Source organism: Paeniglutamicibacter psychrophenolicus (genome assembly GCF_030812255.1).
Lineage (GTDB): Bacteria > Actinomycetota > Actinomycetes > Actinomycetales > Micrococcaceae > Paeniglutamicibacter > Paeniglutamicibacter psychrophenolicus_A.
Genome location: NZ_JAUSSH010000011.1, coordinates 55,708 through 140,544, shown reverse-complemented (window position 1 = coordinate 140,544; position 84,837 = coordinate 55,708). Strand labels below are relative to the sequence as shown.

Annotated in this window: 74 protein-coding genes, 2 tRNA genes and 1 riboswitch (1 of these 77 only partly in view); of the genes, 43 read left to right on the top strand and 33 right to left on the bottom strand. The window is 63.9% G+C overall.

Translation table 11 applies throughout. The annotated features are described in order from the left end of the window. Positions 1–433: 433 nt before the first annotated feature. The 10 genes from J2T21_RS15015 (at position 434) to J2T21_RS14970 (ending at position 15,252) form a co-directional block, all read left to right on the top strand. Complete coding sequence (locus J2T21_RS15015; protein WP_444939671.1) at positions 434–1,900, top strand: Mu transposase C-terminal domain-containing protein; 1,467 nt, start codon at positions 434–436, stop codon at positions 1,898–1,900. Between the two features lie 2 nt (positions 1,901–1,902). Beyond that, complete coding sequence (locus J2T21_RS15010; protein WP_373457983.1) at positions 1,903–2,799, top strand: TniB family NTP-binding protein; 897 nt, start codon at positions 1,903–1,905, stop codon at positions 2,797–2,799. Then, a complete protein-coding gene (locus J2T21_RS15005; RefSeq protein ID WP_307582321.1) occupies positions 2,796–4,034 on the top strand; it encodes a TniQ family protein in 1,239 nt (412 codons plus the stop codon). Before J2T21_RS15010 ends, J2T21_RS15005 begins: the two co-directional genes overlap by 4 nt. A 288-nt stretch (positions 4,035–4,322) precedes the next feature. Next, positions 4,323–4,937, top strand: coding sequence for a recombinase family protein (locus tag J2T21_RS15000; protein ID WP_307582319.1), 615 nt, complete (start codon positions 4,323–4,325; stop codon positions 4,935–4,937). Between the two features lie 223 nt (positions 4,938–5,160). Beyond that, on the top strand, positions 5,161–6,345 hold the full coding sequence (locus J2T21_RS14995) for an FAD-binding domain (RefSeq protein ID WP_307582318.1): 1,185 nt from the start codon (positions 5,161–5,163) through the stop codon (positions 6,343–6,345). A gap of 55 nt (positions 6,346–6,400) precedes the next feature. Then, positions 6,401–6,985: a TetR/AcrR family transcriptional regulator gene (locus J2T21_RS14990; RefSeq protein WP_307582317.1), complete on the top strand. Its 585-nt coding sequence runs from the start codon at positions 6,401–6,403 to the stop codon at positions 6,983–6,985. A 361-nt stretch (positions 6,986–7,346) separates the two neighbouring features. Beyond that, on the top strand, positions 7,347–7,919 hold the full coding sequence (locus J2T21_RS14985; protein ID WP_307582316.1) for a recombinase family protein: 573 nt from the start codon (positions 7,347–7,349) through the stop codon (positions 7,917–7,919). A 197-nt stretch (positions 7,920–8,116) separates the two neighbouring features. Continuing rightward, entirely contained in the window at positions 8,117–9,892 is a 1,776-nt protein-coding gene (locus tag J2T21_RS14980; protein WP_307582315.1) for a hypothetical protein, read from the top strand. A gap of 1,715 nt (positions 9,893–11,607) precedes the next feature. Further along, positions 11,608–14,163 carry an ATP-dependent Clp protease ATP-binding subunit gene (locus tag J2T21_RS14975; protein WP_307582313.1) on the top strand — a complete coding sequence of 852 codons (2,556 nt, stop codon included), beginning with the start codon at positions 11,608–11,610 and terminating at the stop codon, positions 14,161–14,163. Between the two features lie 114 nt (positions 14,164–14,277). After that, entirely contained in the window at positions 14,278–15,252 is a 975-nt protein-coding gene (locus J2T21_RS14970; RefSeq protein ID WP_307582311.1) for a matrixin family metalloprotease, read from the top strand. A gap of 16 nt (positions 15,253–15,268) precedes the next feature. On the opposite strand, the gene J2T21_RS14965 is transcribed toward J2T21_RS14970, so the two are convergent. From J2T21_RS14965 to J2T21_RS20885, 3 genes are all read right to left on the bottom strand, one after another. Then, entirely contained in the window at positions 15,269–15,931 is a 663-nt protein-coding gene (locus J2T21_RS14965; RefSeq protein ID WP_307582307.1) for a hypothetical protein, read from the bottom strand. A 96-nt stretch (positions 15,932–16,027) separates the two neighbouring features. After that, positions 16,028–16,438 (bottom strand): DUF302 domain-containing protein, encoded by a 411-nt coding sequence (locus J2T21_RS14960; protein ID WP_307582306.1) that lies wholly within the window; start codon positions 16,436–16,438, stop codon positions 16,028–16,030. 444 nt (positions 16,439–16,882) lie between these two features. Further along, complete coding sequence (locus J2T21_RS20885; protein ID WP_373457987.1) at positions 16,883–17,716, bottom strand: nuclease-related domain-containing protein; 834 nt, start codon at positions 17,714–17,716, stop codon at positions 16,883–16,885. On the opposite strand from J2T21_RS20885, the gene J2T21_RS14950 reads away from it, so the two are divergent. Beyond that, complete coding sequence (locus J2T21_RS14950; RefSeq protein ID WP_307582304.1) at positions 17,613–18,035, top strand: hypothetical protein; 423 nt, start codon at positions 17,613–17,615, stop codon at positions 18,033–18,035. The genes J2T21_RS20885 and J2T21_RS14950 overlap by 104 nt on opposite strands. Here J2T21_RS14950 and J2T21_RS14945 read toward each other — a convergent pair. From J2T21_RS14945 to panD, 4 genes are all read right to left on the bottom strand, one after another. After that, positions 18,032–18,505, bottom strand: a complete 474-nt coding sequence (locus J2T21_RS14945) for a hypothetical protein (protein ID WP_307582303.1) — start codon at positions 18,503–18,505, stop codon at positions 18,032–18,034. The two genes, J2T21_RS14950 and J2T21_RS14945, sit on opposite strands and share 4 nt — an antisense overlap. Before the next feature lie 175 nt (positions 18,506–18,680). Beyond that, entirely contained in the window at positions 18,681–18,998 is a 318-nt protein-coding gene (locus tag J2T21_RS14940; protein WP_307582302.1) for a DMT family transporter, read from the bottom strand. An 11-nt stretch (positions 18,999–19,009) separates the two neighbouring features. Continuing rightward, positions 19,010–19,079: riboswitch (guanidine-III (ykkC-III) riboswitch) on the bottom strand. Between the two features lie 90 nt (positions 19,080–19,169). After that, complete coding sequence (locus J2T21_RS14935; protein WP_307582301.1) at positions 19,170–20,858, bottom strand: long-chain-fatty-acid--CoA ligase; 1,689 nt, start codon at positions 20,856–20,858, stop codon at positions 19,170–19,172. Positions 20,859–20,906: 48 nt separating this feature from the next. Beyond that, positions 20,907–21,329, bottom strand: coding sequence for an aspartate 1-decarboxylase (gene panD, locus J2T21_RS14930; RefSeq protein ID WP_307582300.1), 423 nt, complete (start codon positions 21,327–21,329; stop codon positions 20,907–20,909). Positions 21,330–21,808: 479 nt separating this feature from the next. On the opposite strand from panD, the gene J2T21_RS14925 reads away from it, so the two are divergent. Both J2T21_RS14925 and J2T21_RS14920 read left to right on the top strand, forming a co-directional pair. Further along, positions 21,809–22,852, top strand: coding sequence for an NAD(P)-dependent alcohol dehydrogenase (locus tag J2T21_RS14925; protein WP_307582299.1), 1,044 nt, complete (start codon positions 21,809–21,811; stop codon positions 22,850–22,852). Positions 22,853–22,956: 104 nt separating this feature from the next. Continuing rightward, on the top strand, positions 22,957–23,229 hold the full coding sequence (locus tag J2T21_RS14920) for a DNA gyrase subunit A (protein ID WP_307582298.1): 273 nt from the start codon (positions 22,957–22,959) through the stop codon (positions 23,227–23,229). On the opposite strand, the gene moeB is transcribed toward J2T21_RS14920, so the two are convergent. The 5 genes from moeB to thiO all read right to left on the bottom strand — a co-directional run bounded on the left by moeB (position 23,226) and on the right by thiO (position 27,580). After that, on the bottom strand, positions 23,226–24,422 hold the full coding sequence (moeB, locus tag J2T21_RS14915) for a molybdopterin-synthase adenylyltransferase MoeB (RefSeq protein ID WP_307582296.1): 1,197 nt from the start codon (positions 24,420–24,422) through the stop codon (positions 23,226–23,228). The genes J2T21_RS14920 and moeB overlap by 4 nt on opposite strands. A gap of 141 nt (positions 24,423–24,563) precedes the next feature. Further along, positions 24,564–25,223, bottom strand: coding sequence for a 4a-hydroxytetrahydrobiopterin dehydratase (locus tag J2T21_RS14910; protein ID WP_307582295.1), 660 nt, complete (start codon positions 25,221–25,223; stop codon positions 24,564–24,566). A 25-nt stretch (positions 25,224–25,248) separates the two neighbouring features. Continuing rightward, a complete protein-coding gene (locus J2T21_RS14905) occupies positions 25,249–26,052 on the bottom strand; it encodes a thiazole synthase (protein WP_071213638.1) in 804 nt (267 codons plus the stop codon). A 47-nt stretch (positions 26,053–26,099) separates the two neighbouring features. After that, positions 26,100–26,339: a sulfur carrier protein ThiS gene (thiS, locus tag J2T21_RS14900; protein WP_307582293.1), complete on the bottom strand. Its 240-nt coding sequence runs from the start codon at positions 26,337–26,339 to the stop codon at positions 26,100–26,102. Then, positions 26,336–27,580, bottom strand: a complete 1,245-nt coding sequence (gene thiO / locus J2T21_RS14895; protein ID WP_307582292.1) for a glycine oxidase ThiO — start codon at positions 27,578–27,580, stop codon at positions 26,336–26,338. Before thiO ends, thiS begins: the two co-directional genes overlap by 4 nt. Before the next feature lie 142 nt (positions 27,581–27,722). Here thiO and thiE point away from each other — a divergent pair, with 142 nt between their 5' ends. Then, positions 27,723–28,403: a thiamine phosphate synthase gene (gene thiE, locus J2T21_RS14890; RefSeq protein WP_307582291.1), complete on the top strand. Its 681-nt coding sequence runs from the start codon at positions 27,723–27,725 to the stop codon at positions 28,401–28,403. A 120-nt stretch (positions 28,404–28,523) separates the two neighbouring features. Further along, positions 28,524–30,911, top strand: a complete 2,388-nt coding sequence (locus J2T21_RS14885; RefSeq protein ID WP_307582290.1) for an excinuclease ABC subunit UvrA — start codon at positions 28,524–28,526, stop codon at positions 30,909–30,911. 18 nt (positions 30,912–30,929) lie between these two features. Here the strand turns inward: J2T21_RS14885 and J2T21_RS14880 are convergent, their stop codons facing one another. From J2T21_RS14880 to J2T21_RS14850, 7 genes are all read right to left on the bottom strand, one after another. Then, positions 30,930–31,397: a hypothetical protein gene (locus tag J2T21_RS14880; RefSeq protein ID WP_307582289.1), complete on the bottom strand. Its 468-nt coding sequence runs from the start codon at positions 31,395–31,397 to the stop codon at positions 30,930–30,932. Then, positions 31,394–31,996 (bottom strand): signal peptidase I, encoded by a 603-nt coding sequence (locus J2T21_RS14875; RefSeq protein WP_307582287.1) that lies wholly within the window; start codon positions 31,994–31,996, stop codon positions 31,394–31,396. Before J2T21_RS14875 ends, J2T21_RS14880 begins: the two co-directional genes overlap by 4 nt. A 35-nt stretch (positions 31,997–32,031) precedes the next feature. Further along, positions 32,032–32,574 (bottom strand): hypothetical protein, encoded by a 543-nt coding sequence (locus J2T21_RS14870; protein ID WP_307582284.1) that lies wholly within the window; start codon positions 32,572–32,574, stop codon positions 32,032–32,034. A gap of 35 nt (positions 32,575–32,609) precedes the next feature. Then, a complete protein-coding gene (locus tag J2T21_RS14865) occupies positions 32,610–33,134 on the bottom strand; it encodes an alternate-type signal peptide domain-containing protein (protein WP_307582282.1) in 525 nt (174 codons plus the stop codon). A gap of 240 nt (positions 33,135–33,374) precedes the next feature. Next, the gene (locus J2T21_RS14860) at positions 33,375–33,608 is read right to left on the bottom strand and encodes a hypothetical protein (protein WP_071213631.1); all 234 of its coding nucleotides are present in this window, start codon (positions 33,606–33,608) and stop codon (positions 33,375–33,377) included. A 145-nt stretch (positions 33,609–33,753) separates the two neighbouring features. Further along, entirely contained in the window at positions 33,754–34,206 is a 453-nt protein-coding gene (locus J2T21_RS14855) for a MarR family winged helix-turn-helix transcriptional regulator (protein ID WP_307582281.1), read from the bottom strand. Between the two features lie 38 nt (positions 34,207–34,244). Then, complete coding sequence (locus J2T21_RS14850; RefSeq protein ID WP_307582280.1) at positions 34,245–34,790, bottom strand: GNAT family N-acetyltransferase; 546 nt, start codon at positions 34,788–34,790, stop codon at positions 34,245–34,247. A 116-nt stretch (positions 34,791–34,906) separates the two neighbouring features. On the opposite strand from J2T21_RS14850, the gene J2T21_RS14845 reads away from it, so the two are divergent. The 7 genes from J2T21_RS14845 to J2T21_RS14815 all read left to right on the top strand — a co-directional run bounded on the left by J2T21_RS14845 (position 34,907) and on the right by J2T21_RS14815 (position 43,075). Further along, positions 34,907–36,130, top strand: coding sequence for an acylneuraminate cytidylyltransferase (locus J2T21_RS14845; RefSeq protein ID WP_307582279.1), 1,224 nt, complete (start codon positions 34,907–34,909; stop codon positions 36,128–36,130). A gap of 86 nt (positions 36,131–36,216) precedes the next feature. Next, a complete protein-coding gene (locus J2T21_RS14840) occupies positions 36,217–37,110 on the top strand; it encodes an N-acetylneuraminate synthase family protein (protein WP_307582277.1) in 894 nt (297 codons plus the stop codon). 128 nt (positions 37,111–37,238) lie between these two features. After that, entirely contained in the window at positions 37,239–38,264 is a 1,026-nt protein-coding gene (locus tag J2T21_RS14835; protein ID WP_307582275.1) for a glycosyltransferase family 2 protein, read from the top strand. After that, entirely contained in the window at positions 38,261–39,616 is a 1,356-nt protein-coding gene (locus tag J2T21_RS14830) for a polysialyltransferase family glycosyltransferase (protein WP_307582273.1), read from the top strand. Before J2T21_RS14835 ends, J2T21_RS14830 begins: the two co-directional genes overlap by 4 nt. Next, positions 39,603–40,631: a hypothetical protein gene (locus tag J2T21_RS14825; protein ID WP_307582271.1), complete on the top strand. Its 1,029-nt coding sequence runs from the start codon at positions 39,603–39,605 to the stop codon at positions 40,629–40,631. Before J2T21_RS14830 ends, J2T21_RS14825 begins: the two co-directional genes overlap by 14 nt. Beyond that, entirely contained in the window at positions 40,628–41,860 is a 1,233-nt protein-coding gene (locus J2T21_RS14820; RefSeq protein ID WP_307582269.1) for a DUF6716 putative glycosyltransferase, read from the top strand. Before J2T21_RS14825 ends, J2T21_RS14820 begins: the two co-directional genes overlap by 4 nt. Positions 41,861–41,989: 129 nt before the next feature. Continuing rightward, on the top strand, positions 41,990–43,075 hold the full coding sequence (locus J2T21_RS14815) for an inositol-3-phosphate synthase (protein WP_307582267.1): 1,086 nt from the start codon (positions 41,990–41,992) through the stop codon (positions 43,073–43,075). A 122-nt stretch (positions 43,076–43,197) separates the two neighbouring features. Here J2T21_RS14815 and J2T21_RS14810 read toward each other — a convergent pair whose 3' ends face one another. Further along, complete coding sequence (locus J2T21_RS14810) at positions 43,198–44,883, bottom strand: formate--tetrahydrofolate ligase (protein ID WP_307582265.1); 1,686 nt, start codon at positions 44,881–44,883, stop codon at positions 43,198–43,200. A 151-nt stretch (positions 44,884–45,034) separates the two neighbouring features. Then, a complete protein-coding gene (locus J2T21_RS14805) occupies positions 45,035–45,376 on the bottom strand; it encodes a hypothetical protein (RefSeq protein WP_307582263.1) in 342 nt (113 codons plus the stop codon). A 243-nt stretch (positions 45,377–45,619) separates the two neighbouring features. On the opposite strand from J2T21_RS14805, the gene J2T21_RS14800 reads away from it, so the two are divergent. Beyond that, positions 45,620–46,549, top strand: a complete 930-nt coding sequence (locus J2T21_RS14800; protein WP_307582261.1) for a hypothetical protein — start codon at positions 45,620–45,622, stop codon at positions 46,547–46,549. Between the two features lie 257 nt (positions 46,550–46,806). Here the strand turns inward: J2T21_RS14800 and J2T21_RS14795 are convergent, their stop codons facing one another. Both J2T21_RS14795 and J2T21_RS14790 read right to left on the bottom strand, forming a co-directional pair. Further along, positions 46,807–46,953, bottom strand: a complete 147-nt coding sequence (locus tag J2T21_RS14795) for a hypothetical protein (protein WP_175475394.1) — start codon at positions 46,951–46,953, stop codon at positions 46,807–46,809. 397 nt (positions 46,954–47,350) lie between these two features. Beyond that, positions 47,351–48,790: a CCA tRNA nucleotidyltransferase gene (locus J2T21_RS14790; protein ID WP_307582259.1), complete on the bottom strand. Its 1,440-nt coding sequence runs from the start codon at positions 48,788–48,790 to the stop codon at positions 47,351–47,353. A gap of 173 nt (positions 48,791–48,963) precedes the next feature. Between J2T21_RS14790 and J2T21_RS14785 the strand changes: the two genes are divergently transcribed. The 7 genes from J2T21_RS14785 (at position 48,964) to J2T21_RS14755 (ending at position 61,323) form a co-directional block, all read left to right on the top strand. Further along, a complete protein-coding gene (locus J2T21_RS14785) occupies positions 48,964–49,509 on the top strand; it encodes an NUDIX hydrolase (protein ID WP_175475393.1) in 546 nt (181 codons plus the stop codon). Further along, positions 49,493–51,226, top strand: coding sequence for a murein biosynthesis integral membrane protein MurJ (gene murJ / locus J2T21_RS14780; protein WP_307582258.1), 1,734 nt, complete (start codon positions 49,493–49,495; stop codon positions 51,224–51,226). The genes J2T21_RS14785 and murJ overlap by 17 nt, the downstream gene beginning before the upstream one ends. Positions 51,227–51,369: 143 nt before the next feature. After that, positions 51,370–52,944, top strand: coding sequence for a hypothetical protein (locus J2T21_RS14775; RefSeq protein WP_307582257.1), 1,575 nt, complete (start codon positions 51,370–51,372; stop codon positions 52,942–52,944). Positions 52,945–53,053: 109 nt separating this feature from the next. Further along, on the top strand, positions 53,054–54,037 hold the full coding sequence (gene trxB, locus J2T21_RS14770) for a thioredoxin-disulfide reductase (protein ID WP_307582255.1): 984 nt from the start codon (positions 53,054–53,056) through the stop codon (positions 54,035–54,037). A 46-nt stretch (positions 54,038–54,083) separates the two neighbouring features. Beyond that, positions 54,084–54,407, top strand: a complete 324-nt coding sequence (gene trxA / locus J2T21_RS14765; RefSeq protein WP_307582254.1) for a thioredoxin — start codon at positions 54,084–54,086, stop codon at positions 54,405–54,407. Positions 54,408–56,919: 2,512 nt separating this feature from the next. Then, positions 56,920–58,062 carry an ISAs1 family transposase gene (locus J2T21_RS14760; RefSeq protein WP_307582252.1) on the top strand — a complete coding sequence of 381 codons (1,143 nt, stop codon included), beginning with the start codon at positions 56,920–56,922 and terminating at the stop codon, positions 58,060–58,062. Between the two features lie 2,931 nt (positions 58,063–60,993). Next, entirely contained in the window at positions 60,994–61,323 is a 330-nt protein-coding gene (locus J2T21_RS14755) for a dihydrofolate reductase family protein (protein WP_307582250.1), read from the top strand. Between the two features lie 992 nt (positions 61,324–62,315). Here the strand turns inward: J2T21_RS14755 and J2T21_RS14750 are convergent. From J2T21_RS14750 to rpmH, 9 genes are all read right to left on the bottom strand, one after another. Next, on the bottom strand, positions 62,316–62,543 hold the full coding sequence (locus J2T21_RS14750; RefSeq protein WP_307582249.1) for a hypothetical protein: 228 nt from the start codon (positions 62,541–62,543) through the stop codon (positions 62,316–62,318). Between the two features lie 1,585 nt (positions 62,544–64,128). After that, on the bottom strand, positions 64,129–65,340 hold the full coding sequence (locus J2T21_RS14745; protein ID WP_307582247.1) for a ParB/RepB/Spo0J family partition protein: 1,212 nt from the start codon (positions 65,338–65,340) through the stop codon (positions 64,129–64,131). Between the two features lie 289 nt (positions 65,341–65,629). After that, positions 65,630–66,562, bottom strand: a complete 933-nt coding sequence (locus J2T21_RS14740) for a ParA family protein (RefSeq protein WP_373457985.1) — start codon at positions 66,560–66,562, stop codon at positions 65,630–65,632. A 260-nt stretch (positions 66,563–66,822) separates the two neighbouring features. Next, complete coding sequence (rsmG, locus tag J2T21_RS14735; RefSeq protein WP_307582244.1) at positions 66,823–67,464, bottom strand: 16S rRNA (guanine(527)-N(7))-methyltransferase RsmG; 642 nt, start codon at positions 67,462–67,464, stop codon at positions 66,823–66,825. Positions 67,465–67,489: 25 nt separating this feature from the next. Further along, positions 67,490–68,038, bottom strand: coding sequence for a Jag family protein (locus J2T21_RS14730; RefSeq protein WP_307582243.1), 549 nt, complete (start codon positions 68,036–68,038; stop codon positions 67,490–67,492). Between the two features lie 2 nt (positions 68,039–68,040). Then, positions 68,041–69,006 carry a membrane protein insertase YidC gene (yidC, locus tag J2T21_RS14725; protein WP_307582241.1) on the bottom strand — a complete coding sequence of 322 codons (966 nt, stop codon included), beginning with the start codon at positions 69,004–69,006 and terminating at the stop codon, positions 68,041–68,043. A gap of 15 nt (positions 69,007–69,021) precedes the next feature. Further along, complete coding sequence (gene yidD / locus J2T21_RS14720; RefSeq protein WP_307582238.1) at positions 69,022–69,381, bottom strand: membrane protein insertion efficiency factor YidD; 360 nt, start codon at positions 69,379–69,381, stop codon at positions 69,022–69,024. Further along, a complete protein-coding gene (rnpA, locus tag J2T21_RS14715; RefSeq protein ID WP_307582236.1) occupies positions 69,365–69,733 on the bottom strand; it encodes a ribonuclease P protein component in 369 nt (122 codons plus the stop codon). The genes yidD and rnpA overlap by 17 nt, the downstream gene beginning before the upstream one ends. A gap of 75 nt (positions 69,734–69,808) precedes the next feature. Beyond that, the gene (gene rpmH / locus J2T21_RS14710) at positions 69,809–69,946 is read right to left on the bottom strand and encodes a 50S ribosomal protein L34 (RefSeq protein ID WP_083411456.1); all 138 of its coding nucleotides are present in this window, start codon (positions 69,944–69,946) and stop codon (positions 69,809–69,811) included. Between the two features lie 502 nt (positions 69,947–70,448). On the opposite strand from rpmH, the gene dnaA reads away from it, so the two are divergent. From dnaA to J2T21_RS14650, 12 genes are all read left to right on the top strand, one after another. Continuing rightward, on the top strand, positions 70,449–71,861 hold the full coding sequence (gene dnaA, locus J2T21_RS14705; protein ID WP_071216208.1) for a chromosomal replication initiator protein DnaA: 1,413 nt from the start codon (positions 70,449–70,451) through the stop codon (positions 71,859–71,861). A gap of 310 nt (positions 71,862–72,171) precedes the next feature. Then, the gene (locus J2T21_RS14700; protein WP_307582234.1) at positions 72,172–72,369 is read left to right on the top strand and encodes a hypothetical protein; all 198 of its coding nucleotides are present in this window, start codon (positions 72,172–72,174) and stop codon (positions 72,367–72,369) included. 481 nt (positions 72,370–72,850) lie between these two features. Then, a complete protein-coding gene (dnaN, locus tag J2T21_RS14695) occupies positions 72,851–73,981 on the top strand; it encodes a DNA polymerase III subunit beta (RefSeq protein WP_071216209.1) in 1,131 nt (376 codons plus the stop codon). 169 nt (positions 73,982–74,150) lie between these two features. After that, positions 74,151–75,353, top strand: coding sequence for a DNA replication/repair protein RecF (gene recF / locus J2T21_RS14690; protein ID WP_307582233.1), 1,203 nt, complete (start codon positions 74,151–74,153; stop codon positions 75,351–75,353). Then, positions 75,350–75,901 (top strand): DUF721 domain-containing protein, encoded by a 552-nt coding sequence (locus J2T21_RS14685; protein ID WP_307582231.1) that lies wholly within the window; start codon positions 75,350–75,352, stop codon positions 75,899–75,901. The genes recF and J2T21_RS14685 overlap by 4 nt, the downstream gene beginning before the upstream one ends. Before the next feature lie 258 nt (positions 75,902–76,159). Beyond that, on the top strand, positions 76,160–78,253 hold the full coding sequence (gene gyrB / locus J2T21_RS14680) for a DNA topoisomerase (ATP-hydrolyzing) subunit B (RefSeq protein WP_373457962.1): 2,094 nt from the start codon (positions 76,160–76,162) through the stop codon (positions 78,251–78,253). 60 nt (positions 78,254–78,313) lie between these two features. Further along, complete coding sequence (gene gyrA / locus J2T21_RS14675; RefSeq protein ID WP_307582230.1) at positions 78,314–81,004, top strand: DNA gyrase subunit A; 2,691 nt, start codon at positions 78,314–78,316, stop codon at positions 81,002–81,004. Continuing rightward, complete coding sequence (locus J2T21_RS14670) at positions 81,001–81,576, top strand: DUF3566 domain-containing protein (RefSeq protein WP_307582228.1); 576 nt, start codon at positions 81,001–81,003, stop codon at positions 81,574–81,576. Before gyrA ends, J2T21_RS14670 begins: the two co-directional genes overlap by 4 nt. Before the next feature lie 122 nt (positions 81,577–81,698). Then, positions 81,699–81,772: transfer RNA gene (locus tag J2T21_RS14665), tRNA-Ile, on the top strand. A gap of 41 nt (positions 81,773–81,813) precedes the next feature. Beyond that, positions 81,814–81,930, top strand: coding sequence for a DLW-39 family protein (locus J2T21_RS14660; RefSeq protein WP_307582226.1), 117 nt, complete (start codon positions 81,814–81,816; stop codon positions 81,928–81,930). Between the two features lie 8 nt (positions 81,931–81,938). Further along, positions 81,939–82,011, top strand: a tRNA-Ala gene (locus J2T21_RS14655). A 127-nt stretch (positions 82,012–82,138) separates the two neighbouring features. Then, entirely contained in the window at positions 82,139–83,050 is a 912-nt protein-coding gene (locus tag J2T21_RS14650; RefSeq protein WP_307582224.1) for a DMT family transporter, read from the top strand. 103 nt (positions 83,051–83,153) lie between these two features. Here J2T21_RS14650 and J2T21_RS14645 read toward each other — a convergent pair whose 3' ends face one another. Further along, positions 83,154–84,155: a hypothetical protein gene (locus tag J2T21_RS14645; protein ID WP_307582222.1), complete on the bottom strand. Its 1,002-nt coding sequence runs from the start codon at positions 84,153–84,155 to the stop codon at positions 83,154–83,156. Positions 84,156–84,316: 161 nt separating this feature from the next. Between J2T21_RS14645 and J2T21_RS14640 the strand changes: the two genes are divergently transcribed. Beyond that, on the top strand, positions 84,317–84,837 hold the 5' portion of the coding sequence (locus tag J2T21_RS14640) for a peptidylprolyl isomerase (protein WP_307582221.1). It continues 25 nt past the right edge of the window; the window shows 521 of its 546 coding nt (coding positions 1–521); its start codon is at positions 84,317–84,319; its stop codon lies off the right edge, out of view.

Below are 84,837 nucleotides of genomic sequence, written 5' to 3'. Positions count from 1 at the left end.
AAACAAAAACCCCCTTTTAAAAAACACCCCTTTTTTTTTTTCTTTTTATTTTTTTTTTTTTTTTTTTTTTTTGGGGGGGGGGGGGGGGGGGGGCCCCCCCCCCCCCGACACCCGAGACCCAAAAATCCGATATTAGAAAATGTCATTTTCCGAAGTCGTCTTCATTGGGTTTCCCGGATTCACGGGCGAGTGCAGCCGGCTTCTGACACCTAGTTTGTCGGGAGTCATCTGCATTACCATGCACTATGGTCCATAGTCCTATGCACTGCCGGTGCTTTTCGTGAGCGCGGACGACTCCCGCCTAGCCGAGCGCGGGGTTTTCTCCATGCCGGACGAAGACTGGAACCGGGCCCGGCAGCGGGCCGAGGTGATCTTCTCCCTCGCGGCGGCGGGCCCGGTTTCGGCCCAGGCTGCGGATGCCGCCGGAACAACGTTGGGCATCTCGCGCCGTCAAGTGTATGAACTGCTCCGGCGACACCGGCAGGGCACGGGGTTGGTGACGGATTTGGCCCCGGGCCACTCGGATGGAGGCCGGGGCAGCGGGCGCCTGCCCGAAGCCGTTGAATCCATCATCCGGGAAACGATCCGATCGGAGTACCTGGACCTGCAGCGCCTCAGCCTCGCGGTGGTGCACCGGGACATCGCACAGATCTGCCGATCGCGGGACCTGCCGGCCCCGTCACGCAACAGCGTGGCACGGCGGATCATGTTGCTGCACCAGGCGCAGGTCAAGCAGAGCAGGGAAGGCGTCGACGGTGCCCGCAGCCTGAGGGCCGCCGGTGACACGCCTCCCGCGGTGGAGGCCCCGCTGGCGGTGGTCCAGATCGATCACACGGTCATTGATCTCATGGTGGTCGATGAACGTGATCGCCAAGTCATCGGGCGTCCCTACCTGACGGCAGCGATCGATGTGTACAGCCGCTGTCTTGTCGGAATGGTCATCACCCTGGAGGCCCCTTCGGCGGTATCGGTGGGGCTGTGCCTGGCCCAGGTGTGCTGTGACAAAAGGCCATGGATCGAGGGCCTCGACGTCGCGGTGGACTGGCCGATGAGCGGGAAGCCGCAACGCTTGTACATGGACAATGCCGCGGAGTTCAAGAGCGAAGCCTTGCGCCGGGGCTGTGAACAACATTCCATCGAGCTGAGCTACCGGCCGCCCGGGCGGCCACACTACGGCGGTATCGTCGAGCGGGTCATTGGCACGGCGATGGCCAAGGTGCACGAATTGCCCGGCACGACTTTCTCCAACCCGGCGCAGCGCGGCAGCTATCCCTCGGAAAAGAGGGCGGCCTTGACGCTGCGCGAGCTGGAACGCTGGATGGTTCTTGCCGTGGCCGCCTATCACGGAAGCGTTCACTCCGGGTTGGCGCAGACCCCGGCCGGCCGGTGGGACCAAGGAGTCGCCGCCGCCGGGACACCAGCGGTGGTGGGCAACCCGAACGCATTCCTGATCGACTTCCTGCCGGTACTCCGGCGCACCCTGACCCGCACCGGTTTCGTGATCGATCACGTGCATTACTTCGCCAACGCACTGCGCCCGTGGGTGGCCCAACGGGGCCATCTGGGCAAGTTCGTGATTCGCCGGGACCCCCGCGACATCAGCCGGATTTGGGTTCTCGACCCGGAGGGCAAGTACTACGTGGAGGTCCCGTACCGCACGCTGTCGCACCCGGCCGTCACCCTGTGGGAGCATCGCCACGCACTGTCCCGGTTGCGCGAACAAGGCCGCACCGCACAAAAAGAGACCCGCAAGAGCAGACGCGATCGAGAACGCAGGGTGCACCTCCCGGCCGACACGGACACCCCGCCGACCCTGAAACCGCCGAGCGCCGACGAGGAAGGAAGCGACAACGACGCAGTGCACGCGGCGGTACCGTTCGACGACATCGAGGAATGGTGAGAATGCGCGAAGACCTTGCCCACCTGCAGCCCAGCGCCCAGGTCCTGAGCCGGTTGCCCGATGCTGAGCGCGTGCAACACATCCGGTCCGATCGCTGGATCGGCTATGAGCGTGCCGTTGAGGCACTCGACCGGTTGCACTCGATGTTCGCATGGCCGAGCAAGCAGCGGATGCCCAACCTGCTGCTCATCGGGCCAACCAACAACGGCAAGTCCATGATCATCGAGAAATTCGCCCGTCGACACCGTCCGGTTTCCAGCGCCGACGCCGAGCACATCCCGTTGCTGATTGTGCAGATGCCCTCGGACCCCTCCGTCCCCAGGTTCTATGCGGCACTGCTCGCGGCCATGGGTGCCCCGCTGCAACCCCGGCAACGAATCGGCGACCTGGAACGCCTGGCGATCGAGCTCCTGCGCCGGACCGGTGTGCGGATGCTGGTGATCGACGAGCTGCACAACGTGCTGGCCGGACGCGACGCCAGCCGCCGCGAGTTCTTGAACCTGCTGCGGTATCTCGGCAACGAATTGCGCATCCCCTTGGTGGGAGTCGGGACCCGCGAGGCATACCTTGCCATTCGCTCCGATGACCAGCTCGAAAACCGGTTTGAGCCGTTCAGCCTGCCACGGTGGGTCGAAGGAGGCCAGACGGCATCGCTGCTGGCAAGCTTCGCCTCGTCCTTTCCGCTGCGCAGCCCCTCATCGATCGCCACCGAGGACATGGCCCGCTACCTGCTGGCCCGCAGCGAAGGGACCATCGGCGAGCTCACCCGGCTGCTCACCGAGGCGGCGGTTGCCGCCGTGGAATGTGGCGAGGAATCCATCAACCACACCAGCCTGTCCCTGGCCGAATACACCGGGCCCACCGAACGCCGGCGGCAATTCGAACGAGAACTGGGGTGAAACCGGCGCGTAAGTGGCCAGTGCACCCGGCGCCGATCGAGGGCGAGGCCCTTTCCTCGTGGCTGCACCGGCTTGCCGCCGGCTTTCACATGGACACCTTTGAGCTGCTCCAACACGGGCTCGGCCTGCACTACGGTCTCGCGGACGTCCTGCACAACAAGGCGCTCCCGAGCGTGGATATCGAGGCACCAAGCGGACTCATTGCGGGGCTTGCCGAACGTACGGGAGTCAGCGCCGATCGCATCCACGCCATGACGCTGGCCGGATGGACACCCTGGCTGCTCGACAGTGTGCAGCCCATGGCGGGCGCCTTCCACAACTACGTGCACCGGTCCTCCGTCATGCATGGCCCCCGAAGCAGAGCCAAGACCATGGAGGAAGAATGGCGAGCGTGGGTACCCGACCACCCCATAAAACGCGCCTGTCCGGACTGCCTTGCCGACCCCGAACGCCAGGGACTGCTGCTGATGTGGCATCTGCCGATCATGCTGAGCTGCCCGATCCACCACCGTCTGCTGGAACCCCTCGTCGCCTTCGTTGGTGGCCCGATTTGGTCAAAAGACAGCACAGATCTGGAACAGCGGCCATCCCCGGCCGTTTTGGAAATGGACCGCCGAACGCATCAAGCATTGACAACAGGCAAGGTGGATCTGCCGCGCCGCAGCGTCCACGCCGCCATCTGGTTCCGGCTGCTCAGAACCCTGCTCAACGAAGTAAGCACCCCTGCAAAATACTGGGGTCCGGGCACCCGCGGCCTCCGAGCCGCATGGGCAGCCAGCGGCCACCGAGTCCGAGCGGGGCAAGGGGTCTGGAAACCTTTCGAGGCACTCCGTTGGCCCATCCAATCCCAGCTGCTTGAGGCTGCCGCCGCCGCCATGGACCTGCTGGGACGTGGGGCCGCCCTGGGCAAAGGTGAAGAAGCCGCCCTTTTCAGTCCCGAGCCGGAACGTGCGGTCTATGCGGGATCCCCACCGTGCAAGCCCAACCCGCCGCCCAAGCCTGTCTCCGTGCAGGTTTCCACCTACGAGGATCATTGGGCCAAAATACGGGAGTCGATGGAAGAGATCATGGAAATCGCCAGAGGCGACCCGAGCGAAGCCCAGGTCCTGTACAACTTCATGCTCTACGGGTGCCGCACCCCGGAGGCAGCCGAACGGGTATTGGCCGACTTCGAGGAGCTTGGCATTGCCATCGACCAAATGGAGCATAAGCCGCCCATCGGACCGTACGCCTGAGCCCTTCCGCAACCGCGGAACGTGCTTCGGTTCCATTGCCCGGTGGTTCCCCGGGCGGCCTTCGGATGTGTGATCGCTCCGGCAGGTTCCGGACCCTGGCCGCGGCCTCGAATCGATCAACGAGTGGGAGCCCCGAATCTCACGGCATCGCTTGTCATATATTCAAGAAAACTCACCCTTTGCATCACTTAGAATAAGTAACGGGTAAAGTGACAATTTTCAGATATGCATGTTTTCCGATGCAAGCTGTCACGTAAACGAACGTATAAATGACAAGGAGGTCCGGCCATGCTGATCGGATACATGCGGGTCTCGAAAACGGACGGGTCGCAAAGCACCGACCTGCAACGCGACGCGCTCCTGGCCGCAGGAGTCGATCCGTCGAAGCTCTACGAGGACCACGCCTCCGGGAAGAAGGACGACCGTCCCCAGCTCGCCGCCTGCCTGAAAGGCATGAACGCCGGGGACACCCTGCTGGTGTGGAAACTGGACCGGCTGGGCCGGGATTTGCGGCACCTGGTGAACACCGTCCACGACCTCACCGAATGCGGCATCGGACTCAAGGTCCTCACCGGCGAGGGTGCCGCCATCGACACCACCACCGCCTCGGGCAAGCTCGTCTTCGGGATCTTCGCGGCCCTGGCCGAATTCGAGCGCGCGCTGATCTCCGAGCGCACCGTCGCCGGCCTGGCCTCGGCCCGCGCCCGCGGACGCACCGGCGGCCGGCCCTACAAGATGACACCGGCCAAGGTCCGCCTGGCCATGGCCGCCATGGGGCAACCCGAAACCAAGGTCGGCGCCCTCTGTAAGGAACTCGGCGTCACCCGGCAAACCCTCTACCGCCACGTCTCCCCGACCGGGGAGCTGCGACCCGACGGGAAGAAACTCCTGAAATCGAAATAGTGCCAACGCGAGTGACCGCTGAGACTTGTGCAATCGTCTTTGGAAAACGACAGTTTCGAAAATTTCCGAAGTCCTCTGCACGCGCTCCGGTGAACGACCGGCTTGCGGGACACGACTTACGACTCACTTCGTCGGAGGCTTCGTCCTCCATTTGCCACCAGTGACTTTCATAGACCACAGGTTTAGACTGGTGGTCTAAGTGCGGTTGAATCGAGGTTTCATCATGAAGGTGTTGATCGTGGGAGCCGGGATCGCCGGCCCCACGCTGGCATTCTGGCTCAACAAGTCGGGCCACGAGGTCACCATCGTGGAACACGCCCCCCAGTTGCGCACCGGCGGTTACCTGATCGATTTCTGGGGCGCCGGCTTCGATGTGGCGCAGCGGATGGGCATCGTGCCCGAGCTGCGCAGGCGGGGCTACGTGTTCACCGAGGCGAGGGCGATCGATCGGAACGGCCGCAAGATCGCGTCGTTCAACCCCGAGGCCGTGATCGAGTCGAACAAACGATATCTGAGCATTCCGCGAACTGACCTTGCCGCGGTCATCTACGACTCCCTCGACGGCGCGGTGGAGCTGATGCTCAGCGACACCGTGCGAGACCTCGCCGACGACGGTGAGCGCGTTCGGGTCACCTTTGAGGGCGGGAGCACCCGCGATTTCAATCTCGCCATCGGCGCGGATGGCCTGCACTCGCGGGTGCGCAAGCTCGCATTCGGTCCGGATGGGCAATTCGAGAAGTATCTGGGCATGGTGGTGGCCGCATTCGATGCGGAGCGGTATCCGGAACGTGACGAGCTCGTCGCGATGATGTACGCCGAGGTCGGGTTTCAGGCGATCCGACTCTCTTTTCGCGACGACGCCACGCTGCTCCTGTTCAGCCTGCGGCACGACGGCGACGTGCCGGTCGGCCGCGCGGCACAGGAGAACTTGCTACGGGAGAAGCTGGGCAACAAAGGGTGGGAGGTTCCCGAGATGCTGGCCGCCATGCCCCACGCGAAGAACTTCTACTTCGACTCGGCGAGCCAGATCCAGATGACGTCGTGGTCGACCGGCCGCATCGCCTTGGTGGGCGATGCCGGCGCGTGCCCGTCATTCCTGGCCGGACAGGGCTCGGCGCTGGCCATGGTGGAGGCGTACACGCTGGCGGCGGAACTGGCACGAACCAGCGACCACCGCGAGGCATTTGCCCGCTACGAGGAGCGGCTGGCCCCGCTGATACGCTCCAAGCAGGATGCCGCCCGGGGCTTGGGCCTGGCCTTCGCCCCGAAGAACAAGTTCCAGCTTTTGGTCAGGAATACGGTGTTGAAGATGATGGGGTTTCCCAAGGTTGCCGATATCGCGATGGGCAGGAGCTTCCACGACCGCGTCGAACTCCCGTCCTTCCCGGAACAGAACTCGGGGCGCTGACCGAATGGTTCGACCCCGATTCGCGAAATTGCCTGCGCAACAGCAACAGGCGATCGTGCAAGTGGCCCTCGACGAGTTCGCGGCGCACGGATTTCACGACGCCTCGCTCAACCGGGTCATCGATGCCGCCGGAATCTCCAAGGGGTCGATGTACTACTACTTCGACGGCAAGGAGGATCTCTACGCCTACGTCGCGCACCTCGGCCTGGCCGGGCTGTTCGAGCAGGTCGGCCCGCTGCCCGACCTGGGCGTGGGGGACGCCGACACCTTCTGGTCGGATCTGGGCGACTACTACCTCCGGCTGATGCGAGCACTCGTCGCGTCACCGCAGTTGGCCGCCATGCTGCGCGGCTGGGCCGCCGCGGCGAAGAGCCCCGCCTCACAGAAGGCGCAGGAGGAACTGGAGCAGTCATCCCTCCCATGGATCGCGCAGGTGCTCGCCACCGGGCAACGGGTGGGAGCGGTGCGAGACGACGTCCCACCCACCCTGCTGATCGCGGTCGCGATGGGCATGGGCGAAGCGATGGATGTCTGGCTCATGTCCCAGCAGGCCGACGATGACGCGCTTCCCGGCCTGATCGCGTCGCTGATGAGCATGATCAGGGGAGCAATCGGTCCACGACTGGATAGCCATCCATGACTACACCGCGACGAGCCCGGAGTCGCTCTCGCGGTCCGGCTCGACAGGTCGTAGAGGGACCCGCCCAGCATCTCGACCAACGCCACGATCACAGCCCTGGACGATGGCGAAGAAACGGATAGCGCTCTTCACCATCAAGGTTCAACGAACTGCCCGCGTGCGGGTCCCGTACTGAAAGCCGACCTTGTCGCGCTCAGCGTTCCGCTTACGGACGTCAGCTCAGTGCAGAGGACTTTGGACACTCAGTGCAGTCGCCTTCGGAAAATGACAGAAAACCTTGAAAATTCAAGGAACTAGGATTCGCGCATGACCCGCCCGCAATAATGCCCGGTGAAGGTGGCACAAACGCTACACTTAGGGCATGTCACCGCACCTGGTCGGGTACGCCCGCGTCTCCACCAACCAACAAGACCTCGCCTCCCAGCAAGCGGGCCTCACGGCACTCGGCGTTCCGGACGAATTGGTCTATGTCGACCATGGGCTCACCGGCCGGAACCGCGAACGCCCCGGACTGAAACAGGCCCTGGCCGCCTGCCGGGCCGGGGACACCCTGGTGGTCACCAAGCTCGACCGTCTCGCCCGTTCCCTGCCCGACGCTCGCGATATCGTCGAAGACCTCACCAAGCGCAACATCAAGCTCAGCCTCGGCGGGAACGTCCACGACCCGACCGACCCGGTCGGCCGGCTGCTGTTCAACGTCCTGGCGATGGTGGCGGAGTTCGAATCCGATCTCATCCGCGCCCGCACCCGCGAGGGCATGCAGATTGCCAAGGCCAAAGGCAGGCTCCGCGGCAAGCAACCCAAGCTCTCCCCCGCCCAGGAAAAGCACCTCGTGGCTCTGCACCACGGCGGCAAACACACCAGCGCCGAAATTGCCGAACTCTTCGGAGTGGCTCGGAGCACCGTCTACCGTGTGGTGCAACGAACTCTATGAGCCGCAGCCAGAAAATGAGTTTTCGGATCCTTCCCTGTCAGCGGTGTGGGGCATCACGCGTTTTGGGCGATGTCTGCAATGAGTGTGGCAAAAGCGGACCAGCCGGCGAGGTGAACTCCGTCGTCGTAGACAGACGGACGGCGGTTGCAAGGATTAACGCTGCTCTAACTCCTCAGGTTTCACCCGCCAAACCGACCGTGGATACCACGAACCTCCCGACAAAGGAGGAGCTTAGAGAATTTGTGGAAGGGTTCGTCGAAGCTCTCAGAGCCATCCTTAAAAGACCCAAATCGTCTGCTGCAGTATTGGGCATGGTCGAGCGACTGGAATCATTCGAAGCCCTTCGTCTCCGCTGTCAATCATTTCCCAAGCTCCGGCCCAGGGTTGCGCTTCATCGCTCGGTTTCAGTCACGCTCGACACCCTTTCCGGGCTTTGGCCAACGTACGCGCAAGTCCTTAGCGCCCCCACTATCCATGATGCAATAATTCTCGGACAGCGTGGACAAGAGCTACTCGATTCGGCGTCTGAAACTTTGACAACGCATGAGGAGCTCGTTAATTCGGCCCTTGCCTACGAGGATCTATCTATTCAGGACCTTTCCGAACGCATCCTGACAGCCCTCTCGATATCTCATCCCGATTTTTCCGTTCTTGAAATGGGCCAGTACGGTAAACGCCTCGCCGAGGAGAAGACCGGCGTTCCCACTGACGAGGCCCACGGCATTCAATATCTGACGCTGCATACCGTCGCATCGGTCCACATGGATCCAAACCGTTTCAACGACGTAATGGCAGAGACTGCTCGTTTCTGCTTTGCCAACCATCGCCTACAGGAAATTGCGATTGAAGATGGGGCACTGGAAAGCCTCGCCAGAAGCCAGCGCATACTCTACGAATCCTTGACGTCCTTTGAGGCTGTAGTTTCGAGAGAGAACGACGAAAAGGCCCTCCTAAGACGAATTATCAAGTTCTACGGAGAAGTTTATGAAGACGTAGTCAGTCCTCTTTTGGCCTGGTACAGCCTCATGGCCGGGATCAAGCAACAGCCCTACCCCAAATTACTCAAAGATGACGCAACCAACCTCGCCAAAGGGCTTCTCAAACATCCGGCGACGACAACGTTCTTAGAAGACTCCGGAGCACACCTGCGGAATGCTGCCCAACACGGAAACAGCTATTCGGTAGATGGCCACCTCGTACGATTCAATTTACGTTCCTACGAGGAAACCCTCTCTATCTCGAGCGTCATTGATCAAGTTTTTTCCCTCTTTGAATCCATTTCAGCCATGAGCTGGTCTCTCTCCAACGCCTTGTCCAATGCTGGCCACGCAATCCCACTCCGGGAAGAGGATGCGGCCTATATGAAACTGTCGGCTTTTTACATGGCTAAGTTCTATCTCAAGCACAAGGGGACACCTGTACTCTCATCAGAAGAATCGGGTTCAACGTGGACCTTCCTCCTTAGCCCAGGTCAGGATCGAGTCTTTGAAATTGCGCTGGCGGTGTCTCTGGGTTCACCTGCCCAGATCCGGAAAGTAGTGCTGCATACAAATGCAGGCGAGACCCCATTGATCATCCCGCAGAGCGCTTACAATCGGGTCGCATTGTTGAGCGAGACCGACTCTCAACCTTTGGACCATGTGATGGCAGTCTTGGAACTTCGAAATGACAGCACCATTGGCGGTCGCAGTCTACTTCGGACCTCCGACCTCAAGTTCGCAGCCGCCAGCCTCGGGATCCTACTGACGACCAAGAAAGACCCCACACTCATTCCCCACCTACGACGCGTTAAAACACTTGCCGAGGCTCATGGCAATCAACGTATCGCAGACCGGATCACGGAAGCTCTGCGGCTAAACCGGATTCCTAACTACTTGGCATCGGCCCGCCTCAGCGCAAAGTTCAAGACCTGGGTTGAAGACAATGACGCACCGTCCATGCCAGCGTCCTACGCCGTGACCGTCACCAAATGAACAACATGCACAGCCAACGCGATGTCCAGAAGGGCGATAAGAAGCGAGATCTTTTTGGGGCAAGGTGTCGGACACAGCCCACAGCTGCGCACGAGGCATGTTCGTTCATTCTGGGCAGTCAGCGGCAAGAGCATGAGGCAGAACTCTCAGCAAACCCTCGTTGGGAGCTCCAGAGAAAGTTTTTCGCTGATTTCCGAACGTCAGGTTGGGGTATACCCCAACTAGGCACGTGTGGGCTGGCGCGTCATGACGCCATCGCTACCGAAACTCCAACCCCAGGGGGAAGCACTACCGGGCGCGCGGGGGACACCCGAGGACGCAAGGGCGCGTTCTTGGATAGTGCCAGCTCCGTTTCCTGCCATGGTGGCGCTCAACGGGTGAGCGACGCACCCTTTGGCAAGAACGGAAAGGGGCGGGCCGGTGATGAATCCATATTCATCACCAGTCCGCCCATAGGGGGTTATCTTACTATTGTGGCCGTCTCAAGCTGTCCTACGGCCCGGTACTGCAGGTACTACCGGTGTTGCTGGTACTGCTGTGGTTGTCTCAAGCTGTCTGACGACCACGCCCTCCGGGTACTGCTTTACTGATTTACTGCTGGCACTGCCGGTTTTGCTGCGACCGTCTCAAGCTGTCCGACGGCCGGGTACTGCTGTACTGCTGCTACTGACGGGGTTGCTGGTCCTGCTGAACTGCTGCGGTCGTCTCAAGCTATCCGACAACCACGCCCTCCGGCTACTGCTGTACTGCTTTACTGCTGGCACTGCTTGCTGCCGGGGTTGCTGGTCCTGCTGTACTGCTGCGGTCGTCTCAAGCTGTCCGACGACCACGCCCTCCGGCTACTGCTGTACTGCTGTGGTCGTCTCAAGCTGTCGAGGACCACGCCCTTTGGTTACTGCTGCTACTGCTGGTACTTCTCTACTGCGGTGGCCGTCTCAAGCTGTCCGACGGCCGGGTACTGCTGTGCGGGTTTCCCCCAAAAAGGAAGCGACTGCACCTTCCTCAATCCGGGGGTAATTCGTTCTTCTCACCCGCATGCCAAGAAATATAGTAGTGCTTCAAGGGAAAATCAAATCCCCAGGTTTCCGGGGATTTTGGAGGGGTTGGGCACCCGGCCAAGCAAGGTCACTGGCTTGCGGCATGGTCCACTCGGGATGCCCGGGGGTGGACTGGCTGTAGCGGCCTCACCGGGCAGATCCTGTTGGCCGGCCGGTGGTAGACCCGCCGGGACGAAGAGCTGTCGATCGCGATCGTCGGATTGCAACAAGCGAACATCCGCAACAAGGCATTCTGATCCACGGTACTGGCCTGCGCACAACCAATACTGGCTAAACCCACTCCCCTGGGTCTCATCAAAGGTTAGATTTCGTCTACTTTGAGAAATAGGACACGAGACACAATGGTGAGAATTTTGGTTTCCCCGAAATTCGGCGGTTCACAGCACTTCGATTTCAGCGTGGAGACAAGCGGGCCAGCATCCCATCATAGGATCCTTTGATGCGACGCTTGTCGGGGATAGCTTGAACCTGCCCACTGGAGTGGACCGAAATCGCCCAGACGCACCGAAAAGACTGAAGGAGTTTCAGGACAGTTGCTTGCCTTCCTGACATCTCGCCGTCGGCGAACACGGGCCGATCCGGAAGCGTCCCGGGAATATCCTGTTGGCATCCGCGTTAACTTGAGTCAATGGCACTCAAGTATCCATAGGAGGAAACATGCCAGCATTCTTTGGCCCGTCCGACGCCGGCAACGGCTCTTTCGAGGACTTCCTGGCGCGCTACCTGCAAGGCCAGCGCACCAGCCGCTTCGGGCGCCCCGTCGACATCACCCGGCTGCTCAGCCGCCACACGCACGAGGTACTGACCCGTGCCGCGCAATTCGCCGTCGAACACGGCCACAGCGACATCGACGCGCTGCACCTGCTACGCGTGATGCTCGAGACCGAGCCCGTTGGCGAGGCACTGCGCCGCTCGGGCGCGGACGCCACGGCGATTGCCCGCGATGCCGAACAGCGCCTGCCCGAATCCGGGCCGCAACGCGCCGACTCCAATCCCGCGCTGACCCCATCGGCCCAGCGTGCGCTGCTGGATGCCTACCAGGTGGCCCGCGCCTTCGGCTCCACCTACATCGATCCCGAACACCTCTTCCTGGCCTTCGTGCTGAACACCGAGTCCCCCGCCGGCCAGGTGCTGGGCGCCGCCGGGGTCACCCCGCAAACCCTGCAGGCAGCTGCCGAGGGCGCCGGGCAGCAGCCCTCCGGCACGGCACCGGGCAAGCCCGCCGAGGCCGGCGCTCCCGCCAAGGGCCAGACGCCGATGCTGGAGAAGTTCGGTATGGACCTGACCGCCCGGGCGGCCCAGGACGGGCTGGACCCGGTGATCGGCCGCGAAAAGGAGATTGAGCAGGCCATCGAGATCCTGGCCCGCCGCACCAAGAACAACCCTGTGCTGATCGGCGAGGCCGGCGTCGGCAAGACCGCCGTCGTGGAGGGCCTGGCCCGCGCCATCGTCTCCGGCGAGGTCCCGGACCAGCTGGCCGGCAAGCGCGTGGTCTCCCTCGACCTGCCTGCCATGGTCGCGGGCACCCGCTACCGCGGGGACTTCGAGGAACGCCTGACCCAGACCCTGGACGAGATCGCCGCGCAGGAGGGCGAGGTGATCGTCTTCATCGACGAGCTGCACACCGTGGTCGGCGCCGGGGGTGGCGGGGGCGAGGGCTCCATGGACGCCGGGAACATCCTCAAGCCGCGGCTGGCCCGCGGCGAGCTGCACCTGATCGGCGCCACCACGCTGGCCGAATACCGGAAGGTGGAGAAGGACCCGGCCCTGGAGCGCCGCTTCCAGCCGGTGACCATCGGCGAGCCCTCGATCGAGGACGCCGTCGCGATCCTGCACGGGCTCAAGGACCGCTACGCGCAACACCACCAGGTGACCTACACCGACGGTGCCATCCGCGCCGCGGTGGAAATGTCGGCACGCTACGTGACCGACAGGTACCTGCCGGACAAGGCGATCGACCTGATCGACACGGCCGGTGCCCGGCTGGGCCTGAAGCGCCCCGCCGGCGTGGACACCGTGGCGCTGGCGTCGCGGATCGCCGAGCTCGGCGCCGCCAAGGACCGCGCGGTCGCCGAGGAACGCTACGAGGAAGCCTCGAAGCTGCGCGACGAGGCCGAGGAGCTGGGCGCCCGCCTGGCCGAGGCGCAGAAGGGAACCGCGGACGCCCCGTCGGCGGTGGTCGACGAGGTGCAGATCGCCGAGGTCATCGCCCGGGCCACGGGCATCCCCGCCGCGCGGCTCACCGAGGACGAGAAGGGACGCCTGGCCCGGCTCGAGGAGGAGCTGCACGAGCGGGTCGTCGGGCAGGATGATGCCGTGGCTGCCGTCGCCAAGGCGGTGCGGCGTTCCCGCACCGGGCTGGGCGACGAGGGCAAGCCGGTGGGCAGCTTCCTGTTCCTGGGCCCCACCGGCGTGGGCAAGACCGAGCTGGCCAAGGCACTGGCGGCCTCGCTCTTTGGCGACGAGTCGGCCATGGTCAGGTTCGACATGAGCGAGTTCGGCGAGCGCCACACGGTCTCCCGCCTGGTCGGGGCCCCTCCGGGGTACGTCGGCTACGACGAGGCCGGGCAGCTGACCGAGCGCGTGCGCCGGCGCCCCTACTCGGTGGTGCTGCTGGACGAGGTGGAGAAGGCCCACCCGGACGTGTTCAACCTGCTGTTGCAGGTGCTCGACGACGGCCGGCTCACCGACGGGCAGGGCCGCACCGTGGACTTCCGCAATACGGTCATCATCATGACCTCCAACCTGGGTTCGGAGTTCCTGGCCAGCCGGGGCGCCCCGCTGGGCTTCGGTTCCGATTCCGGTGCCGGGTCCGAGCGCGAGCTGCGTGCCAAGGTGATGGGCCGGCTGCGCGAGACCATGCGCCCGGAGTTCCTGAACCGGATCGACGAGACGGTGCTCTTCCGCAAGCTGGAGGTCGAGCAGCTGCGGGCGATCGTGCGGCTGCAGCTGCGCCGCACCGAGGCCCGGCTCACCGCGCACGGCATCGGACTTGCCGTCGATGAGGCGGCGGTCGGCTGGATCGCCGAGGCCGGCCACGAGCCGGAGTTCGGCGCCAGGCCGCTGCGCCGGGTGATCGCCCGCGAGCTTGACGACAGGATCGCGGACCTGCTGGTCACCGACGAGCTGGCCGAGGGCGGGACAGTTGCGGTCACCGCCGACGGGTCGGGCCTGCGGGTCTCGGCCTACCGGGACGCGGCGCTCGCGGCGTAGCAAGACCCAGAAGGGGGCGGAAAGGCACTGCCTTTCCGCCCCTTTTGTTGCGTCCTGGCCTATGCTGGGCCATGCGGGCTGGGGGCCCGCACGGGCACAAACCTTGGGGGAAGAATGCCGCCGCAAAAACCATGGAACCAGGAACCGGACTTCGGGAACAGGCGCCAGCAACCGAGGAGCGCGCCCAGCGGGCGGGTTCCGCAATGGGCGCTTGACGAGGCGGCACGTCGGGCCGAGGCACGGGTGTCCGGTGCCCGCCCCGATCCTGCGCCCAAGCCGAACGTCCTTCGGAAATACAGGCGCAGGCGCCGGGCGTGGAATGCGTGGTTCGTCGTCGCCCTGCTGCTGGGGCTCTACTACAGTCCCGTACTCCTCGAGCGGCATATCATGCCGGCGATCACCCCGCTGGTTCCCGGCTCCAACGTTCCGCCGCGCGGGGTCGAGGCGGCCCCGGAGCCCCTGGGCAGGCCACCGGCGGGCACCGGTTCCGGATCGTTCCGCCTGCAGGAGTCCCCCGACCCCGCCCAGGACTTCGTCGCCTACGACCCCTGCCGCCCCATCCACTACGTGATCCGTCCGGACAACTCCCCGGCCGGCGGCGAGGCCCTGATCCACCAGGCCGTCGCCGAGATCTCCTCCGCCAGCGGCCTGCGCTTCGTCTACGACGGCCCCACGGCAGAGGGTCCAAGCAAGGAACGGGACACCTACCAACCCGAGCGCTACGGCAAACGCTGGGCGCCGGTGCTGCTGACCTGGTCGGATCCAGGGGAAACCCCGGGCCTGGCAGGCGACGTGGGTGGCCTGGGCGGCAGCGACTACGCCCATGTCCCGGGGCATCCCTTCGTCTACGTGGCCGGCCAGGTGATGCTGGATGCGCCGGGGCTGGTCCCGATCCTGGCCTACCCCGGAGGTCCCGAACTCATTCGCGCGGTCGTCATCCACGAGCTTGGGCACGTGCTGGGGCTCGACCATGTCGATGACCCCGCCCAGCTGATGTACGGCGACGGAAACAACCTGACGACGCTGGCGGACGGGGATCGGGCAGGCCTTGCCCTGCTGGGCACCGGCGCCTGCGTGCCGCAGCTCTAGCCACCGGACAACGCGGTCAGCCGGGGAAGCCGAAGCAGGGGAAGAAGCCCTCGACGCCCGGCCGGGCCACCTCCACGCAATTCGCCTTGACCAGTTCCAGGCTGGCGGCCGGATCTGTCCCCGACACCGAGCGTCCAGCGACCTTGACGCTGATGTCCGCGACCGCATCGCGGCGCAGGTTGTTGTCGACCGCCACGACGTTGCCCTCCGGGAAGTGGTCCGGGTTGCTGATGACGGTGTGCTCCAGCTCGCCGGTCCCGATCCAGGCAGCGTCCAGTTCCATGGTGACCGGATTGCCGTCGGCGTCCGTGCCCTCCATGGTGGTTGACACCGAGGCGTTGCGCAGCCTCGGGTCCGCCACCAGCTTCGCCATGTTCCTGGCTTCGAACATGACGACCCCGCCGCCACCGGCTGCCGCCGACACCGGGCCACAGGTATCGGTGATGCGCACGCCGACGTCGGTCAGCCCCTGCTTGTTGACCGGCCCCGGCTGCGCCGCAAACATGCCCACGCTCGAGGAAAGAAACACCTCCGTCAGTTCGCAGCCGTCCTCCACGGCCACATACGCACCCCCATGCGTGGAGGAAATCACATGGTAGATGTTCGGTGCGGCGGCCGCCGGGCCGGCGCCCAACGGCACCAATGCCAAGACCGCAACCACGGCCAACGAGCGCTTCATGGTGTACTCCCCTCTCGCGAGACACCTACAGGTTAGGCCCCGCGTGACACGCATTCAATGGTGGTGGTGCGCACCCACTGGCGCAAATGCACCCCTTCAGGCGTCGCGCAAGTGGTCCAGCGCCGCCTTCAACCGGGTGTCTGCATCGGAGGCGACCTCCCGTATTGCCGGGTTTCCGCTGACTCGCGCCAAGACCTGCGCGTCGATGGTTTCTATCGTTGTTTCGGTCGCGTCCACGGCCCGGCGAACCACCACGTTGTACGGCAGCAACGCCCCGATTTTGGGTTCGGTGAGCAGCCCTCGATTGGCCAGGTGCGGGTTGAAGGCACCCAGTATCAGGTAGTCGCCGATTCGGTTGGCCGATTCCGGACTGATCTCCGCTGCCAGGTTGGCTCGCATGTCAATCTCTGTGAGCACCCCGAAGCCCTGGCGTCCCAAGGCCTCCTTGGTGCGGGCCACTGCTTCCTCCCACTCCAGCGAAACGGTGATGCTGTGCGTGTAGGCCATGGCCGTTCTCCTGCTACTCGTGCGGCGCGCCGTGCGTCGGATTTCCGGTGTTTGCGGCCCAGCCTAGCCGCGATCCGGACCACTGTCTGCACCGGCGAAGGACCCAAACCGGACGATTTCCCCGCGGATTGCCCGTGCCATTTACAGGGCGCATGCCTATCTGCTAGTGTCCACGTCAGCGGTCATTTTTGGTCGTGTTACTGGGGAAACAACTTAATCTTGGGGGAAACCATGAAGAAATCCATGGCTCTATTTGCCATGTCCGGATTCGCTGCAGCGGCATTGTTTGTTGCCGCACCGGCGTCGGCCGATTGGACGGTGGATCCGTCCACCGGCATCGGATTCGTCGGCAAGGGCGACGTGCAGGATGCGTTCGGCTGGAACGACCACGACCTGCAGGCCAACCACGAGGGCGTGTCCTTCGCCTTAACCGCGCAAACGACGTCAACCACGACCTGGTCGTGCTTCAACTCGAAGAACGGGAAATTCCAGGACCGCGAACATGTCGTCCTGGCCGACACCACCGGAGAGTTGCTCTACGAGGCCCGCACCAACCCGCAGGACAAGGTCACCGGATTCCTGCTCACCGGTTTGGCGGAGGGTTCGGGTTCCGTGACCGAGTCCGACGGTCCGAAGCTGGGCTCGTGCCCCGCCGGACCGTGGGCGTACGTCGAGGGCAGCCAGGACACCACCGTCACCGGCGGGGAGTCGGCACTGTCCGTCAGCTTTGCCGACCAGGTCCAGGTCCTGACGCACGCCGCGGCCGAATAACCGCCAAGTCCGGGGTGGATGCCGCACTGCGGCGCCCACCCCGGACCGCTTTAACCACCACTTCAGCAGCGCGATCATCCGGGCCATCACGTAGCGGTCGACCAACCCGCATTTTTGCCCCTGCATCAGCCAGCGTCCAATCATCTCGATCCCGTCCTGGATTCCGGTTGCCGGTATCCCCGTCGGGGAAATATGCGTCCCGGCGGTGAACGTTATCGCGCCCTTGTCATTGGGGTGGATCAGCACGTGGCAACCGACCTCGGCCGCGGCCCTGGACGTCAGCGGATGCCGCTGCACATGGTCCATGTGGATATCCCGCCGGTCGACGCGCCGTCCACGGACGTATCCGAGCTTGTTGGCATCCAGCCACCGGTATTCCCCCAGCTTCCAGAACTTTGAATCGATGAAGAGCACCCGGTCCCCGTTGACCACCGCATGGTCGATGTCGGCGACGCGGCTGCCCGGAAAGCGGAGACCGTGGAAGACCCGGGTTCCCGGGATGCGCAACAGCGATTCAAGCGCCAGCGCGGTGCGGCGCTCCCCGATCACGCCCTTGGCGATGTTTTCCTTCCTGAACCGGCTCCAGCCGTTGGACAGCGCCCCGCCGCCCACGCCAAACACCCGTTGGTCCACCGCCCGCCGCGTCGCTGCGTATGGCCAGAAACGACTGACCAGCACCAAGCCAGCCGCGCACAGCCCGATGGGCACCAACGCGATGGGAGCCGGGGCAGCAACCAGCACGAGCATCGATCCCAGCACCCCGGCCATGAGCCCCAGGACCACCAGCACACGCAGCAAGTTGTGGCCCGTCCCGATCCTTTCCTAGCCGACCAGGGATTCTTCCCACCAGGACAGCCGTTCCGGGTCGAATCGCGGCACTGCGGCGGCCGGTGCGTCACCCGGCGGGACCGGCCCGTAGCCTGTGGGCGCATGCTGGGCTGGCAGACCGGGTGCTGCCTCGCGCAGCTGCCGGGCCGGATTGCCCTCCACCCGTTCGGGCGGCAACAGGCCCGTCACCCGGCGCGGCGGTGCAGCCGTGGCTGCCTCAGGTACCTCAGGCGGCGCCTCGGGTTCGGGGACGTCGTGGGTGGCAGCATCCGGGTCGACCGGCGGATACGACCCCACGGACGACGGGTTGGTCAGCAACCAGAAGTCGTAATCGAAGCGCCTGTCCGGGTCCCCCACGATGTACCAGGCGCCCATGATCCGTTCGGTCAGTCGGGCGTCGCTTCGATTGCGCCAGATCGCCAACCTTGCGGCCGCGTTGATCTGATTGGGCGATGCGGAGCGCCCCACCCCCAAGAACTCATAGTGATCCAAAGCTTCTCCCCCAAGAAAACGTCACGACCTTCCCAAGTATTCGATGAACCCGGGGCTTAATCAAGGGGTGGGACTCAGAACGGACCCCCGGCGAACATGGGGCGCCCTGGGGTCCGATCATCCTTCGTGGGGGTGTGCCACGATTTCACCGTCAGGCGTGGAGCGACTTGATGCCCACGACACCGCAAATGATCATCAGCAGGAAGAGCACCTTAAGGACGGAGACAGTTTCAGCACCGGTGATCATTGCGTAGACGACTGTCAGCGTCGCACCGATTCCGACCCACACCGCATAGGCGGTGCCCAGCGGCAGTTCCTTCATCGCATACGCCAGCCCGGCCATGCTCAAGGCCAGCCCCGCCACGAACACCACGGACGGGGCCATTTTCGTGAAGCCCTCCGACTTGCCCAACGCCGTCGCCCAGACGGCTTCAAGGACACCGGAGACAACAAGAATCAACCACGACATGACATACCCCTCGCAGGCCGTCTTGTCGCACGCCGGGTACGGCACCCATCGTCCGGATTCCCCGTCTCGTGGGGGAATACTTCCAAGATCGCACAGGCAGGACGCCAGGGACAAGTCCCTGACATGGTCAGATAGGCCACCAGCACCTTGGTGCCGGGCTGTGGCTGCGGGTTACAAGTCCGGGTTGACCTGCTCCCGGACCTGCTTGCGCAGGATCTTGCCGAGCATCGAACGGGGCAGATCCTCGATGGCCACGACCCGCTTGGGCACCTTGTAGCCGGCAAGCTGGGTGCGGCAGTGCTCCCGCAACGCCTCCTCGTCCAGCTCCGTGCCGGGATCCAGCTCCACCGCTGCCACCACCATTTCCCCGCCGCGCTCCAACGGCTTGCCGAACACCGCGGCATCCTTCACGTCCGGGTGGGCGCGCAGCACGGATTCGACCTCGGTGGGCGAGACATTGAAGCCCCCGGTGATGATCAGTTCCTTGGCCCGGTCCACGATCGTGGCGAACCCGTCGGCGTCGACCGTCACCACGTCCCCGGTGCGCAGCCAACCGTCCGCGGTGAGCGTCTTGGCGGTTTCCTCGGGATTGTTCCAGTAGCCGGCGAACACCTGCGGGCCCTTGAGCAGCAGCTCACCCGGTTCCCCCTGGGCCACCTCGAGCGCCGGGTCGTCCAGGTCCACGACCTTCATCAAGGTGGAGGGGAACGGCACCCCGATGGTGCCGGTGCGCCGCGTGGGGTGGAACGGGTTGCCCAGGGCCACCGGGGAGGATTCGGTCATGCCGTAGCCTTCCACCAGCAGCCCGCCGGAAACCGACTCCCAGAGCTCGACCACGGAATCGGGCAGGTTCATGGCCCCGGAGATGCAGTACTTGGCCGAGCGCAGCGAGACGCCCTTCTCCTTCGCCGCCATGGCGGTGCGCTCGTAGATCGGCGGGACGGCGCAGTAGACCGTCGCCGGGGACTTCTTCATCGCCTCAAGCACCAGGTCGGGATCGAACTTCGGGAAGAGCACCAGCAGGCCCTGCTTCTTCACGCCGAAGGTCAGGTAGAGGGTCATGCCGAAGGCGTGGAACATCGGCAGGATCGCGTAGAGGATCTCCTTGCGTTCCCGGGCCCCGGCCATCCAGGCCTCGCCCTGCAGCGCGTTGGCATACAGGTTGAAGTGGGTGAGCATGGCGCCCTTGGGGCTGCCCGTGGTTCCGGAGGTGTACTGGATGACCGCCAGGTCCTCCACGGCCGGGCGCGGGTGGGCGGCATCGAGCCGCTCGGCCTTGAGCAGGTCCTTGAAGGGCATGGTCCCCGGTGCCGCCGCGGTCAATGCGGCCTTGGAGGCGCGCAGTTTCTTCAGTGGCAGGTTCAGTGCCAGGCGCTTCACTGCGGGAAACGCCTCGAGCAGGTTGACCGAGATGACGGTGTCGATGCGCATGTCCTTCGGGAACTGGCGCACGGAATCGGCGGACTTGTCCCAGGCGATGACGATGCGGGCCTGGTGGTCCTCGAATTGGTGGCGCAGCTCGCGGGAGGTGTACAGCGGGTTGTGCTCAACGACGACCGCGCCCAGGCGCAGCACCGCGTAGAACGCGATGACGTGCTGCGGGCAGTTGGGCAGGATCAGCGCGACCCGGTCCCCGGCGCGGACCCCGAGCAGGCGCAGGCCCTCGGCGGCGCGTTCCACCTGCTCACCGAGCTCCCGGTAGCTGGTGCGCCGGCCAAAGAACTCGGTGGCCGGGCTGTCGCCCGCTTCGGCGACTGAGCGCTCGAACATGGCGCTCAGCGATTCGGTGGGCAGCTCGATCTCGGCCGGGACGCCCGGCTGGTAGTGCTTGGTCCAGGGGTGCGCGGCAATGTTCTCCATGGTTCCATCATGCCGCTTTTCACGGCAGGGGAACGACCCGGTGCCGGTTCAGGCGTCGACGAAGATGGCGAAAGGCGGGGTTTCCAGTCCGTCGGCAAGCGCCTCGGCCGGGTTGGTTCCCAGCGCGCGGATGGCGTTGCTTTCATCCACGTGCACCACGGAGGGCTTGAAGGCGCGTGCCTCGGCGTTGGTCATGGAGGCATAGGTGATGATGATGACCAGGTCCCCCACGTTGACCAGGTGGGCGGCGGCGCCGTTGATGCCGATGACGCCGGATCCGCGTTCCCCGGCGATCGTGTACGTTTCCAGCCGGGCGCCGTTGGTGACATCGACGATCGAGACCAGCTCGCCGGGCAGGATGTCCGCAGCGTCGAGCAGGTCCGCGTCGATGGTGATGGATCCGACGTAGTGCAGGTCCGCATGGGTGACCGTGGCGCGGTGGATCTTGGACTTGAACATGGTGCGCTGCATGGGGGGATCTCCTGGAGGGGGTTGTGCAGGGGCCGGCGTTCATCCTCGGATGCCCACCCCGGGCCGCCGGCTTGGTGCAGTGGGTGTTCCGGCGCCTAAGACATTCTAGACGGGCAGCCCCACAGTTGTCTGTGACGCATTTGGGGGTGCCGGCGTCCCACCCGGTCCGTGGGCGGACCCGCTTCCGGCCTGCCAGAGACCGAAAGGGGACTTTGCGTTATCCGGGGAATCTGCAACGTTTATCAGTTTGCCGACGCCAACAAGGCTGGCCGCGGCATCGAGGCCTGCCCGAACGGTACGTGTACCAACAGGGCCTCCCTCGGCCGGTGTCTCGAGTGGTTTGATTGACTGGGACGTTTCGACGCACCATGCGGTGCCCAGTGGGACCGTGCCGCCATCGCCGCCAGGCGGCGGGTACGCACGGGCCCGCACAGGATCCGTCCCGCAGTGAAAACCTTTCTATCGCACTACGGAGAACCATGCTTCAAGTCAACGCCTACGCCGCACCGTCCGCCACGGAAGACCTCGTCCCCACCCGCATCGACCGCCGCGAGGTCGGGGAACACGATGTGCTGATCGGTATCAAGTACTCCGGCATCTGCCACTCGGACATCCATACCGTGCGCGGGGAATGGGGCCCACAGAAATACCCGCTGGTCCCGGGGCACGAGATCGCCGGGATCGTCACCGAGGTCGGCGCATCGGTCACGCGGCACGCCGTGGGCGACCGCGTGGGCGTTGGCTGCATGGTCAACTCCTGCCGCGAGTGCATCCACTGCCGCGCCGGCGAGGAGCAGTACTGCCTGTTGGGCAACATCGGCACCTATGGCGCCACGGACGTCGACGGAACCACCACCCAGGGCGGCTACGCCACGGCCGTGGTGGTGAACGAGGACTTCGTGGTGAACATCCCCGACGCGCTGGAACTCGACGTCGCCGCTCCGCTGCTGTGCGCCGGCATCACCACCTACTCCCCGCTGCGCCATTGGGGTGCGGGCCCGGGCAAGAAGGTCGCGGTGATCGGGCTCGGCGGGCTCGGGCACATGGCGGTCAAGATCGCCCACGCCATGGGCGCAGAGGTCACCGTGCTGTCGCGGACGCTCAAGAAGCAGGAAGACGGCCTGAGGCTCGGTGCCGAGAACTACTTCGCCACCCAAAACCCCGAAACATTCGAGGTGCTCGCCGGCGCCTTCGACCTGATCGTCAACACCGTCAGCGCCGGCATCGACATCAGCGCCTTCCTGCAGCTGCTGGCCCTTGACGGCACCCTGGTCAATGTCGGCGCACCGGCCGAGCCGCTGCCGGTCAACGTGTTTTCGCTGATCACCGGCCGGCGCTCGTTTGCCGGATCGATGATCGGCGGCATCCGCGAGACCCAGGAAATGCTCGACTTCTGCGCCGAGCACAAGATCGCCGCCGAGGTCGAGGTCATCGCGGCCCAGGACATCAACAAGGCCTACGAGCGGGTGCTCGCCTCGGATGTGCACTACCGCTTCGTGATCGACACGGCCACCCTGGCCTGATCCACGCCGCGCGTATCACCGGCCTTCCCCACGCCACCCTCGTGTCGCCCGCAACGCGGCACCAGGGGTGCGCTGGGGCGACGCGCCCATGGCACGATGGCCACATGGAACAGGACCCGCAAGACAAGACCCGCGCCGAGCTGCACATCCTTGAAGCCATGGTGCAGGCCTTCGAGCGGCGCGAAGAAGTGTTCTCCGCCATCGAAGCAGCCCAAACCCAGGACGAGGCCCGCACCGCGGTGGTGAACCTCCTGGGCATGGATGAGATCCAGACGCGCGCCGTGCTTGACATGCAGGCCCGGCGGTGGACGCAGGGCGAACAACTCAAGATCACCGAACACATCGCGGTGCTGCGCGCCGAGCTGGAACCAACCTAGGTCCGCACCCGGCTTTCCGCCCTCAGCCAGGCATCGATCCCGCCATCCAGGTGGACCACGTCGGTATAGCCCGCTTCGACCAGGCCCTCGAGCGCCTGCCCCGAACGCACGCCTGACTTGCAGTGCACCACCAGCGGCACGCCGCGCGGGATCCGCTCCAGCGCGGTCCCGTCCTTGATGCCGGCAAGTGGAACCAACACGGATCCTTCGATGCGCGAGATCTCGAACTCGACCGGTTCGCGCACATCGAGCAGCACGAAGTCCTCCTCCCCCGCATCCCGTCTGCCCAGCCGTTCGGCCAACCCGTCAACGGAGACCATGTCATGGTCTCTGGCCGACGCATCGTCGCTTGCGCCAAGTCCGCAGAAGATCTCGTAGTCGACCAGTTCGGTGATCGGTTCCGCCTCCGGGTCCCTGGCGATACCCAGCTCGCGCCAGCGCGAAGAAAGCGCGTCGAAAACCAGCAGCCTGCCCAGCAGAGTTTCACCGACACCGGTGATCAGCTTGACCGCCTCGGTGACCATGATCGCCCCGATCGAGGCGCACAGCATCCCGAAGACCCCGCCCTCGGCGCAGGACGGAACCGTGCCCGCGGCCGGCGGTTCCGGGTAGAGGTCGCGGTAGTTCGGGCCGTGCTTGGCCCAAAAGACGCTCACCTGTCCGTCAAAGCGCAGGATCGAACCCCACACGTAGGGTTTGCCCAGCAGCGCCGCGGCGTCGTTGACAAGGTAGCGCGTGGCGAAGTTGTCCGCTCCGTCCAGGATCACGTCGTAGCCGGCGAAGATCTCCAGTGCGTTGGTCGAATCCAGCCGCACAGGGTGCAGCACGATATTCACGCCCGGGTTCAGCCCGGCAATCGAGTCACGGGCCGAATCCAGCTTGGTGCGGCCGATGTCGCCCACCCCGTGGATCACCTGCCGCTGGAGGTTGCTCAGTTCCACCGTGTCGTCGTCTATGATGCCCAGCGTTCCCACGCCGGCGGCCGCGAGGTACAGCAATGCGGGCGATCCCAGTCCGCCGGCGCCGATGACCAGCACCCTGGCGTTGCGCAGCCGGCGTTGTCCCTCCAGCCCGATCTGCGGCATGAGTGCATGGCGGGAGTAGCGTTCAAGCTCCTCGTTGGTAAGCGCCGGTCCCGGTTCCACCAACGGCGGCAACGAAAGAATGCTGCTTTCGAGAAAAGATTGTGTCAATGAAACCTACCTTGTTCGGCAATGTTAACGATGTGAAATGATTTTCGTCCGGGCGCGGAAAGGAATCGGCCACCGTTGCCAATGACTGATTTTTCGGACATCAATGGCCTTCCGGCTTGGCCCGAAACGGCAATGCAGTCGTCAGTAGGCTTCGCGGCCCTTTTCCGTGCAGACGCAGAAGCGGTTCCCCTGGGCATCGGTGGCCACCACGAACCTGGGTGCCGCCCCATGGTCGAGGCTCGCCCCGGTGGCTTCCAGCCCGTCGAGGATCGACGGGCTTTCGCTGAAGGGCACGGTGATGTCCAGGTGCAGGCGGTTGGCATTGGGCGTGGCGGTTTTCTGGAACCAGATGCCCGGCCCGCGCCCGAAGGGATCGGTGATGCTGCCGTCTTCCTGCCGCTTGTAGCCCAGGGCCAGGCGCCAGGACTCCGAAATGGCCTCCACGTCGTCGGTGTCGATGGCGATTTCCACGGTGTGCAGGAGCTCGGGCTTCGCGACGGCCCCCGCGCTGGTCGCCTCGGCCGAAATCGAGCGGGCCAGTGCAGCGTCGCGTGCGGTCACCTTGCTGCCGGCGTCGTGCGAGGTCAGCGTGATGAACAATGTGTTGTAGCGCCAGTCGACGTCCGGGTGGTGGTTGGCTTCCTGCGCCAGGGCCCCGATGGTGGCGAACAACGACAGCGCCGAGGCCGAGGACTCGCACTTCAGCGCAGTGCGCAGCGCTCCCTGGCCGTAGCGCCACTGCGGCAGCGCGGTGAGGTTGGCATGTACTTGTTCCGTGGTCAGAACGTCTTTTGCGGGCATGATGTGCTCCTTCGAGTTCCGGTTCTTACAGATCCGGGCGTCCCTCCATGGCGGAGGATGCCAAGGCGTGGGTGCGCCTCGGGATGCGCCCTGCTTGTGCCGCCAGTCTTCCACCAATGACCGCATGTCTAAAGGCCTGCGCCATGGCCACCGGGTCCTGGGCACGGGTCACCGCCGAGGCGAGCAGCACCGCGTCGCACCCCAGCTCCATGGCCAGCGCGGCATCGGAGGCCGTGCCGATCCCGGCGTCCAGGATGACCGGCACCGAGGCCCGCGAGACGATCAATTCGATGTTGTGCGGGTTCAGGATCCCCAGCCCGGTGCCGATCGGGGCGCCCAGCGGCATCACGGCCGCGGCCCCGAGCTGCTCGAGGCGCAGCGCGAGCACCGGGTCGTCGTTGGTATAGGCGAAGACCTTGAAGCCCCGCGCCACCAGGGCCTCGGTGGCCTCGACGAGTTCCACGGCGTCGGGCAACAGCGTGTGCTCGTCGGCGATCACCTCGAGCTTGACCCAGTCGGTTTCCAGGGCCTCGCGCCCCAGCTCGGCCGTCATCAGCGCCTCGCGGGCGGTGAAGCAGCCGGCGGTGTTGGGCAGCACGCGGATGTTGTTCTCGATCAGCAGGTCAAAAAGGTTGGTGCCCCCGGTGGAGCCGGCGGCCGGTGCGCTGTAGCGGCGCATGGCGACGGTGGTCAGCTCGGTGCCGGAGGCCACGAGTGCGGCACCCAGCCCGTCCAGGCTCGGTGCCCCTCCGGTGCCCATGATGAGCCGGGAGCCCAGGGGGATGCCGTCGATGACCAGCGGGTCGGTTTGCGTGAGTGTTTGGGTCATGGTGCTTCGATTCCTTCTCAAACGTCGGGGTCAAATACGGGGGTGTTTCAGCCGCCCTGGACGGCGGTGACGATCTCGATGTCGTCATTGAGTTCGAGTGCCGTGGCCGACCACTGGCTGCGCGGGACGATCCCGGAGTTGCGGGCCACCGCAACGCCGAGCCGGCCGCCGTCAGCGGGCTTGCCGGTGGGAAGCAGCTCGCGGCCGGTGACCGTCGCGACCAGCTGGGACAGCGTGGTGCCTTCGGCCAGCGGGTGGGTGGCGCCGTTGAGTTGGATGGTGCTCATGGAATCTCCTGGGGTTGCAGTGCGGGCGAGAAGCGGTCGGGGCGGAAGCGGTCCCAGGCGGGATCGCGCACCCCTGCCAGCAATTGGGTGGTGATGAGGGCGGCTATGGGGGTCAGCAGCACGCCGTGCCGGAAGAACCCGGTGGCGATGACCAGCCCGGGCACCTCTGTTCCGTCGCTTGCCGCGACGCGGCCCAACAGCGGCGCGTTGTCCGGGGTTCCGGGGCGGGCGCGGGCGGTGGTTTCGATGAGTTCGAGTTCCGCGACAGCGGGCAGCAGCACCTGGGCGTCGCGCAGCAGCTGGTGCACCGATCCGGCATTGACGCCGGCCGAGCCGTCCTCGCGGGAGCTGGCGCCGATGACCACGGTGCCGTCGTTGCGCGGAACCACATAGACCGGCAACCCGCGGACCATCCCGCGCAGCGTGGCGGTGCACAGCGGTTGCAGGTGCGCGGGGACGCGCAGCCGCAGGATGTCCCCGTGCACCGGGCGCAGCTGCAGAACCAGCCCCTCGGGCAGGCCGCCGAGGCCCGCGGCACCCATTCCGTTGGCGACGACGACCTCACGGGCGCGGACAACCCGCCCGTCATCCAGCAGCACCCCGCAGGTCCGGGACCGGGTGTCGAACGGGTCCTCGTGCAGCAGGGCGGTGGCCCGGGCACTCACCACGGTTTGGCCCTGGCCCCGGCCCTCCGCCCTAGCGGCGGCTACCAGTCGGGCTTCGATGGACGCCGCCACGGCCCTGGGGTCGACCTGGTGGTCATGGGTGATCAGGTGGGCGGCGCCGAGGTTCGGGGAGAGCAGCGGTTCGCGTTTCCGGGCCTCGCGGATGGTCAGCGGCGCCACGTCGAGCCCCTGGCGGGTTTGGGCCTCGCGCAGGTCGGCAAGCGCCGTGCGGTCCGCGGCATCCGCGCCCAGGGCCAGCGTGGGAGTGGAGCGGAATCCGGTCTCCGGGTACCCGTCGTCGGCCAGTGCCTGGATGAAGCCGGGCCAGAGCGCCGCGGAGGCCAGGGTCAACGGGAGCAGGTTTTCTTCCTGGTAGTGCAGCTCGCTGACCGGGGCCAGCATGCCCGCGGCGGCGAAGGTCGCCCCGGTTCCGGGGGCCGGGTCGATGAGCGTGACGCGGTGCCCGGCACGCTGGGCTTGAAGGGCGATGCCCAGGCCGATGATTCCGCCGCCGATGACGGCCACGTCGGTGGACAAGTCGTGGGCATTTAGGGGGTCGGGCACGGTGCACGACATCGAGGTCTCCTTCCCTACGCCGGTATGAGCCGGATCAGGTTCCACGCCCCCGGAGTTCGGGCGGCGTCTGTCGGTCGGCGCAATCGGCGCCCTCTCAGCCAGCTTTCCTGGCTCCCGCGGTACAGAAGCTAGTGTAGGGGATATGAGCCACATCACCGCCACAGATGACACCGCAGCCGTCTTGACCGCCCCGGGGATCGCCTCCGCCCGCCTGTATTTGTGCACCGATGCGCGCAGGGAGCGCGGGGATTTCGCCGATTTCCTGCGCGCAGCCTATGCCGGCGGGGTCGACGTCATCCAGCTGCGCGACAAGGCCCTGGATGTCGCACAGGAACTGGAATTGCTCGGCGTGCTGCGCGAGGTGGCCGAGCAGTCCGGCAAGCTGTGGTCGGTGAACGACCGCGCGGATTTGGCGCTGCTCTCCGGTGCGCCGGTGTTCCACGTGGGCCAGAAGGACCTGCCGCTGCGCGCCGCCAGGTCCCTGGTGGGCCCTTCGGCCATCGTCGGGCTCTCGAGCCACGATCCCGCGCAGATCACCGCGGCGGCCGCCGATGCGAACACCGACTACTTCTGCGTCGGCCCGCTCTGGGCCACCCCGACCAAGCCCGGTCGTGCGGCGGTCGGCCTGGAAATGGTGGAGCACGCCGCGTCCCTGGGAACGGCCAAGCCGTGGTTCGCCATCGGCGGGATTGACCTGGGCAATGTGGAACAGGTCGTAGCGGCCGGGGCCTCGCGCATCGTGGTGGTGCGCGCGATCACCGATGCCGACGATCCGACCGAGGCGGCCCGGGCATTGCTGTCCAGGTTGCCGGAACTCGGCTGAGCGGCTGCAGGCAGGATTCGGTACGGTGCAGCAGTTTTCAAGAAGCCCAAGCCGGCACCGGGGCGATAGTGTAGGCACGGGAGTTCCGCCGACGCGGAATCGGCACTAAGGGGAAAAGCGATGACCAGCGAGATGACCGCCAACAAGCCAGCAGCGGTGCACGCCGCGGACAGCCACGAGGTGATCCGCGTGCGTGGGGCCCGGGTGAACAACCTCAAGGACATCAGCGTCGAGATCCCCAAGCGCCGCCTGACGGTCTTCACCGGGGTTTCCGGCTCCGGGAAGTCCTCGCTGGTCTTCGGCACCATCGCCGCCGAGTCCCAGCGCATGATCAACGAGACCTACTCCGCCTTCGTGCAGGGCTTCATGCCCACCCTCGCCCGCCCCGAGGTCGACACGCTCGAGGGGCTGACCACCGCGATCCTGGTGGACCAGGAACGCCTGGGCGCCAACCCGCGCTCCACGGTCGGGACCGTCACCGACGCCAACGCGATGCTGCGCATCGTCTACTCCCGGCTGGCGCAACCGCACATCGGTTCCCCGCAGGCCTACTCCTTCAACGTCCCCTCGGTTTCCGGTGCCGGCGCCGTCACCCTGGAAAAGGGCGGGAAGAAGATCAAGGAACGGCGTTCCTTTTCCATCACCGGCGGCATGTGCCCGGATTGCGAGGGCCGCGGCCAGGTCAACGGCTTCAATCTCGCCGCGCTCTTCGACGAGTCCAAGTCCCTGGCCGAGGGCGCCCTGACCGTCCCGGGGTACTCCATGGACGGCTGGTACGGGCGCATCTTCTCCGGTTCCGGGTTCTTCGACATGGACAAGAAGCTGGCCAAGTACACCAAGGCCGAGCTGCACGACCTGCTGTACAAGGAGCCGACCAAAATCAAGGTCGAGGGCATCAACCTCACCTACGAGGGAGTGATCCCGAAACTGCAGAAGTCGCACCTGGCCAAGGACCTCGAGGCCATGCAGCCGCACATCCGAGCCTTCGTGGAGCGCGCCGTCACCTTCACCGCCTGCCCCGCCTGCGGCGGCACGCGCCTGGCCGAGCACGCACGCACCTCGAAGATCGAGGGCAAATCCATCGCCGATGCCTGCGCCATGCAGATCAGCGACCTGGCCGCCTGGGTACGCGGGCTCAACGAGCCCTCGGTCGCCCCGCTGTTGGACGCGCTCGGCGACACCCTGGATTCCTTCGTGGACATCGGACTGGGCTACCTGTCCCTGGAACGCCCATCGGGCACTCTCTCGGGCGGCGAGGCGCAGCGCACCAAGATGATCCGCCATCTGGGCTCCTCGCTCACCGATGTCACCTACGTCTTTGACGAGCCGACCATCGGGCTGCACCCGCACGACATCGACAACATGAACGAGCTGCTGCTGGCCCTGCGCGACAAGGGCAACACCGTGCTGGTCGTCGAGCACAAGCCCGAGGCCATCGCCATCGCCGACCACGTGGTGGACCTGGGCCCGAAGGCCGGATCCGCCGGCGGGCAGCTCATGTATGAGGGCACCGTTGCCGGCCTGCGCGCTTCCGACACCATCACCGGACGCCACCTGGATGACCGCGCGAAGTTGAAAGAGAAGGTCCGCACCTCCAGCCAAGCGCTCGAGGTCCGCGGGGCGAACACCAACAACCTCAAGAACGTGCACGTGGACATCCCGCTGGGCGTGCTCACGGTGCTGACCGGTGTCGCCGGGTCGGGCAAGAGCTCGCTGATCCGCGGCTCGGTCTCCGGCCGCGAGGGAGTCATCACGGTGGACCAGGGAGCGATCAAGGGCTCGCGCCGCTCCAACCCGGCCACCTACACCGGGTTGCTGGAGCCGATCCGCAAGGCGTTCGCGAAGGCCAACGGCGTGAAGCCTGCTTTGTTCTCCGCGAACTCCGAGGGTGCCTGCCCCACCTGCAACGGCGCCGGGGTCATCTACACCGACCTGGGAATGATGGCCGGGGTCTCGAGCACCTGCGAGGAGTGCGAAGGCAAGCGCTTCGATTCGATGGTGCTGGAGTACCACCTGGGCGGCAAGGACATCTCCGAGGTGCTGGCGATGTCGGCGTCCCAGGCACAGGAATTCTTCGCGCAGGGAGAGGCGAAGCTTCCGGCCGCGCACAAGATCATCACCCGGCTGGTCGAGGTGGGCCTGGGCTACCTGAGCTTGGGCCAGCCGCTGACCACGCTCTCCGGCGGCGAGCGCCAGCGCCTGAAGCTGGCCACGCACATGGGCGAGAAGGGCGGGACCTACGTCCTGGACGAGCCGACCACGGGCCTGCACCTGGCCGATGTCCAGCAGCTGCTGGGCCTGCTGGACCGCTTGGTCGAAGCCGGCAAGTCGGTCATCGTGATCGAGCACCACCAGGCGGTCATGGCCCACGCGGACTGGATCATCGACCTGGGCCCGGGCGCCGGCCACGACGGCGGCAGCATCGTCTTTGAGGGAACCCCGGCGGATTTGGTGGCGGATCGCTCCACGCTGACCGGAAAGCACCTGGCCGCCTACATCGGCGCGTAGCCCGGTGCTGGCGGCCGGCTACTTGGCCGGCGTGCACTCGACCCTTGCACCCTGTGCCGCAGGGGCCAGTACGGCGTCGATGTGCGCCGCGGGACCCTCAAGCCCGGACGCGCTGGGCGTGATGCTCACGGCAAACGTGTCCTTGCCCTGCAACGAGGTGCGTGGCAGGCGCAGCGTGGCGGTGGTTGCCGAGGTGGTCTCGGCCACGGCCACCGCGTTGCGGACCGCCTTCACCGAATACCCGGAGGCATCCACCGCGGCCCAGGCAAGGGTCAGGTCCGAATGGGAGCTGCCGTCCGTGCGGGAGCAGGACACCATCGCGGCAACGACACCCTGCGGTGCCCAGGCGCCCGCCGTGACGTCGGTGGAGACGGTGCCCCCCAGCGACCACAACGCCTGGGCACCGGTGGCACCTAGCCCCAGGACCACCGCCGCCGCAAAGGCGATGACCGCCGGGCGCAGGCCCGGCACGCGCCCGGCCCTCATGCCGGAACCTTGTCTGGGCCGCGGGATGCGGCGTTGTTTGTTGCCGCGCGCCGGCGGGCACGCAGACCGAGGATCATGGTGAGCACCCCGTACCCGATGAGTCCCGCCGCGGCAATCCGGCCGGCCGCGCCGCGGTCCTGGGTGCCCAGCCAATTGGCCGCGAACCCGGCATAGGGGACGGCATAGGACAGCTTTCCGCGGACCTGCACCTCGGTAACGGGCAACTCGTCGGCGACGTCGTTGTTGTCTCCCTTGGTCACCAGCGTCCGGTGGCCGTCCTGGTCGGCGGCGAGGGCCTCGATGCGGTGGGTGATGACATCCGGGCGCCCGGATTCCACCTGGTAGGTCACCACGTCGCCCACCTTCAGGGATTCATGGGGTGCGGGCTTGACGACCAGCAGGGTCCCGGGACCGTAGTTCGGCTTCATGGAGCTGGTCAGCACGGAGTAGGTCTGGGATCCGGTCAGCAGCGGAACCACGACGAGCACCAGCGCGGCCAGGGCCGCGGCCACCAGCAGCACGAAGCTGGCCGCGGTTCCCGCCCGGCGCAGGGGCGTGGAAGCGGAAGAAGGTCGGGGTGACGAAGGATGCCGGGTCATGGCGGGGAACCTCATTGAATTCGTGGCCGGGTGGATCAGGGGTATTGGGTGGAACCCAGGGAAAAAGTGATTTTCGCGCCCGCTCTCCCGAGTGTTGCGGGCGCGTTGCCGGCCAGCGTGGTGCGCAGGCACAGCACGGTACTTTTGCCCTGGGCCAGTTTCAGCTGGCTTGGCGTGGCGGCCACCGAGCAATCGGTGCCCTGGGCGCGGTAGATCTCGGTGCCGAGGTAGGCCGCCAGGGCCCCCGAAGCCCTGGGGCTCCCGACCTCCACCGTGGCCGCCAGCAACCCGCTGCCCGCGTCCGACGTGTTGGTCAGCGTCAGGGCCGTGGTGCGGGAAGTTCCGGGCAACAGGCCGGTGGCTCCGGGCAGCGACACTTCCTGCCCGGAGACGGACAGCTGTTGCGCCGCGGCGTCCGCCGCCTTGATGGACAGGGAGAACCGGGCGGTGGTGACGGTCTGGGTTTTCGAGGCGGACGCCGTATTCCAGGCGGCCAGTGTGCCCTGTACGGCGCCAAGGCCCAGGATGGCGACGATGGCCAGAAGCGCCCCGGCTTTCAGTACGGTTCTTGTCCCCATTGCGGTGCCCCGGCGTTCCGGATTTGCCTCGTTGCCTAGGGAGTGGGGCTCGTCGGGGCCTTCTGCTCCAGCTTGAAGCCGATCTTGCCCAGGTCGTTGGTGGCCTCGGCGCCCGTGGTGCCCGTGGTCGATGCCGGGAACGTCACGAGCACCGAGGCGGTGTAGACGCCGCTGGATGCCGGGAGCAGTTCAGCGGGAACGGTGGCACCGTGTCCATCGGTGAGGACCGGGTTCGCCACGCTTAGGTAGGAGGCCGACGAAGCGAGCTTGTCGGAGACGGTGAGGGAGGCACGCATTTGGTCTCCCGTGAGCTTCACGGTGACCGGCTGGGAGAAGCGCAGCTCGTCTCCCGGGACCACCTTGTAGGTGGCGGGGTCGATTGCCTGGCCGGAAGCGTTGCTCCACGTCCCCTGGCCCGCTGTCAGCTGCAGGTCGCCGGTGACGATCTTCCCGGCGTTGGCTTCAACCGTGGTGTTCCAGACGGCGAGTGTTCCGCCTCCGCCAAGCAGCAGGGCCACGCCGAGGCCGGTTGCGAGTGCGCCTTTGGTCATCTTGTTCATGGTGCAATCCTCGAAAAGTCCTGCGCCGGCCCCAGCGGCCGGTGCAGGATCAACTCTCCGAGTTGAACTGCAAGGAAGGGAGCATCTTTTTTGCAAACTTGCGCCAAGCTTTCCGCAGGCGGCTCAAGGGCCTTCGGGCCACTCTTGAGGTTTTGCCGCCGGTGCAGCGCAGGCTCAACAAAGCATGCACAAAGTTGCGTTTCCCCTGCGTCGAGCTGTGGGTTGCGCGAAATCCGCGGATCAGCGGTTGGCGGTTGCGATGACCTCGTCGGGTGCCTGGGTTCCGGCAGCTTCGTGCGCGGCAAGTACCTTCCGGGCGCGCTCGCGCTTCAGCTTTTCCTTCGGGTCGCGGTGCGGGGGAAGCTCTGCCGGGCCGAAGAAGAAGAACCCCACGAACTGCAGGCGCCACAGGGCCCGGTAGACGAGGCTCAGCCCAGTGGTGTCCTTGACGATGGGCAGTCTCTTGTCGCTCATGGTTTTCAGTCTCTTTCTGTGGGGATCCGGTTCGCTGCTGCGTGACGGATTCTCCGCGGACGTGCGGCTGTTATCTTCAATTGTATTCGAATGATTGGTGCACCAACTAATTGGCCGGATCCCGGCCCTGGTAGAACATAGCGGCCTAGTGCTGGGACCTCATGGCGGCGTCAATGAGCTTCTTCATGGTTCCGTGCAGCGCATTGAGCTCCTCGACGTCGATGTCCAGGCGCCGCATCATCTCCTTGGGGATCTCGAGGGCCACCTCGCGCGCGGCCCTGCCCTTCTCGGTCAGGACGACCTGCAGGATCCGCTCGTCGACTGCGCTGCGGCTGCGTTGCACGTACCCCAGCACCTCGATCCGCTTGACCAGCGGCGAGAGCGTGCCCGGGTCCAGATGGAGCAGCGCGCTCAGTTCCTTGATCGAAAGCGGTTCGTGTTCCCACAGGGTCAACATGACCAGGTACTGCGGGTGGGTCAGGCCCAACGGTTCAAGGACCGGCCGGTAGGCCGCAATCACGCTGCGCGAGGCCAGCGACAGGGCGAAACAGACCTGGTTCTCCAAGGCCAGCGGGTCTGCCAGCACTTTGTCACTCACGTTGTTCCTTGCTGTCGACGAATCACCGGTCCTTTCCATCATAGGTACAGCGCGGGATCCCCGTCTCCAGCGGCCCACTCCCCAGCGGAAAGCGCGAAGCATCGGTACACTCCGGGAACGCCCAAGAACTCCTCCGTGTCCCCCGTACCGGTGGACCTGAAGCCGAGTCCGCACAATATGCGCAGCGAACCAGCATTCGCTTCCAGTGCCTCGGCCCAGATTTCATCCAGGCCCAACCGGACAAAACCGTGCTCCAGGGCCGCGGCGGCGGCCCTGCGCCCCAGTCCCCTGCACCACAGCCGGCGTTCCCCGATCAAGAACCCCAACTCGCGACGCCGCGGCTCGATGCCGTGAAGGTCCACGTAGCCGACCAGGCCACCGGAAAACTCGACTCCGAGCCGCACCAGGTCGGCCGGGGGATCGAGCACGATTCCGCGCTGGAACTCCAGGTGGGCCCGCGGCTCCAGGTCCGTCGACCATCCCGCGGCGCGGCAAAACTCCGGGTCCCCTGCCCATTGCGCCATGGTGGCGGCATCGGAAAGCACCAAGCCACGCAGCGATATTCGGTCCTCGCATCCACTCATGGAGCCACTCTACGTCCATGCCCCAACAGCCCCGCACCCATTGGCCTTGCAGTTGTCGCCTGCCGTTAACCTGAATGCGGCCAATTGGTTGATTCGCGCCGATAGCGTCTTTGGTTGTGAGCACGAACAGTGAAGCAAAAACCCTGGTCATCATCCCGGCACGTGGAGGATCGAAAGGGATCAAGCTAAAAAACCTGCGCAGGATCGGCGGCCAAACCTTGTTGGCACGGGCCATTGAATCCGCGTTTGCCACGCCGTCAGTTCTCGACGTCGTGGTCAGCACGGACCACCCGGAGATCAAGGCCGAGGCCCTGGCCCACGGTGCGACAGTCATCGACCGCCCGGCAGATATCGCCGGTGATACCGCAAGCAGCGAATCGGTGTTGTTGCACGCCCTGGGCACCCTGGACGTACTCCCCCAAATCACCGTCTTCATCCAATGCACCTCGCCGGTCATCGACCCGGCGGACCTGCAGGGGGCCATCACCACGGTCGCCAGCGGAGCGGCGGACGTGAGCTTCGCGGTGGTCCCGGACCACGGGTTCCACTGGAGCTGCGACGAGACCGGTGCTGCCCATGCCAGCGGCCACGACGCTGCCCGGCGTCCGCGCCGGCAGGACCGCGAGCCGCGCTTCCGCGAAACCGGGGCGTTCTACGTCATGGACACCGCCGGGTTCCTGGAGGCTGAGCATCGCTTCTTCGGGTCCCTGGCCCTGGCCCGGGTTCCCGAGGAGCACGGCATCGACATCGACACCGAGGCGGACCTGGAGTTGGCCCGCTGGCGGCTGTCAGGCAACACGCCCGCCGCAGGGATCGACGTGGACGCACTGGTCACCGACTTCGACGGCGTCCACACCGAAGACACCGCCTACCTCAGCCAGGACGGCACCGAGGCGGTGCGGGTCTCCCGTTCCGACGGCATGGGCATCTCACTGCTGAAGAAGGCCGGAATCCATTTGCTGATCCTTTCCACCGAAACCAACCCCGTGGTCACCGCCCGGGCCGCCAAGCTCGGCGTGGACGTCGCCCAATCCGTGACCGACAAGGCCACCGTGCTGAACCAATGGATCGCCGAGCGCGGCCTGGACCCGGCACGCGTCGCCTACCTGGGCAACGACGTGAACGACCTCGACGCCATGAGCCAGGTCGGCTGGCCGCTGACCGTGGCCGACGCCCGCGATTCGGTCCACGCCGCGGCCCGGCACCGCCTTTCCACCAACGGCGGCCACGGCGCGGTCCGCGAAGCCGCCGACCTCATCCTGGCCGGCATCACCACCCCAAGCACCGTGGCGGCCTCCGCCCCGGCATCCGGGCCCCTGGAACCATCCCTGGCCCAATAGGCCCCACAGTTTTCCACCAATCCTCACCGAGACCTTCACCCACTCAATCCCCGAACGGTCCGGCAACACATGAAAGGCATGTCCCCATGACTATCACCACCACCGAAACCGCACCCGTCACCATCGGCGAGCAGACCCTCGGCACCGGCCAGCAGGTCTACGTCATCGGCGAGATCGGCATCAACCACAACGGCGACATGGAGATCGCCAAGCAGCTGATCGACGTCTCCGCCAAGGCCGGCGCCAACGCCGTGAAGTTCCAGAAGCGCACCCCGGACATCTCCACCCCGATGGACATGCGCGACAAGATCCGCTCCACCCCGTGGGGCGACATGACCTACCTGGACTACCGCTACCGCGTCGAGTTCGATGCCGCGCAGTACAAGGAGCTGATCCGCTACGCCGCCGCACAGGGCCTGCACGCCTTCGCCTCCCCGTGGGACGTGCCCTCGGTCGAATTCATGGAAGAGCAGGGCGCCGTGACCCACAAGGTCGCCTCCGCCTCGGTCACCGACCTCGAGCTGCTCAAGGCGCTGGCCGAGACCGGCAAGCCGATCATCCTCTCCACCGGCATGTCCACGATCGAGCAGATCGACAAGGCCGTGGAAACCCTCGGCACCGACAAGCTGGTCATGATGCACGCAACCTCCACCTACCCGCTGCCTCCCGAAGAGGCCAACCTGCGCATGATCACCACGCTGCAGGAGCGCTACCAGGTGCCGGTCGGCTACTCGGGCCACGAGCGCGGCCTGCAGATCTCGCTGGCTGCCGTCGCCCTGGGCGCCGTCACCGTCGAGCGCCACATCACCCTGGACCGCACCATGTGGGGCTCGGACCAGGCGTCCTCGCTGGAGCCGAAGGGCTTCGAGGCGCTGATCCGCGACATCCGCATCCTGGAGCAGGCCATGGGCGACGGCGTCAAGAAGGTCTTCCCGGGCGAGCTGGCACCGCTGTCCCGCTTGCGCCGCGTCGACGCCTGATCCTCAGCCTTTCCGCATAGCAACAGGACCGTTGGGGTGTCCGCCTTCCGGCGGGCACCCCAACGGCATTGGGCGGCCAAACGCCGCCGACCGGCTTTCCCAGACTTAAGGACCATCCCGAGATCCCCATGCCTTCCACAACCGAGCTTCCCCCCGCCACGTCCCGGATCCCCGGGCGCATCAGCGTCATCATCCCCGCGATGAACCAGCAGGATTTCATTGGCGACACCCTGGCGTCCCTGGCCCGCCAACGACTGAAGAGACGGGAACTGGAAGTCCTGGTGGTCGATGACGCCTCCACCGATGCCACCGCGGCGATCGCCGCGGAGTTCGGCGCACGGATCCCGGGCCTGAAGATCATCACCCACGCGGCCAACCGCGGGGTGTCCGCCGCCCGCAACACCGGGCTGGAAAACGCCAGCGGCGAATTCGTGGTGTTCCTGGATCCCGATGACTGGTTTGCCCCCAACCACCTGGCCCAGCTGGCCGACGGGCTTGAGGAACTGGACGTGGACTACGTGCGCTGCGACCACGTGCGCGTGACCGGCGGGAACCGGACCCTGTACCGGGCCCCGCAGGCGAACCGAAACGTCGTGTTGGACCCGGCCGACGACATCTCGCCCATCCACACCGCGACCATGATCGACTATCCGCTGGTCTGGGCGGGCATGTACCGCGCCGAGATGCTGAGCTCCGCCGCGCCGCGGTTCAACGAGGAGCTGCGCACCTGCGAGGACCGGCCCTGGTTCTGGGAGCTCGCCCTGAAGGCGAAAAGCTACGCGGTGCTCAACGCCCACGGGATCTTCTACCGCCGCGGGCTGCCCGGCTCGCTCACACAGGTCTTCGACGACCGCCAGCTGGACTTCCTTGACGCCTTCGCCGGAATCCTGGACATGGTGCTGGGCGACCCGGCGCACGAGGCCCACGGGCCCAAGGCGTTGCGCCAGTTCCTCGCCATTTCCTGCCACCACCTGGGGAGGTCTGCCCAGTTCCCTCCTGCCCTGCGCCAGTCCCTGCGCGAGGGCATTGCGCAGCGGCTCGCAGCCATACCCGCGCCGCTGCTGGATGACGGGTTGGCCCAAATCGACGCCAAGCGCCGCAAGACATTGACCGGCCTGCTGCCTTCGGCCGCGGCCAAGGGGAGAAGCAAATGATCCAACTTATCCAGGCCTCCGCCTACTTCCAGGTCGTTTCGCTGGCAGCGATGGCGGATGCGGGCCTGCTCCCGGACACCGACCGCCGCGTCCTGGTGCTGGCCAACGGCAGCCAGATGCCAGAAATCACCACCCCGCTGCGCGAGAACCCGGGGTTCGATGCCCTGGCCGCGCGCTTCGACGACGTGGTGGACCTCGGCGAGCTGCTGTGGCCGCGCCGCCCCGGGCAATTCAACCCCCGGAACGAGGAGCTGCCGCTCTTCGAGAAGTTGTTGCGCCACCGCTGGAACCTCGGCGGGGAGCGGGTGTCCCTGGTGCTCGAATCCATCCAGGTGAACCCGGCCCAGGCAATGGCCCGGATCTTCTTCGACGCCCCGATCTCGGTGCACTCGGACGGACTGATGTCCTACGGCCCCACCCGCAACAAGCAGTCGATGCAGATGCTCCAGCGCCTGCGCGAGACCATTCACATCGACCTGGTCCCGGGCCTCGAACCCATGCTGCTGCTCGAGGCCCCGGTGCGACGCAAGGTGCTGGGCCTCGAGTCGCTGGCCGCCGTTTTTGCCGAACTTGCAGCGGACCTGGATCCCGCCGAGCTGGATCTGCCCTCCGGCGCCGCCCTGGTGGTGGGCCAGTACCTGGGTTCGCTGGGCATCCTCGACGCGGCGGCGGAACTCGAGCTGCACCACGGCATGCTGCTGGCCGCACGCGAGGCCGGGGCATCGGAAGTGGTTTTCAAGCCGCACCCCAGCGCCGGCCCTACGGCTGCGCTGCAGCTGCGTGCCCGCGCCGAATCCCTGGGCCTGGGGTTTCGGATCCTTCAGACCGACCTGCTGGCCGAAACCGTCATCACGCTCATGAAGCCGCTGGTGGTCATCTCCTGCTTCTCCACCGCACTGATCAGCGCCAAGTACATGCTCGGCACCCCCGTCATCGCCGTGGGCACCGGGGAGCTGCTGCAGGAACTGGGCCCCTACCAGAATTCCAACCGCATCCCCGTCTCGATCGTCGATGCCCTGCTCGTCCACAAGCTCCAAACGCCCGCGGAAGCGGGGCCGAACGACGAGCTCACGCCCCTGCTGCGCGCGGTCGCCTACTGCATGCAATACGAGAACCTGCCCGGACTGCGCGGGGAGGCCGCGGCGTTCCTGGAGGCGAACTACTCGCGCTTCGGCGCCCACTTCAAGCGCCGCCGGCTGGCCGCACTGGATCTTCCCCCGCACTGGGCGCACCCGCGGCGCCGCCGCCACTGGGGCCGCCGGCTGCAGCGCCGCGCGCTGCGCGTCGGGACCCGCTCGCTGCAGCGCCTGGCACGCACGCTGCAGGAGGGAGCCTCCCGTGCATCACGTTGAGTACCGGGCGGATTCCGCCGTGGCCCGTCCCCGCTTCGGCCACGCCGAGGTCTGGGTCGAATCCCCGCTGCAGCTGCTCTCCGCCATCGAGGCTCACGGGGCCGGGCTGCTGGGCACTTCCAGCCGCATCCACCCGCGCGGGGGCACCACGACGCTGGATGCCACGCTGGCCACGCTGATGGCCCGGGCACCGGCGGGCGTGGAGTTCGCGCCCCCCACACAGGTGCCCCCGGCCCCGGGATCGGCCGGCGCACGGCGCTGGGTGACCGGGGACGCGTACTCGGGCCGGGTCCAGCGCGCACTGCTGGGCCACATCGCGGTGCAGGAAATCGTGGTCATCGACGACGGGCTGGCCACGCTCGGGCTGATCCGGGCGCTGGTGGCGAGCGAACCGACAGCGCTGGTGCGCCCGCGCTCCAATCCCAACCCGGCGCGCCGCGCGCTGGGCGTTGCCAGCTGGTACCGGCTGCGGGCCCTGGCGCGGGCCGGCCGGCTGCTGGTCTTCACCGCCCTGCCGGTGGAGCCGAAGGTGGCGCGCAGGTTCCGCGACCTGGGCGGACACCTGGAATCACACCGCTTCGAGTGGCTGAACACCCAGCCGGTGGCCGAGCGGATCGCCGAACCCACCGTGGTGGTCGGCTCCGCGATGGCCCCCGACGGGCTGATCCACCCGGATCCGTACTTCCGCTGGCTGCATTCGCTGACCCTGGACGGGCCGGTCGCCTATTTCCCCCATCGCCGCGAGTCCCCGGAATTCCTCGAGCTGCTGGCCGCGCACCAGAAGATCGCGGTGCGCGAGCACACCATCCCCATCGAGATGCGCCTGCGCGCCCTGCGCCGCGGCCAGGTGGTCCGTGCCCTGCCCTCCACCGCACTGCCCTCGTTGCGGCTGTTGCTGGGCGGATCGGGCGTGCGGATCATCGGCAAGCAGGTTCCCGGAGCCTGGTGGAAGCCCGCCGCCACGGAAGAACTTCGTTCCCACCTATCCTCGTCCCTGGAGCTGCTGCCCACATGAACACACCCGCTTCCAGGCCCAGCATCGTTGCGGTGGCCGATTCCGATTCCTACCTCAAGCTCGCCTGCACCACGCTGGATGCCCTGGGGCCGGACTGGGACCGCCGCGTGGTGCTGGTGCGCACCCCCATCGCCCCGACGCCCGAGCAGGTCGCCGCGGCCACGGCGGGCACCTGCTTCCAGGACGTGCAGATCCCGGTGCTGCCGCGCGCCGCCCTGGACTACCGCTCGCTGAATGCGCAGATCATCTTTGCCGCAGCCACCGGACCAGTGGTCAGCGAGCTTTTCACCAAGCTCCTGCGCTCGAGGGCCACCACGGTGCGCCCCTCCGCACTGATCTCGGCGTTGCCCGGCGTCGCCTACCCGGCAACCACCAAGGGCTGGGCCTACCGGCGCAGCGGAGATGCGTTCATCGTGCATTCCCATGCCGAGGCCCGCGAATTCCTGCAGCTGGCCGAGGCTGAAACCGGCCACCGCCCCGACGTGCTGGTCTCCAAGCTGCCGTTCCTGAAGACCGCGGGGTTCCCGCAGCCGGCACCGGCCCCCATCGACACCGTGGTGTTCGCGGCCCAGGCCAAGGTCCCGGTGCAGCGTGCCGAGCGCGAGGAGATCCTGCTGGCCCTGGAACAGGTGGCCAGGCTGAACCCGGCGGTTCGGGTCCTGGTCAAGCTCCGTGCCCGGGCCGGGGAACCCCAGACCCACCTCGAGGCCCACCCCTACGACAGCCTGTGGGAGGAGCTGGTCGCCGCGGGGAAGGTCGGGAACGGGCATGTGGAGTTCGTGACCGGCCCCATGGAGAAGTCGCTGGTTCCCGGTTCTGCATTGCTGACGGTCTCCTCCACCGCGGCCCTGGAGGCGGTGGACCGCGGGCTGCCGGTGCTGGTGCTGACCGACTTCGGGCTCAATGATGCGATGCTCAACTCGGTTTTCCGTGGTTCGGGCCTGCTCGGAACCCTAGATGACGCGGCTTCGTTGCACTTTTCTTTCCCGAATCGTGCGTGGTTGCGCGAGAACTACTTCCACCGTCGCGGCCCGGAGTTCGCCTCGGCCCTGGCCCATTACGCGCAGCGCGCCACGAACCAGACATTGACCACGTCAGAGGCGCAATTGGCAATGGTGAAGGAGGTTGCCTTCCGGCAGCGGGTCCGCACCACCTTGCCGCGTCCGGCGCTGGCAGTGCTGTTGCGGATCCGGCGTTGGTGGCTGAGCGAACGGGGTTCCCGGACCTGATCGGGGGCCCGCCCGAACCCTCGCGGGACCCATTGGGGAATAACCGGCACGGCTTCTCACTTAGCATTGAAAGTGTGCCGGGCGGCGGGTCTTCCCCTGCCTGGAAGTTTTTGATTTTGAGGAGACAAGTTGTCGGAAAATCCGATTCGGGTTGCAATCGTAGGCGTGGGCAACTGCGCCACCTCGTTGGTCCAGGGTGTCCAGTACTACCGTGACGCGGACCCGCAGGCCACCGTTCCCGGACTGATGCACGTCCAGTTCGGCAAGTACCACGTCAACGACGTGCAGTTCGTTGCGGCCTTCGATGTGGATGAGAAGAAGGTCGGACTGGATTTGGCCGACGCCATCCTTGCTTCCGAGAACAACACCATCAAGATCGCCGATGTTGCCACCACGGGCATCACCGTGCAGCGCGGCCACACCCTTGACGGCCTGGGCAAGTACTACCGCGAGACCATCACCGAATCCTCCGCCGATCCGGTGGACATGGTTGCGGCACTGAAGGACGCCAAGGTCGACGTGCTGGTTTGCTACCTGCCTGTCGGTTCCGACGCTGCGGCCAAGTTCTACGCCCAGGCATGCATCGACGCCGGCGTGGGCTTCGTCAACGCCCTGCCGGTGTTCATTGCCGGAACCAAGGAGTGGGCCGACAAGTTCACCGCTGCGGGTGTCCCGATCGTGGGCGACGACATCAAGTCCCAGATCGGCGCCACCATCACCCACCGCGTGATGGCCAAGCTGTTCGAGGACCGCGGCGTGGTCCTGGACCGCACCTACCAGCTGAACGTCGGCGGCAACATGGATTTCAAGAACATGCTTGAGCGCGACCGCCTGGAATCCAAGAAGATCTCCAAGACCCAGGCCGTCACCTCCAACACCTCGGCCAAGCTGGAAGCGGACGACGTGCACATCGGCCCGTCCGACTACGTCGCCTGGCTCGATGACCGCAAGTGGGCCTTCGTGCGCCTTGAGGGCCGCAACTTCGGCGACGCCCCGGTGTCCCTGGAGTACAAGCTCGAGGTCTGGGATTCCCCGAACTCCGCCGGCGTGATCATCGATGCCGTGCGCGCCGCCAAGATCGCCCTTGACCGCGGCATTGGCGGGCCAATCCTCTCGGCGTCGTCCTACTTCATGAAGTCCCCGCCTGAGCAGTTCAACGACGACATCGCCAAGGAAAAGGTCGAGGCCTTCATCCGCGGCGACGTCGAACGCTAGGAACTTCGCGCCCCGCATCCCGGGGGCCACATGCCGAAGCCACCACATCTGTGGTGGCTTCGGCATTTAAGCTTGCTTTTGCGGGTTTCAGGGCACTTCGCCGTTGCTGCGCTGCGGGTGCGCTATGACAGGCCCACTGCGTTTCCGTTTTCGTCGACATCCATGTGCATGGCGGCCGGGATCTTGGGAAGGCCGGGCATGGTCATGATCGCCCCGGTGATCGCCACGATGAAACCGGCACCGGTCTTGGGGATGAGGTCCCGGACCTGCAGCGTGAACCCCTCGGGGGCGCCCAGGAGCGTGGGGTCGTCGGAGAACGAGTATTGGGTCTTGGCCATACACACCGGAAGGTTGTCCCAACCGTTGGCGTGGATTTGCTCAAGCATCCGCTTGGCCCCGGCCGAGTACTCTACGCCGTCTCCTCCGTAGATCTCGCGGACCACGGTCAGGATCTTGTCTTCGACAGGCTGATCCAATTCGTACAGCGGGGCAAAGTTGCTCGGCGCTTCAATGGCCCGCAGGACCGCGGTGGCCAGCTCCTCGGCCCCGGCACCGCCCTGGCCCCAGACATCGGCCACGGCGCATTCGATGCCGTTTGCGGCGGCCCAGTCGGTGACAACCGCGAGTTCGCCGTCGGTGTCGGTGGTGAACTTGTTCAGGCCGATGACCGGTTGGATCCCGAATTTTTTGATGTTCGAGGCGTGCCGGGCGAGGTTTGCCATGCCCAGGCGCACGGCCTCGAGGTTTTCCTCCTTGAGCCCGTCCCTTGCCACTCCCCCGTGCATCTTCAGCGCCCGGATGGTGGCGACCAGGACGACCGCGTCGGGGTTGCAGCCCGCATAGCGGGCCTTGATGTCCATGAACTTCTCGGCACCGAGGTCCGCGCCGAAGCCGGCCTCGGTCACCACCACGTCGGCCAGCGAGCGGGCGGTGTTGGTGGCTATGGCGGAGTTGCAGCCGTGGGCGATGTTGGCGAACGGGCCCCCGTGGATGAAGGCGGGCGTGCCGGCCATGGTCTGGACAAGGTTGGGCTTGATCGCGTCCTTGAGCAGCATGGCCATGGCGCCGGCGGCGCCCAGGTCATCGACAGTGACCGGGGCCTTGCCATAGGTGTATCCGATGGTCATGCGTCCGAGCCGGGCGCGCAGGTCCTCGAGGCCGTTGGCCAGGCAGAAGACCGCCATGACCTCCGAGGCCACGGTGATCTCGAAACCCGTTTCACGCGGGACGCCTTCGGTGGGACCGCCAAGGCCGATGACAATGTTGCGCAACGCGCGGTCGTTCATGTCCAGGACGCGCTTGAACGTGATGCGGCGAGGATCAATGCCCAGTGCATTGCCTTGGTGCAGGTGGTTGTCGATCAGCGCCATCAACAGGTTGTTGGCGCTGGTGATCGCGTGGAAATCCCCGGTGAAATGCATGTTGATCTCATCCATGGGCAGGACCTGCGAATATCCGCCACCGGTGGCTCCACCCTTCATGCCGAAGATCGGTCCCAGGGACGGTTCGCGCAGGGCAATTATGGTCTTGGTCCCGGTGGCGGCCAGTGCATCCCCCAAGCCCACCACCATGGTGGATTTCCCTTCACCGGCAGGGGTTGGGGAAATGCCGCTGACCAAGACCACTTTCCCTGGCTTCACGCCGCGTGCCGTCAAGAGTGCCGGGTCAACCTTGGCCTTGTACCGGCCGTAGGCCTCGAGAGCGTCCTCCGGGATCCCCGCCGTCGCGGCAATTTCGGAAATGGGCTTGAGCATGGCCCGTGAGGCAATCGCTAGATCACTCATGTCGGTTTCAGGCGTCGCTGTCATCGTGTGTCCCCTATCTGGATTCCCGGTGTTCGGGGGATGAGGAAGACCAAGGTTTTTGGTTTTCCTTGATTCCCCTTCAAGCTATCACCGCAACGCTGCAAACGTCCCGGATTCGGAGCGTGGGGGCCTATTCGGAACCTGCCTCCACGACTTATCCGGACACCGTGTCGGCGAAACCAAGAACCACATGGCTTCCTTCGCCGTCCTGGGGGTCGAACGCACCGGCGCTGCCACCTTTGGCCCTCTTCCCGTCCGCTCCGCAGGGGAAGAACAGTGCCCCACCGGTTCCGTCCCGGGACTCGGAGTAATTTGCCCCGTCGGTGCAGAGGAAGCGTTCGCCCGGGGCGACGATCCGGGTTTCTCCCGTCCGGGTGTCGCGCAGTGCGGGCTTCTCTGCCTCGGCCAGGCACAGGCTCGCCCCGCCGTCGCCGTGGACATGGGCAACAACGTTGCCTTTTTGTCCTTGGTTTACTGGTAATTGCGACCGTTCCATCCCGCGAAGACCCGAGCTTTTCCGAATAGTCCATGCGCCATCTCTGGCCGGGGAAATAGGCCGGTCCCATCACCATGGCACGACAGGCCCCACGGTTTCTCCCCATCCCAGGAATTCCGTTCGCCCGGTGTTACAGGTTTTCCGAATCTGTGGATGACTATTTTTTCGACCGTTCCGGCAGCCATCCAGCAGCGGGCTTGCGGCGATTCCGTTCCGCACCGGTGCGATGGGAGAATGGATGACATGCCCACAACACCGCCATTTGCCTTGCTTCTCGATGTCGACGGACCGATCGCCTCGCCAGTGACCCGCGACGTCGCCCCGGAAATCATTGCGCTGCTCCTGGATCTTGCAGTGTCCGGAATTCCCGTGGTCTTCAACACGGGGCGATCGGATGATTTCATCAAGCATCAGGTGATGGCACCCATGATCGCGGCGGGAATGCCATCGACGTTGAAGATCCATGCGATATGCGAGAAGGGTGCCACCTGGTTCACCTTCGATTCGACAGGCGCCGGCGAGGTTCATGTGGACCATGAGCTCGCGGTGCCAGGGCACTACTCGGAAGAGATTCGCGAGCTGGTGGCTTCATCCTTCAGCTCGCACATGTTCTTTGACGAGACCAAGCGCGCCATGGTCTCCGTCGAGCAGCACATCGACGCCGACAACACCGACTACCGACGCGTCCAGGCGAATTTCGACGCGGCGGCCATCAAAGCGATGACTCGCCTGGGTCTCGGCGTTGAGCGCCTCGAGCTCAGCCTGCCGGGCGTCAACAACGTGATCGAATACCGAGTGGATCCAACCATCATTTCCACGGACATCGAATCGGTGGCACTGGGCAAGGACCTCGGTGCCAGGCGCACCCTGGAGCTCTTGGCCTCCGACGGGATTGTGCCCGCAGCGTGGTTCACCGTCGGCGATTCGCGCACGGACTACGCCATGGCCGATTGGCTGGCAGCGCACGGGCACGAGGTCAGCCACGTGGATGTACGCCCGGGTGACGGAATTCCGTCAGGGAAACCGTACCCTGTGCTCACGGCCGGGGACCTTGGCCTGGGCAACGAGGTCATCCACGACCACGCGGGGCTGGCGTTCCTGCGCCACTGGCGCGCGCAGCTGGACCCGGGCACGGACATCGACTCGACAGAGCCAAGCGAAACGTTCGTTTAAGCGGCAAAGCCCGCCGGTGAAGCCGGCGGGCTTTGCACTGTGGGTTTCAGTTGTTTCCATGGACCTTGCTCCTGTGTCGGTGAGTGAGCTGAATTCCGGATCGGCTGTGGATGCCCGATCCTAATTCACTCACCGCACTCGGAAGACCATGTCCATCGGAATGTGGTTACGTAGTTCACGTTCCCGGTTGTCCGGGTTGAACTGCGTCTGAAGCCAAGCCTTGTTCTTTGGCTTTCGGTTTTTTGCAGCCACGGTGGTTACCTCCCCTCGACCTTGTTGGAGGTGCGGAAGGCGGCCTGTTCGGCTGGCCGAGTGGTGCGGGCATGCAGCGCTTCAGGTCCGGCGAATATGAGTTCGGCGGAGCGAGCAGCCTGGGTGGTGATCGAAGAGATCTGGGTAGACATGACGAAAGTTCCTCAAGGATTTGGTCGATTAATGACTCATCAGCCTCGGGAACTTTGAAAAGCTAGGGAAGTACTAGCAGGGCGCCGTTCCGGAGGCGGGGGAAGTTGCTCGGGCGGTAAAGCCGCCGAAGCCATGACGGGGCACATAGAAGCCGCCGAAATTCATTGAATTAATCATCATTCCCACCTCCTTTTCTGGAAGAACATGCCAGAAAATCCTGGCGCCAATATTGTCTATTCGATCTCGACGTCTCATTGAGACTTCTCAATCACAGGTTCCACGATACACAACAATGCACCATTACGCCACATCAATTTGGGAAAACTTTAAAGAAAGGACCCCGTATCGGCGTGTTGCTGACGACACGCCGGAACGGGGCCCGAAATCCTGCTCGGACTACTGCTCGGTTGACTCCGGCTGCTGCGCCCACCACTCCCGAAGCACGGTTACCGCTTCGTCCCGGTCGATCGGGCCGTTGTCCAGGCGGCGTTCCAGCAGGAAGTTGTAGGCGCGTCCCACCACCGGGCCGGGCTTGATTTCCAGCAGCTCCATGATCTGCTGCCCATTGAGGTCCGGGCGCACGGCCGCCATTTCCTCCTGCTCGCTGATCTCGACGATGCGGGCCTCGAGATCGTCGTAGGCGAAGCTGAGCCGGTCTGCCTTCTTGCGGTTGCGGGTGGTGACATCGGAACGGGTCAACCGGTGCAGGCGCTCCAGCAGGTCCCCGGCGTCGTGGACGTAGCGGCGCACCGCCGAATCGCTCCATCCGGCATCGCCGTATCCGTAGAAGCGCATGTGCAGCTCGACCAACCGGGCGACGGCCTTGATCGAGTCATTGTCGAAGCGCAGGGCGCGCATGCGCGCCTTGACCTGCTTGGCGCCGACCACGTCGTGGTGGCGGAAGCTGACAGCCCCGTTGGGCTCGAACTTGCGGGTGGCCGGCTTGCCGATGTCATGCATCAGGGCCGCGAAGCGCAGCACGAAGTCGGGCCCGGGAACCGGTCCGTCGGCATCGCTTTCCAGTTCCATGGCCTGCTCGAGCACCGTCAGGGAGTGCTGGTAGACGTCCTTGTGGCGGTGGTGCTCGTCGACCTCCAGGCGCAGGGCGGAAACCTCCGGGAGCACGATGTCGGCCAGGCCGGTGTCCACCAGCAGGTCGATGCCCGCGCGCGGGTTGGCGCCGTTGATGAGCTTGACCAGTTCATCCCTGACCCGCTCGGCCGAGATGATCTTGATGCGTTCGGCCATTTCCGCCATGGCAGCCCGGACGTCGGCGGCCACGTCGATTCCCAGCTGGGAGGCGAAACGTGCCGCCCGCATCATGCGCAGCGGGTCGTCGGAGAAGGACATCGAGGGCGCCCCGGGCGTGCGCACCTCGCCGGCGGCCAGGTCGACGGCCCCGTTGTAGGGGTCCACCAGTTCCAGGTCCGGCAGGCGCAGGGCCATGGCGTTCATGGTGAAGTCGCGGCGGTACAGGTCGTCTTCGAGCTTGTCCCCGAAGGCGACGATGGGCTTGCGCGAGGACGGGTCGTACGCATCGGCCCGGTAGGTCGTCACCTCGATGGTGTGCTGGTCCTTGCGCAAGGCGATGGTGCCGAAGGCGCGTCCCACTTCCCAGGTGGCATCCGCCCACCCGGCCACCACGGCAAGGGTTTCGTCAGGAGAGGCGCTGGTGGTGAAGTCCAGGTCCGGGGACACCCTGCCGAGAAAGAGGTCCCGCACCGGGCCTCCCACCAGTGAGAGTTCAAAACCGGAGTCGACGAATCGCTGTCCCAGTTCAAAGATGACGGGGGGCAATAGTTCGGTGAGAACCTGGGGGGACGGTAGTTGCTGCATAGTTCTTTAAGGGTGCCAGACTTTCTGGATAGTGCCATGATCCCGGCCACTTCAATTCGGCGTTAGCTTCCACACGCCGCCGACATCGCCGCCCCGTAACGAAGACACGAATAACACGCGGAGGCCGGGCGGGGCAAGCCACGAAGCGCCGCGGAACCGATAGAGTGGTTGCCATGGCCCATCCAGTTCCCAGCGCCCCGAAGCGCACGCCGTTGACTGCGTCAATGGCGCATGCGCAGGCACAGGTGAGCCCCGGGCACCACCCGCTCCCCACCGTGGAGGAAGTTTCGGCCGGCGGCGTTGTCATCGATACGTCCCTTCCCAGCCTGCCGGTGGCCATCATTGCCCGGTACAACCGCGGCGGTCGGCTCGAATGGTGCCTGCCCAAGGGACACCCCGAAGGCGTGGAAACCAACGAGGAAGCCGCCGTGCGCGAGATCGAGGAAGAAACCGGAATCGCCGGTGACATCCTGGCACCGCTGGGCTCGGTCGACTACTGGTTCACCGTCACCAACTACCGCGTCCACAAGACCGTGCACCATTTCCTGTTGCGTGCCACGGGCGGCGAACTGACCATTGAAAACGACCCCGACCACGAGGCCGTGGACGTGGCCTGGGTTCCCCTGCTCGATCTCGGCAAACGCCTGTCCTTCCCCAATGAGCGGCGCATCGCCGATCTTGCGCGTGAAGTACTCCCCAACTATGTCCCAGGTATCTAAGCACCCCGCGCGCCCCGGCACGCCACCCAAGATCCCGCAAGCACCGGCCCGAAACCAGACCCAACGCCAATCCAAGGCCTATGCCCTGATGGCCTCTGGCACCTTGGTTTCCCGCATTCTCGGATTCATCCGCACAGCGCTGCTGGCCGTTGCCATCGGCTCGAGCACCACGATGGCCGACATCTTCGAGAAGGCGAACGTCATCCCGACGATCATCTTCATGCTGCTGGCCGGCGGCATCTTCAACGTGGTGCTGGTCCCCCAGCTCATCAAGGCCTCGAAGGCCTCCGACCGCGGATCGGCGTACACCTCCAAGCTGGTGACCCTCACCATCGTGGTGATGGGCCTGGCCACGGTGCTGCTCGTTTCCATGGCCGGGCCGCTGATCAAGGTCCTGACCCTCGACTGGACCGAACCCATGATTGCCATGGGAACCACGTTCGCATACTGGTGCCTGCCGCAGATCTTCTTCTACGGCGTCTACGCGGTCATCGGCCAGGTGCTCAACGCCCACAACCGCTTCACCGCCTACATGTGGTCCCCGGTGGCCAACAACCTGGTGCAGATCCTCACCATCGGCACGTTCATTGTCCTTTTTGGCGCCTACGGCGGCGGTAACGACCAGCTGGACAGCTGGACGACCTCCCGGACGGCCCTGCTGGCCGGTGGAGCCACCCTGGGCATCGTCGTCCAGGCCCTGGCCCTGTTCATGCCGTTGCGCCGCATCGGGCTGAACCTGCGCCCGGACTTTTCCTGGCGCGGCATGGGCCTGCGCCATGTGGGCAAGCTTGCCGCCTGGACCCTGGGCTCGATGATGGTTGGCAACATCGCCTCGCTGGTGAACTCCAAGTTCGTCTCGGCCGCCACCAATGCCCGTGAGGGCATGCCCTTCGGCGGCGCCGATATTCCCGGCGAGTACGCGCTGAACACCTCCCAGCTGATCACCGTGCTGCCGCACTCGATCTTTGCCCTCACCCTGGCCACGATGCTCTTCAACGAGTTCACCAAGGCCTTCCACGAGAAGCGCCGCGGGGACATCGCACCGTTGCTCTCCCGCGGTTTGCGCACCACCGCCGTGCCGATCGTCTTCGCCACGGTGGCCTTCATCGTGCTGGCCGGGCCGCTGGGCCGGCTGTTTGCCGGCAGTTCCTCCACCGCGATGCTGCAGGGCGCCGCCATCGGCCAGCTGCTGCTGCTCACCACGCTGGGGCTGCCATTCAAGTCGATCCACTTCTTCATGATCCGGGTCTTCTTCGCCGAGGAGGACACCAAGACGCCCATGTTGATCCAGACGGTCATCGCCGTGCTGTGCGTCGTGCTGGCCTTCGGTGCGGTGCAGGTCCTGCCCGCGACGGAGATCGCCCGGGCCGTGGCCCTGATCTACGGTGGCACCAACGTGCTCTCCGCGGTGATTGCGCACGTCTTGGTCGTCCGCCGCTACGGCGACTACGGAGTCGCCCGGGTGATCGACAGCTACGTGCGGATCGGTGTGATGGCCGCCCTTTCGGGCATGGCGGGCGCCGGGGTGCTGTGGCTGCTGGGCGGCTACAGCTGGGGATTCGCATGGAGTTCCATCGGTTCGGCCATCATCTCGATCGCCGTCGTCGGTTCCGTCATGGCCGTGGTCTACATCGTCTTGCTGCGGCTGATCCGCTCCGAGGAACTGGATAATTTCCTCGGCCCGCTCGCCCGCCGGATCCCTGTGCTGCGGCGCTAGGCGCCTTCGCAGGAGGGCTTCACGTGCCCGCCGCACCGGCGACATCGGGCTTGTTCTTCACGAAATCCCATCCCCGGCCCGGTAACATGGAACGGGGCACCCACGAGGGTGCCGGCAACGCAAAGTAATCCCGGGAGGGAATCGTGTCGCAGCCCATCGACGCTGGCGCCGTGCTTGGCGGCCGCTACCAGGTGACCGAATCGGTCTTGACCTCGGCAGACGGAGACCAGGTACTCAGTGGCATCGACCAGGTGCTCAACCGTCCGGTGAGCATCCTCGTCGGTTCAACGGCCAATGCCTCGCAGCTGGCCACGAGCGCGCGCGAAATCGCCACCGGTGAACGTTACGCCGCGGTGCAGGTCCTCGACCTCGGGATTTCCGAGGGCAACACCTATCTGGTGACCAACCTCGCAGAGCCGGCCGATCTTCTTGACCTGGTGGTCCAGGCCGACTCGCCGTACGTCGAACCGTTCTACACCGATACCCTGGGCACCGAGATCTTTGGCGTGTCCCGCTCCTCGGAGCCGGCGAGCTACGATGACGACGCCGAGTACTACGAGGACCAGCGCGCCCAGGAACAGCAGCGTCCGGCCATGCTGGACAGGCTCCCTGAAATCAGCCTCAACGAGAAGCTGAACAACATCAAGGGTCGTTTCACCCGCGGCAAGCAGGTCCCCCCGGCCGCAGCGCCCGTCGCGCCGCCCGCCACGGTGGGTTCGAGCACCGAACAGGCACCCGTGGTGCCCGCATCGTCGGCACCGTCGCCTGCGGCTCCCGTTGTTCCCTCCCCGGAGGCCCCCGCTGCCACCATGGCAGCGCCCGTCACTCCCCCGGCTCCGCCCGTCGCCAAGCCTGCGGCCAAGGTCACCCGGATGGAGCAGCCGGACCATGCCGAGGAGCCCGTCGTGACCTCGGCGGCGGCCCTGGCCGCGGCGCAGAAGTCCCGCGGCATCACCGTCGACGAATCGGGCCAGCGTGTGCCCTCCAGCTTCCCGGTGGCGGCCCAGTCCTATTCGGAGCCGCTTGCCGACGAATACGAGGACGAGGAAGCCGGCGAGGGCGGAAAGAAAACCACGCGCCTGCTGATCGGGGCCTTGCTCTGCGCCGTCCTGGTGCTTGCAGTCGTCTTCGCCTACAACACCCTCGGCGGGGGCAATCCCTCGCCGGTGGCCACTGCCACCCCCACGCAGAGTGCGACCGAATCAGGCAGCGCCAGCGGGGAAGCCTCACAGTCTCCCACCGCCGAGGCGGTCAAGCCGAAGATCGCGGACATTACGCGCATGGTCCCCGGAAACCAGGATCTCAACTCGGACACCGACAACACGCTGGCCAAGGCCATCGACGGCAACCCCGCGAGCCTGTACAAGTCCTACTCCTACACGTCCCCGCAGTTCGGTGGCCTGGCCTCCAACATGGTGTTCATCGTGGAGCTCAAAAAGCTCTCCGACATCTCCGAGATCCAGCTTGAGGGCCTCAACGGCTCCGGCGGTTCCTTCGAGATCCGCGTGGGCAAGACCAACAACCTTTCCGATGCCAAGATGGTCTCCAGCGGCTCCTTCACGGGTCCGACGGTCACCGTCCCGGTCAGCGGCGAAGACGGCGCCAGCGCCCAGGGGCAATACGTGTTCCTGAACGTCACCGAGCTGCCTCGCCGCGCCTCGGGGGCCAACGCGTCGCGCCCGTACGGACTGCAGATCGGCGAGTTCCGCGTCTCCTAGCCGGACAGGGCCGGGAATACCACCAAGGCATTCGCTGTTATGCCGCATAGCCCCTCTTCCCCGCGGTGTGTTTGAAACAAGACCGCACTTATGAAAGGTTTGCCCACCCGTGGCCACAGAAGCACAAGACGCCATCCGCAACGTCATTATCATCGGTTCCGGCCCCGCGGGCTACACCGCTGCGGTCTACACGGCTCGCGCCAACATGAAGCCCCTGGTCATTGCCGGTTCGGTAACCGCCGGCGGCGAGCTCATGAACACCACCGACGTGGAAAACTTCCCGGGCTTCCCCGAGGGCATCATGGGCCCGGACCTGATGGACAACATGCAGAAGCAGGCCGAGCGCTTCGGCGCCGAGATCCTCTTTGACGACGTCACCGCCGTCGAACTGGCCGGCGACGTCAAGGTCGTCACCCTGGGCGACGGCACCGTGTACCGCGCCCACGCCGTGATCCTGTCCACCGGCTCCGCCTACCGCGAGCTCGGGCTCCCCGACGAGAAGCGCCTGGCCGGCCACGGCGTGTCCTGGTGCGCGACCTGCGACGGTTTCTTCTTCCGCGACCAGGAAATCGCCGTCATCGGCGGCGGCGACTCGGCCATGGAGGAAGCCCTCTTCCTGACGAAGTTCGCTTCCAAGGTCACCGTGGTGCACCGCCGAGATTCCCTGCGTGCCTCGAAGATCATGGCAGACCGTGCCCTGGCACACCCGAAGATTGAGTTCATCTGGGACTCCGAGGTCGTCGGCATCTCGGGCGCCGAGAAGGTCACCGCCATGTCGCTGCGCAACTTGAAGACCGGTGCGGAGCAGGAAGTCGCCGTCACCGGCATGTTTGTCGCCATCGGCAACGACCCGCGCACCGACCTCGTCAAGGACGTCCTCGACCTGACCGCCGAGGGCACGATCGCCGTTGACGGCCGCACCTCGAAGACCAGCCTGCCGGGCGTCTTCGCCGCGGGCGACGTCATCGACGCCTCCTACCGCCAGGCCATCACGGCTGCCGGTTCGGGATGCGCCGCCGCCCTCGACGTCGAGCACTACCTTGCCGATGTCGAAGCCGCGGCAACCGCAAACGCAGTTTCAGTCTCCAACTAATTTTTCCCCAGCAGGGGGAAGAGAACCTTAACGAAAGGTGCAGGCCATGAGCCAGACCAAAGACGTCACCGACGCAACTTTCCAGGCTGAGGTCCTTGAGGCCACCAAGCCGGTCATCGTCGATTTCTGGGCAGAGTGGTGCGGACCGTGCCGCCAGCTGACCCCGATCCTCGAGCAGATCGCCGCGGAGCACGCCGAGAAGATCGACGTCGTCAAGATCAACGTCGATGACAACCCGGCCATCGCCGCCAAGTATGGCATCACCAGCATCCCGGCCGTCTACGTCTTCCAGGGCGGCGAGCACGTTGCCACCTCGATCGGCGCCAAGCCGAAGCCTGTCCTTGAAAAGGAATTCGCTGCCTTCCTGTAAGGTTCGCGACTTTTCCGTCCGCTCGGTGCAGCCACTCCTTCGGGATGGCTGCACCGAGCTTTTTAACGCCCTACCTCCCACCAGGGTGAATTTATGCTCGCCAACGATAGACACTGGAACAAGTTGGAACTCTAAACAAATAAAATCATTTGTTTACCAGCATGTTTTCGAAAAATTCAAGCTTTCACCGTTATCTTTCACGATCGAGGCCAATTGCGACCACGATGGATGCTGATGCGTTGCTTCTCAGTTGAAAGGCGCCAGAGGATGAACGGAACGCAGGCGAGCCGTCTACTTCGGGAGTATTTGATACTCCCACTTAACCGGGCTCCGAATCGAAGGCCCGGCTTTCGCTAGCGGCAGTACTGGCTCCGTTTCGTTCCAATTCGAGGTGCGGAGCAATTTTTCCAACGTCCGCAGGGTCGGCTATCCGCTGTGAGTGAGATCAACGGACGGGTCCATCACGAATTTGTGCCGCAGCCAGAGCTGGATACCCGTGAATCGACAAGGCCTTGCTCCCGGGCGCAGCCGGTCCGTTCTTGTCTCGCCAGATGCCTCTACTTTTCAAGGACAAGCATGATCCATGCTCACGGTGCCGATGTACGTGCCATGATCATCACCATCCGGTCTGTCCCACACCAACCATTTCTTCATTGACCGGCGTCTTCGGGCCAAAGACCATGACCGAAAATTCCAACACCGACGATGTGGTGCCGGGTGCATTCAACGACTTCGGGCGCTGCCGTCTTCCGGTGATGTTTTCTGGGCCAGGCTACCCGATCGCCAGGTCGCCGAATCGGCCCGACCACGAGACCCTCCCACCCTTAGACGCCTTCCGCATGGTTTCGGGTCCTCGCTGCGCGTGGATGATTTGCGCCGGGGTCGTTCACGGAGCGCATGTCCTCCGCCCATTGCTCAGGGACGAACCCGTGAATGTCCGGTCTCCTTGAGCGCGTAATCGTTGGCTTCGAGGGAACTTCCCATTGGGGATATTGCCATTGGAAGCAAGCACCTCCGCTGCAGGGAACCGTTGTCCGGGCCGAGTTCCAACTACCAGCAGAAGCCCGGGCAGGCCATCTCGCCATGTTGCCGGTTCCTGGTTTGATTCCAAACCTTTTGCAGAAGATCCGGTCCACGATCATCGCGTGCGCATAGCCACCGCAACCCCATCTTTGGCCCCAGTTCTTCGACTGATATTGCGTAGCCGGGAACCACCGAGGCTGACAAATCTGCAGTGCCGTTCCTCGGGCTACAAATTTTGCGGGACAGCTTCCGGGAGGGACCAATCAGCCACCACACCTCAGGCAAGTGAAAAGTGTGTTCCACCCCGTCCAGCGGTGTCGTGGCCGCCGGAGGCGGGCAGGTGCGCCCCTTCCACGCCTGTTACGTGAATGTCACCGGCTCGTCGGCTGTCGACCGCTGCTGCGGCCGCCTCGAACGCCCAGAGCGGCGCCAACGGGCAAGATAGGCGCCGTGCCCGTCGGTCCGGCATCCCCGGCACCGGCCCTATTTTTTGCAATGCCGGAGCGGCATCATGCTTCAGGCAGCAGTGGTTCCCGGCGCAGGCCGGCGAACACTTGCCCAACATGGGTCCACGGCCGAACCGGGGTCGGTCCAGGCATCCCGCCTTCGCACTGCCTGAGCCCTTCGGCCACTGGACGATGCTCATTGTCCCCGGGCCCTGGCCAACCGCCGGGCGGCCAACTTTTCATCCAAACCACCGGCCAGATTCTCCACCCCCCCCGGGTGTCACGCGGTCGAGGAAAGGCAATCGACCTCCACCATCAGGGCAAGGACTTCGAGTCCTGATGGTCACGGCTTCCGCCGCCACGGGTGGCCACTGGTGACAATGTCGCGCCATTGACCCTTCGAAGTATCCTGTATTCGTCCTGGCACAGCCAGCTTCCGCGGCAGCTATCCCACTATCCTGGATTTCTTTTGTGGTGGGCATCCGCGACTGCAAGACTTCGCACTTTCATGATTTCTCCTTCCGGCTCCGTCTCCCCGTGACGCCACGAACCGTCTTCGTGCCTCCTCTGGGTGCGGTCTTAGACGTGTCTTCAAGTCAAACCGGGCGCAGCTGACGGGCGAGTCTGCGGCTGCGCGGCAAGCGAGGCCTCCGTTTGCGGGGGTGCGTCATTGGTCGAAAGGCAATCACCCGGAACTCCCGGACGAGAGGCCACAGGCAATTGTTTGCCAGAGCCACCGGAGCCGCGCCATTGTCGCCATGGGCGCATGACACGATTCGAGCAGGATCCCCCAGTCGGCAGGGGACTCTCAGGCCGACGTTCTTGAAATGACCCTGTTGTTTCACGTGAAACAAGCTCACCGTAGCTTGAGAAGAGTCGAGTGTTGTCGTGATAATCCGGGGTGACTACGCAGGGCGACTGCAAAGTCGTGAACGAGCCCACCAGTCTTAAAATATGAGACAAACCGGTCCCAGCTTTTAAAGGGCAGGAACTCCTAGTAAGCATGTGAATATCAGCCCACATGTTTCACCAGGAGTTCCTTCGTGCAATCTTCCCACCTGCAGGCCTTTGTTGACCAATTTTCCACATCCGAGCCGGTCGTCCTTGATCCCGGCTGCGTGCTGGTGGCGTTGGCCGGCCTTCCGGATCCCCGCGCCAGGCGCGGGGTCCGCCACCAATTCGCGCACCTGCTCCTGATCATGGTCTGCTCGGTTCTCGTCGGCGCGAAGACGCTGGTGGAAATGGCCGAGTGGGCCGCCGACACCGCCAGGACAGAGCTGGCCGCCTGCGGGATCGGAACCCCGCACGCGACGACCTTGGCGCGGGTGCTGGAACGCCTGGATTCCGACGCCTTCGACCTGCTGGCCGGTGACTGGGCCCAGGGCCTGGGACGGCCGGTGGCCATTGCCGTGGACGGCAAGGAAATGCGCGGGGCAAAGAACGGCAAGGGAAGCCGGGTCCACCTGCTCTCGGCGATCGACCAGGACACCCACGCGGTGCTGGGCCAGGTGGCGGTCGGCGAGAAAAGCAACGAGATCCCGCAGTTCCCGGTGCTCATGGACCACTTCACGTCGCTGTCCGGGGTCGTTGTCACCGCCGACGCCATGCACACCCAGGCCGGCCACGCACGCTATCTGGCCGAACGCGGGGCACACTATATTTTCACCGTGAAAGCGAACCAGCCGACCTTGCTCGAGCAGCTCTCCACCGTCCCGTGGGGCCGCGTTCCCGACGGGGACAAGAGCTCGGCGAAAGCGAACGGCCGGCAGATCATCCGCACCATCAAATGCGCCACCCTCAGCCCGGGCATCAGGTTCCCCCATGCACTCCAGGCCATGCGGATCACCCGCAAGTCCCGGCCGGTCGGCGCCGGGAAGTGGCACCTGGAAACCGTTTATGCGGTGACGTCCCTACCGACATACCAGGCCAGCCCGGGGCAGCTGGCGGGTTGGGTCCGCGGCCACTGGGGCATAGAAAACGGCCTGCACTGGCGTCGGGATGTCCTTTTCCAAGAGGACAAACTGCAAGCCAGAAACGGCCAAACACCACGAACACTGGCGATCCTCAGAAACATCGCCATCACCCTGCTCAAGAACCAGGGCCACAAGAACCTCGCCAGGACCACGCGGCACCTGAGAAACCACCCCGGCAAGATCCTCAAAATGGTAGGAATCGGCTCACGCTAGCGACTTTGCAGTCGCCCTGGGTGACTACGCCTGCCTGTTTCACGTGAAACATTTTTGAGGCCCCGCCGCGATCCCCGCCGTATTCATCTTCAGGCTGAAGGAGGGCTAGCCGCATTCGCCGACGTTTCACGTGAAACATTCGCGGGTGAAGATTCGAATGTTGAGTCATCCCGAAGAGCATTCCTGGTTGCCGAATCAATCCGACCGGCTGTGGCGGCGGGGGTAGGTTTACTGATCTGAGGAACCCACTGGCGCACCTCCGCGTTCATTGTTTCCTCTCCGGGGTGGAACCAGCCTCGTCGGCTTGCCTGCGGATTAGAAGGCCCGTTGTTCGGAATCCCTGAGTGCGCTGAGCCTGGTTCTTCACCTTCGTATTCTGCAGCCGCGCGCACTACGGTCCGGTCATGAAGAGGACCGCACCAAGCGGGAATCCTCCACTCCTCTGCGTCGAGATGCGGGTGCAAAGCATTTCTCCAATAGTCCCCGATCGTCCGAATGGATAGACGGGGCGATCGGCTTCCCCCGTCTTCTCGTTGGTCGGGCGGAGCATGTCGAGTGCCTGGAACTCAGATGTACCCCGTGGCCGAATGCGCTTCAATTTCTGCCCCGCGAAGGCCAGTTCAGGGAAATGGGCATCGGTACAGGTGATCCCTGAGCGGAAACGAGGTGCGAGGTGCGGGAAATCCGGCGGACTCTCACGCCAGTGACCGGCGGGTCCCTAGTCAAGAGAAGTTCTTCGTTGCGTCTGGAAGCCTCACTTCGATTCATGTTTCATCCCCGTCCTGAGTGTTTCGCAATTGGTACGGCACTGACGATCGATTGCTCCAGCGAAGAGATGGAATCCTGAACCGATATATTGGTTCACGCTCGGGATGTCATCCCATCAAGTCCGGTTGAAGTTTGGTCCCACAAACATCCAGCCCGCGGTTCCAACGGCCCGCAACAATGCTTCCTTTGTGGGTGCCACCCGCACTGCCCTTGTCGACACCGCGCCCAAGGCAGGCCTCGTTGCCCCGTCCGAGACTCCACGCGGACACGCCCTTAGTGGTACTTCCGGTGATTCTAAGCTGAGGCATTTGGGAAGGACAGTCATAGTCCTGCCTCGTGCACCCGATTCCATCCACAGCGACGCCGGTTGCCGGTTCACCTCCCTTCATGAACGAGGTCTTCCGGGATCGACGTTCCCTGCACCAATGTTCCGTCATCATCGCGATCTGATTTTTCTCCGACGATCGCGTCTGCTCATTGGTCCTCGCCGACGGCGGCTCGCAGCGCTTCGGCGGGATGCATTCCCTGCCCAGTTAGGTGGGCATAGAGTGCGCCGTGCTTGTCTGTCGTTCTTGGGAGCCGCCCGCGGCGCTCTCGGACGACATCCACGCTGCCTCTCATACATATTGCGAGGGTACGTCAGGGGTAGCCCTAAGCGCCTTCCCATCGGACATTCGCTCCATCGGCTGCGCGAGGCTGGAGAAGACGCCACTGACCGACTTCGGCGGCGTCCTGCAGACTGTACGCGCAGACGGACGGCCTGCAGCGGCTACACGTTGGCAGCCATGTCGACGCGTTCATGGTCCCGAACGTCCACAGCTAAATCTGGCTACAGAGGAGACCTGTTCGGGAATGGAGGGAATCAATGTCTGCCCGTGAAAATCCCTTGTTGAGGATTACTGGACCTCGCACCAATATCGGTGGCCCAAACATCAATGGCCGCGTCTCCCCCAGGTCACCGGTTTCTCGTGTTCAGCTTTCACAACATTGTCCAGATCGACCGAACCGTTTGAGCGAAAAGAATCATGGGTTCCGATCCGCTCACCTCCAACTGACGAACGTCCAGGAACGCGGATTAGCTGCTTCCCCTGGGCGTCTTGCGGGTCTTTACGGCCTGCCGACTTCCAAACATAGTTCTGCACCCACGTCGAAACTATCGAGCGATTTCCGATCTTTTGTCTCTTCTTCGGGAAGGGCTGTTGCCGCGACCGCCCGATGAAATTTCGGACGACGGTGGGTGTGGTCGATTCCCTCCGTCGAAACCCGCTGCACGGCACGAATAGCTGTGCCGCCCTCAATGTGATTCCGCCGCCTGAGCGACGAGGGGCGATTGGTAAGGAGCGCGGCATGGGACACCGTCGCTCTTGTCACGGTTGCGCAGGAACCAGATGGCCGATGACGGCCTGTGATCGGCCGTTGGCAGATCCTCGGGCACGAGGTCGTCGACGAACGGGTGGGTTCCGGTTTGACGGAAGTGGATGCCTGAGTATTCGACGCTTTGGGGACCACCCATTATTGCCGTTGGGGGCCACTGATATTGCCGTTGAGGACTAGTACCTCCCCGCGTGGGAGCCACCGGTCTCCAACGGGTTCCACCTGATTCTGGACGGAGCCGATCATCTAGCCTCACGTGTGCATTCCTACACAGATCCGGATGGCGTGGTGGACGTCCCGGTCCATGACAATCCTCTGCGTGGACACCGGAGCCGGGCCGCCGGTGCCGACCCTTCTGCAGACGCAGTGTGCAGGACATGCAGGGCCCGACGTCGGCGGCGTTCCCTGGGTGCGGGCCGCCTACGGACACGCTTCCCGGCAGGGTCCCGAGCAACGGCTCCGCTATCGCCGGGAGGACGGAGTCCGCCGTGCACTTCCCGTCGTTGGCAGTGCCCTGCAGCCTCTAGGGGCGACCGGTCCTGACAGGACCTGCTTACGACGCGGAACCCACCAGCCTGCCGGCAAAGCGGCTCCCGACAATGCCACTGGTGGCTCCCACGGACAATATTCGGGTTTTCCCCGGTGGTCTCCACGCGCAATATTACTGGTCCCCACGCAGTCAAATATTCATGCCCTCTACATGGGCGTCGGACCTACGACAGTTCCGCCTCGTACTGGTGTCGGTAGGACGGGAACACCGCGTAATCGCTCAACCGTGTTCCGACGTACGTGGCCCCCCGCCAGACACCGATCCTCGCCTGGCACAATTCGACTGTGCTCGGACCAGATGTCCGTGAAGTTGTACATGGACTGCGTGACTGGCACGAAGACGTCCACGTCGTTGGCAGCCCCGATTTCGTGCAGACGCTCTTCACCGAGCAACTCTTCGATCGGTTGACACTCTGGGTGTGTCCCATTCTTCTCGGCAGTCGAAAAGAAGGGGTCCGCCAATGGAGCGGTTCCGAGGAACCTCAAACTCAGCGAACCGGTTGTCGGTTCGCCCAAGGGCGCGGTAGCGCACGGATACCTCCTCGCCAATGGCACATCTGGTGTCGGTGAGATGCCATCCGACGGGCATGAAGGCTAAAGCGCAATTTCGGAAGCCTAGGCTGTGGTCGGGTCGAAGGGCCTTGCATGACGGCTAACAATCAACATTTGTGGGATTCTTTTTCGTCGAGGGAACCAGATTCCCACCTTGCTGATTGATGTTGACGGTCTGCCTTGCCTCCCTGAACCGAACCGATACCAACAGATTCCCTTCGTTGATGGTTCTCGAACTGAATCTCAAGCTTGGGAGCTACAGTCCGTAATCGCACCCCCCACCAATTGGATCGGTTGATTCAGTTTCCATGGGTACGTGACCTGCCAGGAATGTACCTCTGCGTATGGTTCGACCCTTGACGGTTTCATTCGGTCCAGGGTGGTCGCATGCAATCAGTAATAGGTTCCATGCCAACCACAGCGTCCACGAGACTGCGTTTCACGTGAAACATTTGATTTCAGGACCCGACTATCCTCCACGCATTATCATCCGGGATGCCTACGTTGCGGGCACGTCTCCCCTGACGACGCTGGCTGTATGCATGCGTTGAAGTAAGATTCAAGATCCTGGCGCCAATGTACGCCCAGGCCTTCCAGCTTTGCTTGCCCCCGGGCACGGGCGCCTCAGCCGGCCCAAAGAATTTCTTTGCCGGCCCCGTCGTATCGTGCGAACCGACGCCATTGCCAGGTTCCCGGAGATGGCGCCGTTCTTCGAGAGACCCAAATTCAGCCGGAGTTGGATGAGTGAGCCGCATACTCGAGGCAATACGAACTGGCGCCGATCGATGAGTGGACCGGTGATATGCCGTCGCTCTGGGATATTCTCCCGATCCACGATGTCAATCGACCATTGCTGGAACCCGATACACAACCGACGTTGACACAGGATACCTCGGTCAGCTTGCCCGGGCGTATTGGAACCACAGATTCTCTTGGGAGCAGTGGCATGCGACGGTAATCTTGGTTGCCCGTTCAAGTGCGGCTTCACGCGATGACAGGTCGAGAACGCTTTAGCCGCCGTTCGGCACCTTGTGCCCAGGGTGTGTGTCCTCGGCAACGGTGCCGTCGACGGCCACGAGCACCGGGCCGAGGTCCCCATCGATCCCACCACTAAAGATGTACACGCCTGCTGTCTTGGCCTCGCCTATGACGGCATGCGCTTCGCGGACCACCCAGTCGCAGTCCTTCTCGCGGAACGTCATGGCCTCACCGTCGAACGAGACCAGGTACTTGGTCATTCGGCCACTTTCCTTCTCAGGCGCCGTCATGCCTCGTTACTGCCCTGCGAACGATTCTGATGTCCGGCCCGATTCTGGCCCTTGTGCCGGAGCATGGTCCAGGAAAAACGCCGTGGCCGAGGTACAACACCTGCTCGAGTGATACAGCCTGGAAAACGAGCCACCGCACGATCACCCAAAGGTGCATCACCATGCGTCGTCTTGGCATGAACCTGATCGACAGAAAATTTGCAGACAAATCGTGGCCCAGGAGTCCACGCCGGTGACCCGATCTACGCCGATCTGCAGCGATTGGACGGCTGGACGGCTGTCAGAATCTGCTCGCAGTCGGCTAAATGGATGCACCCTCCAAGCAGATCGATGTCCAAAACATGGCTGGGCCAGCACCAGCTCTTGGGAATTTTACGATATCAAGGGTGCGATCCACATCGGATATACCGGAACACCGCGCGGGAGCTAACAATGACGATATTGACGCTAGCAATACTGCCATCTTCCCCAGAAGCCGCGCGTCAAAAGGAATCTGGGTATTCGGCGCTCGGGGAACCACTCACTACTCCCGTTGGTGCCATCGACTTTGCCGTTTGGTGGCCGGCGGCAGCTTGAACGGGGGCGACTGGCTTCCGACACGTCCTGCCATGCTGAACGGCACCGATCTTCTCGCTTCCTTTGCTTCTTCAGATGCCGATCAAGATGCTGTCGTGCACGATCCTGTCGATGGCCACGCCGACGTCGATGCCGGGGCCGGGGGCCTATCTGCTGGAGCAAGTCCTTCCTCAGGTACAGCGGGCAGAGCACCGTCGAGCAGCAGGCGTGCCCCATGGGCTCTGGCAGCACTTGTAGACGCTTCTCGCCCGTGCGCTCCGAGAGCAGCCCATCGATCGCCGGCAGGATGGAAGCCGTATGTGCTTCCGGAAATTCGCAGTGCCCATCGATCCGGCCCGGGCAACGCTTCCGTCTCACGGGCGGGACGGCTCACTGCATCGGCTCGGACATCTACAGACGACAACGTGGCTCCCAGCAAGGCCACCGGTGGTGTCCAAGGCGAATATTTGTGTTTCCGGGGTGGTTCCCCACAAACAAGATCGATGGCTCCCACAGGAGCAAATATCCACGATATCTAAGGTGCCTTGCAGGGATCGCAGGCTATGAAGACCTACCTAGGCTAGCGGTTCCCCAAAAGGACGGGTTCTGGAATCAGTAAGGAGCTTCGAAGTAACCAATCCCATGAGCCCTCAGTGTCTAGAGGACCAGTTCTGGCCAGACATTGGCTTCTTATCCGCCAAGGCCGCTCCCCTGCCCTCTCATGGGCCCTCAGGGGCGTCAGGACGCTGCTGAAGGCCCGCGGGACGGTGAATGTGAACCGAGCCTCGGCCAGACGTCTGTCTGGCCCACATGGGCCAAGGTGACGACCCGTTTGGAGGGAAAGCGCCGGCTACAATCACGTGAGCGCCGCGGCTATCTGGAAACTGGCCGACTAGGATGCAAAATCGATCCAGTCGGCGCCAACGTCAGCTGGATGCCACGTTAAATCAAGATTGCAGTGTTTCACGTGAAACACTGCAATCTAGTTCGAGGGCCACGGCTACTTGGCTTCTGCTTCCGGCGACAAAACCCCCATGATGCGGTTCAGGTCGTCAACGCTGGCGAACTCAATGCTCACTCGACCCTTCCGGGCCCCGAGTGAGATTTTGACATTTGTATCAAGCCGATCAGAAAGTGATGTTGCCAAGAAATCGAGGCGCTCGTGGCGCTGCGTCTGCTTTGGCGCGGCCGCCTTCCGCGGTTTTTGTTGACCATCGCTCATGGCGACGGCTTCCTCCGTGGCACGCACCGACATACCCTCATTGACGATTCGCTGAGCCAACTTTTCAATCTCAACCACATCGGCCAGCCCCAGCAGAGCACGGGCGTGCCCGGCGGAGATGACTCCTACTGCAACTCTGCGCTGCACAAGAGCGGGTAGCTTCATGAGTCGAATGGTGTTGGAGATTTGGGACCTAGAGCGACCGATACGCTCCGACAGTACTTCCTGCGTGCAGGAGAACTCGCTCAGCAGCTGCTGGTAGGCGGCCGCCTCTTCGAGCGGATTGAGCTGCGAACGGTGCAGGTTTTCCAGCAAGGCGTCACGAAGAAGATCATCGTCCTGTGTTTCCCGGACAATCGCTGGAATCGTGGTCAGGCCGGCTGCCTGGGTAGCCCGCCAGCGACGCTCACCCATGACAATCTCATAGGGCTCTTTGTCGTTCTCTCGCGACGGCCGCACGACGATTGGCTGCAGCAGCCCCACCTCGCGAATGGAATGGACCAATTCGTCCATGTGTTCTTCGTCGAAGTAGGAACGGGGCTGCTTGCGGTTTGGGTGGATCTTATCAACGGCGATCTCAGCGAAACTGGCACCAGGCACGTCAACGAGGTTGTTGTCGACAGGTTCAACCACGTCGACTTCCCCTGCTCGACCTGAGGATGCAATGAGGCCCGGCATCTGAGCGCGACGCTTTTTTGCCGCAGCGGACGGAGAAGTTGTGGAGGCAGATTTTTCGGCCGCCACTTCTTCCTCGGTCTTTCCGGGGACAAAGAACATGTCCACGGGACGAGCCTTCTTGGCGCTTGGGGCAGTTCCCGACGCTTTGCGCTTTGGTGCGGTCAGGTCCGCGGTCTTCGCCGAGCTCGCGGTCTTCGTCTTGGATGTTTCACGTGAAACAATCTTAGGCGTTTCGTCCTCAGTCTCAACGACAGGGCTGCTCGAAATCAACGCACCTAGACCTCGTCCTAAACCACGTCGTTTTTCCGACATTGGATGTTACTCCTTTTCGACACCGTTACTACCTTGACCCAAGGCAATTCTACTGGCTGGCCATTGATTGTTAAGGACGCGGCTCACGGGTGTGGCTCGCCCGCCGCTGAGAAGCGATGGTTCTGCCCCTAACCAACCCCAAGGTCAACAGGTATGCCGTGCTAGAAACCGTTTCAGAACGCGGAATCATTAAAACAACCTATTCCGAGAACATTTGGCTAAACAATACTGTGAACCATCACAACACCGGCCACCGATCGAACAACCTGGGTTGCCCGGTTCGGGAAGGCTAGCTGTTGCCTCGCTCCGCAATCTCCGCGGCTGCTTCCAAATACGAAAGGGCACCGGTGGAACTCGAATCGTACGTAATGACGGTCTGCTGGTAACTGGGAGCCTCTGAGATCCGTACGCTTCGTGGAATCACAGCTTGGAGCACCTGGTTCGGGAAGTGTTCACGTACCTCGCTAGCAACCTGTGCGGCGAGGTTCGTCCGTCCGTCGTACATGGTCAGAAGAATCGTCGAAACCGTTAGGTCCGAGTTCAAGTGCTTCTGGATCATCTCGATATTCTTCAGGAGCTGGCTCAGTCCCTCCAGCGCGTAGTACTCACACTGGATTGGAATCAAGACTTCACGCGCTGCCACGAACGCATTGACCGTCAGCAGTCCCAGGCTTGGCGGGCAGTCAATGAAGACATAGTCCAACCGATCCATGCCGTTTGCGTCCCGGTACTGGGCATATTGTTCCAGTGCGCGACGAAGCCGTTGCTCGCGAGCAACCAGGGACACCAACTCAATTTCGGCACCCGCCAGGTGGATCGTTGCTGGCGCGACAGTTAGGTTGTCGATGTTCGGGCAAATGGCAACAACATCAGACAACGGCATGTCATTGATGAGCACATCGTAGATGCTGTCTACGTCCGCATGGTGTTCGATACCCAGCGCAGTCGAGGCATTCCCCTGCGGATCGATATCGATCACCAAGACGTTGAGTCCCGCAATGGCCAAGGCGGCAGCGATGTTCACCGTGGTGGTCGTCTTGCCGACGCCACCCTTCTGATTGCTGACCGTCATGTATCGGGTGGTGTCTGGCTTCGGCAGTTTCCTCCCGCTCAGCTTTTCGCGACGCTTATGCTCGCTGGCAAGCTGGCTAGCCAATGGAGAACTGTCGTCGGTGGTATCGAAAACATTTCGCACTGTCGCAGGTTCCTTCGCCACCACTATGTCCTCCCCATCGGAATCCGTTAACTCCACGGCTTCGCTCTCATCAAGAATCGGCGCCGCGGTAAAAATTGTTTCACGTGAAACAGTTTCAACCTCTAATGAATCAACTACTTTAGGTTGTTCTTGAATGTTTGATGAACCAAAACTAGCGAAAAGCGCTGCAAACGGTGGAATCTTGTTAACGCTACGCTTCAAAACGGTTCTCTCTACTAACTCAACAGGTGGCTTGGAGCCACCTGATACAGCCTATCGCGATTGCGCTAGCCTACGTTGATACGCACCACGGTCGTCGGTTCGCTGAGAATGTCTTCGCCCACCGTCACGACCTCGGTCTTGGTTCCGCCCAGGCGGCGAATCACCTTGGCCGCCTTGTCGACTTCCTCGGCCGCGGAGCGCCCCTTGATGGCCAAGACAGTGCCCTTGCCGTGGAGCAGCGGGATGGTGAGCCCGGCAAGGTTCGTCAAGGCCGAAACCGCGCGAGCAGTGGCGAAATCCGCATTCACGTGCTCCACGACCTGTTCGGCCCGGCCGCGCATCACGGTAACGTTCCCAAGCCCAAGATCCTCAACAACTTCGTGCAACCAGATGCAACGACGTTCCAGCGGCTCGATCAAGGTCAATTCGAGGTCGGCGCGGGCCAGGGCGAAGGTCAGCCCCGGAAGCCCCGCGCCGCTGCCGACGTCGGCAACGTGGGCACCCTCGTCGATCAGGTTGGCAACGACGGCGCAGTTCAAGACATGCCGCGACCACAGCCGTGGGACCTCACGAGGGCCCAGCAGGCCTCGTTCCATGCCGGAGGTGGCCAGGTGCTGAACGTAACGCTCTGCTAGCTCCAGGCGGTCGCCGAAGACGGTACGGGCAGCCTGGCTTTCTTCAGCGGTAAGTTCTACTTCGTTGCTCATAGCGTGTTGTTCCTTGGTTCCTTGCTTAGGAGTCGGCACGTGAAACGACGATGTGGCGGCGAGCGCCTTCGCCCTCGGACTCGCTGTGCATGCCCAACTCCCCCACGCAATCGTGAACGAGCTTGCGTTCGTAGGCGCTCATGGGATCGAGGGCCACTTCGTCGCCGGTGGCTTCGACTTTCGCCACGGCTTCCTCCGCGATGCGCTTGAGCTCGCCGGCACGTCCCTGACGGTACCCGGTGATGTCCAGGACCAAGCGCGAGCGGTTGCCAGTCGCGGTCAAGACTGCCAGTCGCGTGAGCTCCTGCAAGGAGTCCAGGACCTCGCCCTTGGAGCCGATCAGGCGGCGCAGGGAGGCTTCGTCTTCGGGCTCCCCGGCGATTGAGATATAGGTTCGTCCACCACGGACTTCAATGTCGATGTCGCCGTCGAGATCGGCGATGTCCAGCAGTTCCTCGAGGTAATCCGCTGCGATGTCGCCTTCTTCTTCGATGCTGCTGGCAGCATCGAGAACATCGGTTTCTTCCGCCGGAATCGCGGTTTCGATAGCGTCGCTCTGCTCAACGTTGCTCATGGCTACTTTTTCTTCCTGTTCTTGCGCTGGGGCTGGACGCGCTGCACCTTTGGCTCTTCAACGATCGCTTCCGCGGCCTCCGCATCGGCCTTCTTCTGCCCGATGGGGGGAAGGCCCTTGGCGGCGCGGCGCTCATTGAGTTCGCGTTCTGCCTGGGAACCGGGAGTCGGGTTGTTGCGAATGACGTAGTACTGCTGGCCCAAGGTCCAAAGGTTCGTGGCGGTCCAGTAGATCAAGACACCGATCGGGAAGTTGATGCCACCGATACCGAAGACCAACGGAAGGATGTAGAGCATGATTTTCTGCTGCTGCATGAAGGGGCCCTCGAGGGCCTCCTTCGTCATGTTCTTGGACATGATCTGCTTCTGCGTAATGAACTGCGAAGCCGTCATGGCAAGAATCATGATGATGGCAACAATGATCACCGCGGCGCTCGGAGCCCCCGAGTTCAAGGTGTTCAAGAAGGTGTCGGAAAGGCGAGCACCAAAGATGGACGACGCGTCAAAGCTTTTGATGTGTTCTGCAGAAAGAGCGCCAACGGCCGAATTGCTTGCGCTGGCCTTGGAAGCGTTGTTCAAAACCGTAAACAGTGCGAAGAAGAACGGCATCTGCACGAGCATCGGCAGACATGACGACAGCGGGTTCGTTTTGTGCTTCTTGAAGAGCTGACGCTGCTCAGCAATCATGGCCTGCTGCGAAAGCTGGTCCTTCTTGCCCTTGTACTTGGCCTGAAGCTTGCGCAAGTCCGGCTGCAGGGCCTGCATGGCGCGCTGTGCCTTGATCTGCTTGACGAAGACCGGGATCAAGGCCGTACGGATCAAGAGCACCAGGAAGATGATGGACAGCGCCCACGTCCACCCCGAATTGGGATCGAGTCCTATGAACGTGAACAATTCGTGGAAGGCCCAGAGGATCCACGAAACTACATACCGAAACGGGCTCAGCAGCAGGTCAAAGAAATTTGTCATTACCGGTCATGCTCCTCAGGCCGCATCTGCGGCGTCTTCGTCGGCGGGAATCGGAGGATGATTCATCACCATGATCTTGGGGGTCTTGCCTTCTGGCCAAATTCGCCGGCCTTCGGGAACGTAATCGATCCCGCCATGGCTAAAAGGATTACATCTTAAGACGCGCCAGACGGTTAATCCGATGCCTTTGATGGTGCCATGTACTGTGACTGCTTCAAGGCCGTAAGCCGAACAGCTGGGAAAGTAACGACAGACGTCGCCGTAGACAGGCGAAATGATCTTGCGATAGACCATGAGAAACCCGATGATGAGATTTCTCGGGATATCTATAAGGAACCAGACGAGCCCGGTTCTGGGCCTACGATCCTTTTTCATGCTTAGCACCCGCCTTACGGACAACCGAATCAAGCCCGGAACGGACTTGCTGGCCCAGCTCGTCCCATTCGATGTCGGCGGAACCAGGCAAAGCCCGGAGCACGACGTCGAGGCCGATGGCTTCCGCAGCGAACTGCTGTGCCAGCGCACGCATTCTTCGCTTGACGAGATTGCGGTGCACGGCATTGCCAACGGCCTTGGAAACGATGAAACCAAAACGGTTATCGCCCTGGGGTTCTTCAGAGCGAACCCGTGCATATAGCACTACGTTCCGGCGCCCAGTGCGGGCGCCGGAACGTACAGTGGCTGTAAAGTCCTGCGAAAGGCGCAGTCGTTGATTCTTTGGCAACACGACGTCACGCGTCGAGTCTGAAAAACAAAGAACCCACGAAAACCTGCGCTATTTCAGGACAGTAGTGCTTAATGGTTATGCAGAAAGTTCGACGCGACCCTTGGCGCGGCGGGTTGCCAAAATGGCACGGCCTGCACGGGTACGCATACGAAGTCGGAAACCGTGCTTCTTGGCACGACGACGGTTATTCGGCTGAAAAGTCCGCTTGCTCACGGTAGTAACTCCAAGACGATCATGTGATGCGCCTTGCCCGTTGCTAATAAGTAGGGAAGAACAGGCCGACGCTCGTATTCAGGTGGCCCTTGTGGACTGCTTCCGCGCATTCGACAATCCGAAGACTTTCAAAGGCACCTCACAGTGCCAAAAGTGCACACATAGGACTACACAACGATAGGGGTGCAAGTGAAGGTACGTCAAATTGAGCCCATTCACGCTCCACCCATGCCCTGTGAACTATGTGATCTTGGTTGTGGATACCGCGGTGGATAAACGTTCAAAAACCTCGAATATCGGCTCTGACGCCCTTGTCCCAGATCTCAAGTTTTACTTGCAACCACGCAGATTTGCAAGCCCCTGGGAGATATCCACCTCAAGTTATCCACCGACTGTGCATAACGCTGTGGATGACCGCTAGAATCATCTGGTTGGGGTTCGGCTGTTGAGGGCCCCATTCGTCGCCCGCTTGGTCGATGTAACAGAACGAAGGGGCCTAATTGTGAGCACGGACGAGACCAATAGTGTCGGCAGTGCCTGGCGCCAGGTAGTTCGACATATCGAACAAGACGACCGTGTAACGCCCATGCAGCGTGCCTTCGCTGCCCTCGCCCAGCCCCAGGGGCTGATCGGAACGACGCTCTTGCTGGCAGTCCCCAACGAGTTGACCCGTGATGTTCTCCAAACCCAGCTCAAGGATCCCCTTGAACAGTCGTTGAAGCTCGTCTTCCAATCGGACATCCGGTGTGCTTTCAGCATCGACTCCGATTTGCTCCCGGAAGAAGCGCCAGCTCCCCCGGTTGAATTGCCGCCGGTTCCAAAAGCACGGATCAGCGATGTCCTCCCGCAGCCGTCGCCGCCGTCGAATTCCCAGGAGTTCGGCCGCCTGAACCCCAAGTACATTTTCGATACTTTCGTGATCGGCTCTTCCAACCGTTTCGCCCATGCCGCAGCGGTGGCAGTCGCTGAAGCCCCGGCCAAGGCCTACAATCCGTTGTTCATCTATGGCGACTCCGGCTTGGGCAAGACCCACCTGCTTCACGCCATTGGCCACTACGCCCGCCACCTCTACAACGGGATCCGGGTCCGCTACGTAAATTCCGAGGAATTCACGAACGACTTCATCAACTCCATTCGTGACGACGAGGGCGCGAGCTTCAAGCAGACCTATCGGAACGTAGACATCCTGCTCATCGACGACATCCAGTTCTTGGCCAACAAAGATGCCACCCAGGAAGAGTTCTTTCACACCTTCAACGCCCTGCATAACCACAACAAGCAGGTTGTCATCACCTCGGACCTCCCGCCCAAGCAGCTGTCGGGGTTCGAAGACCGCATGCGCTCCCGATTTGAATGGGGCCTGCTCACTGATATCCAGCCTCCGGAGCTTGAAACCCGCATTGCCATTCTGCGCAAGAAGGCCACTGCGGAGAATCTGTCCGCTCCCGACGAGGTCATGGAGTACATAGCTTCAAAGATCTCCACGAATATCCGTGAGCTCGAGGGGGCGTTGATCCGGGTAACTGCATTTGCCTCGCTCAACAACCAAACCGTGGACATGAGCTTGGCCGAGACGGTCCTGAAGGACTTGATCACCGACGAAGGCGCCCAGGAAATCACGCCGGCGACCATTGTTGCCCAGACTGCCGAGTACTTTAATCTCACGATTGAAGAGCTCACCAGCAAATCCAGGACCCGGACCTTGGTGACCGCACGGCAAATCGCCATGTACCTCCTGCGTGAGCTGACCGATATGTCGCTGCCAAAGATTGGCCAGGAACTTGGCGGCCGCGACCACACCACCGTGATTCATGCCGATCGCAAGATTCGTGAACTCATGGCGGAACGTCGGGCCATTTTCAACCAGGTGACCGAGTTGACCAACCGAATCAAGCAGCGTCAGCGCGAAGGCTGAGAATCCCAGAAATCCGATAACCACAGGTGTGGATAAACCTGTGGATGATTAAGTGGACGACCGCGATCTTCTGCGGATAACTCCATGGTCTCCTGTGGATCCCTTAATCCACGCGGAAAGTTGTCCACCGGGGCGTGACACTCAGTGTCACGCCCAGTCACATGTTGTGCACATGCATAATCGGTGCGTTCTCGCGGTCGTGGACGGTTATCCACAGTATCCACAGGGGTTATTAACACTACTAACCCCTTTCTTCCTATTCATCCAGATAACAAGTCCCCTTTTGCCGCGAGCTGCCAAGATCGACCGAATGACCCCGAATACGGGCATTCGCCCTGGAGCGTTCCTCGCGAAAACCAAGGTTCATTTCCAACTAAAAAATGGTTCACACCCCAACCCTTGGTTCGATGCGGTTCCTCTCCGGTTGCAGCTGCTTTTCACTTTTGATCGCAGGGACCTTCTTGCGGCCTTCTCCACCCCGGCCTTCCGGAAGGTGTCCAAGAACTGAACTCCCGGAAATGACTCGCTTGCCGCTTCCCGGTCCGTTCGGATCCCCTGAATGACCAAATGTCCTTTGTCCGGTCCCGGGCCCGACAACGCTCGCCCTCAAGTACCGCTGCGTCTCAGTTGGAAACAGCGAGAGCGGTTTCGTGGAAAAAACGCATCTTGCCGACCGGTCCTAGAAAGACCTTGTCTCTGGATTGGAAACGTTCACCTCCAAACCGATCCATGGCAACGCACGGTCTTGGGAATTCAGCGTTCCCACCATGCTGCCCGGGAACAACCGCCAGGGTGCTTGCTCATTGATCACCAAAAACCGGTATGCTCGAAGGCTGTGCCGTAGTTCTGCCAACCAACGCAGTCGGTTCACCAAGCAAGCTTGCAAACTCATCTCGTGCCCGAAACCAGTTCCGGGTCTCGATTTTCAGGACGCTAAGCTTGCTTCAAGTCATGTACTGTCGACTTCGTCGTGAAAGGCGGAACACTTCGTGAAGTTCAGCGTTGAAAAGGATGTATTGGCCGAAGCCGTATCCTGGACCGCCCGTTCACTTTCCCAACGGCCGCCTTCCCCGGTGCTCTCAGGCATCCTGATCACGGCAACAGGCGGCACCGTTTCCCTGGCCGGCTTCGACTACGAAATCTCCGCCCACCTCGAAATTGCCGCTGATGTCGCTGCCGAGGGAACGATCCTGGTTTCCGGCAAGTTGCTGGCCGAAATTTGCCGCAGCCTCCCGAACGCCACCGCGGTCATTGAGACCGACGGCACCAAGGTCACACTCACCTGCGGGCGAAGCCGATTCCACCTGGCCACGATGCCGGTGGCCGAATACCCGGAACTTCCAACGCTTCCCGAGGTGACCGGCGTTGTCGATGGCGAGGCCTTCGCCCACGCAATCAACCAGGTCATCGTCGCTGCCTCCAAGGACGACACCTTGCCGATCCTGACCGGCGTCAAGATGGAAATCGAAGACGACCTGATCACCTTCCTGGCCACTGACCGTTACCGTCTGGCCATGCGCGAGGTCCACTGGAAGCCGTCCCAGTCCGGGATCTCAACTTCCGCACTGGTCAAGGCCAAGACCCTGAACGAGGTCGCCAAGACCCTGGGTTCGGCCGGCGAATTGAAGATCGCGCTGGGCGAAGGCAACGAACTCATTGGTTTCGAAAGCGGAAACCGCCGCACCACCTCGTTGCTTGTCGACGGTGACTACCCCAAGATCCGTTCGCTGTTTCCCGAGAACACGCCGATCCATGCCACGGTGCGGACCTCCGACCTCATGGAAGCGGTCCGCCGCGTGGCGGTTGTTGCCGAACGCAACACCCCGGTGCGGCTCTCCTTCACCGGCGGCCAGCTCTCACTTGACGCCGGTACCGGCGAAGACGCCCAAGCCGAGGAATCCATCGAGGCGCAGATCGACGGCGAGGAAATCACCGTCGCGTTCAACCCCGCGTACCTGAGCGAGGGCTTGAACGCCTTCGACAGCGAATTCGTGCGCTTCTCCTTCACCAGCGCCCCCAAGCCGGCCATGATGACCGCCCAGTCTTCTCTGGACGGACAGGACAGCGACCAGTACCGGTACCTGGTCATGCCGGTGCGCCTACCAAACTTGCCCAATTAGGTTGCCTGCGGGGGAAAACACGGTTTTCTTTCCTGCCGCAACCTCGTGTTCGGCCGCTCCACGTTCGCTCCAAACGGAGCGGCCGAACACAACTTTTCTTGGCGGTTTCCACCAAGCCTTTGTCATCCGATCGACGGCATCCCGCCCGATCCCATTGCAGGACGTTTAGGTGTATATCTCACATGTCTCTCTCACCGACTTCCGCTCCTATGCGCAAGCCGATGTCGAGCTGGGACCTGGCACCAACGTACTTGTAGGGTCCAACGGTGTCGGCAAGACCAACATCGTCGAAGCCATTGGCTACCTTGCAACGCTTTCGTCCCACCGGGTCACCAATGACGCACCGCTGCTGCGTTTCGGCACCGACCGGGCGCTGGTCCGGGCGAGGGTCCAGCGCGCCAAGCTGGTGACCACTCTCGAGGTGGAAATCACCGCCGGCAAGGCAAACCGGGCCAGGATCAACCGGGCCAACCCCGTGAGGGCGCGCGACATCCTCGGCATCGTGCGGACAGTGCTCTTCGCCCCGGAAGACCTGGCCCTGGTCAAGGGAGATCCCTCGAACCGGCGCCGTTTCCTGGATGAATTGCTCGTTACCCTGCGGCCGGGAGAGGCAGCCACCCGCGGGGACTACGAGCGCGTTTTGAAACAGCGCAACGCCCTGCTGAAATCGGCACGCGCCGGCGGCAAGCTTTCCACCGCACACGAATCCACGCTCGATGTCTGGGACACCCACCTGGCGCGGGCCGGAGCGCGAGTACTGCGCGGGCGGCTTGAGGTGCTCAGCCTGTTGTCCCCGTACATGGGTGCCGCATACGCGTCGTTGGCCGATGCCAACAAGGAAGCCCATGCGTACTACCAATGCACGGTGATGGCCGATTTCGATGCCGAGGACTCCCCCGCCGATGCCCCGGCCGGCGAGGACGGCACCTCCAGGGTGGCCCCGGCCGTGCTGCTTGACGCAACCACGGAGGAACTCGAGGAAATGTTCCTCGCGGCACTGCTGAACACCCGCGACAAGGAACTCGAGCGCGGCATCACCCTGGTCGGGCCGCATCGCGACGATGTCCTGCTGACCCTGGGCAGCGCCCCGGCCAAGGGATACGCCAGCCACGGAGAGACCTGGTCGCTGGCCCTGGCCCTGCGGCTTGCCGCCTACAAGGTCATGGGCGAGGACGACCCACGCCCCGGCGCCGGACCGATCCTGATCCTGGACGACGTCTTCGCCGAACTCGACGCCACCCGCCGCACCCGGCTGGCCTCCATCGTGGCCGGCGCCGACCAGGTGATCGTCACCGCCGCGGTCGCCTCGGACGTGCCCGAGGAGCTCGGCGGCACCTTCCTGAAGGTCAGCCCGGGAGTGGTGAGCTCGTGAGCGAGGAGAAGGACCCGCATGCCCCCGAGGCGCTGGATGCATCCCGCGCCATCCTCAACCGCATGCGCGAATCCGCCCTCAGCCGCGGCGAGGCCCGGATCGACGCGGCCAAGGCCGCCAAGTTCGAGGAAAATGCCGCGGCACGCAAGGCCAAGCGGCGGGCCAGCGCCGCGCCGGCAAAATACACCGACGGGCGCGACCCCCAGGAAATCGGCAACCTCTTTGGCAAGATCGTCCGCGACCGCGGCTGGAGCGCACCGGTGGCCGTGGGCTCGGTGCTCTCGCGCTGGAGCGAGCTGGTGGGCCCGCAGATTGCCGCGCACTGCAAGCCCGAGTCCTTCGAGGATTCCACCGTGGTGGTGCGCTGCGACTCCACGACCTGGGCCACCCAGATGCGCCTGCTCTCCCACGAACTGCTCAAGCATTTCGACAAGGAACTGGGCCATGGGGTGATCACCGTGATCCGGGTTCTGGGCCCGGCGGCACCCACCTGGCGGCACGGCGGACGCTCGGTCAAGGGCCGCGGTCCGCGGGACACCTACGGTTAGGAAAACCAAAACGCGTAGCTGGCCCACTGGCGCGCTCACAGCGCCCAAACCACATAGCCCCCCACTTGAGGCCGAACCAATCGCTCCTAAGTATGGTTGGCGGCCATTGGCGGCATGTTGCCGCCGGTCAATGTCCGATTGTTTTGGCGATACGCGGTAGAATTGGTACAGGCGTTTTGTCAGTGCGACAAGACGCTGGTTCATGATCGGGCACCTTCGGTGTTCGGCCTTCCACTGTTTGAGGAGTCTGTAGCACCTGTGTCTACCGATAACACCACACCCCAGGAACCAATCGATTCCGTCCAGGTCGACGAATCCCCCGCTGCCCCGCCGGCGGAAGAGCATGTCAACGGGAGGGTGGAACACACCTACGGCGCCCAGGACATCACGGTTCTTGAGGGCCTCGAAGCGGTGCGCAAGCGCCCCGGCATGTACATCGGTTCCACCTCGGCGCGCGGCCTGCACCACCTGGTCTACGAAGTCGTGGACAACTCCGTCGACGAGGCCCTGGCCGGGCACTGCGACCACATCAAGATCGCCCTGCGCGAAGACGGCGGCGTCCGCGTGGAAGACAACGGCCGCGGCATCCCCGTGGACATCCACCCCACCGAGGGCAAGCCCACCGTCGAGGTCGTCATGACCATCCTGCACGCCGGCGGCAAGTTCGGCGGCGGCGGCTACGCGGTCTCCGGCGGCCTGCACGGCGTGGGCATCTCCGTCGTCAACGCCCTCTCCTCTCGCGTGGACACCGAGATCCGCCGCCAGGGCCATGTCTGGCGCATGTCCTTCGCAGACGGCGGCAAGCCCCAGGGCACCCTCATCGAGGGCGAGGCCACCGAGGCCACCGGCACCATCCAGACGTTCTACCCGGACGCCTCGATCTTCGACACCATCGACTTCGACTTCGAGACCCTGCGCGCCCGCTTCCAGCAGATGGCCTTCCTGAACAAGGGCCTGCGCATCACCCTCACCGACGAGCGCGTGCTGGCCGAGGACGGCGACGAGATCGCCACCGACGAAGACGAAGCCAACGACGCCGCACCGAAGCACCGCGTGGTGGACTACCTCTACAAGGACGGGCTGCTGGACTACGTCAAGCACCTGAACTCCTCCAAGAAGGTCGAGCTGGTCCACGAGGACGTCATCGCCTTCGAATCCGAGGACACCTCCAAGGGCATCAGCGTCGAGGTCGCCATGCAGTGGACCAACTCGTACTCCGAGTCGGTGCACACCTACGCCAACACCATCAACACCCATGAGGGCGGCACCCACGAAGAGGGCTTCCGCGCCGCGATGACCTCGCTGATCAACCGCTATGCGCGCGAGAAGACGATCCTGCGCGAAAAGGACGAGAACCTCACCGGCGACGACATCCGCGAGGGCCTGACCGCCGTCATCTCCGTCAAGCTTGCCGAACCGCAGTTCGAGGGCCAGACCAAGACCAAGCTGGGCAACTCGATGGCCAAGGGCTTCGTCCAGGGCGTGGTCAACGACGAGCTCGGCGACTGGCTCGAGCGCAACCCGAACACCGCCCGCGACATCATCCGCAAGGCCCAGCTCGCCTCCCAGGCCCGCCTGGCCGCGCGCAAGGCCCGCGACAACGCGCGCCGGAAGTCCCCGCTGGAATCCTTCGGCATGCCCGGCAAGCTCTCGGACTGCTCCTCGAAGAACCCCGCCGAGTGCGAGGTCTTCATCGTGGAGGGCGACTCCGCAGGCGGCTCGGCCAAGCGCGGACGCAACCCGCACACCCAGGCCATCCTGCCGCTGCGCGGCAAGATCCTGAACGTCGAGCGCGCCCGCCTCGACCGCGCCCTGGGCAACGCGGAGGTCCAGGCCATGATCACCGCGTTCGGCACGGGAATCGGCGAGGAATTCGACATGGCCAAGCTGCGCTACCACAAGATCGTGCTGATGGCCGATGCCGACGTCGACGGCCAGCACATCACCACGCTGCTGCTGACGCTGCTCTTCCGCTTCATGCGCCCGCTGATCGAAAACGGCTACGTGTACCTGGCGATGCCGCCGCTGTACCGCATCAAGTGGTCCAACTCCCCGCACGAATACGTGTACTCGGACAAGGAGCGCGACGACGCGCTGGCCACCGGTGCCGCGAAGGCCAAGCGCCTGCCCAAGGACAACGGCATCCAGCGCTACAAGGGCCTGGGCGAGATGGACTACTCGGAACTCTGGGACACCACCATGGATCCCGAGCACCGCACGCTGCGCCAGATCACCATGGACGACGCCGCCGCAGCCGACCAGATCTTCTCCGTGCTGATGGGCGAGGACGTCGAATCACGTCGAAACTTCATCCAGCAAAACGCCAAGGACGTGCGCTTCCTGGACATCTAGTCCAGCCCCGCCGCCAACACGCGTTTCAGACACAGACTTTTTGACTAGAGGAAGAAATCGATGAGCGATCAGACTCCCGAAAACCCGCAGGACAACACCGCCGGCACCGGCGAACCCCTCGAGGGTGCGGTGATCGACGACGCCGTGGAGGTCCGGACCGGCCACGACAAGATCGACCAGATCGACCTGCAGACCGAGATGCAGCGCTCCTACCTTGACTACGCCATGGCGGTCATCGTGGGACGTGCGCTGCCGGACGTGCGCGACGGCCTGAAGCCCGTGCACCGCCGCGTGATCTACGCGATGTACGACGGCGGCTACCGCCCGGACCGCTCCTACAACAAGTGCGCCCGTGTCGTCGGCGAGGTCATGGGCCAGTACCACCCGCACGGCGACACCGCGATCTACGATGCGCTGGTGCGCCTGATCCAGGACTGGACCATGCGCTACCCGCTGGCCCTGGGCCAGGGCAACTTCGGCTCCCCGGGCAACGACGGCGCCGCCGCCCCGCGTTACACCGAAACCAAGATGGCCCAGCTGGCCATGGAAATGGTCCGGGACATCAACGAGGACACCGTTGACTTCCAGGACAACTACGACGGCAAGAACCAGGAACCGACCATCCTGCCGGCGCGTTTCCCGAACTTGTTGGTCAACGGCTCCTCCGGCATCGCCGTGGGCATGGCCACCAACATCCCGCCGCACAACCTGCGCGAGGTCGCCACCGGCGTGCAGTGGTACCTGGAGAACCCCGAGGCCTCCCGCGAGGAGTTGCTCGAGGAATTGATGCTGCGCGTCAAGGGCCCGGACTTCCCCACCGGTGCGATGATCCTGGGCACCAAGGGCATCGCGGATGCCTACCGCACCGGCCGCGGCTCCATCACCATGCGCGCCGTGGTCTCCGTGGAGGAACTCCAGGGCCGCACCTGCCTGGTCGTCACCGAGCTGCCCTACCAGGCCAACCCGGACAACCTCGCGGTGAAGATCGCCGAACTGGTCAAGGACGGCAAGGTCTCCGGCATCGCGGATCTGCGCGACGAGACGTCCGGGCGCACCGGCCAGCGCCTGGTCATCGTGCTCAAGCGCGATGCCGTGGCCAAGGTCGTGCTGAACAACCTGTACAAGCACACCGAGCTGCAGTCCAACTTCTCCGCGAACATGCTCGCGATCGTCGACGGGGTGCCGCGCACGCTGTCCATCGATGCGTTCATCCGCCACTGGGTCAACCACCAGATGGAAGTCATCGCCCGACGCACCGCCTACCGGCTGCGCAAGGCCGAGGAGGAGGCGCACATCCTGCGCGGGCTGCTCAAGGCCCTGGACGCGCTGGACGAGGTCATCGCGCTGATCCGCCGCTCCAACACCACCGAGGCCGCGCGCGACGGGTTGATGGAACTGCTGTCCATCGACGAGCTGCAGGCCCGGGCCATCCTGGACATGCAGCTGCGCCGCCTGGCCGCGCTGGAACGCCAGAAGATCCAGGACCGCCACAACGAACTAGAAATGGAAATCGCCGAATACCAGGCGATCCTGGCCGACCCGCAGCGCCAGCGCACCATCATCTCCGAGGAACTTGCCGAGATCGTGGACAAGCACGGCGACGACCGCCGCACCAAGGTCCTGATGGGCTACGACGGCGACATGAGCGTCGAGGACCTGATCCCCGAAGAGGAAATGGTCGTCACCATCACCCGCGGCGGCTACGTCAAGCGCACCCGGAGCGACAACTACCGCTCGCAGCACCGCGGCGGCAAGGGCATCAAGGGCGCACAGCTGCGCGGGGACGACGTGGTGGAGCACTTCTTCGTCACCACCACGCACAACTGGCTGCTGTTCTTCACCAACCACGGCCGCGTGTACCGCACCAAGTGCTACGAGCTGGCCGAGGCCGGGCGCGACGCCAAGGGCCAGCACGTGGCCAACGTGATGGCCTTCCAGCCCGACGAGCACATTGCCCAGGTCCTTGACCTGCGCAGCTACGAGCAGGCCCCATACCTGGTGCTCGCCACCCGCAACGGCCTGGTCAAGAAGACCCGCCTGGCCGACTACGACACCAACCGCACCGCCGGGGTCATCGCGATCAACCTGCGCGAGGGCGACGAACTCGTCTCCGCGCAGCTGATCTCCGAAACCGACGACCTGATGCTGGTCTCGCGCAAGGGCCAGTCGGTGCGCTTCACCGCCACCGACGAGGCACTGCGCCCGATGGGCCGCGCCACCAGCGGTGTGACCGGCATGAAGTTCCGCAACGAGGACGAATTGCTCGCCGCGGACGTGGTTTCCGAGGATTCCTATGTGTTTGTCGTCACCGAGGGCGGCTACGCCAAGCGCACCTCCGTGGACGAATACCGCGTGCAGTCCCGCGGCGGCATCGGCATCAAGGTCGCCAAGCTCGCCGAGGACCGCGGCGACCTGGTCGGCGCACTGATTGTCAATGATGAGGACGAGGTTCTGGTGGTCATGGAGGGCGGCAAGGTCGTCCGTTCCGACGTTTCGCAGGTTCCGGCCAAGGGCCGTGACACCATGGGCGTGATCTTTGCCAAGCCGGACAAGAAAGACCGCATCATCGCCGTGGCGAAGAACACCGAGCGCGGCCTCGGAGAGATTCCCGAGGAAGATGCAGTACCGTTGAACGCGGAAAAGACACAAGAAACGGCCTCCGAGGCCCTGCAGGGTGATGAAAACCCAGCGGGAACCGAGGAAAACCTTGGGCATGACGACGAGGCCACCAACGACGGAGGTAACGCGTGAGCACCCCGAATACGCCCCGCCCGGCGGGCGGCACTGGTGGTACCCGTCCGGCACCGCCACGGCAGGCACCCGTAGGCGCCCAGCGTCCCGCAGGAGCGCCGCGACCGGGTACCGCCCCGCGCCCCGCAGGTGCGCAGCAGCGCCCCGCGGGCACTCCCCGCCCCGGGGCCCCGCGCCCACAGCAGCTGGTTCGCCCGGCCCCCAAGGCCAAGGTCCGCAAGGCCCGCCTGCTCATTTCCAAGGTCGACCCCTGGTCGGTGCTGAAGATGGCGTTCCTGCTGTCGGTGGCCCTGGGCATCGTGACCGTCGTCGCCTCCGTGGTCTTCTGGTCGGTGCTCGATTTGACCGGGATCTTCGCGTCGATCAACGGCCTGGTCGGCGAGATCGTCGGCACCGAAGGCGGCTTCGACCTGATGAAGATCGCGTCCCTCGGACAGGTTGCCTCGTTCGCCACCATCATCGCCGTGGTGAATGTGGTATTGCTCACGGCGCTCTCGATGCTCGCCGCGGTGCTCTACAACCTCTCTTCGACCCTGGTTGGCGGCATCGGTGTGACCCTGACCGACGATTAATTCGCGGAAACACGCCAAGAATCGGTTCTCGGGGCCCCTTGTGAAGGGTGCCTCGAGGGCCGATTTGTTTCTTTGGCCATTTCTCGGGTAAAGTTTTATCTCGTTCCCGGCGGGAACAAAGAGGGCGTATAGCTCAGGCGGTTAGAGCGCTTCGCTGATAACGAAGAGGTCCCTGGTTCAAGTCCAGGTACGCCCACGGATTCCCTCGTCCGACCGGTAGGTGAAAGGAAAAATCCCATGCGGAAATTTCTGGTGTTGGTGGCAGTAGCCGCAGGCGTTATTGGTTATCGGAAATACAAGGAATCTTCGGCCGAAAAGGCCACCTGGAGTCAGGGTACCGATAAGGTAAACTGAATTCATACGGGGACTTAGCTCAGTTGGTAGAGCGGTAGCTTTGCAAGCTTCAGGTCAGGGGTTCGACCCCCCTAGTCTCCACCGAAGGAAAAGGTCCGGAACGAAAGTTCCGGGCCTTTTCGCTTTAAGTTCTGTCCTCCCTCTCTTTTGGGGCTGCCGTCCCACCTCTCTTTCAAGGCGGGATCGCCAAACCCCATAGAGTGGTTGGGTGACCTTTCTTCTGGCCCTCGTGGGCGTCCTGGGTGTTGCCGCGTCGGGGCCGCTCATAGCCGCGTTTCCCGCCGTCCCTGCGCTTTCAATGGCCCTGTGGCGCAATGCCGTGGGCACGGCCGTCATGGCCGTTCCGGCGCTGGTGAACGAGCGCCGCACCTTTGGCCGGCTGCGGCGCCAGGAATGGGGCTGGAGCGCCCTGGCGGCACTCTCGCTGGCCCTGCACTTCGCCTTTTTCATGACCTCGATCCGCATGACCACGGTGGCTGCGTCCACGGCGCTGGTTTGCCTGCAGGCCGCATGGATCGCCATCTTCCAGTCGCTGCGCGGAACCAAGTACGGCTGGCGCGTGGGTGTGGGCGTGCTGCTGGCCTTCGCCGGGGTCGTGGTGATCACCGGGTTCGACATCGGGTCGGGGACCGAGGCGCTGATCGGCGACGGCCTGGCGCTCATCGGCGGGATCCTGGCCGCCTCCTACACGCTTTCCGGGTCCAAGGCCCGTGCCACGATGAGCACCAGTTCCTACACGACCATCTGCTACGGAATGACCTCGGTGCTGCTGCTGGTGATGTGCCTGCTGACGGGCGCCCCAATATGGGGATTCGGCCTGAATGGATGGATCGGCATCCTGGCGTTGGCGTTGTGCTCCCAGGTCCTGGGGCACACGGCCCTGAACCACTTGCTGACTTCGCTCGGGCCGCTGACGGTGTCAACCTTGATCCTGTTGGAGATCCCCGGTGCCGCGCTGCTGGCGGCATTGTTCCTGGGACAGGTCCTGCCGGCGGGCACCGTCGCGGGGCTGGTCGCCATTCTTGCGGGGTTGTTCTTCGTGGTGCGGGGGCAGGGCCACGCCCAGGCCCGTGCCGCGGCCCGCACCGCTCCGCTGGCAAAGGAACAGGGCAACACCTGACCCGAGGCTCCCCCGGGTTCCCGGAAGCTGCTCACGGGGCACGTGCTGCCCTGTGGTTGGTTCTTGTTCCCGTGGCATCGGCGTCCGATCCCACGAAGACGGCTTACTTCTTGGCGCGCGGTCCCGGCTTGGGCGAGGAATCCCCGTTGGTTGCCTCGTCGGCGGCGGCCTCGGCCTTGTGCTTGGCGGTGGTGGCAGCCTCGGACAGTTCCTCGGCCTTCTCGGAGAGCTTCTCCTTGGCCTCGGCCACCGTATCCTCGGCGGCCTCGGCGGCCTCGGCGGCCTCGGTTGCCTCGGCGACATTGGCCTTGGCCTGCGCTGCCGACGCTGCGACTTCCTCGCGGACCTCCTCGACGCTTGCCGGGACATCCACCGGTCCGCTGGCACGGACGGTGGTCGGTTCCACCGGTGCCGGGGTCTTCCACGGGTCGTCGATGGGCTTGGACGCGCGCCAGGCGGCTACGGCGGCGGCACCGGCCGCGGCAATGACGGCAACGACGAGCCAGCCCTTTTTCTTCTTCGCGGGCTTCTGCACCTTTTCAATCTCCTTGCTGACGGTCTGGGCGGCGGCACTTGCCGTGTCCTGGAGACGCTGGACCGTTTCGGCACTGGGCGTGAGCTTGTTGGCGACCTGGTGCAGCGCCTCGGAGGACTTGGCCTGTTCCAGCTTGCGCGTGGTGAATTCGGCCGCCTGGCCGATCTTTTCGTTGGCGGTCGGCAGGTATTCGTTCAGCACGACATCGCGGGCGTGGCTGAGTGCGGGCGCTGCCTTCTCGATGGCCTCATTCAATGCCGGGGTGGCACGGTCAACGGCCTTCTGGACCCTCGGGGTGGCCTCGTCAATGGCTGCGGAGAGCCGCGGGCCCACCTTTTCAAGGGATTCCTGAAGCAGGGGGCTGACCTTGGCAACGGTCTCAGACAGCTCGTGGGCAGCCCAGTTCAATCCCTCTTGGATCTTCGGGGTTGCGGTCTCGATGCCTTTTTCAATGCGCGGAACGGCCCACTTCACTGCCGTGTCCACCTTTGGCGCTGCCCAATCCAGTGCCTGTTCGGCGCCGGTGGCAACACTTTCGCCAAAGTCTCGAGCGATACGTTCTGACTTCACAGTGAACCCCTTTGATCGTTTCGGATGCTTCGTCCCAGCCTACGACCTCCACTTGGCTTGCGGCCATTACCTGCCCGGCATATATACAAACGTGTAGTCGTGTTCACTGAACGCGTAGCCATTCGCAGCGGCGGTTCAAGCGCTCATGGAAGAATGACTGCATGACTGCAATCCCAACGCACACAGCCACCATCCACACCAACTTGGGCGACATCGTCGTCAACCTTTTCGGCAACCACGCCCCCAAGACCGTGAAGAACTTCGTTGGCCTGGCCACCGGCGAACAGACCTGGACCGACCCGCGCAGCGGCGAGGAAAAGGTCAGCACCCCGTTGTACAACGGCACGATCTTCCACCGCATCATCTCCGATTTCATGATCCAGGGCGGCGACCCGCTGGGCCAGGGCACCGGCGGTCCGGGCTACCGCTTCGACGACGAGATCAACCCCGAGCTTGATTTCCGCGAACCCTACAAGCTGGCCATGGCCAACGCCGGCATCCAGATGGGCCAGGGCACCAACGGGTCCCAGTTCTTCATCACCTCGATCCCGACCACCTGGCTGCAGGGCAAGCACACCATCTTCGGCGATGTCACCGACGAGGCCTCGCGCAAGCTGGTTGACGCACTGAACGTCGTTCCGACCGACGGCCGCGACAAGCCGCTGGAAGACGTCGTCATCAG

What these genes read in the sequence shown, in the direction of transcription:
- J2T21_RS15010 (WP_373457983.1), top strand. Translation starts at nt 1,903, where the DNA reads ATGCGCGAAGACCTTGCCCACCTGCAGCCCAGCGCCCAGGTCCTGAGC.
- J2T21_RS15000 (WP_307582319.1), top strand. Translation starts at nt 4,323, where the DNA reads ATGCTGATCGGATACATGCGGGTCTCGAAAACGGACGGGTCGCAAAGC.
- J2T21_RS14995 (WP_307582318.1), top strand. Translation starts at nt 5,161, where the DNA reads ATGAAGGTGTTGATCGTGGGAGCCGGGATCGCCGGCCCCACGCTGGCA.
- J2T21_RS14985 (WP_307582316.1), top strand. Translation starts at nt 7,347, where the DNA reads ATGTCACCGCACCTGGTCGGGTACGCCCGCGTCTCCACCAACCAACAA.
- J2T21_RS14975 (WP_307582313.1), top strand. Translation starts at nt 11,608, where the DNA reads ATGCCAGCATTCTTTGGCCCGTCCGACGCCGGCAACGGCTCTTTCGAG.
- J2T21_RS14970 (WP_307582311.1), top strand. Translation starts at nt 14,278, where the DNA reads ATGCCGCCGCAAAAACCATGGAACCAGGAACCGGACTTCGGGAACAGG.
- J2T21_RS14965 (WP_307582307.1), bottom strand. Translation starts at nt 15,931, where the DNA reads ATGAAGCGCTCGTTGGCCGTGGTTGCGGTCTTGGCATTGGTGCCGTTG.
- J2T21_RS14960 (WP_307582306.1), bottom strand. Translation starts at nt 16,438, where the DNA reads ATGGCCTACACGCACAGCATCACCGTTTCGCTGGAGTGGGAGGAAGCA.
- J2T21_RS14950 (WP_307582304.1), top strand. Translation starts at nt 17,613, where the DNA reads ATGAAGAGCACCCGGTCCCCGTTGACCACCGCATGGTCGATGTCGGCG.
- J2T21_RS14940 (WP_307582302.1), bottom strand. Translation starts at nt 18,998, where the DNA reads ATGTCGTGGTTGATTCTTGTTGTCTCCGGTGTCCTTGAAGCCGTCTGG.
- J2T21_RS14935 (WP_307582301.1), bottom strand. Translation starts at nt 20,858, where the DNA reads ATGGAGAACATTGCCGCGCACCCCTGGACCAAGCACTACCAGCCGGGC.
- panD (WP_307582300.1), bottom strand. Translation starts at nt 21,329, where the DNA reads ATGCAGCGCACCATGTTCAAGTCCAAGATCCACCGCGCCACGGTCACC.
- J2T21_RS14925 (WP_307582299.1), top strand. Translation starts at nt 21,809, where the DNA reads ATGCTTCAAGTCAACGCCTACGCCGCACCGTCCGCCACGGAAGACCTC.
- J2T21_RS14920 (WP_307582298.1), top strand. Translation starts at nt 22,957, where the DNA reads ATGGAACAGGACCCGCAAGACAAGACCCGCGCCGAGCTGCACATCCTT.
- J2T21_RS14910 (WP_307582295.1), bottom strand. Translation starts at nt 25,223, where the DNA reads ATGCCCGCAAAAGACGTTCTGACCACGGAACAAGTACATGCCAACCTC.
- J2T21_RS14905 (WP_071213638.1), bottom strand. Translation starts at nt 26,052, where the DNA reads ATGACCCAAACACTCACGCAAACCGACCCGCTGGTCATCGACGGCATC.
- thiS (WP_307582293.1), bottom strand. Translation starts at nt 26,339, where the DNA reads ATGAGCACCATCCAACTCAACGGCGCCACCCACCCGCTGGCCGAAGGC.
- thiO (WP_307582292.1), bottom strand. Translation starts at nt 27,580, where the DNA reads ATGTCGTGCACCGTGCCCGACCCCCTAAATGCCCACGACTTGTCCACC.
- thiE (WP_307582291.1), top strand. Translation starts at nt 27,723, where the DNA reads ATGAGCCACATCACCGCCACAGATGACACCGCAGCCGTCTTGACCGCC.
- J2T21_RS14885 (WP_307582290.1), top strand. Translation starts at nt 28,524, where the DNA reads ATGACCAGCGAGATGACCGCCAACAAGCCAGCAGCGGTGCACGCCGCG.
- J2T21_RS14880 (WP_307582289.1), bottom strand. Translation starts at nt 31,397, where the DNA reads ATGAGGGCCGGGCGCGTGCCGGGCCTGCGCCCGGCGGTCATCGCCTTT.
- J2T21_RS14875 (WP_307582287.1), bottom strand. Translation starts at nt 31,996, where the DNA reads ATGACCCGGCATCCTTCGTCACCCCGACCTTCTTCCGCTTCCACGCCC.
- J2T21_RS14870 (WP_307582284.1), bottom strand. Translation starts at nt 32,574, where the DNA reads ATGGGGACAAGAACCGTACTGAAAGCCGGGGCGCTTCTGGCCATCGTC.
- J2T21_RS14865 (WP_307582282.1), bottom strand. Translation starts at nt 33,134, where the DNA reads ATGAACAAGATGACCAAAGGCGCACTCGCAACCGGCCTCGGCGTGGCC.
- J2T21_RS14860 (WP_071213631.1), bottom strand. Translation starts at nt 33,608, where the DNA reads ATGAGCGACAAGAGACTGCCCATCGTCAAGGACACCACTGGGCTGAGC.
- J2T21_RS14850 (WP_307582280.1), bottom strand. Translation starts at nt 34,790, where the DNA reads ATGAGTGGATGCGAGGACCGAATATCGCTGCGTGGCTTGGTGCTTTCC.
- J2T21_RS14840 (WP_307582277.1), top strand. Translation starts at nt 36,217, where the DNA reads ATGACTATCACCACCACCGAAACCGCACCCGTCACCATCGGCGAGCAG.
- J2T21_RS14835 (WP_307582275.1), top strand. Translation starts at nt 37,239, where the DNA reads ATGCCTTCCACAACCGAGCTTCCCCCCGCCACGTCCCGGATCCCCGGG.
- J2T21_RS14830 (WP_307582273.1), top strand. Translation starts at nt 38,261, where the DNA reads ATGATCCAACTTATCCAGGCCTCCGCCTACTTCCAGGTCGTTTCGCTG.
- J2T21_RS14820 (WP_307582269.1), top strand. Translation starts at nt 40,628, where the DNA reads ATGAACACACCCGCTTCCAGGCCCAGCATCGTTGCGGTGGCCGATTCC.
- J2T21_RS14810 (WP_307582265.1), bottom strand. Translation starts at nt 44,883, where the DNA reads ATGACAGCGACGCCTGAAACCGACATGAGTGATCTAGCGATTGCCTCA.
- J2T21_RS14805 (WP_307582263.1), bottom strand. Translation starts at nt 45,376, where the DNA reads ATGGAACGGTCGCAATTACCAGTAAACCAAGGACAAAAAGGCAACGTT.
- J2T21_RS14800 (WP_307582261.1), top strand. Translation starts at nt 45,620, where the DNA reads ATGCCCACAACACCGCCATTTGCCTTGCTTCTCGATGTCGACGGACCG.
- J2T21_RS14795 (WP_175475394.1), bottom strand. Translation starts at nt 46,953, where the DNA reads ATGTCTACCCAGATCTCTTCGATCACCACCCAGGCTGCTCGCTCCGCC.
- J2T21_RS14790 (WP_307582259.1), bottom strand. Translation starts at nt 48,790, where the DNA reads ATGCAGCAACTACCGTCCCCCCAGGTTCTCACCGAACTATTGCCCCCC.
- J2T21_RS14785 (WP_175475393.1), top strand. Translation starts at nt 48,964, where the DNA reads ATGGCCCATCCAGTTCCCAGCGCCCCGAAGCGCACGCCGTTGACTGCG.
- murJ (WP_307582258.1), top strand. Translation starts at nt 49,493, where the DNA reads ATGTCCCAGGTATCTAAGCACCCCGCGCGCCCCGGCACGCCACCCAAG.
- trxA (WP_307582254.1), top strand. Translation starts at nt 54,084, where the DNA reads ATGAGCCAGACCAAAGACGTCACCGACGCAACTTTCCAGGCTGAGGTC.
- J2T21_RS14750 (WP_307582249.1), bottom strand. Translation starts at nt 62,543, where the DNA reads ATGACCAAGTACCTGGTCTCGTTCGACGGTGAGGCCATGACGTTCCGC.
- J2T21_RS14745 (WP_307582247.1), bottom strand. Translation starts at nt 65,340, where the DNA reads ATGTCGGAAAAACGACGTGGTTTAGGACGAGGTCTAGGTGCGTTGATT.
- rsmG (WP_307582244.1), bottom strand. Translation starts at nt 67,464, where the DNA reads ATGAGCAACGAAGTAGAACTTACCGCTGAAGAAAGCCAGGCTGCCCGT.
- J2T21_RS14730 (WP_307582243.1), bottom strand. Translation starts at nt 68,038, where the DNA reads ATGAGCAACGTTGAGCAGAGCGACGCTATCGAAACCGCGATTCCGGCG.
- yidC (WP_307582241.1), bottom strand. Translation starts at nt 69,006, where the DNA reads ATGACAAATTTCTTTGACCTGCTGCTGAGCCCGTTTCGGTATGTAGTT.
- yidD (WP_307582238.1), bottom strand. Translation starts at nt 69,381, where the DNA reads ATGAAAAAGGATCGTAGGCCCAGAACCGGGCTCGTCTGGTTCCTTATA.
- J2T21_RS14700 (WP_307582234.1), top strand. Translation starts at nt 72,172, where the DNA reads ATGACCCCGAATACGGGCATTCGCCCTGGAGCGTTCCTCGCGAAAACC.
- gyrA (WP_307582230.1), top strand. Translation starts at nt 78,314, where the DNA reads ATGAGCGATCAGACTCCCGAAAACCCGCAGGACAACACCGCCGGCACC.
- J2T21_RS14660 (WP_307582226.1), top strand. Translation starts at nt 81,814, where the DNA reads ATGCGGAAATTTCTGGTGTTGGTGGCAGTAGCCGCAGGCGTTATTGGT.